We start from the raw sequence: 109,860 nt of genomic DNA on the forward strand, positions 1-109,860 counted from the left end.
CGCCGAACGGACCGTCGAACAGCGTGTGCAGCCTCGGCGCGATGCCGGGATCGGTCGCGATCACCTCGCCCGCGATCCAGCCGAGCAGCGCCGCGCCGGCCCACACCAGAACCGGCAGCTTCGCAAGCAGCGCCATGATCAGCGCCGCACCGGCGACGATCAAGGGCACGCTGATGGCAAGACCGAGCACCAGCAAGGGCGCGCTGCCATTGGCGGCCGCGGCCACCGCAATGACGTTGTCCAGGCTCATGACGATGTCGGCAACGACGACGATCTGCACGGCCTGCCACAGATGCGAAGCCGACTCGACGCCGTCCTCGTCCTCCTGTTCCGGCACCAGCAGCTTTGCCGCAATCACGATCAGCGCAAGACCGCCGACCAGCTTGAGGTAGGGCAGCTCCATCAGGCTCGCGACGATGCCCGTGAAGATGATCCGCAGCAGCACCGCGGCGCCGGCACCGAAGATCATGCCCCACAGCCGATGCCGCGGCTTGAGCCCGCGGCAGGCGAGCGCGATCACCAGCGCATTGTCGCCGGACAAGAGGATGTTGATCCAGATGATCTTGCCGACCGCGACCCAGAAGGTCGGTTCGGCCATCTCAACGCGGAACTGGGTGAAGAATGCCCCGATCGTAGCGGGATCGAAGATCTGCCAGAGCCAGTTCACACTACGTCCTTTCGCCGCGTCTCGTTAAATTATCGGCTGACGGATCAGCCGACGATCTCGTTGCCCGAAAAGAACTGCGCGATCTCGATCGCGGCGGTTTCCGGGGCATCCGAACCGTGCGCGGAGTTCTCGCCGATCGACTTTGCGTAGAGCTTGCGGATGGTGCCGTCAGCCGCCTTGGACGGATCGGTCGCACCCATCACGTCGCGATACTTGGAGACGGCACCCTCGCCTTCCAGCACCTGCACCACCACGGGACCCGACGTCATGAAGTCCACGAGCTCGCCAAAGAAGGGGCGCGCCTTGTGGACCGAATAGAAGGTCTCGGCCTGTTCCTTGGTCATGCGGATGCGCTTCTGCGCGACGATGCGCAGGCCCGCCTTCTCGATCACGGCGTTAACCGCACCGGTAAGGTTACGCGCGGTGGCGTCGGGCTTGATGATCGAGAAGGTGCGTTCGATGGCCATGATCATGTCCTTGAAGAGAAAACGGTGGTTCGGAGTTGCCGGGCTTATATCGGCGCCTTCGCCATACGGCAAGCGACCGCCAAAACCGACTCGCGGGCGCTTCGCCGCAGGCCAGGCGCCGAATTCCAACATGGATTACAACGATTTCACCCAGATGAACCCAATCTGAAGGCCTCGTCAGGGTTTGGTTCAGCCTCGCTCGGATAACCTCAGGTCCATCGAAACCAAAGCCTCTGCCCGAGGCGGACCATTTCGGCGGCCTTTCCATCGACGCGATAGCCCCGCGCCGGCAGTTTTGAGGAGATCACCATGTTGAGGAAACTTTCGCTCGCCGCGGTCGCCGTGGTCGCGCTCGGTGCCGCGCTGGCCCCGACCTCCGCCTCCGCGCACGGGCATGGCGGCGGCTGGCATGGCGGCGGTGGCTGGCACCACGGCCACAGTTGGGGTGGACCGCGCTTTTATGCCCGCGGCCCCGTCGTCTCCTACGGCTATGGCGGCTGCTATGTGCGCCGGCTGGTCCCGACCCCCTGGGGACCCCGCTGGCGGATGATCAACCGCTGTTACTGAGCCCGACAGCACCTTTCCAAGAGCACCAACCAAGGGTACCTGTGCCCCCCAAGGTACCTTCCGAGCGAAGCCCCGGCGTCCCCCAGCGCCGGGGCTTTGTATTCGGAGCGGGATATTGCACGGCTTCACACAATTTTTGCTAGAATGCCGCGCAATCGCCGCGAGTGGCGAAACCATTTGGGGGCCAAGGACTTGGTACCGTGTCGCTTCTATGAGAACACGGAACCCTGCGATGGTTAGCCTTTTCGCCGATGACAGCGAGCAAATCGACCGGCGCACCAGCCGCTCGATCCGCGATGCGGTGGGTGAACGGCTCCAGCAGAGCCTGCGGCCCGAGGCCAGGCTGCCGACGCACCTCGAGCAACTCCTCAATGAGCTGAAGCAGCGCGACCGCGATTCGCACTGACTTCACAAGAACCGGCTTGCGGACACGGAAAAACGGGGTTGCGTTTGACCCCGGCTGCGGTGACAAGGCCGCATGCTCTCGATCACCGACCTCTCCATCCGCCTCGCCGGACGCCTTCTGATTGACCAGAGTTCCGTGCAGATCACGCCCGGATCCCGCGTCGGCATGGTCGGTCGCAACGGCACCGGCAAATCGACCCTGTTCAAGGTGATCCGCGGCGAGCTTGCGGCTGAGCACGGCACAGTGACCCTGCCGCCCCGCTGGCGCGTCGGCAGCCTGGCGCAGGAAGCGCCGAACGGCCCCGAGAGCCTGATCTCGGTCGTGCTCAAGGCCGACCTCGAACGCGACGCGCTGCTCAGCGAGGCCGAGAGCGCGACCGACCCGCACCGGATCGCCGAGATCCAGACCCGGCTGGTCGACATCGACGCGCATTCGGCACCGAGCCGCGCCGCAGCCATCCTCTCCGGCCTCGGCTTCTCGGCCACCGACCAGCTCCGCCCTTGCGCCGAATTCTCCGGCGGCTGGCGCATGCGCGTTGCGCTCGCCGCAACGCTGTTCGCGGCTCCCGACCTGTTGCTGCTCGACGAGCCCACCAACTATCTCGACCTCGAAGGTACGCTGTGGCTCGAGGATCACCTCGCGCATTATCCGCGCACCGTGATCGTGATCAGCCATGACCGCGACCTGCTGGAAAGCTCGGTCGACCAGATCCTGCATCTGGAACGCGGCAAGCTCACGCTTTACAAAGGCACCTACTCCTCCTTCGAGGAGCAGCGCGCCATGCGCGAGATGCTCGATGCCAAAGCGGTCAAGCGCCAGGAAGCCGAACGCGCCCGCCTGCAGGCCTTCGTCGACCGCTTCAAGGCCAAGGCCTCGAAAGCCCGCCAGGCCCAATCGCGCGTCAAGATGCTGGAGCGGCTGAAGCCGATCACGGCGCTAGTCACCCAGGACGTGCGCGAGATCAGCTTTCCCGCGCCCGAGAAAATCCTGTCGCCGCCGATCATCGCCGCCGACAACGTCGTGGTCGGCTACGACCCGAACGCGCCCGTCCTTAACCGCGTCACCTTGCGCGTCGACAATGACGACCGCATCGCGCTGCTCGGCTCTAATGGCAACGGCAAGTCGACGCTGGTGAAACTGCTCGCCGGCCGCCTCGCGCCGTTCTCGGGCAAGGTGACCCGCGCCGACAAGCTCTCGATTGCCTATTTCGCCCAGCACCAGCTCGACGAATTGAACGAGGATGCCTCGACCTACGACCACGTCCGCAAGCTGATGGGTGAAGCGCCTGAGGCAAAGGTGCGCGCACGCGCCGGCGCCATCGGATTCTCCGGCAAGGCGGCCGACACCAAGGTCGGAAAATTGTCGGGCGGCGAGAAGGCGCGGCTCCTGCTGGGGCTTGCGACCTTCTTCGGCCCCAACATGATCATCCTGGACGAGCCGACCAACCATCTCGACATCGACAGCCGCGCAGCGCTTGCGGAAGCCATCAACGAGTTCCCCGGCGCCGTCATCATGGTCTCGCACGACCGCTATCTCATCGAGTCCTGCGCCGACCAACTCTGGATCGTCGCCGACCGCACCGTGACCAATTACGACGGCGACCTCGACGAATATCGCCGCCTGGTGCTGTCCGCGCGCAATGGCGAGCCCGCCCCGCGCGAGCGCAGCGCGGTGAGCGAGAAGCCGCAGCGTCCGAGATCGGACAATCGCGGCTCGCTGAAGAAACGTATCGCGGAAGCCGAAACTGAGATCGCCCGCGTCAGCGAGATCATCAGCAAGATCGACACTGCGCTCGCCCTGCCCGACATCTTCACCCGCGATCCCAAGCAGGCCGCGCAACTGTCGAAAGCACGCGCGAACGCAGCCGACGCGCTCGCGCGCGCCGAGGAGCAGTGGCTCGAGGCGAGCACGCAGTTCGACGCGGCGGCGGGTTGAAGCTCCACGACCGGGCCGACATTAAAATCGCGAAAACAACCCCATGCACAGTACTGGTATTTTGCTACCCGGTACTTAACTCTTGAATAGACAGCTCTTTACCGTGTTGGCTTAGCGCGTCCACGGAGCGATGTCGGCTCGAATTGCGCAGGAATGGCTCAGTCCGCAAACTGGCCGGCGGCCTTGATCATCGGAGCCCAACGGTCGACTTCACTCGCCAGCGTCGCGGCCAGCGCCTCCGGCGTCGCCTTCTCCTGCGGGACCGGCTCCGTGTTGATGTCGTTGAACCGGGCGATCAGCGCGGGATCCCTAAGCGCGGACTGGAGCGCCGCCGTCAGCTTCTGAACGACCGCCGGCGGTGTGCCCTTCGGCGCGTAGATGCCGTGCCACACGCCAAGTTCGAACCCCTTGAGGCCGGCCTCATCAGCCGTCGGCAAATCGGGCAAGCTCTTCAACCGCTCCTTGGTGGTGATCGCATAGGCCTTGACCTGCTTCGACATGATCGGGCCGGTCGTGTTCGTCGCCTGGTCGCAGGTGAGATCGATCTGCTTGCCGAGAAGATCGTTCATGATGGGGCCGTTGCCCTTGTAAGGCACCGCGGTGAGCTGCTTCTGGATCGCCGTCATGAACAGCATCCCGCAGAGATGCGAGGCCGCTCCGAGTCCGGCATTGGCATAGGTCAACTTGTCGCCCTGCTGTTGGGCGTAGGCGACCAATTCCTTCAGCGTGTCGGCCGGAAAATCCGCACGCGCGATGATGGTCATCGGCGCATTGGTCACAAGCCCGATCGGCGCAAAGGCGGTCTTGGTGTCATAGCTGAGGTTGCGGTACAGTGTGGCGGCGGTCGAGAGGCCGACATGATGGATCAGCAGCGTGTATCCGTCGGGCTGGGCTCGCGAGGCGCGGGTCGTCGCGATGGTGCCACCGGCGCCAGGCGCGTTCTCCACGATGACCTGTTGGCCGAGCGATTTCGCCATGCCTGCCGCCGTCAGGCGAGCAATGGTGTCCGTAGGTCCGCCGGCGGCGAACGGCACCAGCAGGGTGACGGGCCTGACTGGATAGTCCTGGGCGAGCGCCGCGCCAAACGGCAAGAGCAGAGCCGACACGAGGGCAATGAGCCGCATAGTTTCCTCCAAATTTTTGCTTGCTCCTATGTACGCATTCCGGGCTGCGCGGCCACACGAAAACGACCTCGTCGAGAGTGGAGCGCCCGCGGCATGGTGTAGCTGCCGAAAAGCCCGATCGGTTCTCAGGGCGCCTGCGAAGCTTCGTCGGCAACAGGCGGGAACTAGCGCTCCCGCATGATCTCGTGCCGGTAGCGCTGCAGCGGCGATAGCAGGTAGCTCAGGATGGTGCGCGAACCGGTCCTGATCTCGACGGTCACCGCCATTCCCGGCGACAGGTTGACGAGGCGGTCGTCCACCTGCATCTGGGTGCGATCGAGCGAGATACGGGCGCTGTAACTCAACTCCTGCCCGCTGGGCTCGCTGCTGTCGCGTTGCGTCGCGGGCGCACGCTCGCTCCCGCGCTCCTGCGGCCGGTCACGGACGATGGCATCCTGCGAGACGCTCAGGACCCGGCCTGCGAGAAGCCCGTAGCGGGTGAAATTGAAAGTGTCGATCTTGATGGCGGCGCCCTGCCCGGCCTCGACAAATCCGATATCGCGATTCGAGATCATCGCCTCGATCTCGAGCCGCGTATCGGTCGGCACGATCACCAGCAGCGACTGTGCGGGCGTGACCACGCCGCCTACGGTGTGGACCGCGAGCTGCTGCACGACGCCGTCGACGGGCGACGTCAGTTGCTGAAGCCTCGTCCTCTGCTGCGCCTTGATCAGATCGCGTGCGACGCCATTGGCTTTCTGTTCGCTCTTGGCAAGCTCATCGGAGAGACTTTTCCTGTACTCGGCCAAGGCCTGGATGCGGGTCTCCCGGATCGCGGCGACGGCCGCCTCGGCCTCCTTCAAGCGGCTGCTCTGGACGCGAAGCTCCTCCTGCTGCTCGATCTGGAGCTGGAGGGTCTCATAATAGGTCAGCTTCGAGCCGATCTCCTTCTCCATCAGCGTCTTGCGGATCTCGACACGCTGCTGGGTGACCGGCAGCAACGCATCAAGCTTGTGAATCGTCGCAGCAATCGTCTGATGTTCGGCCTCCTTCTGCGCTTCTTGACGGGCGAGCGCCGCGAGCTTGGCCCTGTTCTCGCTGACCTGATTGGCGAGGAGCTGCCGTTGCGTCGCGACCAGCATGGGATCGGCGTCCTCTGGTACGACGAGATCGGCGGATACCCCTTCGCCGCCCGCCAATGCGGCGCGGAGGCGCGCGACGTTGAGCCGCTCGGCCATGAGATCGTCGTGCAGACGATCGCGCTCTGCGGCGTTCACGGTCGGATCGAGCTCGATCAGCAGGTCGCCCGATTTGACCGATTGCCCGTCCTGCACGTGAATGGCGCGCACCACGCCGGTCTCGAACGGCTGGACCACCTTGCTTCGTCCGCTCGACACGACCTTGCCGGTTGCGGACGCCACGATGTCGATCGTGCCCCAGGTCGACCAGGCCAGCGCCGCGCAGACGAGCAGCATCAGGGCCATGGCGATGGCGCGGCCGATCGGCGACGGCGGTGTTTCCGTGATTTCCAGCGCCGCCGGCAGGAAGGCGACTTCCTCGGCGCGCCGGCCCTTTCCATTCCGGAACGGGATCACGGTCTGCTCCGGCCGAGCGGCCGGCACAGTGCTAGCCGACCTCATAAATGCCTCCCTGGAGACGATGCAGGGCGGCGTAGCGGCCGCCGGTCTTGATCAGCGCATCATGCGTGCCGTCCTCGACCAGACGGCCGCGTTCCAGGGTGAAGATGCGATCGGCGCCGCGGACGGTGGACAGACGGTGCGCGATGATCAGGACGGTGCGGCCTTTCGCGATCTCCTTCATGTTGTCATGGATGATCCGCTCGCTTTCATAGTCGAGCGCGCTGGTGGCTTCGTCGAAGATCAGGATCCGGGGATTGCCCACCAGTGCGCGGGCGATCGCGATGCGCTGGCGCTGGCCGCCCGAGAGCGTCGAGCCGCGCTCGCCGACCACCGTATCGTAGCCTTCGGGCAGCTCCAGAATGAAATCATGCGCGCCCGCCAGCTTCGCCGCGTCGATGATGCGGTCCATCGGCAGGCTTGGATCCGCCAGCGCGATGTTGTCGCGCACCGACCGGTTGAACAGCATGTTGTCCTGGAGCACGATTCCGATCTGCCGACGGAGCCCTGCCGGATCGGTCGTCATCAGATCCATTCCGTCGACGAGTACGCGGCCGCCTTGCGGAACGTAGAGCCGCTGCACCAGCTTGGCGAAGGTGCTTTTGCCCGAACCGGACGATCCGACGATGCCGACGGTTTGTCCGGCTGGAATGTCGAACGAGACATTGTGCAGGATCTCCGGCCCATCGAGGCGGTAGCGGAAAGAGACGTGCTCGAAGCGAATGTTGCCCCGGATCGACGGCAGCCCCGCGCGGGCGGCGGAGTAAGCAGGCTCCGCCGCGCTGTTGAGGATGTCGCCGAGCCGCGCGATCGACAGCCGCGCCTGATGAAAATCCTGCCAGACCTGCGCGAGCCGGAGCACCGGGGCCGACACCCGCCCCGCGAAGATGTTGAAGGCCACGAGCTCGCCGACCGTCAATGCGTCACCGATCACCAGCCTGGCTCCGACATAGAGAATGGCGGCAGTGACAACCTTACTGACGAGCTGCACCAGCTGGCTTGCCGTGTTGCCGAGGCTGGTGACACCGAAGCTCGCGGAGACATAGCCGGCGAGCTGCTCTTCCCAGCGGCGCTGCATCTGCGGCTCGACCGCCATCGCCTTCAGCGTTTCGATGCCGCTGACGCTCTCGACCAGGAAGGCCTGGTTCTCCGCGCCGCGGCGGAATTTCTCGTCCAGCCTGCGGCGAAACAGCGGCGTCGCCACGGCAGAGATCGCGATGTAGAATGGAAATGATGCCAGCACGATGAAGCTCATCTGCGCCGAATAGGCGAACATCACCGCCAGGAACACCGAGGTGAAGACCAGGTCGATGAGAAGTGTCAGTGACGAGCTGGTGATGAAATTGCGGATGTTCTCGAGCTCACGGACCCGGGCCACGGAATCTCCGACGCGCCTGGCCTGAAACCAGGCCATTGGCAGCGCCAGCAGATGGTGAAACAGACGTGCCCCGAGCTCGACGTCGATGCGGTTGGTCGTGTGCGCAAACAGGTAATTGCGCAGGATCCCGAGCACGGTGTCGAACAGGGAGACGACGACGAGGCCGACGACGAGAACGTCGAGGGTGGACAGCGAGCGGTGCACCAGCACCTTGTCGATGACGATTTGGAAGAACAGCGGCGAGACCAGCGCAAAAAGCTGGATGAAGAACGAAGCCGCCAGCACCTCGCCCAGCAGCCGCCGGTATTTGCCGATTGCGCCGATGAACCAGGTGATATCGAAGTGCCGTCCGAGATCGGACAGGCCGGCGCGCCGGACCATCAGGATCAAGCCGCCGTCCCAGATCGCGCACAGCTCGTCGCGATCCATCAGCACCGGGCGCTGCGCCTCCGGAGACTGCACCAGCACCTTGTCGGCGGAGGCCTTTGCGATGACCATGAAGCCGCCGTCCCGCAGCATTGCGATCCCGGGCAGCGGGGTGTCCGACAGACGGCTCCACTGCGTTCGATAGGTTCGCGCTTTAAGTCCGAGAGACCTGGCGCAGCGGACAATATCCGCTGCGCCGAAGCTTGCCGCGCCCAGCCGGTGCCTGAGCTGCGCGCGATCGGCCGCGACACCTTGCAGATGCAGCAGCGTCAGCAACGCATCGAGCCCCGTATCGGAGGAGACCGCGTTGGTCATCATGAGCGTTCTCCGGGCCGATGCCGCCGGCTTCAGGCGTGCTGCGGCGATGCGAGCACCTGGCTTTGCGTCGCGTGCGGATCGGGCAGCGGCATCTCGCCGTTGCCCTCACCTGCCGGGACGAAGCTGGCCGCCATGGCCTGGTTGAGCAGCATCGCGGCCGCGAACGCTCCGCCCTGGATGACAACGTTGTTGCCGGTGCCGCCGTCCAGGATGTCGAGGCCGCCGCCGCCGATCAGCACGTCATCACCGGCACCACCGGCCAGCGAGTCGTTGCCGGGGCTTCCGATCAGCACGTCGTCGCCGTTGCCGCCATTGGCGACGAGCTGGATGCCGCCGTGCAAGCCGGAAGCCGTGATAACGTCGTCGCCATCGAGGCCGTTGATGACAATCCTGTCGCCCGCGCCGGCATCGCTGATGTTGATGTCCTGGCCAAGCCCCGACACCGTGATGATGCCGTCGTGCTCGGTCACCGTGATGACGTCGTTGCCGCCGGTTGCGTTGATGGTCACGGTATCCGCGGCGCCGTCATTGGCGCCGAGATCGAGGTCGACCTGGCTCACGCCAGTGCCGGAGAGGTCGCCGACCGTAATGTTGTCGGCACCGCCGAGGGCATTGAAGTCGACATGTTCGACCCCGTTCAGGTCCATCGCAATGGCGGCGACATCTCGGGTGAACAGCACCCGGCCGCCATTGGCCGAGATGTTGATGGTCTCGCTGATATTGGCGCCGTTGAATGCCAGCGTGTCGGTGCCCTTGCCGCCTTCGACGGTGTCGCTGCCGTCGCCGGGATTCCAGACGAAAGTGTCGTCGCCCGCACCGAGATTGGCGAAATCGTTGCCGCGTCCGCCGTTCACAATGTCATTGCCGGCACTGCCGGTGATGGTGTCGTTGCCGTCGCCGCCGTTGATGTTGAGGCTGAACGACTGTCCCGCCTTGATGGAAGACGCATTGATGACGTCATTGCCTTGTCCGCCGTTGATGCCGAGCACATCACCGGCGTCCGCATGCGCAATCGACACCTGCGCAGCGAGGCCGTTGACCACGATCGATCCGCCGGCGGTCACGACCGATATGTTGTCGTCACCATTCGTGCCGTTCACGGTCACGCGGTCCGCCGCGCCATCGCCGCTCTGGCTGCCGGGGCCGGCGCTGAGGTCGATGGCAACCTGCGTGATTCCTGTCCCGGTCAGATCGTTGACGGTGATGTTGTCGGCGCCGCCTGCTGCCGCGATCTGCACGTGCTCGACGCCAGCGAGGTCCATGACGATAGCACCGACGTCACGGGTGAGTAGCGCACGGGTTCCGTTCGCCGAGATCGACATGTTCTCGGCCACATTGGCGCCGTTGAACACCAGCGTATCGGCTCCCGTGCCGCCTTCGACGGTGTCGCTGCCGTCACCGGGATTCCACGTGAAGATGTCGTCGCCTGCGCCGAGAAGCGCGACGTCATTGCCGCGGCCGCCGATGACCTTGTCGTTGCCGTCGCCGCCGATCAGGGTGTCGGCTCCCTGGCTGCCGGTGATGGTGTCGTTGCCCGCACCGCCGTCGATGGTCAGCCCGATCGCCGCGCCGAGCGTGGATGCATCGATCGCGTCGTTGCCGCCGAGCGCCTGCACGACCAGCCGGTCGTTGCCGGCCTCTGCATTTGCGATCGTCACGACCTCCGGCAGCCCCGTGACCGTTACCGTTGTGCCCGTGGCTGTGACCTCGATGTGCTGATTGCCGTTGCTGCCGTTGACGGTCACCGTATCCGCTGCGCCGTCGCCTTGCGTCCCTCCCGGAACGGCTCCGAGATCAACCAGCACCTGCTTGACGCCGGTCCCGGTGAGGTCGCCGATGGTGATGTTGTCGGCGCCGCCACGCGCATCGAATTCGATCTGCTCGACGCTGTTGAGATCCATCGTAATGTTGGCGACATCGCGGGTGAAGCGCACCCGGCCGCCATTGGCCGAGATGTTGATGGTCTCGTTGATGTTGGCGCCATTGAAAAGCAACTTGTCGCTGCCCGAGCCGCCTTCGACCGTGTCGCTGCCGTCGCCGGGATTCCAGATGAAAGTGTCGTCGCCACTCCCGAGCTGGGCGACGTCGTTGCCGCGTCCGCCATTGACGATATCGTCGCCGCTGCCGCCGATGATGAGGTCGTTGCCGTCGCCGCCGATGATCCTGTCGTTGCCGGCGCCGCCATCGAGCGTCAGCGAGATCAGGCTGCCGAGCCCGTTGCCCGCGGTGATGACATCGTCGCCGCCGCCGCCGTGCAGGACGAGATTTTCCGTCGTGCCTATGTCGAGCGAGAACGGCGCCGCGCCCGTCCCGTCGAGCCGCACGCGGGTGCCGTTCGCCGTGATCGTGAAGGTCTCGGCGCCGTTGCTGCCGTTGACCTGAGCCGTATCGTTGCCCTCACCACCCTCGAACAGGTTGGTGCCGCCGCCGGGATTCCAGATCATGACATCGTCGCCGGCCTGACCGAACAGCTGGTTGTCGCCGCTGCCGCCATCCAGGACGTCGTTACCCGCTCCGCCGAACAGCAGATCGTTGCCGCCGCCGCCCTTGATCAAATCGTCGCCGGCCTGACCAAACAGAAGGTCGGCTCCCGAGCCGCCCGTGATCCTGTCATTGCCGTCGCCGCCGAAAATGTGGACCGCGGGCATCGGTCCGTGGCACTCGTCGACGGTGATCGTGTCGTCACCGCCTTGACCGAAGATGTCGATCGCCGTGGTGTTGTCGACCGTGGGTTCGCCACCAACCGTTTTCACGTGCCCGTTATTGACAAGGATGCGGCCGGACTTGTCGCGACTTATCACGAGGCCGTTATTCGCGCTGTCGCCGAAAATGGTGAGCTGCCCCGTAACCGGGGAAAACACAGAGGTAATGGACATCCAAATGATCCTTCCGACCTAGCCCCTCCCCTCGGTGCGTAGCATTCGCGCACATGACGTTCTTGAACCGTTGCTTGAGACGCGCGTGATTATTCTGGAGATTTCCTCCAGTTTTGCTTCGGAGCAGTTTTCGACAGCGGACGCGAAGGCTCGCTGATCACGAACCGCGTGATCACGGATCACGCGTAACGCCCCCGTGATTTTCGACGCGCGCGGAAGAACGCGGCCCGAGGCAATGAAGGCGCTTTGGGCGAAGGTCGGCATCCCGCGATGTCGAAACTCGCGAATGAGATCGCCGGCGGGTGCGAGCGGAGAGATAACGGTTCACGCCTCCGCCATCGCAATCAAGGGATGCAAAGCCGCTTGACGATGGGGACGAGCATGCGCGGCTGATCGCTTCGACAGCCGCAACCACCTTCAGGGCAGAAGGCGACCCGTGTTACGCCGCCGACTTCTTCTTCGGCTTTGGCTTGGTCGCCTTCGGCATGACCGGCGCCTCCGGCGTGCCCTCGATCGAGGACAGGCGGCCGGACGTGAAGGTATAGATGCCGGCGCGCGGACCGGTCGTCCACGTCACGACCGCAACGCGTCTGCCCGCGGCATCACCGGAGAGGTTGACGCTCGAGGGCGCGCCGATGCCGCGCACCACATCGCATTCGGTGTGACCGAGCGCGACGGTGCCGCCCATGGGCGCCGGCGCGGTTGTCGACGCATTGGCATCGGCCGGTCCGGGCGGCGGCGCCATGCCGGCACAGCCCCCGTCGGCGCTGACCAGATCCTCGGCGCGAACCGGCTTGTCGGGTGTCAGCGGCGGCGACTCGATCGAGATGCTTTTGATGAACAGGCGGCTGGGCGTGTTGAACCACTGGGCATCCCTGGACAACAGATCGGTCCCCGAACAGCCCGCGACCAGCGGTGCTACGGCCACCAACGCAACTATGAGCGAGCTGGGAAGCTTTTGATGTCGCACGATAAACTAAATTCCCCGAGTGAAGGATCGGCCCTAAGCAATTGTACCAACACCACTTTGCGGCACGAAGGTGACAAAAGCCATCATCACCCGAAAAGTGCAAATTATCATTAATTGCGAGCGACCGCTAATTCCGCTTCTGCCACCGCCCCCGCTCGTCGGCCTGCCAGTAGGTGACATCAAATCCCCGCGCCTTGCAATCCGTCCAGGCGCTGCGGGCGAAAGCAAGCGCGTCCGGATCGTCGCCATCGAACAGCAGCACCATGCGCTCATAGCCCTGCGCGTCCTGCGGCAGCGCGGCGTTGTCGACGAGGAAACGAACATTGGCACCGTTCGGATTGTCCTCCTCGACCGCCAGCACGATCGGCTGATCGGCAGCGTCGCTCACCCGCCATGTCGCGTGCGGCAGGAAGGAATCGTCGCGATAGGTCCACAAATGGGCGTCGAGCGCATCGGCGCGCTCCGGCGAATTCGACTGCACCACGACGCGCCAGCCGCGCTCGAGCGATTTCTCGAGAAGCGGCGGCAACACGTTCTCCACCGTCATGTTTTGCAGATGGTAGAAAAGGACTTCAGTCATCCCGGGTCATTTGCGCTCGTAATGGTCAGCGACCAGACGGTCCAGCAAGCGAACGCCATAGCCGCTTCCCCAGCTGTGGTTGATGTCGGTCTTCGGCGCTCCCATGGCGGTACCGGCGATGTCGAGATGCGCCCAGGGCGTTCCGTCCACGAAGCGCTGGAGGAACTGCGCCGCGGTGATCGAGCCGCCATGGCGTCCGCCGGTGTTCTTCATGTCCGCGAACTGGGAATCGATCAGCTTGTCGTATTCGGGGCCAAGCGGCAGGCGCCAGACCTTCTCGCCGCTCTCGATGCCGGCCGCCAGAAGCCGCTCGGCAAGCTCGTCATTGTTGGAGAACATGCCGGCATGCTCGGTGCCGAGCGCGACCACGATGGCGCCGGTCAACGTCGCCAGGTCCACCATGAATTTCGGCTTGGTTTTCTTGGCGACGTACCAGAGCACATCGGCAAGCACCAGACGGCCTTCCGCGTCGGTGTTGATGATCTCGATGGTCTGGCCCGACATCGAGGTGACGATGTCGCCCGGGCGCTGCGCGTTGCCGTCCGGCATGTTCTCGACGAGGCCGATGGCGCCGACGACGTTGACCTTGGCCTTGCGTGCCGCGAGCGCATGCATCAGGCCGACGACGCAGGCAGCGCCCCCCATGTCGCCCTTCATGTCCTCCATGCTGCCGGCCGGCTTGATCGAAATGCCGCCGGTGTCGAAGCAGACGCCCTTGCCGACGAAGGCAACCGGCGCCTCACCCTTCTTGCCGCCGTCCCAACGCATGATCACGGTACGGCTCGGCCGCGCCGAGCCCTGGCCCACGCCGAGCAGCGCGCCCATGCCGAGCTTGTCCATCGCCTTGACGTCGAGCACCTCGATCTTGACGCCGAGTTTGCGGAGCAGGCCTGCGCGGCGTGCGAACTCCTCGGGAAAAAGCACGTTCGGCGGCTCGTTGACGAGGTCGCGCGCAATGATCACGCCGTCCACGATCGCAGCGGCCGATGCGAACGCCTTCTTCGCGGCGACGACATCGCCGACCCCAAGCGAGACGTCGGCGCGCGAGCCGCCCTCCTCGCCGTCCTTCTTCTTGGTCTTGTAGCGATCGAACTTGTAGGTGCGCAGCCGCAGGCCCGAGGCGATCGCGACCGCCTGCTCGCTCGTCATGGCGCCATTGGGCAGTTCCGCCATAATGGTCATGGCCGCCGTCCCGACCGGAAGCTTGCTCGCCGCCACGCCGCCGAATTTGAGGAGGTCGTTAGCCTTCAGGCCGGTTGCCTTCCCGGCGCCGATCACGATCAGGCGGGTGGCCTTCACGCCCTCGGGTGCAAGGATGTCGAGCGCGGCGCCGCTTTTGCCTTTGAAGGCGGCGGCGGCCGCCGCCCGCTTCACGAGTTCGGTGGCGCCGCCGAGCGCCTTTGCGGTCGCCGGGCCGAGCTTCAGAGCGTCGTCGCAGAACACGACCATGATGCCACGGACGGCGGCAGATAATGGAACGAAGCCGACCTTGATGGCATCGGACATGAGTAACTCCTCAAAAACATTGCGCTTTTTACCGATCGGCGGTCCCGGTCACGGGGGCAGAGCTGAACGGCGATTCACTGAGCGTGCCGCACTATGGGCCACCGGCCCGGCAGATGCCAAGCACCCCCCGTGGCCGAGGGGCCACAACGAGGGAAATATTAACCATATATTGAGGGTGCCACGGGGCAGCCATTTTGTTGACGGATCAAAGGGATGGTACTGAGAGAGTAAGCCGGCGGATGAGACGGTTGGCCGACCTTGGGGATCCCCTTGCGGGGATTGGTTGGACAGCCGGAATTCCGGCCGGCATTGGGGACTTGGTGGGATTCGTGCGGTAGCGCATGGGGTCAATCGATAGGTATATCTTCCGCACGACGCTCGCGTCGTTTGCGCTGGTCCTGGTCAGCCTCACGGGCGTGATCTGGATTACGCAGGCGTTGCGCGGCATCGACCTGATGACGAGCCAGGGTCAGACCATCCTGACCTTCCTCGGCATCACCAGCCTCGTTGTGCCCGCACTGGTCCTGATCATCTCGCCGATCGCGCTGATGATCGCGATCTCGCATACGCTGAACAAGCTCGCGACCGATTCCGAGATCATCGTGATGAATGCCGCCGGCTTCTCGCCGTTCCGGCTGTTCTATCCGTTCTTCTACGCCACCTGCGTCGTGGCGCTGCTGGTCGCCTTCATCGCGGCCTATCTCGCTCCCGACGGCATGCGGCGGATCAAGCAGTGGGACGCCGAGATCACCGCCGACGTGCTCACCAACATCCTGCAGCCCGGCCGCTTCGCCCAGCTCGACAAGAACCTGACGATCCGGATTCGCGAACGCCAGCCCGGCGGCATCCTCGCCGGCATCTTCATCGACGACCGCCGCGATCCGAACGAGCGGGTCTCGATTGTCGCCGAGCACGGCGAAGTCGTGAAGAACGAGACCGGATCGTTCCTGGTGCTGGAGACCGGCAATCTCCAGCGCTTCGAGGCCGGCAAGCGCGATCCGGCGCTGGTGGCGTTCGGGCGCTACGGCTTCGACATGTCGAAGTTCTCGGGCCAGGGCCGCGACGTCACCCTCGGCATCCGCGAGCGTTATCTCTGGGAGCTGCTCTCGCCGTCCGAGGACGATCCCGTCTACAAGCAGATTCCCGGTCAGTTCCGCTCGGCCCTGCATGACAGCCTGCTGGCGCCGATCTATCCGTTCGCCTTTGCCGTGCTGACCTTCGCGTTTCTGGGTGCGCCTCGCACCACGCGCCAGAGCCGCAACTTCTCGATCGGCTCCTCGATCCTCGCCGTGTTCGGCCTGCGCATGGCCGGCTTCGCCTGCTCGGTGATGGCGGTGAAATCGCCGGGCGCGGTGCTGGTTCAATATGCGATGGTTATTGGTGCCATCGGCATCGGGCTGGCGATCATCATTGGTGGCCTCGTGGTCGAACCGCCACCGCGCCTCATGGAGGCCATCAACAGGTCGAACGCGCGCATCGCGCGGCTGTTCGGACGGCCGGCCACCGCATGAGCATGCTCACCAACACACTCGGGCGGTATTTCGCCGGCCGTTTCGTGGTCGCGGCGCTCGGCGTGTTCGCCAGCATTTTCCTGCTGCTGGTGCTGGTCGATTACATCGAGATGGTGCGCAAGACCTCAGGGCTCGCATCCGCCTCCGCGGTCATGGTGGCCGAGACCTCGCTGTTCCGGGTGCCGCAGCTGCTGGAGAAGCTGACGCCGTTCTGCATGCTGATCGGCGCCATGACCTGCTATCTCGCCCTCTCCCGCCGGCTCGAACTCGTGGTCGCGCGCGCCGCCGGCGTCTCCGCATGGCAATTCATCTCGCCGGCGCTCGGAAGCGCGCTGCTGATCGGCGTGATCGCCACCGTCGCCTACAATCCGATGTCGGCCAATCTGCGCGAGCTCTCCAAGCGCATGGAAGCCGAGCTGTTCGGTTCGGCGCCCGGCGGCGGCATTCAGGACGCCTCCGGCTTCTGGCTCAATCAGGTCACCAATGACGGCCAGACCATCATCAACGCGGCGCGCAGCGAGCAGCAGGGCGTCCGGCTCACGGGGCTCACCCTGTTCCGGTTTGACACAGAGCAGCACTTCAAGGAACGGGTCGAGGCGCGCGAGGCGACGCTCGAGGCCGGCCGTTGGCTGTTCAAGAACGTCCGCCGCTTCTCGCTGGATTCGCCGCCGGTCGATCAGGCCAGCCTGGAGATTCCGACGACGCTGACGGAGGCGCAGGTCCGCAACAGCTTTTCCACACCCGAGACTGTGTCCTTTTGGCAACTACCGAGCTACATCCGCTCTTCCGAAAGCTCGGGCTTCGCGACAGCCGGATACCGACTCCAGTATCAGAAGCTTCTGGCACAGCCGTTTTTGCTTGCGGCCATGGTGATGCTCGCGGCCTCCGTGTCGTTGCGCTTCTTCCGGATGGGCGGCGTGCAGAAGATGGTTTTGAGTGGCGTGGGCGCAGGCTTTCTGCTCTACGTCCTGTCGAAAGTGACTGAAGATTTGAGCAAGGCTGAGTTGATGCATCCGATCGCTGCGGCGTGGTTGCCTGTGGTGGTGGGCGGCCTCACCGGCTTTTTGGCCTTGCTGTATCAGGAGGACGGATAGTGACGGCCGTCCACCGAGGGCCCGTGTCTCGTTTGACGCGGCGCACATTGGTGCGCGCGAACGGGTGTGGCTTGTCCATTCGCAGGTTCCTGCTTGCCGTCGCCGCCGCGGCATCGCTCGGTGGCCTGATGGACGTTGCCGCCGTGGCGCCGGCTTCCGCCCAGAGCTTCACCTACAATCCGCTGCCGCCGCGTGCGAAGCCGCCGAAGGCCGTCAACGACAACCAGATGCTGGTTCAGGCGACCGAGGTCGACTACGACTACAACAATTCGCGCGTCTCCGCGGTCGGTAACGTCCAGCTGTTCTACAACGGCACCAGCGTCGAGGCCGACAAGGTCATCTACGACCAGAAGACCAAGCGGCTCCATGCCGAAGGCAACATCCGCATGACGGATGCCGACGGCAAGATCACCTATGCCGAGATCCTGGACTTTTCCGACGACTACCGAGACGGTTTCGTCGATTCGCTGCGCGTCGACACGGCCGACCAGACCCGCATGGCGGCGAGCCGCTCCGATCGCTCCAGCGGCAACTACACGGTGTTCGAGAACGGCGTCTACACGGCCTGCGCGCCGTGCAAGGACGATCCGAAGAAGCCGCCGCTATGGCAGGTCAAGGGTGCGCGCATCATCCACGACCAGCAGGAGAAGATGCTGTATTTCGAGACGGCGCAGCTCGAATTCTTCGGCGTGCCGATCGCCTATATGCCCTATTTCTCGACGCCCGATCCGACCGTGAAGCGCAAGACCGGCTTCCTGATGCCGGGCTTCACCTCGAATACGCCGTTCGGCTATGGCGTCGAGGTTCCGTTCTACTGGGCGATCGCGCCCGACATGGACGCGACCTTCAACCCGCGCATCACGTCCAAGCAGGGCGTGCTGTTCCAGGCCGAATTCCGCCAGCGCCTGATGGACGGCGCCTATCAGATCCGCGTCTACGGCATCGACCAGCTCGATCGGAGCGCGCTCGCCGGCCAGCCCGGCGACAAGCAGTTCCGCGGCGCCGTCGACACCAAGGGTCAGTTCGCGCTGAACGACAAATGGGTCTGGGGTTGGGACGGCGTCCTGATGTCCGACTATTATTTCTTCTCGGACTATCGGTTGTCGCAATATCGCGATCCGCTGGGCTCGTTCCTGTATCTGCCGACGGATGCGCTCTCGCAGCTTTACCTGACCGGTGTCGGCAATCGCAGCTTCTTCGACGCGCGCACGATGTACTGGCTGAGTTACTCCGGCAACCAGAGCCAGGTGCCGATCGTCTACCCCGTGATCGACTACTCGAACGTGCTGAACTATCCGGTCTTCGGCGGCGAGTTCAGCTACAAGACCAATTTCGTGAACCTGTCGCGTGACACCGCGGTGTTCGATCCGATCACGACGCTCGCCAACACCAATGGCCTGTGCACGACGGTGTCGGCCGATCCGCTCGCGCGCACGCCGTCGCAGTGCCTGCTGCGCGGCTTCCCGGGCACCTACACCCGCCTGACGGCCGAAGCGCAGTGGCGCAAATCCTTCACCGATCCATTCGGTGAAATCTGGACCCCGTTCGCCATTCTCCGCGCCGACGCGATCAACTCCTCGGTCTCCAACCAGCCGGGCGTGTCGAACTATCTTCCTGCCGGGGACACCCAGGCGCTCCGCCTGATGCCGACCGTGGGCCTCGAATACCGCTACCCCTTCATCAACGTTCAGCCCTGGGGCTCGACCACCATCGAGCCGATCGCGCAGATCATCATCCGGCCAAACGAGACCTATGCCGGCAAGCTCCCCAACGAGGACGCGCAGAGCATGGTGTTCGACGCCTCGAATCTGTTCAGCGTCGACAAGTTCTCCGGCTACGACCGTGTCGAGGGCGGCGGCCGCGCCAATGTCGGCGTGCAGTCCACCACGCAGTTCGACAGGGGCGGCGCGATCAAGACGCTGTTCGGACAGTCCTACCAGCTGTTCGGCATGAACTCCTTCGCGGTCCAGGACTCCATCAATACCGGCGTGGATTCCGGCCTGCAAAGGCCGCGCTCCGACTACGTGGCGAGCGCCGCCTACTCGCCCAACAGCACCTATACGTTCAGCGTTCGCTCCCGCATGGACGAGCAGACCTGGAACATCCAGCGCTTCGAGGCGGAAGGCCGCGCCAACTTCAACCGCTGGTCCGTCAGCATGCTGTACGGCAATTACGCGGCACAGCCGGAACTCGGCTATCTGACCCGCCGCGAGGGCATCCTGACGTCGGGCTCGATCAAGGTCGCGGCCAATTGGGTGGTCACGGGCTCGGCGCGCTGGGACCTGGAGGCCAACAAGATCAACCAGTATGTGCTCGGTGCCGGCTACGTCGACGATTGTTTTGTGCTCGGCTTGAACTATGTAACCGCGTATAGCTATTCCGCAGGCGCGACGCCGCCCACCCTGAACCACGCGATCATGTTCCAGATCGGCCTGCGCACGCTGGCGAACACAGCGACGACCAGCAGTTCCGGCGGCGGCCTCCAGTGAACGGTTTGAAGGTGCCGGCCGCGTGTTCCCGATCGCAGGTTCACCACGGCTGAGATGCGAGCGACAAATATGACGATCCCGTTGCCTGTCTTCCGCCTGTTCCTCGTCCTCGCCGCCCTGCTCCTGGCCGGCACGCCGTTGCGCGCGCAGAACATCGTCGTGATGGTCAACGGCGATCCCATCACCGACTTCGACATCGAGCAGCGCTCCAAACTCGACCAGTTGACGACGCAGAAGACACCGTCCCGTCAGGAGGTCATCAACGAGCTGATCGACGACCGGGTGAAGATGAAGGAAGGCAAGAAATACGGGGTCGACCCCGGCGTCTCCGACATCAACCAGTCCTACGATGGCATGGCGCAGCGCATGCGCATCTCGTCGGACCAGCTCACCAAGACGCTCGAGGTCAAGGGCGTCCGCCCCGAAACCCTGAAGAGCCGCATGAAGGCCGAGATGGTCTGGACCAGCCTGGTGCGCGGCCGCTTCAAGGAGAAGCTGTTGGTCGGCGAGAAGGACGTCGCGCAGGCCGTGCAGGCCCAGACCGGCGACAAGCTGCAGATCGAGGGCACCGAATACAAGATGCAGCCGATCGTGCTGATCGTGCCGCGCGGATCGTCGCAGGCGTTCCTGGAGACGCGGCATAAGGAAGCCGAGCAATATCGCTCGCGAGTCGGAAGCTGCGAAGAAGCCAATTCGTTGTTCCGCTCGACGCCGAACGCCACCATCCGCGATACCGTCACCAAGACCACGGCGGAATTGCCCGAAGCGCTGCGCAAGGTCCTCGACGACACGCCGATCGGCCACCTGACCGCGCCCGAGATGACCAAGGCGGGCATCGAGATGGTGGTGCTGTGTTCGCGCAAGCCGACCATGATCGACACGCCGAAGAAGCGCGAGGTCCGCGAGAAGATGTATCAGGAGAAGTACGAGAAGACCCAGAAGGCCTATCTCGAGGACCTCCGAAAGGCGGCGATGATCGAGTATCGCAACCGCTGATGGCCCAGCAGCCTGCCAAGCCCCTTGCCCTGACTCTGGGAGAGCCTGCCGGCATCGGCCCCGACATTACCATCGCAGCCTGGCTCAAGCGCCGCGAACTGGACCTGCCCGCCTTCTATTTGCTCGGCGACGAGGCGCTGATCGCCCGCCGCGCCAAGGCGCTCGGTGCCGAGATCCGGCTTGCCTCCGTGAACGCGGGCGAGGCCGCGGCCGTCTTCACCGAGGCCCTGCCCGTGGTCGCGACCGGCGAGCCCGCGAGCGCCGAGCCCGGCAAGCCCGACGCATCGAGCGCCCCGGCCGCGCTCGCCTCGATCCGCCAGGCGGTCACGGATGTCCGCGAGGGCCGCGCCGGCGCCGTCGTCACCAATCCGATCGCCAAGAGCGTGCTCTATCGCGCCGGCTTCCGCCATCCCGGCCATACCGAATTCCTCGCCGAGCTCGCCGCGGACGACGGCCGCGCGCCGCAGCCGGTGATGATGCTGTGGTCGCCGCGGCTGGCCGTGGTGCCCGTGACCATCCACGTCTCCTTGCGCGATGCACTGGCCCAGCTCACCAGCGAGCTGATCGTCTCGACCGTGCGCATTGTCGCGAGCGAACTCAAATCGCGCTTCGGCATCGCCAATCCGCGCATCGCGATTTCCGGCCTCAATCCGCACGCGGGCGAGGACGGCTCGCTCGGCCACGAGGAGCAGACCGTGATCGCGCCGGCGATCAAGACGTTGCGCAGCGACGGCATCGAGGCGAAGGGGCCGCTCCCCGCCGACACCATGTTCCACGAAGCCGCGCGCAACAGCTATGACTGCGCCGTCTGCATGTACCACGACCAGGCGCTGATCCCGATCAAGACGGTGGCCTTCGACGACGCGGTCAACGTGACGCTCGGCCTGCCCTTCATCCGCACCTCGCCCGACCACGGCACCGCCTTCGACATCGCCGGCACCGGCAAGGCCAATCCGGCAAGCCTGATCGCCGCGTTGAGGCTTGCGAGCCGGATGGCGGCTGCGAAAACCCGATGAGCGCGATCGACGACCTCCCGCCGCTTCGCGAGGTCATTCGCCAACACGCCTTGTCGGCCCGGAAATCGCTCGGCCAGAACTTCCTCCTCGACCTCAATCTCACCGCGCGCATTGCGCGTGCGGCGGCACCGCTCGAGGACTCCACCATCATCGAGATCGGCCCCGGCCCGGGCGGGCTGACGCGCGCCTTGCTCGCGCTCGGCGCCAGACGCGTCATCGCCATCGAGCATGACGAGCGGGCGATCCCTGCCTTGCAGGATATTTCCGCGCGCTATCCCGGCCGTCTCGAGATCGTGCATGGCGACGCCATGACCTTCGATCCACGCCCGCTGCTATCGGGCGAGAGAGCAAAAATCGTCGCGAACCTGCCCTACAACATCGCGACCCACCTTCTCGTCGGCTGGCTCACCACCGAGCCCTGGCCGCCCTGGTACGACATGATGGTCCTGATGTTCCAGCGCGAGGTCGGCGAACGCATCGTGGCGCGCGAGGGCGAGGAGGCCTTCGGCCGGCTCGGCGTGCTCGCCAACTGGCGCTGCGAGACCAAGATCCTGTTCGACATTGCGCCGTCCGCCTTCGTGCCGCCGCCGAAGGTTACGTCTTCCGTCGTGCGACTGATCCCGCGCGAAAATCCTCTCGCCTGCGAACGCAAGCTGCTCGAACAGGTCGCCGCCGCCGCCTTCGGCCAGCGCCGCAAGATGCTGCGGCAAAGCCTGAAGTCGCTGGGCGCCGATCCCGCGCGGCTCGCCGCAGCTGCCGGCGTCGATGCGACGCGGCGCGCCGAGACCGTTCCGATTTCCGGCTTTGTTGCCATGGCGCGTGAATTGGCCAATATACGCAGCGAAATAGAGAGATAATTTCGGAGGAAGAAATATGGCGTTGATGCGTCGGCAGTCCCTGGTCAAGTTCGATGCGCCGCTGTGCGAGACCATCGTCGACACGCCGAAGCCGCAAGGGCGAGAGGTGCTGGTGCGCATCGAGCGCTGCGGCCTCTGCCACTCCGATCTGCACATCCAGGACGGCTACGCCGATCTCGGCGGCGGTAAGAAGCTCGACACCACGCGCGGCATGACGCTGCCCTTCACGCTCGGCCACGAGATCGCGGGCGTGGTCGATGAAGTCGGTCCCGACGTGTTCGCCGGTCTCGTCGGCAGCAAGAAGGCGGTGTTTCCGTGGATCGGTTGCAGCCAGTGCCGCGACTGCGCCAATGGCGACGAGAACCTCTGCGCCAGGCAGCGCTTTCTCGGCGTCTCCATCGACGGCGGCTTCGCCACCCACGTGCTGGTGCCCGACGCGAAATATCTGCTCGACTACGATCCCCTGCCCGTCAACCAGGCCGCGACGCTGATGTGCTCCGGGGTCACCGCCTATGGCGCGCTCAAGCGCCTGGTCGACCGTCCGCGCCAGCGCAATCTCCTGCTGATCGGCCTCGGCGGCGTCGGCATGATGGGCCTTTCCTTCGCGGCGGCCATGTTCAAGCAACCGATCACGGTCGCCGATCTCAGCGCTGCCGCGCGCGAGACCGCGCTGAAGAACGGCGCGGCGGTGGCCTACGATCCGGCCGAGCCCGACGTGATCAAGCGCATCCTCAAGGAAACCGATGGCGGCTTCGACGAGATCGTCGATTTCGCGGGTAACGAGAAGTCCATGGCCTTCGCGGTCGCCGTCGCCGCGCGCGGCGGCAAGATCGTGGTCTCCGGCCTGATGGGCGGCCAGTTCACGCTGCCGATGGTGCAATGGGTCTACAAGCGCATGACAATCGAGGGCTTCATGGTCGGCACGCTCACCGAGGCTCACGAATTGATGGCGCTCGCCCGCGCCGGCAAGATCAAGCCGACGCCGATGCGCGAGGAGCCGATGGGCGACGTCCAGACATGGATCGACGAGCTTCGCGCCGGCAAGGTCGTCGGCCGCATCGTGCTCAAGAATTAGGATGCGCGAGAAGAACGAGGCGGCGGGGTCGGTATTTCGCCGCCGGCTTCACAATGTCAGCGATTAACTCGATACTGACGCAAGCCGGTGTTCCAAATTGGGGAACCTGCTCTCTGCGGATTATGCTCGTCGCCAGCTCTCTTTTTGGAATCCTGGCAAGACCATGCAGACCATCCGCCGCTTCCTCGCCGACGAGTCCGGCGCCACCGCGATCGAGTACGGCCTGATCGCCGCCGGCATCGCGCTGGCGATCATCGCCGTCGTCAACAACCTCGGCGCGACGCTGAACAAGAAGTTCACCTCGATCAGCAGCTCGCTGAAGTAACGCGGGCACGCGCGCTAATTCACGGCATTCGTCTGTCCCGCGGAACGGCAACGGCCGCCCCGCGTTGGCAGCCATGTCCATTCGCTGCACCGTCGAGAACGCATTCTTCATCGCCTGGAGCTTCCTGGAGCAGAGCGGAGAGCTCGGCTCTCCGGACGAGACGGCGAACGTCCTGCTCGACGCCATTGAGGCCCAGCTCAGGACCGGTGAACGCCGGCAACTGATGCTCGCCAACAGGGCGATCGATGCCTATCGCGCCCACGCGGAAAAAAGCCGGCCCGCGCACGATTGCGAAGCACGCTTCGGGTGACGAACTTCGGGTGATCAATATCCTCGCCGCCCTTGGGCCCGCCGGCCCGGCGGCGTTTGAGGTATAGGCCGGCGGTCCGTCGGGCAGAGCGCACGGGGTGCGGCGCTCCGCGACGAGGACGCTACGCCGATCCGCGCCCTGCTGTGTGCACTCCTGCACAGAGCTCGTGAAGTTGAAGGCCGCTGGGTTCGGCCGCGCCATGTGCCTCGCGTGCCATGCGCCTCGCCAGTAACTTCCGGATTTCCGCAAGCGGGAGGCCACTTTTTCAACGTCTGAAAAACGCCTTGTGTGCACTTTGGAACCGTCGGCTCCGCCACGGAAACGTAGGGTTCTGGCCGGTGCCGATTCCCGGCCAGAGCAAGACATGTGACCGGTCGGCCCCAGAACGATCTTCTCCAGCGGCTCAGCCGCCCGGATTTCGAACTGCTCGCGCCGCACCTACAGCCGGTCGAACTCGAGGCGAGCCACATCCTGTATCACGCCGGCGACGAGGTCGCGGCGGTCCATTTTCCCTGCCGCTCCACGCTCGTGTCGTTCGCCGTGCCGGTCGAGGACGATCGCGAGGTCGAAAGCCTGCTGGTCGGCCGCGAGGGCGCCGTGGGCATTGCCGCCGGCCGCAGCGTCTCGCTGGCCTATTCGCGCATCGTGGTGAAGCTGGGCGGGACCCTGGTGCGGCTGCCGCTGCGCGCGCTCGAGCAGGCCCAGCAGAGGTCGGCCACGCTCCAGCAGGTGCTCTCGCGCTATGGCGACTGCCAGTTCGCGCAGCTGCTCCAGACCGCGGCCTGCAACGCCGCGCATTCGATCGAGCAGCGCGCCGCCAAGTGGATCATCTCCGCACAGGAGCATGTCGGCGGCCCCGAGATCCCCCTCACCCACGAGCAGCTTGCCGGCATGCTCGGCGTGTCCCGCAGCTATGCCAGCCGCGTCATCCAGATGTTCAAGGCGAGGCGGATCCTCGCGACGCGCCGTGGCGCCATCCTGATCCTCGACGCCCCGGCGCTCGAAGCCAGAGCCTGCCGTTGCAACGATTGGGTGAAGAAGCATTTCGAGGAAGTGCTGGGCGCGCGGCATCTGCCAGCGGCTGACGCTTTGCGGCCTCACGCGCGCGGCGGCGACTGACGCTTGAGGTGCAGATAGCTCGGACTGAAGTTTCCGAGCCGCTGCAGATCGCGCCATTTCAGGACGATCAGCTCGCCCTCGCGCATATCCATGGTCCCGCTCCGTCTGAGGTCGGCGAGCGTCCGGTTCACCGTCGCGATCGCCATGCCCAGCGTTTCGCCGAGCTGCGCCAGGCTGATCGGCAGACGGCAGCGATTGCCGCGGACAAGCTGCGCTGCGCGGGCGCGGTAGAACAGCTCGCAGAACAGGTGTGCCATGCGCGCGTGCATCGGCCGGGCGCTGTTGTTGGTGATGGCCTCGCGAAAGATCGCGGCATCGAGCAGCGTCTCGCGCCAGACCGACAGTGCGAAGGCCGGCCGTCGCCGGAAGGCAATAAACAATTCGCGATGCGGGATGAACGCCACGGAAGCGGGCCCGAGCGCGCAGAGGCCATGGTCCATCTGGTCGATGAACAGTCCCTGGGAGTCCGGCAGGTCTCCAGACAGATGGAACGCGAGATATTGCCGCCGGCCGCTGTCGAGCAAATGGTAGCGCGCGACCATGCCGGAGACGACCAGCGCGGAATGCTCAGGTTCGTCGCCCTGACGGATGAAATCCTCGTTCGGCGCGAACTCGCGCTGCACAAAGGTCAGCCCGCGAATTTCAGCGACATCCTCGTGTGCGAGTGCGGTGTGCTCGCCCAGGTTCCGAATCAGCACGTCATGCGCTTTTTCCATGTGACCCGCCAAAAACCCTGCCGGTTCGATCAAATGATACATCTGGCCCGCATCCAGCGGACTAGAACGCTGATCGGAAGCACAGGTTGCTACCGGTCTGCGACATTGCTGGGTCGCGGCCCCCGTCCCTCGATCGCGGACTGCGCCCGCCCTTCGCATGAGCCCTACGACGATCCTGAAACGCATTCGCCACCTGTTCGCATCGGATTCGGGCGAGCACCTGGACAGTATCCGCGCTGCCTTCCTGCATGGCACGTTGAAGGAGCCGGCGCGGCCGATGTCGGACCAGGAGCTTGCGCGCGCCATCCGCGAGTTCCAGGCGGTTCCCGTCTCCGATTGGACCATCGCAAAACTCTCACGACGCCTGCTCGAGCAGGCGATGCCGCGTGACGACTGAAACACCTCTTCCTCTCCATGCCACACCCGAAGTTCATCGCACATCTCCAGGCGATCGAAGGCCTCTCCGAAGACGAACGACGCCAGGTCGCGGGTCTGCCGTCCACGCTGCGCCAGGTTTCGGATGGCGAGATCGTGCTGCGCCAGGGTGAGGATCCCTCCCGATGCGTCTTCGTCGTCAGCGGCTTCCTCTACCAGGCTCGCATCGTCGGCGATCGCAGCCAGATCCTCGCCTTCCACGTTCCCGGGGACATGCCGTGCCTGCACACGCTGCTGGTCTCGCCGATGGATGCGGACCTCGTCGGTCTCGGACCCTCCATCGTCGGCTACGTCGCACACAGCCAACTCAAGCAGCTGCTTGACGGCTCCATTCATCTGACCCGCGCGTTCTGGCGCGAGACGCTGATCGATGCGGCGATCTCACGACAATGGATCGCGCGCCTGGGCGCACAGGCGGCGCTGCCGAAGGTGGCGCATCTGATCTGCGAGCTCGCCGCAAGGCTGGAGGTCGTAGGCCTCGTCAAGAACGGCCGCTTCCAGATGCCGATGACGCAGCGGCATGTTGCCGATGCGTGCGGACTGTCGATTGTCCATGTCAATCGCACCATCCAGGAGCTGAGAGGGCGCCGATTGATTGCCTGGGAGGGAAGCGAGATCGAGCTGCTGCTACCCGACGAGCTTCGCGCGCTCGCGGATTTCACGCCGGATTATCTGACCTGACAAAGACCGGTGAATGTGCCTCGGTCGGGGCGCCGGACGCGCTACCCGCTCCGTCGAATCTCCTCCCGCTGCGTCTCGACCTCTTCGGCGTCCTCGTCATCGACGTTCATCTGATGGGCACGGCCGCTCGCCTTGAGCAGTTCGTCGAGCTTGGCGTGAATCGCCTGAGTATCGCGATGCTCGGCGCGCTGGATCACTAGCGTCATGCCCCATGTCGCCAGCGTGGCGAACGAGTGCCATTCGAGCCCGTTGCCCAACGTGACCCAGGCAACGGCATAGGCCGCGAACACGGCAAACGCGGCGGGCCGCGACGTGGCAACGCCAATCTCGGTGAGCCAGCCTTTTGATTTGGGAAGGGACATGCGCGGCAACTCGCGCCATGGGGCGGCGTTCCAATGGAAGACGCTCGAAACCGGCACAGCGAAAGCGATCCCCCCGCGTCACGATCGCGACGACTTTATCCGCCATGATTTGAGCAACGGGCCGCCGGCACCCAGCACGGGATCTGTCTTCGGCTTGCGGGCCTTGGCGATGCGTTTGCTGGCGTCAGGACGCTCTCGCGTGTCGGTGCACTCGTCGTACGTCCCCTCCTGCGGATACGCTCCGACGACCAGGAAGTCCCGACTGGACTCGATCAGACGGTGTCCGGTGCCTGCGGGCAGGACCAGAACATCTCCGGCTTTCACGCTCAAGATTCGCCCCTTGATCCCGCCGCACTCGATCCTGGCCGTGCCGCGCGCCACGCCCATCACTTCGTGGATCTGCGAATGATAGTGGACAAAGTCATAGACCGTATCGCGCCAAGAGCGGCCCCAACCATGACTATCGAACAGCGTGTCGACGATGACCTCCGGAGCAAAACGCCGGGTCTTCAGGTTCACCGCGCCGCGATAGAGCAACACGGGAAAATGCGGGTTATTCGGCACGATGCCGTCGTCCCGGAAACGGATGGCTGTCGGCTTCCGAGCCCGCACAAGCGCCCGCAGTGTTGCCGCGTCGGGGTGCTCCTCAACGAGCTTCTTGGCGAGATTTTTGATCTGGTCCTTGATCGGCATGGCGTCTCCTCAGCCGCAATGAAACGTCTGGCGCCTGAGGAAGTTTCCGGACGCGGTATCTGGCCGGCGATGAACCGCGGAGATGTCGGCCAGCCCACAAGGCGTCGGGCAAAACACCTCGTCAAGCCCTCCTCACACAAGCATTTCGCTTTTCCGAATTTCGGATTTGTGGCATACAACGCGCATCCTGGCCCTGCGAGGGGCGTTCGCGACCGTCACGACATGCGGGCCGGGTGGCGGTGGACGCGGCAGCGACGGCGCGGGCGGCGTGATGACAGGGCGGGAAACGGTGAGTCCTCACGCGACGCGTACGACACGGCGCTGGAGAGCGGGTTCGTCGGTCATCGGGGGTGAGCACACGCAAGCCCTCGACGCTTTGGGCGGGACCGTCCGCGGACGGAGAAGTCGTGTGGTGCTGACGCCCGGGGTCTGTGCGTCAAGCCTCGCGGTGATGTAGCGGCCCAACCGGGCGCGGGCATCTGGTCTCCTCAGGCAAGGTGATAGGCCAAGGCGTCACGGGTACCGTCAGCGCGAGCGGCGCGGTCAGCACGTTCGGTCAAGGCGACGGCGTGACCTTCACCGGCTCCGGCCGCCTCGGTGGACGCAGCGGCTCCGGATCCTTCCGCCGCTCGGACGGCTGCGGCGGAACCTGGACTTCGACCAAGCATAGCAGCGAAAAAGTCTGATTCCGCGGCGGAACGAACGCCGCGCAGGCCCGATTCAGGCCACATCCTCTCCGGATTTGCGGCTCATTGCCACCTAAGTCTTTGACGAGAAAGGGAAGGTAACGAGTTGCGTCGCGCGTAATCGGGAGACCAGGATGGGCAACCGCACCGCAAAGTTCTTATCCGCCCTTGTGGGCAGCATCATTGCCGGCGCGCCACTTGCCGCCGTGTCGCAGAATGCACCGACGGCACCGAGCAAGGCAAATGCCGCGAGCGACTGCCTTGCCTCGCCAAAGGGCGCCGCGCCGCAGGGCCAGCATTGGCATTATCGTCTCGAGCGCGCGACCAAGCGACAGTGCTGGTATCTGCGCGCCGAAGGCGGCAAGGCCACTCAAACCGCACAGGCTGCGCCCGACACGCCTGCAGCGGATTCAGCCGTGCCGCAGCAGCACTCGGTCCAGGACGCGCGCGCCGAATATCTGACGCCGCAGAGCATCGCCACGGTGAAGACGCCTGCACAGGCGGGACCGGCGCCGACGCAACAAGCTGCGAGCCCCGCCGCCGACGCCAACGCGCAGCAGCCCGCCGTCGCCGGGCGCTGGCCCGACGCCTCCACGGCGTCCGCCGCGCCCACGGAGCAGCCGTCGCCTGCACCTGTCGCGGCCGCCGCGCAGCCGACCGCGAAACCGGCGAAGTCCCCTGCTCCGTTAGCTCTGGCTTCGGCGGACAGCACCGCCGACAAGCAGACCGGCTCGCTCCAGATGCTGCTGCTCGTGATTGGCGGCGCGCTGGCGCTTGCCGGCATCCTCGCCAGCGTCGTCTACCGCTTCGCCGGTGGACGCGCCCGCGTCCAGGGTGCCGACCAGCGCCGCGTCAACTGGGACAGTTTTGAGCCGCACGATCACGACGAGGGCCGTGCGCCCTGGCTCAACGCAGCGCCGGCCGGCGCGCCGCACGCTCAGCAGCCGCGCCCGGTGGATTTCGATGCCGTGCGTCCGCAGACAGCCAAGACCGCGCAGCTCGCCGCGATCGATCGCGAGATTGATGTGATCGACGAGCGCACCCCGCAAGCGCACCAAGATGCCGCAAAGCTCGACGATGCCGATATCTTCAACGGAGAATTCCAGATCGAGGCCGCGCCGCGGCTCGCGACCGAGGACGTCAATGACGAAGAGGCGGCCGATCGAGATAAAGATGCGGGACCCGAGGACGTTATCGACATCGACGTGATCACGACGATGCTGGAACGGCTGGCCAAGGACGGGCCGCGGCTGACGCAGCCTAACCTTGAAGCTGACCTTGCAGACCTCGCACGAAGCCCACGAGGCCGGTCTGCCGCTCGCGCTTGAGGCGTTCGGCCTTCAGGATCGACTGCACCTCGGCGAAGGCCTCGTCAACGTCGTGGTTGATGACGATGTAGTCGTACTCGGCCCAGTGGCTCATCTCGTGGCTGGCGCGGCTCATGCGCTTGCGGATCACCTCGTCGGAATCCTGCGCGCGCGAATGCAGCCGCTTCTCGAGATCGGCAGCCGAGGGCGGCAGGATGAACACGCTGACGACGTCGGCGCGTGCTTTCTCTCGAAGCTGCTGCGTGCCCTGCCAGTCGATGTCGAACAGCACGTCCTGCCCAGCTGACAGCGCCGCCTCAACCGGCGCACGCGGCGTGCCGTAGCTGTTGTCGAACACGGTCGCCCATTCCAGCAGCTGGTCGGCCTTCACCATCGCGTCGAAGGTAGCCTTGTCGACGAACGAATAATCCCTGCCGTCGACCTCGCCCGGCCGCATCGCCCGCGTGGTCGCCGACACCGACATTCGGAGGCCGGGCATACGGTCGATCAACATGCGCGACAGCGTCGTCTTGCCCGCGCCCGACGGCGAGGACAGCACGAACATCAATCCGCGCCGCTCGACACCGTCAGTTCCGTGACCGCCAATCGTCATCGATCACTCCAGATTCTGGACCTGCTCGCGGAACTGCTCGACCACGTTCTTCATGGCGAGCCCCGTATTGGTCAGCTCGATGTCGTTCGACTTCGAGCAACAGGTATTGACCTCGCGGTGAAACTCCTGCGCCAGGAAGTCGAGCTTGCGCCCGACCGGGCCGCCCTTGCCGATCAGCTCGCGCGCCTGCGCGATGTGCGAGGCGATGCGGTCGAGCTCCTCGCGGATGTCGGCCCTGGTCGCAATCAGGATCGCTTCCTGCATCAGGCGGTCGGAATCGAAACGGTCGGAGGTGTCGAGCAGGCTCGCGATCTGCTCGGCGAGTCTCGCCTTGATCGCCTCGGGCTTGCGGCCGGGCGCGGCCTCGGCCTTCTTCGCCAGCTGCTCGACCTCGTCGACGCGCTGGATCAGGATCTGCCCGAGCGAGGTCCCCTCACGCTTGCGCATCTCGACGAGTTCGGCGAGCGCCTTGTCGAAGGCGTCCGCGGCGGCGGCGCGCACGGACTTGTCCTCCTCCTCGTCGCCCTCGGGCTCGGCGACCTCGATGACACCCTTGATGGCCAGAAGCCCGTCGACGCTCGGCGCGACCGCATCGACCTTGCCGGCGATCACGGCGGCGGCCTTGAGGACGGCGTTGAGCACGTCCTCGTTGACGCGGACGCTGGTGGCGGCATTGGCGCGCTTGACGGTCAGATTGGCGTAGACAGTGCCCCGCGAGAGCAGCTCGGCGGCGCGCTTCTTGGCATGAGCCTCGAGCTCGTCGAACCCCTGCGGCAGCCGCACCCTGAGATCAAAGCCCTTGGCGTTGACCGACTTCAATTCCCATTCGAACGTATACGGCCCGCTCGCGCCGTGGCTTCGGGCAAAGCCCGTCATGGACGACAACGCCATCAGGTCAATTTCTCCAGAAGCACGGGATTCGCGCGGCCATCAAGCCACGCGAATCTTAAGACTATTTTGCAGGAAAATGTAATCCGCAAAGTCCCGCGGGGCAGGTCTGCGCGCAGGCCTAGCGCTGCACCACCGGGGGCGAGGCCTGCACGGCACCTTGCCGGGCCGGCGGCGGACCCGCGGGGCGAGCCGCCGGCGGCTTTTTCTGCTGGTTGGGCCGCGCCGGCGTGGTCGCCGTCGGCGTATCGGCGGCACCCGGCGCGGCGGCGGCCGGTGGCTGCGCGTCCTCGGCCGGCTCGACCGTGTCGTTCTGGATCTGCTTTTCCATCGCGCGCAGCTTGGCGACGTTCTTCTGGTGCGCGTCGTAGGTCTCGGTGAAGGAATGCCCGCCGGTACCATCCGCGACGAAATAGAGGTCACGGGTGCGGGCCGGGTTGGCGGCAGCCTCGAGCGAGGCACGGCCGGGGTTGGAGATCGGGCCCGGCGGCAGGCCCTCGATGACATAGGTGTTGTAGGGCGAGGGCTGCGTGATCTCGCTGCGCTTGATCGGACGGCCGAGCGTGCCCTTGCCGCCGACGAGGCCATAGATGATCGTGGGATCGGACTGCAGCTTGATCCTCTGCTTCAGGCGATTGACGAACACCGCGGCGACGCGGCTGCGCTCGTCCGGCTTGCCGGTCTCCTTCTCCACGATCGAGGCCAGCGTCACCAGTTGCTCCGGACTCTTGACCGGAATGTCCTGACTGCGGCGCTCCCAGATCTCGGTCAGCACGCGCTTGTGCGCCTGCTGCATGCGCTGGATCACCTGATCGCGCGGGGTGCCGCGCGGGAACTTGTAGGTCTCGGGCAGCAAGGTGCCTTCGCGCGGCAGCTCACGTACGCTGCCGGTGAAGATGTCGTTGTCGGACAGGCGCGCCACGATCTGCTCGGAGGTGAGGCCCTCCGGGATCGTCACGGCATGCTGCACCACCTTGCCCTCGACGATGGTGGCAATGACGTCGCGCAAGGACGCGTTCTTCTGGAACGAGTATTCACCGGGCTTGAGGTCCGAGCTCGCCTTCAACGCAGCGACGCTGGCAATGAACGCCCACGGATTGACGTCGGTCACGCCTTCCCGGTTCAGCGTCTCGGAGATATCGCGCTTGCCGGCGCGCTGCGGGATGTTGACGATCTTGTCTTCCTTCAGCGGTCCCGGCGCCTCGAGCACCTGTCGGCCGTAATAGTACACGCCGCCCGCACCGATCATCGCAATCAGCAGCAGGGTGATGATGGCGTTGCCGACGATCACGAAGGGATTGCGCGCGCGGTCCGATCGCTTCGGCGGCGGCGGGACCTGCTCGGGCTCGAGCGCTGCCCGCGGGCTCCGGGGCGAAATGGGCGGCCTTTCACTCATCGAAGCAACCTGAATCCTGCCGGTTCAATCGCGACCTGACAATCGCTTGCCGAGCCAAATGCACGCGCCCGCTTCCATGACTATCGCCGAATACGGCAAAACGGTGGATTCGTCGCAACAACAAACTAATGGACCAGACGCCGGAAGATGACCGACGCGTTGGTACCGCCAAAACCAAAAGAATTCGACAACGCGACGTTGACCTCGCGCTTCTTCGCCTGATGCGGCACGAGATCGATCGCAGTCTCGACTGACGGATTGTCCAGGTTGATGGTCGGCGGCACGACATTATCGCGAATCGCGAGAATGGCGAAGATCGCCTCGATCGCGCCGGCCGCACCCAGGAGATGACCGGTCGACGACTTGGTCGAGGACATCGCGACCTTGGAAGCGGCATTGCCGAGCAGGCGTTCGACCGCACCGAGCTCGATCTCGTCACCGAGCGGCGTCGAGGTGCCGTGCGCGTTGATGTAGTCGAGATCGGACGCGGTGAGGCCGGCGCGCTTGAGCGCCGCCGCCATGCTGCGGAAGCCGCCGTCGCCGTCGGGTGACGGCGAGGTGATGTGATAGGCATCGCCCGAGAGACCGTAGCCGATCACCTCGGCATAGATCTTCGCGCCGCGGCGCTTGGCGTGTTCGAGCTCTTCCAGGACCAGAACGCCGGCGCCCTCGCCCATCACGAAGCCGTCGCGGTCCTTATCGTAGGGGCGCGAGGCCTTCTCGGGCGTTTCGTTGAAGGCTGTCGAGAGCGCACGCGCGGCGTTGAAGCCAGCAATGCCGATGCGGCCGATCGGCGATTCCGCGCCGCCGGCAACCATGACGTCGGCGTCGCCGAGCGCGATCAGGCGGGCGGCATCGCCGACCGCGTGAGCACCGGTCGAGCAGGCCGTGACCACCGAGTGGTTCGGCCCCTTCAGCCCATGCTTGATCGAGACATAGCCGGAGGCGAGATTGATCAGGCGGCCTGGAATGAAGAACGGCGAGACCCGGCGCGGCCCGCGTTCCTTCAGCAGGACCGCGGTTTCGGCGATGCCGTTGAGCCCGCCGATGCCGGACCCAATCATGGTGCCGGTCGCGCATTTGTCCTCTTCGGTCTCGGGGTGCCAGTTGGCATCGTCGAGCGCCTGGCCGGCTGCGGCCATGCCGAAGATGATGAAGTCGTCGACCTTGCGCTGGTCCTTCGGCTCCATCCAGATGTCGGGATTGAAAGTGTCGTTGGTGCCGTCGCCGCGCACGACCGTGCAGCCGATCTTGGTCTGAAGATCGGAGACATCGAAGCTCTCGATCTTGCGTGCGCCGCTTTCGCCGTCGAGGATGCGCTTCCAGGTCGGCTCGACACCGCAGCCGAGTGGCGAAACCATGCCAAGACCCGTGACGACAACCCGTCTCATATCCGAAAACTCCGCATCGAAAGATTCACGGCCAATAACAAGAAACCGGCTGACCGCTGTTGAGCGGTCCGTCCGGTTTCAATGTTGTCCCCGCGAAAATGAAGAGCCTTAGCTCTTCGCGTTCTTCTCGAGAAACTTCGTGGCGTCGCCGACGGTGAGAATCGTCTCCGCGGCGTCGTCCGGAATCTCGCAACCGAATTCCTCTTCGAACGCCATCACCAGCTCGACGGTGTCCAGACTGTCGGCGCCGAGGTCGTCGATGAAGCTCGCAGCGTCGACAACCTTCTCGGGTTCAACACCAAGGTGTTCGACCACGATCTTCTTAACCCGCTCGCCAATCTCACTCATTGCATAACCTCGTGTTGTTCCCTGTAGACCCGACCCCCCGGGACGATACGAGCCGTCGTGGTCGTTGACTGCCTTCGCTTACGAACTTTGATCTGGCCCCATCCTAACCGATGCAGGCCCGGCGAATGACGGCCAAGGCTCCGCATCGCCAATATACAGGGTTTCAAAAACCTGCAATGGCGTTCTTTGCCCATCCGTTGAAGGTCCGGTTATCATACTTCAATTGCGTTGACTACAAGCCTCATTTCGCTCCGAAAACGGCCGTTTGCCGCATTCCGCGCCGCCAAGGGGGCAGTGCGGCATGAAGCGTCAGATCATGGCCATGCCGCCGTTGACGTGGATGGTCTGGCCGGTGACATAGGCCGCTTCGTTCGAACTCAGGTAGACGGCGGCCGCCGCGATGTCCTCTGGCGTCCCCAGGCGATTGGCCGGAACCTTGGTCAGAATCGTTTCGCGCTGCTTGTCGTTGAGCGCGTCGGTCATCGGCGTCTTGATGAAGCCTGGAGCGATGCAATTCGCAGTGACGCCGCGCTTGGCGTATTCGGCGCCCAACGTCTTGATCATGCCGATCAGGCCCGCCTTCGACGCGGTATAATTGCCCTGCCCCGGATTGCCGGTGACGCCGACCACCGAGGTGATGGCGATGATGCGGCCGAAGCGCTTGCGCATCATCAATTTGGTGGCGGCGCGGGCGAGCCGGAAGGTCGAGGTCAGATTGATGTTGATGACCTCCTCCCAGTCCTCGTCACGGAGCTGCACGAAGAGATTGTCGCGGGTGATGCCGGCATTGGCGACGAGGATGTCGACCTGTCCCATCGCCGCTTCCGCAGCGGGCACCAGCGCCTCGACCTCGTCGGCCTTGGAGAGATTGCAGGGCAGCACATGGGTACGCTCGCCGAGCTTGCCGGCAAGCTCATCCAGCACTTCCTTGCGCGTCCCTGATATCGCAACGGTGGCGCCCTGCGCGTGCAGCGCCTGCGCGATGGCACCGCCGATGCCGCCGGTAGCACCAGTGACGAGCGCCTTTTTGCCAGTCAGATCGAACATCGATAACTCCTCCAAGGCACGATCCGGAAAAGTGCGCAGCTGTTTTCCGAAAGCATCGTGCGTCAACTAAAGAACCCGCGCGCGACGACGAATCATCGCGCCTCAGGCCTGCTTCGCAGCGGCCAATGCATCTTTGGCGGCAGCAATGTCGTTGGGGCCACCGACCGCAACGCCGACGGCGCCGTCCGCAATACGCTTGACGAGGCCGGTCAGCACCTTGCCGGCACCGATCTCGAAGAAACGGGTGACGCCCTGTTCCGCCATATAGGCAACCGACTCGCGCCAGCGCACGGTGCCGGTGACCTGTTCGACTAGGCGGCGGCGGATCTCGTCGGGATCGGTGATCGCGCTCGCCAGCACGTTCGACACCAGCGGGGCCGCCGGCGCCTTGATCGTGACCTTGGCCAGCGCCTCTGCCATCGCGTCCGCAGCCGGCTGCATCAGCTTGCAATGGAACGGTGCGGACACCGGCAGCAACATTGCGCGCTTGGCTCCCCTGGTTTTGGCGATCTCGAGGGCGCGATCGACCGCGGCCTTGTCGCCGGAGACGACCACTTGCCCGCCGCCATTGTCGTTGGCGGCCTGGCAGACCCGCCCCTGAGCGGCCTCGTCCGCCACCGCCACGGCGGCCTCGTAGTCGAGGCCGAGCAGAGCGGCCATCGCACCGACGCCGACCGGCACGGCTTTTTGCATTGCGAGACCGCGGATGCGAAGCAGCCGTGCGGTATCGGAAATCGTCAGGCTGCCGGCCGCAGCCAGTGCCGAATATTCACCGAGCGAGTGGCCGGCGACGAAGGCCGCATCCCGCCCCACGGAAAACCCGGCTTCGGCCTCCAGCACGCGCAGGGTGGCGACGGACACCGCCATCAGGGCCGGCTGGGCGTTCTGGGTAAGCTGGAGGGTTTCGGCCGGACCATCCCAGATGGTCACCGTCAGCTTCTCCCCCAGCGCGGCATCGACCTCGTCGAACACGGCGCGCGCCACTGGAAAGGCATCGGCCAGGGCCTTGCCCATGCCGACCGCCTGGGAACCCTGCCCCGGAAATGTGAATGCTGCCGTCATCGGCGCTCCCTGCTTGTCGGGCGTGATCCCTGCGAGAACCGGCAGCCGTTTACGCTCGGCCTCAGGACATGGTTCCGGATCATACTCCAAAGGGCGCCGTAGACACTGTCCGGGGCCGGAATGTCAAGCCAAGTTAGGAACTTCGATCGGCCTTCAAGTGGCAGCCTTCAATTGGCAGCCTTCACTCTGTAGAGACGGGTCGCTAGAATCCGCCGGCCGTCTGATTGGCGTCGACCTCGGACCCCGCCTGCGCACGGCGCGCGCTGTTGACCAATTGCCCCGGCCGGTCATCGCGGTTCGGCTTCGCGGTCGCAAGCCGCAGCACGGCTGCGTAACTCGGTTGCACCTCCATACGGCCCGCATGCCGGCTCTCGCTCAGCAGGCGATGCACCTTCGGCAGATTGTAGCAGGGCACGTAGAACAAGAGATGATGTTCAAGGTGGTAGTTTACGTAATACGGCGCGATGAACAGACGTTCGAGGAAATTGGCGTAGGTGGTGCGTGTATTGCGCAAGGGATCGCTGCTGTCAGGCACAACCGCGTGCTCGGCGATGTTGCGGATGCGGGTGATGACCATCATCCAGGTCAGCAGCGGCACCAGCCATAGCAGCGGATAGGCCCACCATACGCCGGCCGCCGCGAGCGCGGCGAGCATCGCGCCATTGACCAGACATTGCGGGCCAAGCTTCTCCCAAAAATGCGCCGCGCGCTGCCGCAACGGCCAGTCCTTCGGCCCCAGCGCATTGAGCAACTGCGCCTTGCGCTGCTGGTAGCCCGTCTGCCCGGTGAGGTCGCGAATGAACTTGCGGCGATAGCTCAGCTTCGTGATCGGGAACGGCGCCGACAGCACGAGGTCAGGATCATCCTCCTGCTGCGTGCGCGCATGGTGCTGAAGGTGATAGCGCCGATAGCTACGCGTCTCCGCAAACAGAGGATAGGCGCAGAACCACTGGCTCAGGGTCAGATTGGTTTTCTCGTCGGCGGAGAGGCAGCCATGCGCGCCGTCATGCATGAGGATCGCGAGCCCGAGCTGGCGCGAGCCGATGATGGCGACCGCGAAGATAAAGGTGATCGGATTGGGCCACCACGCGACCAGGGCGATTGCGGCGATGATGAGCGCCCAGGCGTGCGCGATCAGCGCGACGCCTTTCCAGGTCACGCGCCGGCGCACGTCGGCAAGTTGATCGTCGGTCAGGAAATCGCGGGCACGCATGCGAAGCGCAGTCATGGCCTAACTCTCCTCATTTCGAATCGCTCGATGCGTCGCGCGCGTCGACGAGGCGCAGCCGCGCGGTGTCATTGTTGGATTTCGCCTGTTCGCCCAGCACGCGCAGCATCTCGGCGCACAGCGCCTCGGGCGAACGGCCCATGGCGTAGCCCTCGAGTATGACGCCGATCGCGACGGCCCAGAACCGCCGCGAACTCTCATCGGGCGCGCGCAGGGACCGCCAGCCGTGTCGTGCGACCTGGCTCGCATAGGCCCGCGCACCTTCGCTGTGCAGGCGCTCGATCGTGCGCTCGACCAGCGGCGCGAGATCCTGGCGCCGCCGCGTCAGCGTCAGCGCCTCGGCGAAGAAGGTCACCGAATCGCTCGCCGTCACGGTCTCGGCCAGCGCGTGGGTATAATCCTGAGGCGTGCGCGCCTTCAGCGCCGCCTGCTCGGTCGCCCGCGCCAGGTACAGCAGCTCGCGGCAGGCGCACTCGACGAACAGCGCCTCCTTGGTGCGGAAGTAATAGGTGATCTGGCTCGGGAACGCGTTCGCAGCGGCTGCGATGTCGGTGATCGCCGTACCCGACAGCCCCCGCTCTCGAAACAGCGGGCTCGCGGCATCCAGGAGCAGCGAGCGCATTTTGCGGCCGGCCGACCGCGTGGCGCGGACGGCGTGCTTGGGGTCGCCTGCCGCCCCGAGCGGCTCATGGGCCGGCTTTTCTGCCATTGGGGTTCGCTCCCGTTAGACTTGTTTGTATGATATACAAACAAACAAATCAAGCCGGTGGTGGTAGCCGGCGGCGGAGTCCGCCGCCCGCATCGAAACCCTCCGCGCTGAAGACGCCCCTGCAACCTTGCCAAAAACCTTGCCAAGTCAGCCGAAATCCGTATAACGCGCCCATCCGCAGACCCCGGCCGGGAGCTGAACGGACGGTCTCAGCAAATCATTCGTGATTTTGGTGTGGCAGGGCCAGTCGGCCCGTCGTCCCGTGTTTCCGCCTTCTGAGCTTAATCCCAGAGTCCTTTCCGAAGGCCTCTTAAGGGCTTGACGCCGGGCGATGCGCCAACATGAGGAAAGGACTTCCATGGCTCTCTATGAGCATGTTTTTCTCGCGCGCCAAGACGCGAGCACGCAGCAGGTTGAAGAGCTGACTGCGCAGATGACCGGCATTGTCGAGGGTCTCGGCGGCAAGGTTGTCAAGACCGAGAATTGGGGCGTGCGCTCCCTCACCTACCGCATGAACAAGAACCGCAAGGCGCATTTCGTGCTGCTCAATATCGACGCGCCGTCCGCGGCGATCGCCGAGATCGAGCGCCAGGAGCGCATCAGCGAAGACGTGATCCGCTATCTCAGCGTCCGCGTCGAGGAGCTCGAGGAAGGTCCGTCCGCGATGATGCGCAAGGCCGACCGTGACCGCGAGCGTGACGACCGTGGCGGCGGCTTCCGTGGCGATCGCGAAGGCGGTGGCTTCCGTGGCGACCGCGAGGGTGGTTTCCGTGGTGGCGATCGTGAAGGTGGCGGCTTCCGCGGTGACCGCGGCCCGCGCCGTCCGCGCGAAGACGCTGAAACCACCACCACCACCACCACCACGACGGATGGGGAGTAAGAACAATGGCTGAAGCTGGTGCACGCCGCCCGTTTTTCCGTCGTCGCAAGAGCTGCCCGTTCACGGGCGCGAATGCTCCGAAGATCGACTACAAGGACTCCAAGCTGCTGATGCGTTACGTCTCCGAGCGCGGCAAGATCGTGCCGAGCCGCATCACCGCGGTGTCCGCGAAGAAGCAGCGTGAGCTCGCCCGCGCCATCAAGCGCGCGCGGTTCCTGGGCCTGCTGCCCTACGTCATTCGCTAAGACGAATACGGCCGGCGGCGACATCGCCGCCGGCCGTACGACCCAGTTTCTCATAAGGCTTCCGGGTTGTCCGGTCGCCGATGGTTGGGGCGAGATGCCTCTAACCGCTCGAAGGGAGCGGGACAGCTGATGATGGCCTTTGGACTGATAGCCCTGATCGCCGGCGCTGCGTCGGCCCTGATGTTCGCCTCGATCATTTCGGGCGCGCTGATCTCGCTCGTCCTGTTCTATCTCGCGCCGCTGCCGCTGATGGTCGCCGCGATCGGCTGGGGACCGCTTTGCGCGAGCCTCGGCGGCATCGCCGCCGCGGTTGGCCTCGGCGCGCTGTTCGGCCTGCCCTACTGCATCGCCTTCGCCCTCACCGTCGCATTGCCGGCCTGGTGGCTCGGCCATCTCGTCCTGCTCAGCCGGCAGGTCGGACCTGCCGCGCCGAAGGCCGCCGCCGAGTCGCCCACTGAGCCTGTGCTCGAGTGGTATCCGGTCGGCCGCATCCTGCTGTGGATCGCGGGCTTCGCCACACTGACCACGATGGCCGCCCTGCTCACGCTCGGCACCGACGCCGAGACCATCACCGGAACGCTGCGCCGTGGCCTGATGCGCCTCCTCCGCGCCACCGACCCGCAGAGCTCCGGCGAGACCGACCAATTCGTCGGCGCACTGCTGCGGATCTTGCCGGCCGGCGCCACCATCGTCGCGATGATGACGCTGACCCTCAACCTCTGGCTCAGCACCAAGGTGACGGCAACGTCGGGCCGGCTGCGGCGCCCCTGGCCGGACCTGATGACGGCGGAGCTGCCGCCGATGACGCTTGTGGCGCTCTGCATCGCGCTCGCCTTCTGCTTCACCGGCGGACTGCTTGCGATCGTGGCGCAGATCGCGACGGCGGCGCTGATGATGGGATATGCGCTGACCGGCTTTGCCGTGCTGCATACCCTGACGCTGGCGCTGAAGAGCCGCACCTTCTGGCTCGGCTCGACCTACGCCGTCGTGGTCGTGTTCGGATGGCCCGTCATCGCGATGGTGATCCTTGGCCTCGCGGATGCCGTGTTCGGCCTCCGCGAACGCTTCCTTCGTACGCGCCAGCCACCGCCGCTGCCGACCTCTTGAGTTCAAGTCCGAAAGTTCAAGTTCGAAATTCCAACTGACCCAACACATCAAAGGAGAACGAATATGGAAGTCATTTTGCTGGAGCGCGTCAACAAGCTCGGTCACATGGGCGAAGTCGTGAAGGTTCGCGACGGCTATGCCCGCAATTTCCTGCTCAAGCGCGGCAAGGCGCTGCGCGCCACCGCCGACAACCGTGCCAAGTACGACGGCATGAAGGCCGAGCTCGAGGCTCGCAACCTTGAGTCCAAGGGCGAGGCATCCAAGGTCGCCGAGAAGATCCAGGGCAAGAACATCATCGTGATCCGTCAGGCTTCGGAAGCCGGCCAACTGTTCGGCTCGGTCAACGTGCGCGACATCGTCGTGGCGTTCGAAGCCGACGGTGTTTCGCTGTCCCGCCCGCAGGTTCAGCTCGACGCGCCGATCAAGACCATCGGCAAGCACACCATCACGGTCGCCATCCACCCCGAGGTCGAGGTCGAGATCAGTGTCACCGTGGCGCGCAGCCAGGACGAGGCCGAGCGCATCAACCGCGGCGAGGACATCTCGACCCGCAACGAAGACCGGGATGCCGCGGCCGAAGCGATCGCAGCCGCCGGCGAGTTCTTCGACCCGGAAGCCCAGCAGGACGACGCCGAACCGGCGCCAGCTGCCGAAGAGACCGAGAAGTAAGCCTCGCGTTCGCGCAAGGCTTGCGAAGCCCGGCCGCCTCAGGCGGCCGGGCTTTTCGTTTTGGCGGCAACGTCCTCGCTCAGCATCGCGATCGAAGCGAGCGCCGTTGCCGTATGCTTCTCGACGCCGTCGCTGACGCAGAAAACGTCGGCTGCGACCACGGAGACCTGACGCCCCGGCTTGATCACCCTCGCCCGGCAGATCAGCTTCTCGCCCGCCGCGGGCGACAACAGATTGAGCTTGTATTCCGCCGTCAGCGCCGGCTGGCCTCGCGAAGTCGCGGCTGCGATCGTCGTGGCGTTGTCGATCAGGAACGCGGTGACGCCGCCATGGAAGAAACCGTGCTGTTGCAACAGCTCCGGCCGGCGTTGCACCGCGATCGTGCAGGTGCCGCGCGACAATTCGGACAGCTCGGCGCCGACCAGATTCATAAAGCCCTGCCGGCCGACATTGGCGTGGATGCGCTCGGCGATCGCTCCGAATTCGGGATCTGCTTCGGGTCGCATGAGGCCTCTCCTTATTGCTTGTTGATTCGATCGAGCGGCCGTAGCGCGCGGCTGGCGCAGGCGATCAACGTGTCGGTCTCGGCGCGCGGATCGGCGCGGTCGCGTCCCGAAAGGAAAGCGCGGCAAAAAATCTGCGCCGGACCGATGAGCTGGCTGACGAACATGACCGGCGTCATCGGCAAGAGCTCTCCGCGCGTGACCAGCGGCGCGCGCCAGTGCTCGATGCCTTCGGCAAGGCGCGCATTCTGCGCGCGCTGGGCATCGCGAACGTTCTCGCCCCATTCGCCGCGTGATATCTCGAAGAGATAGCGCGCCTCGCGCCGGCTGGTGACGACCCAGTCCAGATGCGCCCGGATCAAGCGATCGATGCCCTGCTCGGCATCGGGAAGAGGATCGAGGGCTGCCAGCATCGCGGCGTGATAGTGCCGCAGCACCTCCAGGAACAGCGCACCCGCCAGCTCCTTCTTCGAGCCGAAGACGTGGAAGAAGCTGCCGTTGGAAGCGCGCGCCCGGGCGCGGATCGCAGCCACCGTGGCAGCTTCGAAGCCGACGCGATCGAAGACGAAAAGCCCCGCCGCCAACAAATCCTCGCGCACACCAGCCGCCATGAACGCTCCTGGAGAGCTACTCTAGAGCAACACTCTAGATACGGTCAAGACGACGAAGGCCGCGCCAGAGCGCGGCCTTCGCATGTCTAAAAAACGTGGTCGTTTATCGCGAAATCGGCGGCGTTGGCGGACCCGACGATTCGGCTGGCGCCGGTGGCGTCGCAGCGGTCGCGGGCGGCGCCGGCTCCTGCGACTTCGCTGGCGGTTCGGACCTCGCGGCGGGCTTGGGAGCAGCCTCTTCCGCCGCCTTGGGCGCAGCCGGCTCGGCGGGCTTCGCGGCGGACGGTGCCGCCGGCGTCACCTGCGGCACCGGATCAGGCCGCAACGCCGGAGCCTCGCTGCCGCGCGGCTCAACCTTGGCGCTTTCCGGCTTGGCCTCGGCGGGCTTCTCGGACGGCTTGCTGCCCTCAGATTTGCTGCCTTCGGATTTGGCCTCGCCGGTGTCCCCCTTTGCAGTCTCGGGCTTGGGCTCGACCTTCGGCTCGCTCTTCTTGTCGTCTGCCGCCGGCGCCGCGGCATCGACCTTCGGTGCCTCATCACTTCCCGGCTTGCCGCGCTTGCCGAGACGCTTGCCCTTGCGTCCTTCGGGTGCAGCCTGGCCCTCGAGCTTCACGCCTTCCTTCGTTCCTTCTTCGGCCGGTCGCGCGGCGCGCTTCTGACGCGCGCCCTCGGCGGCGGGCGCGGCAGCCTCGCCTTCCGGCTTGGCGGATTCCTGAGAACGTTGCCGACGGCCCTGATGTTCAGGGGGCTGCGCGGGATTGGTATTGGCTTCCTTGTCCTTGTCCTTGGCCCCGTCTTTCTTGTCCTTGCTGTCTTTGGCCTGGTAGCGGGTGTCGGTGGCTCCATTGGAGACAAGGTAGGAGGCGAGCACGCCGGCCATGTCGGAGCTGGTCGTGTAATGCTGACGCAGGAAGCCCGGCAGCGAGCCCGGCGCCACCGTCTTCAACAGGCCGCGCGGGCTCTTGTGACATGCATTGCAGGTCTGCGCGAAAAGCTGGGATGGGGCCTTGCCGGCCTCGAGGTTCGTCGCCTGCGCGAGAACGGTCTCGGTCGAGCCGAAGCCGATCAGAAGCAAGATCATCGCGAGGCTGAGCGCTCGGCTCGACATTCCCATCATCTCCATTGAATTCCGAGAGGTGCAGCCGGCAGGCGGCGCCACGGCGGGTCACCTTTTATCCGATTGAGCCGCGAATGGAAGCAGGCTCCGCGCGCAAGGATGTGATTAAGCGGTTTTGGAATATCCGCTTTGAGCACAGCGCAATAGCGGGCCCCGGACACCTCACTAGATTTGGATGCAAACGCATAGGAACCGCTGAGATGCCCGGGCGTAGGGTGTGAAGGCCGGGTTAGTCGCATCTCTTCGGGTTCGCTCGAGAGGATGGGTGCCGATGGACCGATTGTTGCGTCAATTCCTGTCTCAGTTCATCCGCCGCGGGTCGATGACGGTGACCACGGCGAACGGCTCGAAGTTCACCGTCGGCGACGGCTCGGGCGAACCGGTTGCAGTCCGCTTCGTCACCGCGGACGCAGAGCGGAAGATCCTGGTCAATCCCGAACTCGGGCTTGGCGAGGCCTACATGGACGGCGAGTTCATGGTCGAGCGCGGCACCATAGCTGATGCCCTCGCGATCCTGCTCGATCAACCCGACCTATTGCCGCACTGGGCAAAACCCTGGTGGCACCTGCGCTATCTGGTGCGGCACCTGAAGCAGTTCAATCCGCGCCCGCGCTCCCGCAGCAACGTCGCACATCACTACGACCTCGATGCAAGGCTCTATTCGCTCTTCCTCGACGCGGACAAGCAATATAGCTGCGCCTATTTCGAGACGCCGGAGAGCACGCTCGACGATGCGCAGCTCGCCAAGAAACGGCACGTCGCCGCAAAGCTGCTCGTCAAAGGCGGCCAGCGCGTCCTCGACATCGGCTCGGGCTGGGGCGGACTTGGGCTCTATCTCGCCGAGATCGCAGGTGCTGACGTCACCGGCATCACGTTGTCGACCGAGCAGTTGCAGATCGCCAATGCGCGCGCAGCCGAAAAGGGCCTGACCAGATCGGCCAAATTCCTGCTTCAGGACTATCGCGACATCGCCGGCCCGTTCGATCGCATCGTCTCGGTCGGCATGTTGGAGCATGTCGGCGCTCGCTTCTACGAGACCTACTTCCAGCGCTGCGCCGAGCTGTTGGACAAGGACGGCGTCATGCTGCTGCACTCGATCGGCCGCTCGCAGGGCCCGGATTCCACCAATCCGTGGATCGCCAAATACATCTTTCCCGGCGGCTACATCCCTGCTCTCTCGGAGGTGCTGCCAGCCATCGAGCGGGCGGGCCTGCTGGTCTGCGACATCGAGATTCTTCGCCTGCATTACGCCGAAACGCTGAAGGCATGGCGCGAGCGCTTCATCGCGCGGCGCGAAGAAGCCGTGCAGCTGTATGACGAGCGCTTCGCGCTGATGTGGGAATTTTATCTGGCTGCCAGCGAGATGACGTTCCGCAAGCAGGATATGATGAACTTCCAGATTCAACTCACGCGGCGCCAGGGCGTGGTGCCGATGACGCGCAATTACATCGCGCGTGAAGAAGCCCGGCTGCGGGCTGTCGAAGCCGGCGCCAAGCCGAGGCTGAAGCTGGCTGGTGAATAGATCCTAGTGGCGCAGGGTCGAAATCGGAGCGGACCCGAAAGACGCCGTTAAGGCCAATTGCATCCGCAGTGCCTTCAGGATTTCGGGGGCGACCGGCTCCCGACGCACTTCCGGCCGCTCAGCGTGCTCCATGGCCGCGATCAGCCCCGACAGCCAAAGTCTGCTGCCTGCTTCGCTTCGCCAATTCCGGGGCTGCCGTTCTGGCCGCATCGCTTGCCTCATTCCCTGGTGGCAGATCGGGAGACAACCCCCCGCCCGCTTGCCTGTTCCCGGCTGTACTCCCGAAAGAATCCGGGGAGATGTGATCTGCTTCACATAAGTCTCGTCGGCCCTGGCCTAGACCGTCGCCATGAGCAACGAGACCAAAACCTCATTCGACTTGCAGGACGACCTCCGCACCGATTACGCCCTGATCGCTACCGGCGTCGGGGCGGCCCTGGTTGCGCTGGTCTACCTCCTGCTGGTCTGAACCGAGCCAAAAGCGCCCAGCGTGCGTCATTTCGCGCGCGTCTCCATATGTCGGCCCGCCAACCTATCAGGTTCACTTCATCCGACGCTTTCCGCGGCGCGGCAGCCGCCGCTTCCAGGCCGCGACCTGGTTCCACGAAAGTCCGTCAAGCGCGGCGCATGCTGCGGCGGCCAATCATCCACCATTTTAATGATCGGTTGATAGCGGCGAGCTTTTGCTTCCGCTTTGGGCTGAGGCGGCGCTTTATCCCGGCCCCGCATCCGCCCCAGAAAATTGCTATCGCTCGACCATGGCCCTGACTGATTCGAACGTTCTCAAACTCGCGCCCGAAGCCGGAACTCCCGCCTATCGAAGCGCGCCGCATAATATTGAAGCGGAACAGAGCCTTCTGGGCGCAATCCTGGTCAACAACGACGCGTTTTACCGCGTCTCCGACTTCCTGGAGCCGAAGCATTATTTCGAGCCGCTGCACCAGACCATCTTTGAGACCGCCAGCAGCCTGATCCGGATGGGCAAGATCGCGACGCCCGTCACGCTGAAGACCTTCCTGCCCGCCGACACCGACATCGGCGGCATGACCATCGGGCAGTATCTGGCACGCCTCGCCGCCGAAGCGACCACCATCATCAATGCGCAGGATTATGGGCGCACCATTTACGATCTGGCATTGCGACGCGACCTGATCGGCATCGGCGAGGACATGGTCAATGTCGCCTATGACGCCCCAGTCGACTTCGCGCCGCGGGCGCAGATCGAGGATGCCGAGCGCCGCCTCTACGAACTCGCCGAATCCGGCCGCTATGACGGAGGCTTCCAGAAATTTTCGCAGGCGCTCACGCTTGCGGTCGATCTGGCCGCGAAAGCGTTCCAGCGCGATGGAAAGCTGTCGGGCATCTCGACGGGCCTGCGCGACCTCGACACCAAGATGGGCGGGTTGCAGCACTCCGACCTCATCATCGTCGCCGGCCGTCCCGGCATGGGCAAGACGTCGCTCGCAACCAACATCGCCTACAACGTCGCGCGGGCCTATGTCGGTGAACTCCAGGCCGACGGCACCATGAAGGCCGCCCATGGCGGCGTCATCGGCTTCTTCTCCTGCGAAATGTCGGCCGACCAGCTTGCCACGCGTATCGTCGCCGAGCGCACCGGCATCCCCTCCTCGTCGATCCGCCGCGGCGGCATCTCGGAGGCCGATTTCGAGAAGATCCGCGAGGTCTCGATCGAGCTGCAGTCGCTGCCCTTCTATGTCGACGAGACCGGCGGCCTCTCGATTGCGCAGCTAATGGCGCGCGCCCGCCGGCTGAAGCGGCAGAAGGGCCTCGACCTCATCGTCATCGACTACATCCAGCTCTTGTCAGGCTCGGGCAAGCGCAGCGAAAACCGCGTGCAGGAAATCACCGAGATCACGACCAGTCTGAAGGCGCTCGCCAAGGAACTGAGCGTGCCCGTGATTGCGCTCTCGCAGCTCTCGCGCCAGGTCGAGTCGCGCGACGACAAGCGGCCGCAGCTCTCGGACTTGCGCGAATCGGGCTCGATCGAACAGGACGCCGACGTTGTGCTGTTCGTCTATCGCGAGGAATATTACCTCGGGAACAAGGAGCCGCGCCCGGGCACGCCCGAGCACGAAAAATGGCGCCTGGATATGGATCTTGCGCATGGCAAGGCCGAAGTCATCATCGGCAAGCAGCGCCACGGCCCGACCGGCACCGTCGATGTGGCCTTCGAAGCGTCGATCACACGGTTCGGCGACCTCGCGCCGGACAGCCAGGTGCCGGACCGCAGCGGCAACGACTACTGAGTTCTCTGGGTTGAACCCGACCGGCCTCTTGCGTAAAACGGCGCCATGACAATGGCGTCCGACCCGAAAATCATTCCGCAATCCGGCCTTCTCTCCGCGGAGGCCAATCAGGCTGCCGCGCTCGCGACCTTCGGCGGCGTGCTCACCGTCGATCTCGACGCCATCATCGCCAATTGGCGCAAGCTCGAGAAGACGGCGGTGCCGGCCGAATGCTCGGCGGTGATCAAGGCAGACGCCTATGGCTGCGGCGCCGAGCAGGTCGCGCGTGCCCTGAACAAGGCCGGCTGCAAGACCTTCTTCGTCGCCACCATCGAGGAAGCGCGCAAGGTGCGCGCGGCGGTGCCGGAGCCTACGATCTACGTGCTCGGCGGCTATTTCCAGAACACCGGCGAGCACTACGCCCAGATCAACTGCCGCCCCGTGATCGGCGATCTCAACGAACTCGCCGAATGGGACGTGTTCTGCCGCCGCACCGGCTGGACCGGTGGCGCCGCCATCCACATCGACACCGGCATGAACCGGCTCGGCCTGACGCTCGCGGAAGCGCAGGCCATCATTCCCCGCATCAACGCCGGCGATCACGGCATCACGCTGGTGATGAGCCATCTGGTTTCGGCCGAGCAGCTCAACAGCCCGGTGAACGCCAAGCAACTCGCGGCCTTCCGCGGCATCGCCAGCGAATTCTCCGGCGTGCCGGCGGCACTCGCCAATTCGTCCGGCGTCTTCCTCGGCGCGCCCTTCCAGTTCGACATGGTGCGGCCGGGCGCCGCGCTCTACGGCGTGAACCCGACGCCGGAGGCCGACAATCCGATGCAGCCCGTGGCCGATCTCAAGGCCCGCATCGTCCAGATCCGCAACGTCGAGCGCGGCGAGAGCGTCGGCTATGGCGGCACCTGGACCGCACGGCGGCCGACGAAACTCGCGATCATCGCGGTCGGTTATGCCGACGGCTATTTCCGCGCAGCAAGCTCCAATGACGGCACCCGCGGCGCCGAGGTCATCGTCGCCGGCAAGCGCTGTCCGGTCGCCGGCCGCGTCTCGATGGATCTGATCGCGATCGACATCACCGATCTGCCGCCGAACGCGGCGCGGCGCGGCCACATGGTGACGCTGCTTGGCGAGGGCATCACCGTCGACGAGCTCGCGCATCATTTCGGAACGATCGGCTACGAGGTGCTGACCAGCCTCGGCCGCCGCTACGCCCGCATCTACAAGGGCGGGAATGTTGTGGAGCCGCTGGCCAAGCCGGCTCCCGCGCAGGCGGTCGAGCAGCAGACGCCCGCTCCGCCGATCGAGCAGCCCGCAAGCCCGCCGCCGCTGCCGGGCTGAGCGGCTCGCCGCCTACTTCTTTTTCCTGCTGTCCAGCGCCGTCTTGCAGGTCGCGCTGAGCTGATCGCGCTTGCTGTTGAGGCAAGCGACGATGCCGCCGCCCGGCGCAAGGCCGGCGCAGAATTTGTCATAGTCCGCCTTGCACGCGCCGCGCGGATCGGATGATTGTGCCGAGGCGCCCCCGGAGAACGCAACGGCGACGGCGATAACGGCAAAGCTCAACTTGGACATTGTTTCTCCGGTAACGGAAGGCAGGAGCCGGTAGCTCTACATGAAGATCGCGACGTTCAACATCAACAACATCAATCGCCGTCTGCCCAATCTGTTGGCATGGATGCGAACGGCGAAGCCCGATGTCGTCGCACTTCAGGAGTTGAAGGCAAGTGATGGCGAATTTCCGGCAGCCGCGATCGAAAAGGCCGGTTACGGCGCAGTGTGGTGTGGACAGAAGACCTGGAACGGCGTCGCCATCCTGGCCCGCAATGCCGAGCCCATTCTCACCCGCGATCGCTTGCCGGGAAAGCCCGGCGATCACGAAGCCCGCTACATCGAGGCCGCGGTACGCGGTGTCATCGTCACCAGCATCTACCTGCCGAACGGCAATCCGCAGCCGGGACCTAAATTCGACTACAAGCTCGACTGGTTCGCGCGCCTCAAGCGCCATGCCAGAACGTTGATCAAGCAGAACCTGCCCGTGGTGCTCGCCGGCGACTACAACGTTGCGCCTGATGAGATCGACATCTATCCGACGCGCTCGTGGGACAAGGATGCCTTGATCCAGCCGAAGAGCCGTGCGGCCTTTGCCTCGCTGGTGGCACAAGGCTGGTGCGACGCGATCCGCGAACTGCATCCGGAGAAGCGCATCTACACCTTCTGGGATTACAAGCGAAACCGCTGGCCGCGCGATGCGGGCCTGCGGCTCGATCATCTCCTGCTCAGCCCTGCCCTCGCCTCACGACTGGCAAAAGCCGGCGTGGACAAGAAGGTTCGCGGCGAGGAAGGCGCGAGCGATCACGCACCGGCATGGGTCGTGCTGCGCTAGGTCAACGCCCGTAATACTCTTGCACCGTGTCCCACGCTGCTTTCTGCAGCAGCTCCACCGTCGGCGCATCGAGTCCCATCGTGTAGGAATTGCCGACCGGTGAGCGGCCCGTCAGGGCAGCGAACGTCACGCAGGTCGACAGATACGTGCCTGCGGGGCTCGGGTGCCGCTTGTCCGGCGCATACAGATTGAGCTCGGGCTGCAGCTTGCGCACGCGTGCGAAGGCCAGGCCTGCGGGGATCACCAGCGCATCATTGGCATTGCCGGCGATCGTGTAGGCCTCGGCCAACGCTTCCGTCATCTCAGGCTTGTCGGCGTACGCCCAGGACATGAACAGGACCGGCCGCATGCCATGGGCGCGGACGATCTCGCTGTCCTTCTTCACGAAGGTCGCGAACGCGTCCTTCAATTGCGGATGGATCGGGCACTGGCTGCAATCCATCATGACGACGGCGTCGTACTGCCTGCCCGGCTTGTTGAAGACGACGTTGTTCTGCTCGTCGAACGAATAGGCGCCGAGGCCGCCCGCCCGCAGCAGGTTCTCCATGTCGTGCCAATCGAGGCCTGAGCCGCCGATCGTCGCCATGGTATTGCGATAGGCCGCCTTGTTTTCGGGATACGCAGCCCGCTCCATGAAGGAGAGATGCCCGGGCATGCCGTTGTTGTAGTAGAAAAAGCTATTGCCGACGAACAGCGTGGCTTTGGGGAAATCCGGTCCTGATGTGGTGACCTTGGGCTTGGTCTGCGCCTGCGCATTGAAGCCGGCTACAACGGCCAGACACATCGCGAGCATCACTCGCGCGAAAAGACGCATCATCGGCTTCCTCCCTGTTCTATCGGGCCGGAAACAGATCAGCTTTTCAAGAAGGCCTCAAGAGCACGGGCGAGCAGCAGACATGCGTGAGAAGCCCATGCTCACCACAAATTCTTGCCGTCGATCATGGTCACCGGCACGGCCTCCAGATCGAATTCGTCGAACAGGCGCGCGGACCCTGGGATTGTCGAAATCGGGCTTGCCGGTCGACCAGTCCGGCGACTCCGAATAGGTGCCGCAGCCGCAGCTTGCGCAGAAATGGTGTTTGACCGTGCGGCTACCCCAGAGATAGGTCGCGACGTTCTCCGCGGGCGACAGCAGCCGAAACTGCGCCGGCGTGTAATAGGCCCACAACGCGCCGCGCTTGGCGCAGAGCGAGCAGGTGCAACGGGTCACGCTCGAGGGCGCCTCCGTCACCTCGAACACCGTCTCACCGCAATGACAGCTTGCCTCGATCGGCATGACCCGCTCTCCGTTTTGTCAGGAGATGGTCGTAGCCGGACCCTGCTGCCAACATGCTGTCAGCAGCGCGCGGCCGGCCTTGTCCCAAGTGCTGCGAGCCCCGACTTTGCGCGCCAACTCAACAAAAACCTGAAAAACAACCCCATGCACAGTAGCCGACCGCTGGCGAATCAATGGGTTACGCATACTCCGAAACGCAGGTTTTCACCGGTCGAGACACTTCGCCCGACACGCAAACGGTGCGATGGGCCAGGAGCTGACCTCGTAGGCGCCTTGCATTGGCGCCTTGTCCTCAGTTGCAGGATGGCGACGGAGGACGCGTTACCGGGCCTCGGCGATCCTCGGTCCAGATGACGGCATCTGCGCGTGAGTTGCCGAGAACCGGTTCGACGGCGATGCCGGGTCCGGTAATCGGAAAGCGGCGTCGGCCGGCGCTCCCTGGGGTGGTCGGCGGGCAACGGTCGTCGGAAGCACGATCACCTTCGCGCCGACTTTCACGCGATCATAGAGATCAACGACGTCCTCATTGGTCAGCCGGATACAGCCGGACGAGACACGCTTCCCGATCGTATCGGGCTTGTTGGTGCCGTGAATTCGATATTCGGTCTCGCCCAGATACATCGCCCGAGCGCCGAGCGGGTTGCCGGGACCGCCTGCCATGAACCGCGGCAGATAAGGCTGACGCGAGACCATCTCCGCAGGCGGATGCCAGTCCGGCCATTCTGCCTTGCGAGCCACCGTCTGCTCACCGGACCATGTGAAACCTTCGCGGCCAACACCGATGCCGTAGCGCAGTGCTTGCGCGTCGTTCAGGACGAGATAGAGGAATGTGTTCTTGGTATCGATGATCACGGTGCCCGGAGACTGGCGGCTGGCGTAGTCGACCACCTGCCGAACGAATGCTCCGGGAACGTCGGCCGCTTTGGGCGGTTCGACCAGAGGGGCCGGAAGCGGAGCCGGAGCCGGGGCTGACGGTGGTGCATGAACTGGCGTTGCGACGTAAACCGGAGTTGACGACGCTTGGGCTTCGTGCGCGGACGGCTTTCGTGTCGGTTGCACGTTCGCCGGCCGGGACAGCAAACCGTACCCCAACGCGCCAACAGCCACGGCGCCAATTGCAACTCGTGCGGCCATCGGGATTGCGAACGTCTCCGCCTTTCCGCGTTTGGCCCGCTTACCCATACTCTTTCCCCCTGGTCACTATGCCCACGAGAGGTACCCATTAAAATTTAAGAAACTTCGAAGCGATTTCGCTGAGGCTGGAACCATCCTCGATGGTTAACGCCGGGCTCTCGTTCGCAAGATAGGGTTCCCTCGCCTCGCGGATCGCCCGCGCCGCTGGCCGCGGCTAAACTCTCCCGATTCGTGGAGACCGTTTTGGCTTTCCTCTTCGTCCTCATCGTCGGCCTCGTCGCAGGCACCATTTCCGGCATCGTCGGCACGGGCTCGTCGATCATGCTGATGCCGGTACTGGTCTATGCCTACGGGCCAAAGGAGGCGGTGCCGATCATGGCGGTGGCCGCTGTCATGGCCAACTTCTCACGAATCCTGGCCTGGTGGCGCGAGGTCGACTGGCGGGCCTGCGCGGCCTATTCGGTGACAGGCATTCCAGCCGCCGTGCTCGGCGCGCGGACGCTGCTGGCCCTGCCCTCGCACGCCGTCGATCTCGCCATCGGCGTCTTCCTGATCGCGATGGTGCCGGTGCGGCATTGGCTGGCGCGGCACGATCTCAAGGCCAATCTCTGGCATCTGGCGATCGGCGGGGCCGTGATCGGCTACCTCACCGGCATCGTCGTCTCCACCGGCCCGCTCAGCGTCCCGCTGTTCCTGTTCTACGGCTTGTCCCGGGGCGCCTTCCTCGCCACCGAAGCGGCTTCTTCGCTCGGGCTCTATATCGCGAAATCAGTGACCTTCGAACGGTTCGGCGCGCTGACCGGCGATGTGTTCGTCAAAGGCCTGATCGCTGGATCTTCGTTGATGGCAGGTGCCTTCATCGCCAAACGCTTCGTGCTGCGCCTGAAGCCGGAGATGTTCCGCGTGGTGATGGACGCGATCATGATCGCGGCCGGCCTCTCCATGCTCTGGAACGCGGCGCAGGCGTAGCCGGGCTTTCGGGGTGCGCCCGGGCTCACTCTCTCGACCTGTCATTCCGTGCTATCAGCAAACCTGAAACCCCGACTCGCTGTCCCGAACTCGCTGTCCTCATGGCCAAGAACACACTTTCCTTCGTCTGCCAGAACTGCGGCGCGGCCTATAACCGCTGGCAGGGCAAGTGCGAGTCCTGCGGCGAGTGGAATACGCTCGCGGAGGAGGACACGACCGGCAGCGTGCCGGTGTCGATCCGCTCCAAGCGCAAGGGGCGGACGTTCGCGCTGGAGAGCCTGTCCGGAAAAACCCAGGACGCCCCGCGCCTGTCCTCGGGCATGACGGAGCTCGATCGCGTGACCGGCGGCGGCTTCGTGCGCGGCTCGGTGCTTCTGGTCGGCGGCGATCCCGGCATCGGCAAGTCGACGCTGCTGACGCAGGCCACGAGCCTGCTCGCGCGCGCCGGGCACCGCGTCGTCTACATCTCCGGCGAAGAGGCGGTCGCGCAGGTGCGGTTGCGCGCCGAACGGCTCGGGCTGTCGGATGCGCCGGTGCAGCTCGCCGCCGAAACGTCTGTCGAGGACATCGTCTCGACGCTGTCTGAGGGTGCGGTGCCCCGGCTGATCGTGATCGATTCGATCCAGACGATGTGGACCGACACGGTGGAATCGGCACCCGGCACGGTGACGCAGGTGCGCGCCTCGGCACAGGCGCTGATCCGTTTTGCCAAAAGGACCGGTGCGGCCATCATCCTGGTCGGCCATGTCACCAAAGACGGCCAGATCGCAGGCCCTCGCGTGGTCGAGCACATGGTCGACGCCGTGCTGTCGTTCGAGGGCGAAGGCTCGCAGCAATTCCGCATTCTGCGTGCCGTGAAGAACCGTTTTGGGCCGACCGACGAAATCGGCGTGTTCGAGATGACCGGGCTTGGCCTGCGCGAAGTCACCAACCCCTCTGAGCTGTTTTTGTCCGAGCGCGATCTCGGCACGCCCGGCACCGCAGTCTTCGCGGGCATCGAGGGCACAAGGCCCGTTCTGGTCGAATTGCAGGCGCTGGTGGCACCCACTTCGCTCGGCACCCCGCGCCGGGCCGTGGTCGGCTGGGATCCGAGCCGGCTGTCGATGGTGCTGGCGGTGCTGGAAGCCCATTGCGGGGTCAAGCTGTCCGGCCACGACGTCTATCTGAACGTCGCGGGCGGCCTGCGCATCCACGAGCCCGCGGCCGATCTGGCCGCCGCCGCGGCGCTGGTGTCCTCGCTGGTTAATGCGCAGTTACCCACCGATGCGGTCTATTTCGGCGAGATCTCGCTGTCCGGCGTGGTGCGCCCGGTGGCGCAGACCCCGGCCCGGCTGAAAGAAGCGGCAAAACTCGGCTTTCAGCGTGCCGTGCTGCCCGAATCGGCCCGGGGCGAAGCCGGCGGTGATGCCGGCCTGTCGCTGAACGCGATCAACAGCCTGACGACATTGGTCGCCGAGATCGCCGCACGCGGGTCCCGGCGGGGCGACTCGAGTGCGCCGGCAGAGAAAAATGCCACACCGGCAAGATTCCGCCGTGGAGAGGGTTAGCCGGTGGTGACGTCCCCCGCCCTCGCCGCTATACAGCCGTCACAAAAGCAGCATGGGATTGCGTGGTTGCGGCCTTGCCGGGAACGTCGTCTGGCCCTCACTTAGGGCGGGCGGCCAAACACCGATTCGCTGAGCACCTTGAAGTACGAGCGGACCAGACCAGCCGATGCCAGTAACTATCCTCGACCTGATCCTGCTCGGTGTGATGCTGATTTCGGGCCTGCTCGCCATGGTTCGCGGCTTCATGCGCGAAATCCTGTCGATCGCGGCCTGGGGCACGGCGGCAATCGTCACCCTTTATTCATTCTCGAAGCTGCTGCCGACCGCAAAGACCTACTTCAACAACGATACCGTCGCGAGCGTGGTCGTGGTCGCCGGCGTGTTCGTGGGCACTTTGGTCGTGGTCTCCGTGATCACGGTCCGGATCTCCGACATGATCCTGGATTCGCGCATCGGCGCGCTGGACCGCACCCTGGGCTTTCTGTTCGGGCTGGCGCGCGGGCTTTTGATCGTCGTGGTCGCGTTCCTGTTCTTCACCTGGCTGGTGCCGGACAAGCAGCGCCCGGATTGGGTCACGGGGGCCAAATCCCGCGTGGTGCTGCAGGGAACCGGCGATTGGCTGATGGCCCTCTTGCCTGACGACCCCGAGAACACCATCTTGAAGAGATTCAAGAAAAACAAACCAGATGAAGAGCAAACTGATTCCGAGCAGCAGCCTTCGGGCAGTGGCGACGGATACAGCAAACCGGCTCGTGACAGCCTTAAAAAGCTGATCGAGAAACCCGCGGCGCGTTGATAAGCCCTAACGAGAGGCTCGGACGAGATGCGAAATCCTGACCAGGACGCCCTACTTGATCTCGGCCCGGCCGCGCTGGAACTTCAAGACGATCTGGAGGGGGATACGCTGCGCGAGGAATGCGGCGTCTTCGGCATCTACGGCCACCCCGATGCCGCCGCCATCACGGCGCTCGGCCTCCACGCCCTTCAGCACCGCGGCCAGGAAGCCGCCGGCATCGTCTCCTATGACGGCGGCCGCTTTCATTCCGAACGCCGCCTCGGTCTCGTCGGCGACACCTTCTCCCGCCGCGAGGTGATCGACCGCCTGCCCGGCACAATGGCAGTCGGCCATGTCCGCTATTCCACCACGGGCGCGACCATCCTGCGCAACGTGCAGCCGCTGTTCGCCGAACTGAATGCCGGCGGCCTTGCTGTCGCCCACAACGGCAACCTCACCAACGGCCTGACGCTGCGCCGCGAGCTCGTGAAGAACGGCGCGATGATGCAGTCGACCACCGACACCGAGGTGATCCTGCACCTGGTCGCGCGCTCCAGGCGCAGTCGCTTCATCGAGCGCTATATCGACGCGCTGCGCGAGATCGAGGGCGCCTATGCGCTGGTGTCGCTGACCAACAAGAAGCTGGTCGGCGCGCGCGATCCGCGCGGCATCCGTCCGCTGGTGCTCGGCGAACTCGATGGTTGCCCGATCCTGACCTCCGAGACCTGCGCCCTCGACATCATCGGCGCACGCTTCGTCCGCGACATCGAGCCCGGCGAGGTGATCGTGTTCGACGAGAACGGTCAGGACATTCACAAGCCGTTCCCGCCGATCGCGCCGCGGCCCTGCATCTTCGAGTACATCTACTTCTCCCGTCCGGACTCCATCGTCCACGGACGCTCGGTCTACGAGGTGCGCAAGGCCTTCGGTGCCCAGCTTGCGCGCGAGAGCCACGTGCCGGTCGACGTCGTGGTGCCGGTGCCGGATTCCGGCGTGCCCGCGGCAGTCGGCTACAGCCAGCATTCCGGCATCCCGTTCGAACTCGGCATCATCCGCAACCATTATGTCGGCCGAACCTTCATCCAGCCGACGCAAGCGATCCGCGAATCCGGCGTACGCATGAAGCATTCGGCCAACCGCGCCGCGATCGAAGGCAAGCGCATCATCCTGATCGACGATTCGCTGGTGCGCGGTACCACCTCGAAGAAGATCGTGCGCATGATGCGCGATGCCGGCGCCAAGGAAGTGCACTTCCGCCTCGCCTCGCCGCCGATCCTCTATCCCGACTATTACGGCATCGACCTACCGGACCGCGGTGGTCTTCTTGCGGCGACGCACTCGCTCGAAGAGATGCGCGAGATCATCGGCGCCGACTCGCTTGCCTTCCTGTCGATCGACGGCATGTACCGCGCCATGGGCGAGCCCGGCCGCGACCCCGCCAATCCGAAATTCTCGGATCATTGTTTCACCGGGGCCTATCCGACCCACCTCACCGACCAGACCCAGACCGAGCAGCAGCCCCGGCAATTGTCGCTGCTGGCGGAGGCGAGCTGACGGCGCAGCCGTCATCCCGGGGCGGTCCGCAGGATTTTCTTGCAACCTCTGGATTCCGGGTTCGATGCTTCGCATCGCCTCGGAATGACGGCGTATTGGGGGCTTGTCCCGGCCATCTACGCCTGTAAAACCCGGCCATGACAAATCCCCTCGCCAACCGCATCGCTCTCGTCACCGGCGCCTCGCGCGGCATCGGTTTTGCCACGGCAAAAGCGCTGGCCAGGGCCGGCGCGCATATCGTCGCCGTGGCGCGCACGCAGGGCGGGCTGGAAGAGCTCGACGACGAGATCCGCAAGGACGGCGGCAGCGCAACGCTGGTGCCGCTCAACCTGACTGATTCCGACGGCATCGCGCGGCTGGGCGCCGGCCTGCACGAACGCTACGGCAAGCTCGACATCCTCGTCGGCAATGCGGGCGTGCTCGGCCCCTCCTCGCCGATCGGCCATATCGAGCTGAAGGCCTTCACCGACGTGATGGCGGTCAACGTCGCCGCGAACTTCCAGCTGATCCGCTGCATGGAGCCGCTGCTCAAGCAGTCCGACGCCGGTCGCGCGGTGTTCGTCACGTCCGGCGCTGCCAACAAGGCGACCGCCTATGTCAGCCCCTACGCCGCCTCCAAGGCGGCGCTGGAAACGCTGGCGCGCGCCTGGGCGCAGGAGACCGCGAATACCAAGCTGCGCGTCAATTTGTTCAATCCCGGCCCCGTCCGCACCCGCATGCGCGCGACGCTGATGCCGGGCGAGGATCCGGCGACGCTCGATACAGCCGAGCAGGTCGCCGAATTGATCGTGCCGATGTGCGCGCCTGATTGGACCGAGACCGGCAAGTTCTACGACTACAAGAGCCGCAGCCTGATGAGCTTCCGCTCGCCGGCCTGATTGACTTGACGGCCTCCCCGCGATTGACTGCCCGCGCTCAAGCGGCAGCAAGCTGCAGGCCAAAAAAGGGAGGTTGCCATGGCGTCATGGCGGAATCGCGCAGGCTCAACGAATGCGCTCGCAAATGTCTCTCGCATCCGCTCCGTCCTGATCGCGGCCGTGGCGTTTGCGCTCCCGGGCGCGGCAACCGCCGGCGATGTCCCGACCTTCGCGGTCGATGCTTCCTGGCCAAAGCCGTTGCCGAACAACTGGATCCTCGGTCAGGTCGGCGGCATCACCGTCGACTGGCAGGGCCACATCTGGGTGATCCATCGGCCGCGCTCGCTCACCGACGACGAGAAAGGCGCGAGCCTCACCCCGCCGCGCTCGAAATGCTGCGTCTCGGCGCCGCCGGTGCTCGAATTCGACAGCGACGGCAATCTGCTGCGATCGTGGGGCGGCGCGGGCGAAGGCTATGAATGGGTCGGCCGCGAGCACGGCATCGAGGTCGACGAGCGCGGCTTCGTCTGGGTCGGCGGCAATGCCGACAATGACAACGCGATCCTGAAATTCACCCTCGACGGCAAGTTCGTCGCCCAGATCGGCAAGATCGCGCCGAGCCTCGGCAGCAACGACACGACGCAGCTCGGCAAGCCCGCCGAGACCGCGATCGACAAGACCGCCAACGAAATCTACGTCGCCGATGGCTACGGCAATCGCCGCGTCATCGTCTTCGACGCGACCACTCTCGCCTACAAGCGGCATTGGGGCGCCTACGGCAACAAGCCCGACGACACCAAGCAGGCGGCGTACGATCCCAAAGCGCCGGTGTCGCAGCAGTTCGGCAATCCCGTCCATTGCGTAAAGCTCGCCAATGACGGTCTCGTCTACGTCTGCGACCGCATCAACAACCGCATCCAGGTCTTCAAGAAGGACGGCACTTTCGTGAAGGAGTTCTTCTTCGAGAAGAACACGCTCGGCAACGGCGCGGTGTGGGACATCGCGATCTGGCCCGATCCGAAGCAGACCTGGCTGCTCAGCGCGGACGGCGAAAACAACGAGATCAGGGTCATCAAGCGCGAGGACGGCAGCGTGGTCGGAAGCTTCGGGCACAGCGGCCGCAACGCCGGACAATTGCACTGGGTGCATGCCATGGCGATCGACGCCAAGGGTAACGTCTATACCGCCGAGGTCGACACCGGAAAGCGCATCCAGAAATTCAAGTTGACGTCGGACGCGCTGAAATAGCGTCTCGACGCATTTTACCCAAAAGTTAACGGAGGGATGACGCTGCGACTCAGCGTCATCCGGCTTTAGGCGCATTGCCGCCGGCCGTGGGACACGGTAGAGCCATCAGCCGGAACAAGGCTCCCATCCAAGAGAGCTGTCCGCATGTTTGACAATGGAGGAAACCTTTTATGACGACGACGTTCGCGCGCCGCTCCGCGGCCCTTCTGGCCTGTGCCGCCTTCGGTTTTGCCACATCCGCCTACGCCCAGGACAAGACCGTCAAGATCGGCGTGCTTAACGACATGTCCAGCCTCTATGCCGACATCGGCGGCCCGAACTCCGTGGTCGCGATCAAGATGGCGGTCGAGGATTCCGGCCTGCTCAAGAAGGGCTGGAAGATCGACGTGCTGAGCGGCGACCACCAGAACAAGCCCGACATCGGCGTTAACATCGCCCGGCAATGGATCGACAACGACAAGGTCGATGCGATCGCGGACACGCCGAGCTCCGGCGTGGCGCTCGCGGTGAGCAACCTCGTCAAGGAGAAGAATGCGGTGCTGCTCAATTCGGGCGCCGCCACCGCGGACCTCACGGGTAAGGCCTGCACACCGAACACGGTCTCCTATACCTACGACACCTACATGCTCGCCAACGGTACCGGCAAGGCGTTGACCAAGGCCGGCGGCGACAGCTGGTTCTTCCTCACCGCCGACTACGCGTTCGGACATGCGTTGGAGCGCGATACCAGCGCCGTCGTCACCGCCAATGGCGGCAAGGTGCTCGGTGGTGTCAAGCATCCGCTCAACACCGCAGACTTCTCCTCCTTCCTGCTGCAGGCCCAGTCGTCGAAATCAAAGATCGTCGGTCTCGCCAACGCCGGCGGCGACACCACCAATGCGATCAAGCAGGCCGCCGAGTTCGGCATTGTGCAGGGCGGGCAGAAGCTCGCGGCGCTGCTGCTGTTCATCAACGACGTGCATTCGCTGGGTCTGAAGACCGCCCAAGGCCTGACCTTCACGGAATCCTTCTATTGGGACATGAACGACCAGACCCGCGCCTGGTCGAAGCGCTTCTCGGCGCTGGCCAGCAAGAATGCGATGCCCTCCATGACCCAGGCCGGCAATTACGCGATGGTGCTGCATTATCTGAAGGCGATGGACGCGCTCGGCGGCAACCCGCATGACGGTGCCAAGGTCGTCGCCAAGATGAAGGAGCTGCCGACCGACGACCCGCTGTTCGGCAACGGCCCGCTGCGCGCGGACGGGCGCCGTCTCATCCCGGCCTATCTGTTCGAGGTGAAGAAGCCCGAAGAATCGAAGGGACCGTGGGACTACTACAAGCAGATCGCCACGATCGCGGCGGAAGACGCAGCCAAGCCGCTCAAGGACAGCGAGTGTCCGTTGGTGAAGAAGTAAGAAGTCGTAGGGTGGGTTAGCTCTGCGGCTGCGCAAAGCGCAGTCTGCAGGACGTAACCCACCTCTTCTCGCGCGTCGGACAAGGTGGCGGATTACGCTTCGCTAATCCGCCCTACGGTTCTGATCTCGCCGCTCCCAGCGCCCGCACCGCGATCGCCACGCACACCACCATCAAGACCGCCGCGAGCAGGAACGGCGCCCCGGGCAGCTGCCATGGCGCGCTGGCGCCGATGAAGTATGAAAACGTCAGCGTGAACAGGAACGGGCCGACGAGCTGCGACACGCTCTGCACGCTCGCGGTCGCGCCCTGCAACTGGCCCTGCTGATCGGGCGCGACCAGGCGCGTCATCAGTGATTGCATGGCGGCGCCCGAAATGCCCCACAGCGACATCACGGGAATGCCGATCCAGAACAGCGGCCCGGTCGGCGCCGCGCCGAAGATCACGAAGCCGATCGCGCCACAGCACAGGCCCATCAACAAGGCGTTGCGCTCGCCGAGCACGCGCACGATCGGGCCGATCGCGAGCCCCTGCACCACCATGGCGCAGATGCCGACCATCGCCAGCGTCAACCCCACGGTTTTCGAATCCCAGCCGTAGCGATAGGTGGCGTAGAGCACGAAGGTCGAGGGAAGCACGACATGCGCGACCTGCGCGATGAAGTTGACGACGGACAACGCAGCGAGCACCGCGTTGGAACGCAGCAGGCGGAGCGCACCGAGCGGATTGGCGCTCCTCCAGCGGAACGGCGCACGCTTGTCCGGCGCCAGCGATTCCGGCAGAACGAAGAGCCCATAGAGCGCGTTGGCAAAGCTCAGGGCCGCCGAGGCCCAGAATGGCAGGCGCGGATCGATATCGCCGAGCAGGCCGCCCAGCGCCGGGCCCAGCACGAAGCCAGCGCCGAACGCAGCCCCAATCCTGCCGAACACCGCCGCGCGCCGCTCCGGCGGCGTGATGTCGGCGATATAGGCAAAGGCGGTCGAGATGCTCGCCGAGGTAATGCCCGAGATGACGCGGCCGATGAACAGCCAGACCAGCGACGGCGCCAGCGCCATCAGCACGTAGTCGGCCGCGAGCCCGAAATTCGACAGCAGCACCACCGGCCGCCGCCCGAAGCGATCCGACAGCGCGCCGAGCACCGGCGAGAACACGAACTGCATCAGCGCCCAGGCGGTGCCGAACAGGCCGAAGATGCGGGCCGCATGCGCCGTGTCGTTGTCGACGAAGCTCTCGATCAGTTTTGGCAGGATCGGCATGATCACGCCGAGCGCGAGCATGTCGAGCAGGATGGTGACGAAGATGAAGGCGACCGCACCGCGCCGGACTGGCGCTGCGCCCTGCGCCATCGCCTCGCCGGCATCGTTGCTCACGACGGCCGCTTGCGCTTATGGGCGAACGGATTGGCCTTCTCGCGCAGGGTGATACGCACCGGCGTGCCCGGCAGCTCGAAGGCCTCACGCAGCGAATTGGTGAGATAGCGCAGATAGGACTGCGGCACCGCGTCTGCGCGCGAGCAGAACAGCACGAAGCTCGGCGGGCGCGCCTTGGTCTGCGTGATGTAATTCAGCTTGAGGCGTCGGCCGGACACGGCCGGCGGCGGATTGGCCTGGACCGCCTCCTCGAACCAGCGGTTCAGCGCCGCCGTCGACACACGCCTGTTCCAAAGCGCATAGGCATCCTGGATCGCCTGCATCAATCGATCGATGCCCTCGCCCATCAAGCCGGAGACGGCGACGATCGGCACGCCCTTGATCTGCGGCAGCAAGTGATCGGCATCGCGGCGCAGGTTCGAGATCGCGCCGCCACCCTTGCTCTCCATCAGGTCCCATTTGTTGACGGCGAGCACGACGGCGCGACCCTCGCGCTCGATCAGGTCGGCGATGCGAAGATCCTGCTCCTCGAAGCGGTTCTGCGCATCCATCATCATCACGACGACTTCGGCAAAGCGCACCGCGCGCAGTGCGTCGGCGACCGAGAGCTTCTCGAGCTTCTCCTCGATCCGCGAGCGCCGGCGCAGACCTGCGGTGTCGAACACGCGAAACTCGCGGCCCTTCCAATTGATCTCGACCGCGATGGAATCGCGCGTGGTGCCTGCCTCCGGGCTCGTCAGCAGGCGCTCCTCGCCGAGCAGATGATTGATCATCGTCGACTTGCCGGCGTTGGGCCGGCCGACGATCGCGACCCGGATCGGACGCGTAGCGGCCTCTTCCTCCGTCAGCGGCTCGTCGTTTTCGAAGTCATCGTCCTCCACCGGCTCCGGCATAAGCACTCTAAGAGCGTCGTAGAGCTCACCCATGCCCTCGCCGTGCTCGGCCGAGATCTGGATGGGATCGCCGAGGCCGAGCGCGAAAGCCTCCATCGCGCCGGCATCGCCATGCTTGCCTTCGCTCTTGTTGGCGACGAGCAGCACCGGCTTGTTGGCTTTGCGGGCGAAATCGGCGAAGGCGCGATCGTTGGGCGTGAGGCCCATACGGGCATCGATCACGAAGAACAGCGCGTCGGCCTGAGCGATCGCGGCCTCCGTCTGCTCCTGCATGCGGGCAGTCAGCGAACCCTTGGCACCTTCATCGAGGCCGGCGGTGTCGATGATCGTGAAGTCGAGATCGCCGAGCCTGGCCTCGCCCTCGCGGCGGTCGCGGGTGACGCCGGGCAGGTCATCGACAAGCGCGAGCTTCTGCCCGACCAGGCGGTTGAACAGCGTCGACTTGCCGACATTGGGTCGGCCGATAATGGCAATCTTAAAGGACATGGGTCATTCGTGCGCTGCCGGAGCAGCGCCTGTCAATGAAATGAAATTATCAGCGCGAGAAGCTGCCGCTCGGCATCGGCGCCGGGAAGGCGCCCTGCGTTTGCTGCTGGGTGGTCTGGGTCGGCTGCGCCTGCTGGACCGGCTGATCGGGCGGCGGCGCGGTGGTGCGCTTGCGCACGATCTTCTGCCTGGGCGGCGGAGCGGCCGCGGGCGGCGCGGCCTCGGGCTGGGCCTCGCCATCGACTTCGCCGGCGGGCGCCTCAGCCGGCGCGACGGCCGCGCTGGCCGGCTGCCTGGTCTTTTTCGCCTTGGCCCCCTTCGCCGGCTTCGGCTCGGGCTGAGGCTCCACAGGCAAGGCCGCGACGGCGGGTCCGTTCGGATCGGGCAGTTGCTGCGCGCCCTTGTACATATCCTTGGGCACACCCTGCTCGAGTCCCGGCACGCCTTCCGGGAACACCGGCTTACGGTCGCCCGGCAGCTTCTTCTTGGTATCGAGGAAGTCGAGCATGTCGCTCGGATCGAAGCTGGAGCAACCGCCCAGCACGCCCGTGAAGGCGATCAGGACGGCGGCTGCGATCAAGCGTGGCGTGCGGCGCATATCGGTATCTCGTCTCAGCTCTCGGCTCAGCTCTTCGCTACGGGCGGCAGCAGGGCCTGCAGCGCCTCGGCCCGTGAGCGCAGGCCGGGCGGCGTTTCGCCATCCTCGGCAATCGCGTCGAGCCATTTGCGGGCCGCGGTCATGTCGTTGTTGCGCCAGGCCGACAGCGCCAGCATCTCGCGGGCGGTATGACGGAAGGTTGATTTGGGCGCGGTGGAGGCGTCCAGCCGCTGCTGCATGTCGGCATAGCCGGCGCTGTCGAGCAGGAGGCCTGCGGCGCGGATCTTTGCCAGATCCTGCCACTCGCCGCCTGTGCTGCGGTCGGCGGCGATGTCGTCATACAGCTTGGCGCCTGCCTTGGGATCGCGGGCTGCCGCCTCGGCCGCAGCACGCAGCCGCGCCAGGGTGCGATAGCCTGATGGAGCCTTGGCAGCGAGCTCGGTGAAGGCCGCCTCGGCCTCCGCATGCTTGTCCTGATCGGACAGCTCGGCGGCCTTCTCGAAGGCGGCGCCGGCCTCGGCAGCCTTCTTGGCCTCCACATACTGGTAAGCGCGCCAGCCACCCACGGCGGCGACGATCAGCACCATCAGGGCGATGAAGACAATCGAATATTTGTCCCACAGCTTCTTGAGCTGTTCGCGACGTACTTCCTCATCAACTTCGTCAAATAATTCAGACACTTATGCTAATCCCATGCCCGTCCGGGTGCGCGCGCCAAAGCGTTCGCGTCAGGAATCCCGTCCCCACGTGGCGGCGGGGTACCCTAACGATATGGCGGTGGCAAGGCAAAGCGAGCCCGATCAAGGCGTTAACCACCCGGGACAGCCCGGAGAGACCGCCTCCCCGGGTCAGGTCCCCAACAGCTCCCGTAGCTGCCGCTTCAGCACTTTGCCATTGGCATTGCGCGGCAGCGGCTCCGCGGTGATCACCATCGTTTCCGGGACCTTGTAGTCGGACAGCCGCTCCGCGCACCAGGCGCGCAAGGCCTCGCTGTCCACCGGTGCGCGCGCCACGACCACAGCGTGAACGCGTTCGCCCAGCACCGGGCACGCCTTGGCGACGATCGCACTCTCGACCACGGCGGGATGGCCGGCCAGCACGGATTCGACCTCGGCCGAATAGATCTTCAGGCCACCGCGATTGATCATGTCCTTCTGCCGGTCGAACACCCGGACAAATCCCTCCGCGTCGACCGAGCCGAGATCGCCGGAATGCCAGAACCCGCTGGTGAAGCTTTCGGCCGTGGCTTTCGGATTGTTCCAGTAGCCCTTGATCACGGAGGCACTCTGGATCCAGAGCTCACCGATTTCGCCAGGCGGCAGCTCACGCCCGTCCGCCCCCATTGCCAGGATGCGCGCACCCGGACACGGCAGGCCGACGCTGTCGATGTGGGTCGCCGTCAACTTGCCGGGCGTGATCGTGGACGGCGATGTGGTCTCGGTCGCGCCGTAGCAATTCGCAAGCTCGAGGCCGGGAATGATCGCCTTGAGCTTCTCGATGGTAGCGACCGGCATCGGTGCGCCGCCAAAGCCTCCGATGCGCCAGCTCGACAGATCGTAGCTCTCGAAATCGGGCTGGAGCAGGCAGAGATTGTACATCGCCGGCACCATCACCGTGTAGGTGACGCGCTCGCGCGCGGCGAGCTTGAGATATTCGCCGGCTTTGAACTCTGGCATGATGATCAGCGCGCCGCCGCAGCAGATCATCGTCGTGATATTGGCGACGACACCCGTGACGTGGCCGAGCGGCACCGCCGCGATCGAGCGATCGGCCGCCGTCAATCGCAGGCAGGACACGAAGATCATCGAGGAATGGACGATGTTGCAATGGGCCAGCATCGCGCCTTTCGGCTTGCCGGTCGTCCCCGAGGTGTAGAGGATCATCGCGGTGTCCTCCTCGCTCGTCTCGACCGGCGCCGCGGCCGGTGCGTTGTCGACGAGCACCGCGAAACGTGACAAAGCCGGATCGTCGTCCACGGCGATGCGGTGGACCATTTCGGGCACGTCCAGCGCATCTGGCAGCCGTTCTGCGAGTGCCGCCTCGTGGATCAATGTCTTTGCGCCGCAATCGCTGAGGACATAGGCGATTTCCGGTTTCTGCTGGCGCGTGCTGAGCAGCACCGTGACGAGCCCCTCATGCGCGGCAGCAAACAGAAGCAGCAGAAATTCGAGGCGGTTGCCGAGCAGGATCGCGACACGATCGCCGCGCTGCAATCCGAGCTTGCGAAATCCCGCCGCGATCCGCGCAGCCTGCTCCGCGGCCTCCCGCCAGCTGAGTCGGATATTGCCCGAGATCAGCGCTTCGCCATCGGGATTGCGGGCGCAGGCGTCCGCAATCATCGCCCACAGGCTCGATGGCCGATCGCAAAATGCCGGTACCACCCGATCGCCGAAGCGCGCCTCGAATCGCAGCGGCGGGATCTGAGAATGCGACCAGTCCATCGGGATGCCCTCGGCTTGTTGCTCTTGTTACCTTCCGCGCATGGGCATGCCGGTGCTGTCTTGTGCTGATCGGCTAGCCGCCGATCACGGGAACACCGATCACGACCGGATGGAACGCAAACGCCAGCGCCAGATATGCGACGATTCCAACCACGATCGCGATCAGATCGTTAGTGACGCCGCCCACCGGAATCGGCGGACCGCCGCCATCGGTGCGACGCTTCAGCGTGATGCGGTCATACACCGCCCAGCCCAGGAAAGAGCCGAACAGGATGATGGAGCCGAGATCGCCATTGGCCAGAAGATGCGCCGCCGCCCACAGCTTGATGCCGGCCAGCATCGGATGCTTCAGCGTCGCATAGATGCGGCCGCGCAGATAGGACGCAACCACCAGGATGACCGCCGGCAACATCAGCGCGAGCGTGATGTGCTTCAGCGCCTTCGGCGGATACCAGACGTCGATCCAGCCCGTCGCACGATAATGCGCGAAGCCCCAGATGATCAACGCGAGCCCCGCGAGCGAGGCGAGCGAGTAGAGGATTTTGTAGGTCCCCTCGCCCAGTCTCGCGATGGCCTGCGCGCGCGCCTCGCGTTTCGTCGTGAACACATGCGCCGCAAAAAACAGCGCAAGCCCCAGGATCATGACCAGCAGACCCACGAGATTCTCCCCTCAACCAGCGCCCCAGCCCATGGCGTATCATCGATTGGCCGCGGGTCGCAACTGATGGGCTACTTGCCGATCTCGCGATTGTCGACATACCGGATCGCGATCGGCCGCCCGGCCAGGGCACCGCCAAGACCGCCGGTGAATTTCAGCGGCAGGCAGGCGTTCAACGATGAATTGATCGCCTTGAGATAGGTGGTTCTCGTCTCGGCGGGCACGCCCGCGGTCGCAAAGGTCAGGCGCGGCGGGCCGATCAGGCCGCCCGATTTGTTGAAGCTGAAACGCACGGCGATCTGCATGCCCGCGCGCGCATTGTCCGATGGCGGCGACCAGCAGCTGCGCAGCTCGGCGAAGAGATCGCCGATCGTGTCGAGATCGTGATCCGGCTTTTGGTATTTGGCGCGATCGGCCTCCGTCGGCACGCTTTGGATCGTGAGCTGGAGGTTCTGGCCGTAGGGATAGTCGATCTCGGGAATACAGGGACCAGGCTCGAGCGGGCTGCAATAGGACGGCGTGCAGGGCCTGCCATCGAGGACGCTGCACGGCTCGTGCGAAAACGGAATTGGGTTGATTTGTCGCGGCCGCGCGTCCGCGGCGATCGTCGAGATCGCCAGCAGGAGGAAAACAAGGATGCCGCGCCACATGACCAGAACGTGGCATCGCCGGAGAAGCCGTCAAGCCCGCAAGCGTTCACATGCTCGCGCGTACACGCGGTGTCGTCGTCCGGCTTGACCGGACGACCCAGTATTCCAGAGGCGTTTGTGATTGAGCCGAGAGGCTGCGGCGTGCTGGATGCCCCGCTTTCGCGGAGCATGACAGCGGGGGGAGTGGCTGCAGAGCGGGCGAAGCCCCACCCTACCCCTTCTTCTTGACGTCCTTGACGTTGGTGAACTCGATGCCCTCGGCCCGTTCCCTGGTGTAGCCGAGATAGAACTCGTTCCGCGCCAGATAGACGGGATCCCCGTCGACATCATCGGCGATGCTGGAGGTGTTGGCCGCGATGAAGGTATCGAGCTTCTTGCGGTCCTCACAGGAGACCCAGCGCGCGAGCTGAAACTCGCTGACCTCGAATTCGACCGGCAGCGAATATTCCGCATCCAGCCGCGCCTTGAGCACGTCGAGCTGGAGTGCGCCGACGACGCCGACCAATGCGGGCGCGCCGTCGCGCGGGCGGAACACCTGCACAACGCCCTCTTCCGACATCTGCTGAAGTGCTTCCTTCAGCTTCTTCGCTTTCATCGCATCGGTCAGACGCACGCGGCGGACGATTTCCGGTGCAAAGCTCGGCACGCCGACGAAGTTGAAATCCTCACCGTCGGTCAACGTATCGCCGATCCGCAGCGTGCCGTGATTGGGAATGCCGACGACGTCGCCGGCATAGGCTTCGTCCGCAACCGAACGGTCCTGCGCGAAGAAGAATTGCGGGCTGGACAGCGGCATGCTCTTGCCGGTGCGCACCAGCTTCGCCTTCATGCCGCGGCTCAGCTTGCCGGAGCACAGCCGCGCAAAGGCGATGCGGTCGCGGTGGTTCGGATCCATGTTGGCCTGGATCTTGAACACGAAGGCGCTCATGCGGGGGTCGGTGGCTTCGACCTTGCGCTGATCGCTCTCCTGCGCGCGCGGCTCGGGCGCGAACTTGCCGAGCCCTTGCAGCAAGTCGCCGACGCCGAAATTGCGAAGCGCGCTGCCGAAATAAACCGGCGTCAGATGGCCCTCGCGAAATGCTTCGAGCTCGAACGGTTTTGAAGCCGCGGTGACGAGCTCGAGCTCGTCCTTGACCGCGGACACGTCGAGATTGGCGTTGAGCTTGGTGAGCTCGGCGATCTCGATCTGCTGCGCCGCGCCGGTCTTGGCGCCGCCGCCTTCGAGCAGGCGCACGCCGCCATTGACGACGTCGTAGGTCCCGAGGAAATCGCGGCCGCGGCCGACAGGCCAGGTCATTGGCGTGGTATCGAGCGCCAGCGTCTTCTCGATCTCGTCGAGGAGCTCGAACACGTCGCGGCTCTCGCGGTCCATCTTGTTGATGAAGGTGATGATCGGGATGTCGCGAAGACGGCACACCTCGAACAGCTTTCGGGTGCGCGCCTCGATGCCCTTGGCGGCGTCGATCACCATGACGGCGGAATCGACCGCCGTGAGCGTGCGATAGGTGTCTTCCGAAAAGTCCTCGTGGCCCGGCGTGTCCAGCAGGTTGAACACGAGCCCCTCGAACTCGAAGGTCATGACCGAGGTCACGACAGAGATGCCGCGCTCGCGCTCGATCTTCATCCAGTCCGAACGCGTATTGCGCCGCTCGCCCTTGGCCTTGACCTGGCCGGCCAGATTGATGGCGCCGCCGAACAGCAGCAGCTTTTCGGTCAGCGTGGTCTTGCCGGCGTCCGGATGCGAGATGATCGCAAAGGTACGCCGCCGCGACACTTCAGCGGCAAGCGAGGAACGGGCCGTCGATTCGGCTGTGGTGGCGATGTCGGACATTGCGGCAGCGTTTGGCAGGGAAAATGAGCCTGATCAAGCCTCATCTGGTGATTGCGGAGCCTTCCGGCCAGCCCCATATCCGGCCTGGGATCAGGTTGGGAGGGACGGCCTTCCCTTCCCATCACCACGCCAGTCGCGGGGACGACCCTGCCTTGAATGGAGGGTCGTCATGGCCTGGAGCATCCTGTTCGTCGCCGGTCTGCTGGAGATCTCCTGGGCGATCGGCCTCAAATATACCGAGGGGTTCAGCAAGCTCGTTCCGTCGGTCCTCACGCTCGGCGCCATGGCCGGCAGCATCATCCTGCTCGGGCTCGCCCTCAAATCGCTCCCGATTGGAACCGCTTATGCAGTCTGGACCGGAATCGGCGCAGTCGGTACCGCGACGCTCGGCATCATCCTGTTCGGCGAGCCGGCCACCGCGTTTCGCCTCGCCAGCATCGGACTGATCGTCGCCGGGATTGTCGGACTGAAGCTGGTTACCTGACGAAGATCTTGACCGCCCACCAGCTCAGCGCGGCGACGATGGCCGAGGCCGGCATCGTGATCACCCAGGCATAGACGATCGAGCTGGCGACGTTCCAGCGCACCGCCGAGAGGCGGCGAGCAGCGCCGACACCGACGATGGCGCCGGTAATGGTGTGGGTGGTCGAGACGGGAACACCGAGGAAGGTCGCCATGAACAGGGTCGCGGCACCGCCGGTCTCGGCGCAAAATCCCTGCATCGGGGTCAGCTTTGTGATGCGCAGGCCCATGGTCCGAACGATGCGCCAGCCGCCCATCAGCGTTCCCATCGCCATCGCGGCCTGGCAGGAGAGCACCACCCAGAAGGGGACGAAGAATTCGCCGCCGAGCTGGCCCTGCGAATAGAGCAGCACGGCGATGATGCCCATGGTCTTCTGCGCGTCGTTGCCGCCATGGCCGAGCGAATAGAGCGAAGCGGAGGCGAATTGCAGGATGCGGAAGGCGCGATCCACGGCAAAGGGCGTGGAGCGCACCGAGGCCCAGGAGACGATCGCAACCAGCACCATCGCGAGCAGGAAGCCGACCAGCGGAGACAACACGATGGCGATCACCGTCTTGGACAATCCGCTCCAGACCGCCGCCGAAAGCCCGGCCTTGGCTACGCCTGCACCAAACAAGCCACCGATCAATGCATGAGACGAGGACGATGGGATGCCGAGTGCCCATGTCACGAGGTTCCAGACGATGGCGCCGACGAGCGCGGCGAAGATCACCTGAGCATCTACGATCGCGGGATCGATGATGCCGGTGCCGATGGTCTGGGCGACGTGGAGCCCGAACACCAAGAAGGCGACGAAATTGAAGAACGCGGCCCAGAACACCGCGTATTGCGGCCGCAACACGCGGGTCGAGACGATGGTCGCGATCGAATTGGCGGCGTCGTGCAGGCCGTTCAGGAAGTCGAACAGCAGCGCGACGGCGATCAATCCGACCAGGACGGGAAGACCCAACGCAACATCCACGGCGTGGCCCTGCCCTATACTTGCTCGATGACGATGCTGTTGATCTCGTTGGCGACGTCGTCGAAGCGGTCGGCGACTTTCTCGAGGTGGTCGTAGATCTCTGCGCCGACGATGAAATCCATCGCGTTGCCGTCGCGATGCTTGAGGAACAGTTCCTTCAGCCCGATATCATGGAGGTCGTCGACGCGGCCTTCCAGCTTGCCCAGCTCTTCCGTGATCGCGGTCAGCATCGCCACGTTCTGACCGATCTTCTGCATCAGCGGCAGCGCACGGCCGACCAGATTGGCGCATTCGATCAGGAGCCCGCCGATCTCCCGCATCGGCGGCTCGAAGCTGCGGACTTCGAACAGCATCACGGCCTTGGCGGTCTGCTGCATCTGGTCGATGGCGTCGTCCATCGAGGTGATCAGGTTCTTGATGTCACCACGGTCGAACGGGGTGATGAAGGTGCGGCGCACCGCCGTCAGCACCTCACGGGTGATGTTGTCGGCATCGTTCTCGAACTGGTTGACGCGCTGGCAATAGACCGGCGTCTCCTCGCCCCCGTTGAGCATGCTCTGGAGCGCGATCGAGCCCTGGATCACGGTCTGGGCGTGGCGGTCGAACAGGTCGAAGAACCGTTCTTCCTTGGGCAGGAAAGCGCGAAACAATCGCATCATGGGGGAGAGACTACCGGTTGGATGATGGCCTGGCCCAAGCGGGCCGTCATGAAACTGTCATAGACCATTTTCGATCCACGCGCGTGCCACCTCACGCCCGTGGAGCCGGATCATCCACCGCTTTCGCACGTCAACACATCTTCCAATATATCAATGACTTACAGCGACCGCCGGAAGTAATGCGCGATTTCGCCGATGACGCCGCGGCGGAAGGTGAGCACGCAGATCACGAAGATCGAGCCCTGAATCACGGTCACCCATTGGCCGAACCCCGCCAGATATTGCTGCATGGCGATGATCACGAAGGCGCCGACCACGGGACCGAACACGGTTCCGAGTCCGCCGACAAGCGTCATCAGCACGACTTCGCCCGACATCGACCAGTGCACGTCGGTGAGCGAGGCATTCTGCGCCACGAAGACTTTCAGCGCACCGGCAAAGCCGGCCAGCGTGCCCGACAGGACGAAAGCCAGGAACTTGTACTGATCGGTCCGGTAACCGAGCGAGATCGCGCGCGGCTCGTTTTCGCGGATCGCCTTCAGGACTTCGCCGAACGGCGAGTTGATGATGCGGAAGATCAGCAGGAAGCCGGCGAGGAAGCCGACCAGAACCACGTAGTAGAGCACGGTCGGCTTGGTCAGATCGAACAGGCCAAACATGCGTCCCTGCGGGATGCCCTGGATGCCGTCTTCGCCATGGGTGAACGGCGCCTGGAGGTAGATGAAGTACAATAGCTGCGACAGCGCCAGCGTGATCATCGAGAAATAGATGCCCTGGCGGCGGATCGAGATATAGCCCGTGATGAGCGAGAGCACGAACGCACCGGCGACGCCGACGAGGATGCCGAGCTCCGGCGGCAGCGCCCAGACCTTCAGCGCATGCGCGCTGCAATAGCCGGCCGTCCCCAGGAACATCGCATGGCCGAAGGACAGCAAGCCGCCATAGCCGATCAGCAGGTTGAAGGCGCAGGCGAGCAGCGCGAAGCAGAGCGCCTGCATCACGAAGAACGGGTAGACTCCGGTGAATGGCACCGAAGCCAGCAGCAGCGCCATCACCACGAACACGATCATCTCGTCGCGGATCGAGCGCGGGGTTACCGGCAGCGTGTCGTCCGTCAAGGCTGTCATATCAGGCCGCCCTTCCCGTCAATCCCGTTGGCTTCACCAAGAGCACCAGCACCATGAGCACGAACACGACGGTGTTAGAGGCCTCGGGGTAGAAATATTTGGTCAGGCCCTCGATCACACCGAGCGCGAAGCCGGTGATGATGGAGCCCATGATCGAGCCCATGCCGCCGATCACCACCACCGCGAACACCACGATGATGAGGTCGGCGCCCATCAGCGGCCGCACCTGGTTGATCGGCGCCGACAGCACGCCGGCGAGCGCGGCAAGGCCGACACCGAGGCCGTAGGTCAGCGTGATCATGCGCGGCACGTTGACGCCGAAGGCGCGCACCAGCGTCGGGTTTTCGGTGGCGGCGCGCAAATAGGCGCCGAGCCGGGTCTTCTCGATCAAGAACCAGGTCGCGATGCAGACCACCAGCGAGAAGATGACGACCCAGCCGCGATAGACCGGCAGGAACATGAAGCCGAGATTCATGCCGCCCTTGAGCTGATCCGGAATGGCGTAAGGCAGGCCGGAGGAGCCGAAGTAGTTCTGGAACACGCCCTGCACGATCAGCGCAATGCCGAAGGTCAGGAGCAGACCGTAGAGATGATCGAGCCCGGTCAGCCATTGCAGCATGGTCCGTTCCAGGATCATGCCGAAGATGCCGACAATGATCGGCGCAAGCAGCAACGCCCACCAATAGTTGATGCCGCCGAGGTTCAGCAGGAAATAGGCGACGAACGCGCCCATCATGTAGAGCGCGCCGTGGGCGAAATTGATGATGTTGAGCATGCCGAAGATCACGGCAAGCCCGAGACTGAGCAGCGCGTAGAACGAGCCGTTGATCAGTCCCACCAGTAGCTGAGCGTAAAGAGCCTGCATCGATCCCGCACCCGGTCCCTTCGGCGTTCCCTGAAAGTCGCCCGCAGGCCTGATGGCCTGCGGGCGGTTATCTTACTTCTTCAAGAGAGCGCACTTGCTCTCGGACAGCGGCGTGAAGGCCTGGTCGCCCGGCACCGTGCCGACCAGCTTGTAGAAGTCCCACGGTCCCTTGGACTCGGAGGGCTTCTTCACCTCGAACAGATAGGCATTGTGGATAGTGCGGCCGTTGGGCTGGATCTCGCCCTTGCCGAACAGATCGTCTTCCGTCGGCATCGACTTCATCTTCTCGACGACCTTGGCGCCGTCATGCGGGTTGCCGCCGAGCGCTTCCAGGGCCTTGAAATAGTGACGCACGCCGGCATAGACCCCGGCCTGCACCATGGTCGGCGGCGCGTTGTTCTTCATCTTCTCGGCGAAGCGTTTAGAGAACGCACGGGTCTGGTCGTTCATGTCCCAGTAGAAGGTCTCGGTGAAGTTGAGGCCCTGTGCGGTCTCGAGGCCGATCGCCTTCACGTCGGTGAGGAACAGCAGCAGCGCCGCGAGCTTCTGGCCGCCCTTGACGATGCCGAATTCAGCCGCCTGCTTGATCGTGTTGGTGGTGTCGCCGCCGGCATTGGCAAGGCCGATGATCTTGGCCTTGGAGGCCTGCGCCTGGAGCAGGAAGGACGAGAAGTCCGGCGTGTTCAGCGGGTGCTTGACGCCGCCGACCACCTTGCCGCCATTTGCGGTAACGACAGCGGTGGTGTCGCGCTCCAGCGCCGCGCCGAAGGCGTAGTCCGCGGTCAGGAAGAACCAGGTGTCGCCGCCGGCCTTCACCAGCGCCTGGCCGGTGGTGTGGGCCAGCATGTAGGTGTCGTAGGTCCAGTGCACCGTGTTGGGCGAGCACTGCGCGTTGGTCAAATCCGAGGTCGCCGCGCCCGAGTTGATATAGACGCCGTTCTTTTCCTTGATGACATTGTTGACCGCAAGCGCCACGCCGGAATTCGGCACGTCGACGATGAGGTCGACCTTGTCGACGTCGAACCACTGCCGCGCGATCGCGGTGCCGATGTCGGGCTTGTTCTGGTGATCACCCGAGATGATATCTATCTTCCAGCCCTTCGCGACCAGGCCGGAATCTTCAATGGCCAGCTGCGCGGCGAGCGTCGAGCCGGGTCCGCCGAGGTCGGCATAGAGCCCGGACTGATCGGACAGCGCGCCGATCTTGACGGTCTTGTCCTGCGCGAAGGCTGCACCGGTGGCAGTCACGGCCAGCGCCGTGCCGAGCAGAAACGACGCAATCGACTTTGTGATCATGCTACTTCCCTGTGAATCTTTTTGTTCTAGACGCCGAGATAGGTGTGGAGCTTGTCCATGTTGGCGGCAAGCTCCGCATTGGCAAATCCGTCGATGATCTTGCCGTGCTCGACCACGTAATAGCGGTCGGCGACGGTGGATGCGAAACGGAAGTTCTGCTCGACCAGGAGGATCGTAAAACCCTCCTTCTTGAGCCGCGCAATGGTGTGGCCGATCTGCTGGATGATGACGGGCGCGAGACCCTCGGTCGGCTCGTCCAGCATCAGGAAGTTCGCGCCGGTGCGCAGGATGCGCGCGATCGCGAGCATCTGCTGCTCGCCGCCCGAGAGTTTGGTTCCCTGGCTGTTGAGCCGTTCCTTCAGGTTCGGAAACAGATCGAATATCTGCTCGAGCGGCAATCCGCCGGGGCGCACCACCGGTGGCAACAGCAGGTTCTCCCGGACATCGAGACTGGCGAAAATTCCCCGCTCTTCCGGGCAGAATGCGATTCCCATCCGCGCGATCTTGTCCGAGCTCGTGCGGATGATGTCCTGGTTGTTGAACTTCACCGAGCCGGTGCGCTTGCCGATGATGCCCATGATCGACTTCAGCGTGGTGGTCTTGCCGGCGCCGTTGCGCCCGAGCAGGGTGACGACCTCACCCGCGTTCACGTCGAAGTTGATCCCGTGCAGGATGTGGGACTCGCCGTACCAGGCTTCGAGGTTGCGGACCTGGAGGAGGTTGCCGCCGCTCGCGGCCTTTGCGGGAGCTTCCGCCGATGCAGTCTCAGCCATGACCGGCTCCCAGATAGGCTTCCTTGACGCGTTCGTCCTTGGTGAGCTCGCTGTAATGGCCCTGCGCCAGCACCTGCCCGCGCGTCAACACGGTGATGATGTCGGAGAGATTGGCCACGACGCTCAGATTATGCTCGACCATCAGGATGGTATATTTCGCGGAGATGCGCTTGATCAGCGCCGCGATCTTGTCGATGTCCTCGTGGCCCATGCCGGCCATCGGCTCGTCCAGCAGCATCATCTCTGGGTCGAGCGCGAGCGTGGTTGCGATCTCCAGTGCGCGCTTGCGCCCGTAGGGCATCTCGACCGCGGGCGTATTGGAAAACTCGCTGAGGCCGACATCGTTCAACAGCTCGCGCGCGCGATCGTTGAATTGGTTGAGCACGGATTTGGAGCGCCAGAAATCGAACGAGCTACCGTGCTGGCGCTGAAGCGCGACGCGGACGTTTTCCAGCGCGGTGAGATGGGGAAATACCGCCGAGATCTGGAACGAGCGAACCAGCCCCAGGCGGGCCACGTCGGCGGGCGCCATCGCGGTGATGTCCTGTCCCTTGTACAGGATTTTTCCGGCAGACGGTTTGAGGAACTTGGTCAAAAGATTGAAGCACGTCGTCTTGCCGGCGCCGTTCGGGCCGATCAACGCGTGAATGCTCCCACGGCGAACCTTGAGCGCAACGTCGCGGACGGCGAAGAAGCCCGCGAACTCCTTGGTCAAGCCTTCCGTTTCGAGAATGAACTCATCGGCCAAACAGTTTTCCCCCTGCCCGCACAACGCGCGTGGCTATCCTTGTTGCTTCGGCTTTCCGGAGGCCTTGGAGCCACTCCTTGGAGCCCATCCGGAACGCCGCCTCCGGGCGCGGAATATGCCGGAGGTGACGGGGGTTAGGCAAGGCGGAAAGCTGAGCAGGTCAGGCCTCCGGCCGGGAGACTTATGCTCCCTTAGTCGGACGTGTTTTGATGTCGCGCCTGCCCGGCCTCCCGGTTCGCAAAGCGCCGGTCATCAAGCCGTCGTTAACGGTCTTTCGTTCCCTGCGCCAGCCTTCATAGAAAATTTTCCCGCAGCGAGGATCATGCGCGGGTTTCATGCGTCCGGAATTTCTATTCGCCGGGAATATTGTCTTGGATTTTGCAAGCGCGGCTCCTTCCGTGGTCAAGTCGATCAGGCAGCGTGATCTCCTGAACACGTGGCTGCGGCTCTATGCGCGCCAGCAGACGGCCCCGGCGATCTGGGAGTACCAGCCTGCGCGGCTCGAGGAAGAGCTCTCCGATCTGATCTATTATACGGTGGATGCGTCGACGCCGACGCCGCGTCTGACCATCCAGAGCGAAGGTACGAGAATCTCTCGCGCCTATGGGCACACCGGCAAGGGCGTTCTGCTCGACGAGTATATCGGGCCGCGTCTCGTGCCTTTGGTGATGCCGGTCTATCATGAATGCGTGGCGCGCGGGCTGCCTGTCTACAGCGTTGCCGACGTCGATGACATCTACGGCCGTATCGTCGCCTATGAGCGCCTGCTGCTGCCTTTCCAGACCGACGGCAAGGTCTGTCACATCATCGCATCGCTCAAGACGTTCTGCGAGGACGGCGGCTTCGAGATCAAGAATCTGATGCGCGGAAATGACGCGCTGCCGCGCCCGAGATTGCGCGCGGTGATCGACCGCGACCTGTTCCATCGCCCCCCCGGCCGCATCGCGCCCGCCGAGCCGATCGAGTTCGCGGACCAGCAGGGCTCCGGTGTTCCCACCGAGATCATCGAGCTGAACTAGCGCTCAGCGCGATTTGACGGCGGCTTCCTTGGTCGTGACTTCCTTGGCATAGATCTCCGGCTTGAAGCCGACCAGCAGCTTGCCGCCAACTTCAAGCACCGGCCGCTTGATCATCGATGGTTGCGCTAGCATCAACGCCAGCGCCTTTTTCTCGGAGAGGCCTTCCTTGTCGGCATCGGGCAGCTTCTTGAAGGTCGTCCCGGCGCGGTTGAGCAGCGTCTCCCAACCGACCTTGTCGCTCCACTGCTTGAGCTTGTCCTTCTCCACGCCCGCCGTCTTGTAGTCGTGAAACGCGTAGGCGACGCCATGGGTGTCGAGCCAGGCGCGCGCCTTCTTCATGGTGTCGCAGTTCTTGATGCCGTAGATGATGTTGGGCAAGACAGTCCTCGCGCGTGCGTCATATCGTGATGCTTCGGCGTTGTACGCAACTCCGGTTCGCGCGACAATATTGCGAACGACGCCAGCTCTCCGAACGGACACTCCATGCACGTCACCCACGATCCAGCCGCGACCGCGTCGCCGACCATCGACTTCAACGCCTTCCTCGCGGTCGATATCCGTGTCGGCACCATCATCGATGCAAAGCCGTTCCCGGAAGCGCGCAAGCCGGCCTGGCGGCTGTGGATCGACTTCGGTCCCTCGATCGGCGTCCGCAAGAGCTCGGCCCAGATCACCGAAAATCATCCGCTTGAAACGCTGGTGGGCCAACAGGTAGCTGCGGTCGTGAATTTCCCGCCGCGCCAGATCGGCCCTGTTGTCTCGGAGGTGCTGACCCTCGGTTTCCCCGATGCCGAAGGCAAGGTCGTGCTGGTGCAGCCGAGCAAGCCGGTGCCAAACGGCGGACGGCTGTTCTAGCCTCAAGCCGCTTCGAGCCTCACGGCCGCTTCGGAATGTTCAGCCCGCGCTCGACCGCCGGACGCGCAAGCCCGCGTTCGAGCCAGGCAGCGACGGATTGGAACTGGCTGAACTCGACGAGATCGCCTGCGCCGTAGAAACCGATGAGGTTGCGCACCCAGCCGAGCATGGAGATGTCGGCGATGGTGTAATCGTCGTCCATGAACCATTGCCGGCCGGCAAGATGCATCTCCATCACCCCGAGCAGCCGCTTGGCCTCGCCCACGTAGCGCTCGAGCGGCCGCTTGTCCTCGAAATCCTTGCCGGCGAATTTGTGGAAAAAGCCGACCTGGCCGAACATCGGCCCGATGCCGCCCATCTGGAAATGCAGCCACTGGATGGTCTGGTAACGGCGCGCGGCATCCTGCGGCAGCAGCTTGCCGGTCTTCTCCGCGAGGTATTGCAGGATCGCCCCGGATTCGAACAGCGGCAGCGGCCTGCCGCCGGGACCATCGGGATCGAGGATCGCCGGGATCTTGCCGTTCGGATTGAGCGAGAGGAATTCCGGCGTCTTCTGGTCGTCCTTGCCGAAATCGACGAGATGGACTTCGTAGGGAAGCCCGATCTCTTCCAGCATGATCGAGACCTTGACGCCGTTCGGCGTCGGCAGCGAATAGAGCTGGAGCAGCTCCGGGTGCTTGGCCGGCCAGCGCTTGGTGATGGGAAAGGCGGACAGATCGGACATCAGGACCCCGGCTTCGTTCACGAGATGCCGCCTAGTCTAGGCGAGCGAACGACGCAAGGTCGAGTGGTCAGATCATTTTCCCGCGCAGGTCACAACGGCCGCAGCAAATGGTTGGTGGCGTGCATCACATCGCGCTGTGCGCGTTGCTCGATGAAGAGCTGGCCGGTGACGAGCAGTGCTCCGGTGAAGACGAGCGCAAGCATCGCGGTCGCGAATTGACTGGCATCCCTCATCGGACGAGCTTCTCCCTGGTCGGTTCGCAGGGGAACGCGGGCCGGCCGTCGTCAGTTCCTGCAAGCTTCAAATAAATTGCAGCTTTTTCCCGAACCGCCACACAGACGGCCTCAATAATTGATCTCCATCCGCAAGCCCCGCGGATCGGCCTCCTCCCCTCCGACACATTGCGTGCTGTCGCGCGCTGCGACGGCGCAGGCACAGGCATCGATGAGATCGTCACGGCCGATGCCGGTGCCATGTCGCTGAATCAGCCATTTTGGCAAGCGCGCGAAGCCGCGCTGCTCCAGGAGCGCGATACGCTGCTCGCGGCCCTCCGCCGATGTCTTCTTTGCAAGCCGGACCTGCTCAGCCAGATTCCAGAAAATCAATTCCGGATGCGCTTCGCCGAAGGTCGCCTGCCGCGTCGGCGTCATGATCTCGTCGACCTCCCTGATCTTGTCCCTGATGTTCCAGAGCTGCGCCGACACGCCCCTGCCCTTGCCCTCGCGCTCCCAGTAGTGGCGATTGGCTGCCGGCATATCGGCGAATGTCCAGAGGTCACGGCGCGCGCCGAGAAACACGGCGGGACCGACCAGCTCGCGCGCGCGCAAATCGCAGATGCGATAGCCGCTCGGCTTCAAGCCGACCGGCATGTCGATCATCGCGCGCGCATGCGGCAGCGCGAGCAGCCGCGCGAGACCCGGCGAATAATCGAAGCCGTGATCGCCGCGCTCGTTGATCCAGGCGGCGACCCAGCCGAAGCGGAATCCATCGAGGCCGAGATAGTTTGGCAAGCTCCTGATCCCTGACGGGCATCCGCCCGCTCCTCTATCCCAGTTCCTCGCCCCGATGCCGCTCGAACAGGCGCTGCGCCAGCAACGCATGGCCGAGCGTGCCGCCGGCGCGAACCGGCGCCGCGATCAGCGCGGCTTCCGCGATTTCTTCGCGCGTTGCACCGGCCTTCGCCGCTTGCGCCGTGTGCACGTCGAGGCAATAGGCGCACTGCGTGGTGAGCGCGACAGCGAGCGAGATCAGCTCGCGATATTTTGGCGGAATCAATCCGTCCGTGCGCTCGACCGCGTGGTTGAACGCAAGAAACGCGTTGGCCTCTACCGGCGCCAGCGCCACGAAGGCCGGGATGGATTTCAGATCGTCAGGGCTTTGATAACAGGTCATGGCTCATCTCGTCAGATATTCGCGCATCAGCGCGCGGGCGCGATGCAGGCGGGCCTTCACGGTCTGCCGGGTCGCGCCGAGTGCGACGGCAATCTCGTCGATGGTCATTTCCTTGACATCGCGCATCAGCGCGACATCGCGGTAGTGCGACGGCAGCGCCTCGAAGGCCGCTGCGACGTCGAGCCGCAAATCGGCTTCAGGACGCGACAGCAACAGCGCCTCCGCCTCTGCGTCTTCGATCGCCGGCGCGAGGCCTGCCTTACGGGCGAGCCGCAGGCATTCGCGGCGGACAACACTGAACAACCAGGCCGAAAACGCCAGCCATGAGCGGATCGTGCCGACATGGCGAAACAGGATCCACAGCGCCTCCTGCGTCGCATCCTCGGCATCCGCCGAACTGCGACAGGCGGCCCGGGCGTAGCGGCGGATGTTCGGCTGCGCCGTCTCGAGCAGAGACGCGATCGCCTGGGGATCGCCGAGGCGCGCGGCCTCGAACAGGTCCGGCGAGATCACAGTGGCGCTCACGACACGCCTCCCCTTCCGATGCCGGCCATCGCGCACATCGGACAATAGCCGACGAGGCCGGTCAGCGCGAAGCCGCCGCCGCCGAGCGCCACCAGCCACGCCGCGGCGCCGGTCAGATAGACGAATGCCGCGGCGGCCACCGCGACGCCCAAGGCGATCCGCACGGCCTGGTGCAGGCCGCCGATGTTCTTCCTGTAAAATGCCATCACATCCTCCGACATAAGCCGAAGCAAAATGCCTCGGCCGTCAAGAGAGGGCGCGACGATCAGAAAGGATTCGCGGCGACGTGCAATTTTCTTCGCGATCAGCCTCCGACGGCCTGATAGGCCAGACGCTTGAATTCGAAGAAGAATGGATTCCAGAAGCCCATGTAGCGCTGCGCCATCAGCACACCGGCGGTATTGGCCTGCGGGCAGATCCACCAATGGGTGCCGGCAAGGCCGCCCCACTGGAATTCGCCGGTCGAGTTGGGAGGATCGAACGGCATCGGCGCGAAGGTGACGGCGCCGCCGAGGCCAAAGCCCTTGCCGGGGATCGGGCCGAGATTGGCGAAGCGGATGTTCTCGCCGGCGGGCAGCTGGTTCGTCATCATCTGCCGCAGCGTCTCCGGCTTCAGTAGCGCATCCGAGCCGGGGAGCAGCGCCCGTATCAAAGCGAGCATGTCGGGCAAGGTCGAGACCAGTCCGCCGCCGCCCGACAGCCGCGGGAATTGCCGCCGATAGGCCTGCGGATAAGGCAGGTCGTCGGCCCGGGTGAGGCCTGGCTTCATGGGATCGAGCACATCCGTGCCGTTGTAGAGCGCGACCAGCCTGCCCTGCTGCGCGTCCGGCACGTGGAAGCCGGTGTCGGCCATGCCAAGCGGATCGAAGATGCGCGCCTTGAGGACGGCGTCGAGCGGCTTGCCGGAGACGACCTCCACGACACGCCCGAGCACGTCGGTCGCCACCGAGTATTCCCAGGACGCGCCCGGATGAAAGGACAGCGGCAGATCGGCGAGCTGGTCGATCATGGCGGCCAGCGGCGTCAACGGATTGAGAACGCGCGCCTCGTTATAGCCTTTGAACACCACCGTACCGGGATCGAAGATGCCGTAGCTGAGGCCGGAGGTGTGGGTCAGAAGCTGCCGGATCGTGATCGGGCTCTTCGCCGGCTCGACGTCGGCAAGGCTCAAAGCACCCGGCTTCAGAACCTTGCGATTGCCGAGTTGCGGCAGGAATTTCGCGACAACGTCATCGAGCCCGATCCGGCCGTCCTCGACCAGCAGCATGATCGCGCAGGTGACGAAGATCTTGGTATTGGAGAACGCGCGAAAAATGTGATCGGGCCGCAGCGCGGTGCTGGCCTCGCGATCGGCGAAACCGATGCACTGCTGATCGACGACCTCGCGGCCCCGCAGCACCGCCCAGGACGCACCCGGAATGATCTCCTGATCGACGTAACGCTGCATTGCTGTCCGCGCGGCGGAAAAATCAGGTGTTCTGGCGTCCATGTGTTTCCCTAATGATGGCCGGGATCGATATAGCGTGAATTCGCCAGATGAGAAGCCTGTCCGGACGGCGCAGCTCATTCCTGCTTCATGAACGCAGTCACGTGCAGGCTGCGCCGAATCCACATCCCCTGCCGCTGATACAGCGCGATGGCCGATGAGTTGCTCGAGAACACGTGCAGGAACGGAATTTCGCCGCGCGCCTCGATCTGGCGCGCGACCGCCGCCAGCAGCGCCTGCGCGTAGCCCCGCCCGCGATGGTCGGGGTGGACGCAGACAGCCGTCATCTCGACGAAATTGCCGGGCCTCATTCGCTCGCCGGCCATCGCGACCAATTCGCCGCCGGCGCGGATGCCGAGAAACGTTCCGAGCTCGTGCGTGCGCCGGGCGAATGGACCGGGCTTCGTCAACTCCGTCAATGCCATCATGGCGGGAACGTCGGCCGCACCCAGCTGGACGATCTCGGCATCGCGAAGCGGACTGTCGGCCGGAGCACCGATCATCTGCTCGCAGGGACCGGCCAGCACGACTTTGAAACCTGCGGGAACATCGACGGCCTCCGGTGTGAACAGTGCGGCGACCTGTGAGCCCGACAGGAGATCACGGAGCGCGGCAAAGCTCGCCTCGGACATGTCGACCATGTCGGCAAAGGGCGTCACGTCCACCGGATAGCGCAACGCTCGCGGGCCACCTTCGGCCAGATGTTTGTGGCTGGTCGTCAGCGCGCTCCAGATCGGGCGATCCAGCAGCGTCACGTCACCGTTGGACACCGGCCTAGTCCTTTTCGAAGCTGACGATGACGGCGGCATTGGCGATGAGGATGGGGTCGTTGCCCTGTTCCGGGGCTGAGGGAATTTCCAGCCCGCCCTTCACCGCGTTGACGGTGACCGTGCCGTAAGGCAGCTCCTTCGCGACCGCGTCCTTGTCGACGGCTTCGGGATTCGGCACCGCAATCGTGACGTCTACGAACATGTCGTTCGCAGTCTTGTCGATCATCCGGAAGAAGCCGAGGCTCGAATGCCTGATGGCATCGGAGACGGCACGCTTCGCCGCCTTGGTGGCGTCCCTGCCATGGACGTCGACACCCATGCCCATCTCGGTGATACAGCGAACGCGAGCCATGTCTTTGTCCTGTGATTGATTAGATTGGGTTGATGCAAGTTGTTATCGCATTTTGGTTGATCGTCATACTCCGTCATTGCGAGGAGCGAAGCGAGGAAGCAATCCAGACTGCCCCTGCGGAAGCACTCTGGATTGCTTCGCTACGCTCGCAATGACGGTGTGGCTTGAGTGATGAGCACATCACGCCTTCGACTTCTCCCGCCCCCGCAGCTCCTCCACGAGCACCCGCACATTCTCCGAATAATCGATCGGAATCACCACCAGATGCACGCCGCCCTCCTTGAAGGCGGCATCCAGCGTCGGGCCAAAACTGTCGATGCTCTCGATGCGATGTCCCTTCGCCCCATAGGCCTTCGCGTACAGGACGAAATCGGGATTGCCAAAGGTCATGCCGAAATCGGCGAAGTGATCGACGGCCTGTTTCCAGCGGATCATGCCGTAGGCGTTGTCCTCGAGCACCAGCACGACCAGATTGAGCTTGAGGCGGACGGCGGTCTCCATCTCCTGGCTGTTCATCATGAAGCCGCCGTCGCCGGCGACCGCGAGCACGCGGCGCTCCGGATACAGCATCGCGGCCATCATCGCCGACGGCAGGCCGGCGCCCATCGTCGCCAGCGCATTGTCGAGCAGCAGCGTGTTGGCGACGCGGGTCCGGTAGTTGCGCGCGAACCAGATCTTGTACATGCCGTTGTCGAGCGCGACGATGCCGTTCTCCGGAATGACCTGCCGGATATCGTGCACGATGCGTTGCGGCGTCGGCGGCCAGCGCGCTTCGGTGGCGCGGTCGGCGATCTGCGCGAGAATCTTTTCGCGCAGTGGCAGCAGCGCGGCGGCTAGCGGCAGCTTGCCTTCGAGCCGGTCGGCGAGCAGCTCCAGGCTCGGGCCGACGTCACCGACGACTTCCGCATCGGGGAAGTAGACCAGCTCGACGCTGGCCGGCGTGTAGCTGACGTGAATCACCTTCGGGCCCGACGGCCCCATGATGAAGGGCGGCTTCTCGATCGGGTCGTGGCCGATCGCGACGATCAGATCGGCGGCGTCGATCGCGTCATGAACGTAGTCGCGCTCGGACAGCGCGGCGGTGCCCATGTAGAGATTGGTGCCGCCGGGCACCGTGCCCTTCCCCATCTGCGTGGTGAAGAAGGGAATGCCGGTCCGCCGCACGAAGCTGGCGATGCCGTGGGTCGCGCGCGGCCGGCTGGTCGCGGCGCCCATCATCACCAGCGGGTGCTTCGCGGCCAAAATCATCTCGGCGGCGCGGTCGAGCGCGGCGCGATGGGCGACCGGGATCTCGATCGGATGAACCGGGATTATCGGGACATCAGGCACTTCATCGCCTGCGATGTCCTCAGGCAGTTCGAGATGCACCGGCCCCGGTCGCTCCTCCATCGCCACGCGAAACGCCTCGCGGACCACGGTCGGGATGCTGGAGGCGCTGATGATCTGCCGTGACAGTTTCGTCAGCGGCTTCATGGTGGCGACCACATCGACGATCTGGAAACGCGCCTGCCGGCTGCTCATGATCGGCTTCTGGCCGGTGATCAAAATCATCGGCATCGCGCCAAGATGCGCATACGCCGCGCCCGTCGACAGATTGAGAGCGCCCGGGCCGAGCGTCGAAAGACATACTCCGGGCTTGCCGGTCAGCCGTCCGTGCGTCGCGGCCATGAAGGCGGCGGCCTGCTCGTGACGGGTCAGGATCAGTTCGATTTTGGAGGTGCGGAGCGATTCCACCAGATCGAGATTCTCCTCGCCGGGCACGCCGAAGATGCGGTCGACACCTTCGTTCTCCAACGCGGCGACAAACAGGTCGGATCCTTTTGCTTTGCGTTCCTGCCCACTCATGTCGCCTCCCGGTCACAATGTCGGCTCCCGTGTTCCACGGCAGCCGGTGCATGGTAACGGTCCGCGGCGCGGGCACAACTCACAAAGAGGCGCGCAGCTGCATCATCCCCGTGGCGACAAGCTCGTCCCTTCGTGTCCTTGCAAGCCCCATGCGCTGTGCTATCGCTCAGGCGATGACTCCCAAAACTTTCGAAACCCGCTGCCTGCGCCTGCCCGCCGTCACCAAGGTGGTGCAGTGGGAGGGCACCTCCGTGTTCAAGGTCGGCGGCAAGATGTTCGCACTCGGCGGCGGCTTTGCCGCGCGCTCCGGCGGCTACATGTTCAAGGTCTCGAACATGGCCTATGCCATGCTGATCGAGCACGGCCTCGCGCGGCCGGCGCCGTATCTAGCGCGCGCCAGATGGGTGCAGCTCGTCGGCAACAACGCACTGCCGGACGCCGAGCTCACGGGCTATCTGGCGCAGGCGCACGCGCTGATCGCGGCGAAACTCACGCGGAAGTCCCGCAAGGCGCTGGGCCTCGACTGAAGCGCAGCCGCAGCTGAAGCGAAAGCCTGCACAGATTGACTCCGATGATATGCCTGACTAAAGTCAGACATCATGCTCGACCCTGTTTCCCGCGTCCGCCGCTTCAACCGCGCCGTCACGTCCGCTGTCGGCGCGCTCGACACGTCGTTCCTGGGACGCGGACGGCCATTGGGGGCGGCGCGCGTGCTCAACTCGATCGGGCATGGACGTTCGGACGTGGCCGAGATCCGCGACTATCTGGCACTCGATTCCGGCCTGATGAGCCGTCTGCTCCGCAGCCTCGAGGATGAAGGGCTGGTCGAGACCAACGCGCATGACGACGATGCCCGCCGCCGCGTGGTATCGTTGACGCGTGCGGGCCGGCGCGAGTTCGCCGCCTATGAGGCGCTGTCGAACACGCAGGCCGAGGGCTTCCTCGCACAACATTCGCAACGCGAGGCGCTGCTGGCGGCGATGGATTTGATTGCTTCCGCATTGACGCGCGAGCGCGTCGCGCTGGAGGAGATGGATCCGCGCAGCGAACAGGCCCGTTATTGTCTCGGCGAATATTATGGCGAGCTCGGCCGCCGCTTCAAGCAGGGGTTCGACGTCTCCCTGTCGCGCGATCCTGACGCCAAGGACATGCGCCGCCCGCGCGGCACCTTCATCGTGGCGATGTCGGACACGCTGCCGGCCGGCTGCGTCGGGCTGAAGGGCACGGATCACGGCTATGCCGAGATCAAGCGGCTGTGGGTCGCACCGGCGGCGCGCGGATTGCGGCTCGGCCGGCGCCTGATGGACGCGACCGAGGATGCCGCGCGCGGGCTCGGCATCAAGCTGCTGCGGCTCGACACCAACAGCGCGCTGGCGGAGGCCGGCCAGCTCTACCGGCGAAGCGGCTGGAGCGAGATACCCCGCTTCAATGACGATCCCTACCCGGACCTGTTCTTCGAAAAACGTCTGTGAGCGCGGGCGCCGATCGCCCTGTTGCCGCGTTATGGCCGAAGCCGCAGGAGCAACTCCATGACCAGGTCCGATCTCGCCGACATCTACCGCAACTACATCGCCTGCCTGAACCGGCAGGATTGGCCCGCGCTCGGACAGGTCGTCCACGATGACGTCGTCCACAATGCGCGACCGTTCGGACTGTCCGGCTATCGAGCCATGCTGGAGCAGGATTTTCGCTCAATTCCGGATCTGCATTTCAACATCGAGCTGCTGGTCTGCGATCCGCCCCACATCGCGTCCCGGCTGACGTTCGATTGCACGCCGGCTGGAAAGTTTCTGGGGCTCGATGTGAACGGTAAGCGCGTGTCATTCTGCGAAAACGTGTTCTATCAATTTCGCGACGGAAAAATACGGCATGTGTGGTCCATCGTCGACAAGCCCGCGATCGAGGCGCAGCTCTAGCGCTACGCCTCGATGAACCTGCTTACGCCGCCGCCGGCGCCAACTCCGCTCGCGGCTTCGGGAACGGCTTGAAATTCATCGCCATCAGGAAGGCGCCGAGACCCATCGCCCAGGAGGCGATATAGAGCCAGACGTAGCTCGAGAACGCATCGTAGATCAGGCCGCCGGCGAGCGGGCCCGTGGCCATGCCGAGACTGCCGGCCATCGCGGTGCCGCCGATCACCGTCCCCATCATCTTGAGCGGAAAGTTTTCGCGGATCAGCACCGCGTAGAGCGGCATGGTGCCGGCATAGATGAAACCGAAGACGGCCCCGACCGCATAAAATGTCGTGAGCTGGTGCGCGAAGACATAGGCGAGTGCGCCAAACGCCTGCAGCAGCAGGCCCGAGACGAGCACGCGCTTGGCGCCGAAGCGGTCACCCATCAGGCCGAAGGCGATGCGTCCGCCGAGGCCGGCAAAGCCCTCGATGCTGTAGATCGTCACCGCCGCGACCAGCGGGATGCCGCAGCTCACGGCATAGGAGACGGTGTGGATGATCGGGCCGGAATGGGTGGCGCAGCAGAAGAAGTTGGTCGCGAGCAGGATCAGGAATTGCGGTGAGCGCAGCGCCTCTCCCATCGACATCTCACCTTGCACGGCGCTCTCGCCCGCTGGCGCGACGGCGGCGTGCGCGAGCGCCGGCGGGCGGCGCACCAGGAACGAGACCGGGATCATGATGGCGCCGACCACCAGCGCCACGATCTGCATCGAGGTGCGCCAGTCGTGGCCGGAGACGAGCCAGGCCGCGAGCGGCGCCATCGTCATCGGCGCCATGCCCATGCCGGCCGAAACCAGCGAGACCGCAAGGCTGCGATGGGTGTCGAACCAGCCGGTCACGGTCGCCATCATCGGCGCGAAGATCGCGGCACAGGACGCCCCGACCAGAAGGCCAAAGACGAACTGAAACGCCAACAGCGAGGTGGCATGGCTCGCCGCGAACAGGCTCACGGTCAGCGCCGTGGATCCCGTCAGCACCACCGGCCGCGGCCCGAACCGATCCGTCAACGTGCCCCAGGCCATGCTGGTGCAGGCCATCGCCAGAAAGCCGATCGTCATCGCGCTCGAGATGCCGGTCACGGACCAGCCGGTATCCTTTGCGATCGGCTGCAGGAACACCGGCAGCGAAAACATGCCGCCGATGGCGACGCAGCCGAGCAAGCCGCCCGCGGCGACGATCACCCAGCGATAGGAGGAAGAGTTCATTTTGGTCTCCCGTCAGGTCTGTCTGGGTGGAAGACGAATGGGAACATGGTGGACCGACAGCCCGGCGCAAGTTTTTGCGGCACGCTTTTGTGACCTGCCAAACAAAAAATGCGAAAACAACCCCATGCACAGTAGCCGGACGCTTTGGGATCAAGGACTTACAGCGCAGCTCTTTGGGGTGCGAGGAACCGGCGTTTGACTCGTCGGGCAAAACACCTGCATGATGGCAGCATCCCGCAAATCCTATAGCAAGGCTTCAAAGCGCAAGGCTTCAAACAGCCTCGCTGCGCCGCCACTCGCCGACCGTGAGCCAGATCGCCGAGACCAGGAAGTAGAGCGCACCAACGCCGGCATATCCCGCGACAGTCGCGATCGAGGGAACCGCAGGCGTCGTCGCCTGAACGATGAAGAAGCCGCCTGCAAGCGCCGACTGGCCACCGCTGAGCACCATGGCCCATTGCGCGCCAAAACTCCGCCAGCGGCGGATGGCCGTCCCCAACTGCAGCAGTCCAGACACAATCGCCCACGCCCCGAAGATTCCGAGCACCCAGTTCATGCTCGACTGGAGGGCGACGACGACCGCGATGGTTGCCGCAACGCTTGCCATAGCGTTGAAAACCTGGGTGCGATTCTGATCGAAGCCGCCGCTGCGCAAGGCGTCCGCGAAGTTGGCCGCGGCGTCCCATGCCGGATAGAGGACCAGCAAGGCGCCGGCGATGACTGGAGAAGAAGCCCCGGCGGCAAACGCAGCAGCAACCCAGGCGACCGAGAACGCCGCTCGCACGAAGTAGTATTGCTTCAGCCATCGCGCACGATCGGCACGAACCAGATCCAATTGATATTGCGCCACTGCAGTCTCTCCTATACCTACTAGTTGGTAGTCTCGCACGCAGCGAAGCCGACTTCGCTCCAGCCCACCTGCGAGCTGCGTTCGTTCGCTGATGTCTCTCAGTGCTTGTTGGACAGCCGGTCCAGCAACGGGGTGGTGATCACACCGAACATTTTTGGATCGCCATAGGCACGCGCCGACAGCATCGCGCCGTGAATGGTCGCCATGAATCCTTCCGCCTCGACCCGGGCTGTGCCGGAGAGCTTGAGTTGCCCCTTCCGCTTGCCACGCTCCATGACGGCCGTCAGCCAGGAAGCCAGTGAGCGGAAGTGCGCACGGACTTCGAGCGCGACCTCCTCCGGCAAGATCGGGAGCTCGCTCGCCAGCAGCGCGCAGACGCAGAACGGCGCCGTCGCATCATTGATGCACGCCTTCCAATACGCGACATAGTTTTCGAGCTGGTCGCGCGGATCAGGGACATTGCGCTCGAGCGCGGACAGTCCGGCCTCGGCTTCGGCGCGGTAGCGCGACACGAGGGTGCGGACCAGATCGACCTTGCTGGCGAAATGGTGGTGGATGCTTGGCTTGCGGATGCCGACCACATCGGCCACGTCGGCGTAGCTGAAACCATTATAGCCGCCCGCGATGATCAAGCTGCGCGCGCAGGCCAGGATGTCGTCGGCAGTCGAGGAAACATTAGTCATGACCTTAAGCTACCTTCCAGTTGGTAGGGCGTCAAGAACAGGATGCTTCAACCATCCGTGAGTGCTAGGAGCCTGCATGACCATCCGCCCGATCGTCGGCTATCCCGACCGCCGCCTCGCGATGCCGGCCCGCCCCGTCACCGCATTCGATGCAACGCTGCGCGAGCTTGCAAACGATCTGCTCGATACGATGCGCGCCGCGCCCGGCATCGGCATCACGGCGCCGCATATCGGCGTGCCCTTGCGCGTCGTCGTGCTTGAGCTCGACGCCAAGGAGGGCGCGCAGACCTATGTCAATCCGGAGATCGAATGGGCCTCGCCCGAGATGATCCTGCATCGTGAAGGCAGCGTCTCGATGCCCGGTGTCAATGACGAGGTGCAACGCCACGCCCGCGTGCGGATCAGCTATCAGGATATCGACGGCAACATGCACAGCGAGGAGTCGGAAGCCTTGCGCGCCGTCTGCCACCAGCACGAGATCGACCAGCTCGATGGCATGTTCTGGATCCAGCGGCTGTCGCGGCTGAAGCGCGAACGGCTGGTGAAGAAGTTCGAGAAGATGTCGCGCGGGTGAGCGCGCCGGCGAAGATCGGACTTGTGTGAAATCGCGCCGCCTGTTCGATGTGGAGAAATCAAACCAGCCTGATATGATCAGACCGGTCGGCCCCGTCGGGAGCGAGACGAATGACATATTCAGGTCGTTGCGCCTGCGGCGCGGTTTGTTACACCATTACGTCCGCGCCGATCCGCGGCTTCCAATGTCAGTGCAGCGACTGTCAGCGCGACACCGGCAGTGGCCACAGCTCAATCTTCGTGTTCGCGCGCAGCGCAGTCTCGGTGACAGGCGAGGTGCGCGAAATCGAGCGCATTGCCGACAGCGGCGCAGTCAAGCGCAAGGGGTTCTGTCCGAACTGCGGCTCGCCGATCTACAACAAGCCGGACGAGAAGCCGGAGTTCATCGGCATCTATGTCGGCACGCTGGACGATGCCAGCACGTTCAAACCGTCCGTCGTGCTGTTCTGCTCGCGCGGATATGCCTGGGATCACCTCGATCCCGAGATCTCCAAACTCCCGGAATGGCACCCGGGATCGCGCTGATTTGCAGATTGGGGGACAGCCAATGGCGATGAGCTTCGAGCTATCGATGCTGGCCGCCGCAATCGTCTGGGGCTTCGTACAGCTTGTCGCCGCCGCGCAAGCCGCGAACCTGCAGTACGGCCTCAGATGGGCTGCGAGCCCGCGCGATATCGAGATGCCTCCGCTCAAGCCCATCCCGGGCCGCCTCAAGCGAAATTTCCGCAACTACATGGAGACGTTTCCGTTCTTTGCCGCCGCGATCCTCATCTCTCACTCCGCAGGCGTTCACAATGAGCTGACTTATTGGGGATCGATCGCCTATCTTGGCGGACGCATCGCCTACACCGCGCTTTACCTATCCGGCATACCGCTCGTCCGCTCGCTGTTCTGGAATATCGCCAGCTTTGGCATGCTTGCAGTTTTGGCCGCGGCTTTCGTGCCTCACTAAAGCGGCGCCATAGCGACTTTGCCTTTGCCGCGATGCCTTCACGCCCGCTTCCCGCTCCGCTTGGTCATTGGCGCGTTACGACGCTCGCGTTTGCCGCGTGCGATTTCCGTCGCCAGGGCGTCCAGCTTCGGCTCCCAGAAATTGCGGAACTGACCGATCCATGCATCCACGGCTTGGAGCCCCGCAGCATCGACCGAATAGAGCCGTCGCTGCGCCTCCGCCCGAACCGTCGCGAAGCCGTTCTCGCGCAGAACCTTGAGGTGCTGCGACACGGCGGCCTGCGTGATCCCGAACTCCGCCCCTATCGCCTCGACGACCTCACCGGACGCCATCTCGCAGTGCGCAAGCAGCTCGAGGATGCGACGGCGGACGGGGTCAGCGAGGACCTCGAAGATTTGCATCAGCTTCCTGTGCCAGGATGCGCGACGTCGGGCAGCGTCTCGCCGCGATAGAAAGCGATGGTGCGGTCGGACCGCTGCTTCGCGGAGGCAGGATCCACGCCGCTTGCGACATGCGCCGCGCGCCAATACTCGCCGCTGCTCGTCATGAATGCCTTACCCGCGGGAGAGACCATCCATGCCTCGGCCGTCTCATGGTCGACCGATGCCCCGGTCGCAACATATCGCTCCAGCCCCGCAATGGCGAGATCCCAGCCGATCCCGACCGCCCCCGGACCGAACTGCTCCCAATGATCCTCGATCATCGCGGTGTGCTCAAGCGTCAATCGCGCCTGGCTTCGTTCTGCCGTCAGCTTGACATCGATCCAGCTCATCGCGCCGCCGAATTCCCACGTCGCCGCAAAATGGGTCGGCGGCGTACACGCCGTGATGGTCCCGCCTGCATTCCCCTTGAGCTGGTACTTTCCGCCGAGCCGGAGGTCTCCCTCGACCGGCAGAAACCAGCGCGGAATGCGTTGCTCGCTGGTCACTGCGTCCCAGAGATCGTCGACGCTGGTCTCGTAAAGCCGCGTCAGTGTCACCGCACTGGCCGCTTTCCCGTCCTTCTCGAAATTCCTCACCGAGCGCGTAACCAGCCCCAATACTCTTGCGACGTCGATCTCCATGGCGCTTGCTCCCTGTCGTTTCGCGCAAGGATGAATATCGGTCTAACCTAATATAAGTCAACTCTTATATTCAGGGGAGATGCCGCTCAGATATTTTCGAGCGCCTTTTTGAACATGGTGATGAAGGCCGCGACGGAGTCGTAGCCGAGACCCGAACGGATCCAGCCTGCCAGCCTGGCCGGCCTATGACGAGAACGACGTCGTGCAGATCCTCGGCAAACCGATCGAATCCCGCCCCAATCCGCAAGCCGCCCGCTTCCGCTTCCTCGACAGTTTCAGGCAGGATGGCATTTTGCCGATGCGCTGGCGGGAGCTGCCGTAGGCGCGCTCACTCGCCCGCCATCAGCTGCTTCGCCAGCGCCATGTAGGCCGGCAGCGTCACGGGGTCGTTGGCGGCGTTGCCCGCTGCGGGGTGCGAGGCGTAGCGCGCGATCACCATCTCGGCCATGGGATCGACGTAGATGCCCTGGCCGTGAACGCCGCGCGCCATGTAGGCGCCGTGGGCGTTGTGCGTGACCCACCATTGATTGCGATAGGACGCACCGGGCAACGTGGTGTAGCCGGCCGGCCTGAATTTTTCGGGATCGCCGCCGCGCGCGATATCCTTGACGACAGATGAAGGCACGATCTGCCTCCCGTTGAAGCGGCCGTGATTGCGCATGGTCTCGCCGAAGCGGGCGAGATCGCGCAAGGTGGTGGAGAGGCCGCCGCCGCCGCTTTCGGTGCCCATGCGATCGACGTGATAATGCGCGTCCTCCTCCGCGCCGATACGGGTCCAGATCCGTTCCGAGAGAAAATCGGACAGCGTCATGCCGCTGGCGCGCCTGATGATCCAGGCCAGCACATCGGAATTAACGGTCTTGTAGGCGAAGACCTTGCCGTGCTCACCCTGCTTCTTCTGACCGACGAGGAAATCGAAAATGTTGGTCGCGCCGTCATAGCCCGGTTCGATCGGCGCCATGCCGTTCGCCCGCCGCAACCCCCACACTGCGGAATTCCTGTCGGTGTAGACTTCGGTGTAGGCGAGCCCGGTGGTCATATCCATGGCCTCGTGCACGCGCGCATCGCCGAAGGCGCTGGCCTTCAGCTCCGGCACATACTCCGTAACAGGCGCCTGCGGATCGATCTTGCCCTCGGCGACCAGGATGCCGGCAAGCACGCCCGTGAACGACTTCGTCACCGACATCGCGATATGCGGCTTGTGCGGCTTCAACGCGCCGAAATAGCGCTCATAGATCAGCCTGCCCCGGTGCAGCACGACGATGCCGTCGGCATAGGTTTCCTCGAGCATCTTCGCGAACGTCATTGGCCGGCCGTCCATCGTGGTCGACGCGGAGGCGCCGATGTCATGGTCTTGGCACGGCAGCACCGATGCAGGCTCCGCCCCGCGCCAGACGTTTACGGTCGGCACCAGCTGGCGGATGTTGCTCCAGGCCCAGCGCAGCTCGGGGAAGCTGCGGAACGAGCCATTCTGGAAGGAGATGGTGCGGTTTTCCGGTGGCGGGAAGCCCTTCATCCAGCCGAGTGTTTCCGGATCGGTTTCGGCGGCGGTTGCGGGCGGCTGACTCGGGGCGGTGGCGGCGGACATGAATATTGGGCTCCGGAAGCGAACGACGGGGATCTCGTATCATGGCGATCGGTGGCGAACATCCAGTGTTTACGCCGAGGCGACCGTCGCCGCGCGCTGGGCACCAACCGTCTCCTGCGCTCCACCATCGTCCGCGCCATCTGCGTCAAACCGCCCCGCAAGGCGGGTTGAACAAAACACTTGCTTGCGACTTCTATCATCCTCACTCCGCCAACTTTGATCGCAGACGGAAGACATCTCATGCAAGTTCGCAAGTTTGCCATCTCGGACGCAACGCTCGAGCGTTCGCCGGGACAGGATGGCGACATATTCGTCGGCAATGTGATCGACCAGCGTCACGACGCGCCGGTCACCATCGGCTACGGCCGCTACGCGCCGAACCAGATCCTCGACGAGAAAATCGCTGTTGACGACGTCATGGTCGTGCTCGAAGGGAAGCTCTCGGTGTCGAGCAACGCCGGCACCGTGACCGCCGGTCCGGGCGAGATCGTCCACATGCCCAAGGGTGCGCAGGTCACCATCCGCTCGCACGAGCAAGGCGCCGTCACCGCCTATGTCACCTATCCGCACTGGCAGGAGGCGCGCGGGTGAGACAGGCTTTCGCGACCGCACCCCGTCATGAACTGGTCTGATCGACGGGGCAGAGCCCCGTCGATCAGACCCGAACGGATTCGTCATCAGGTCAAACGGACCGACATGCCGCCGTCTACCGTCATGGGGCTGCCCGTCATGAACGATGCCCGGTCGCTCAGGAGAAAAACGGCTGCCTGCGCGATCTCCTTGGGACTGGCCATCCGCTTCATCGGGTGGAGCCCGGCGATGAAATTCAGGGCGTCGGGATTTCCTTCGCCTGCCGACGGGGTGACGGTCCCTCCGGGCAGAAGCGCGTTGACGCGAATGCCTTCGGCCGCATGCTCGGCGCCCAGTGATTGAGCCAGGCCGATCAGTCCTGCCTTTGAAGCTGCGTACGCCGCCATTCCCGGCAAGCCCCCGTTGCTGAAGCCAACGAAGGACGAGGTGAAAACGATCGAACCGCCGCCCTGCTTGCGCAGCGCCGGGATCTGCGCCTTTGCGCCGAGGAATGCCGAGGTGAGATTCACCGCAAGCACATCGGTCCAATTTTCGACGCTCATCTCGGGGACCCGCGTCATGTCGCCGACGATGCCGGCATTGTTGAGAGCGCCGTCGAGCTTTCCGAAGGTCTTGACGGCGTGCTCGACAAGGCGGGTTGCATAGCCGGTGTCCCGAACGTCGCCCGGGAGAAAAGTCGCGCGCCCTCCGGCGCTCTTGATGCTTGCAACAATGGTCTGCAGCTCGGGGGCGCGGCGAGCCCCGAGCACCACATCGGCGCCTTCGGACGCGAACAGCGACGCCGCGGCAGCACCGATACCGCTGCTGGCGCCGGTTATGATGATCGTTTTGTTTGCCAGTTCCACCGCGAGACTCTCCTGATGTCAAAGCAAGCGAACAAGACATCAGGCACCGGCAAGCTGCCACCCGTTTCCCGAGTCACATGCGGGATCGGATGGCGGCGGCATTGATCGCGGATAGCGGCCCGCCGGCTTGTTGCGACCGAAAGCCAGGCCGCCGCCAGGGTTATTTCAGCGGCAGAAAGAGGTCCGCGACCGTCTCGTGCTCCGGCACCTCCGGAAAGAAGCTCAGCCGCTGACAATAGATCGGGAAGTCGCGTGCTTCCTCTCCGCTAGCCGGAAGCCAGTCGCGATAAAGGAAGAGCGCGGCCGGCTCGAGGTTGTCGGTGTAGCCGATAACGCGCAGCACCGCGCAGCGTCCGCCGGGGATGTCGCCGGCCTTGATTTCTTCGCCGTTCGCCACGATCGGCTGGTCGGTCCCGACGCAGAGGTCGACGCTGTAATCGGCGGGTGACGCAGGCCGCCGCTCGGAACGCCAGACATTGAAGGTCGGACTTGTGCTGGGGTGCAGGTGAGATGCCTTGCGCCACGCGATGAAGCGCTGGATGGTGGCGGGAAGCGTCGTGGGGTCGCCGCGATGCTCCATGATCGCCACCGGCGTCGGGGGCACATCGCGGATCGTCACGTCGTCGGTGGTAAACGTTTTCTGCATGAGCTTGCTCCTGGCATTGTCGAGAGGCCCGAAGGCCGCAAGCCACGGCTCCCAGTCGGGAGACTTCCGGAACGACGACGGCGATTGCCCGAACCGTTGCCGAAAGGCGCGGGCGAAGGCGTCCGGTGCCTCGTAACCGGCATCCATCGCGATCTCCGTGACATCAAGGGCGTCCATGTAGGCCAGCTGATGCGACGCGCGCTTCATGCGGGCCAGCTGGACATAGCGATGCACCGATACCCCGAAGGTCGCCGAGAACTGCCGGTGGAAATGAAACTTCGAGAAGGCCGCAACAGCACTCACCGTGTCCAGATCCAGATCGCCGTCGAGATGCCGGTCGATATGGTCCAGCACCCGCCGCATCCGGTCCTGGTAGTTTTGCAGCGCCGCCTTCATCGTCCCTCCTCCGTGGCGGCTCCATCTAGTCGTTGACGGCCATGACACGCTCGACCGATCTTGCGGATTAGCAGGCATCCCGTCGATCCTATTTTGAGCGTGCTGGGCGCCTGCGCAACGATCAAGACGGCGGCAACGGACGTGGCGAACTTCATCAGATCTGGCGGCCGTCAAAACGGAAAAAGGGAGCCCGCATGTCGCGGGCTCCCCTCTCCTAGATTCCGAGATCATACCGCTGTTACAGGCCAGCAAGCTCCAGCGCCTTCTGCACCATCGCGGTGTCGACATATTGCGTCATGCTGGCGATCTTGCCGTTCTTCACCAGATAGAGATGCGCGAACGTCGCGCGCATGGTCTTGCCCGTCGCCTTGTAGGTCCCGGAGTAGACGCCGAAGGCCGCGACGCGGTCGCCGTCTTCGAGATAGGTGTGAACGTCGGCGCGGTAGCCGGTCCATTCGGTGGCCAGACGCCGGAACACGCCTGATATGATCGCGTCGGGTCCGACATAGGTGCCCGCGTACGGAAACCCTTCCGCTTCGGTCCATGCGGCATCGGGAGCGAGAGCGGCCAACAGATTGCGGCCGTTCTCTTCCGACGACGATCCCTCGTAGGTGGCGCGGATCAAGTCGAGGTTCGCCCCCATCTCACCCCCATTTCATCTCGCCGGTGGCGACCTTGGCGCCGATGTCGAGCGCAACGCCCATGCCGAGGCTGGGGAAGCGCGCCTCCATCGCCGCCTTGAGCGCCGCGGACTCCTTGACCTTGGCCAGCTCTTCGTCGAACGCCTTGAGGTAGGTGATGGTGTGCTCGACCCCGGACAGATCGGTCTTCCCATCGACCGACAGATGGCCGGGGACGACGACCGCCGGCTTGCGCGCCGCGATCTTTTCGAGATTGGCGATCCAGGCGGCGCGCTGCTCCCGGGTCGGCGTGTCGGCGGTCCAGACATGGACGCCCGAGAAGATCAGCACGCCGCCGAACACCGCGTTGAGCGAGGGCACGAACAGGTAGCGCCGGTTGACCAGGCCATCCGCGCTGACGATCTCGATGGTCTCGCCGTCCACGTTGAGCGTCTTGCCGTCGAACGCTTCGGGAATGACCACATCGGCCAGCACCTGCGGGCCGTTCGCCTTGAGCTGCGGCCCCCAGACGGCAAGCTTCTTTTCGACGCTGGCGTTAATGGCCGCCAATGTCGCGGGCGCCGCGAGCACGCGGGCCTCCGGAAACGCCGCCTTGATGGCGCCGAGGCTGAAATAATAATCCGGGTCCGACTGGCTGATATAGATGGTGGTGAGCTTCTTGCCGGTGGCCTTGATGGCGTCAGCGACCGCCTTGCCATCGGACAACGTGAAGCCGCCATCGATCAGCACTGCTTCGCTCGGCCCGGACACCAGAACGGGAGCCCGGAAGAAGCCGTTCTGTCCGGCTGGAAAATGCTTCCAGGTGAGTCCGCCTGCGGCATGGCCGAGGCCTGCAGGTGCGAAGACTGCCGTGGCCCCCGCGGCGAGAGTGGTTTTCATGATGGTTCTCCTTGTCAGCATGTTGGTCTCCTGGTGCTGGTCTGCGATTTCGAAATTCAAATGGGATGGTCTCGACTGTGTTGATCGCTGCGCTCACGCCGCCTTCAGTCCATCGATCAGGACGTCCAGGCTGCCGAACAGCGCGCTTGCCTGCACAAGGCGGCGATCATTGCCGGTGCCTACGATCAGGGCCGGGACGCCGTTGGCGCCGAGCCGGCGCATTTCGGCACGCGCGGCCTCGAGGCGCGCGCGGTATGCGGTGATCAGTGCGACGTCGGGGCTCGCCAGACGCGCGGCAACCTCCGGCAAATTCATCGCGCAGAGCACATCCAACAGAACGGACATGTCCGTGCTGTCGCGGCCTTCGACATAGCGGACGAACTGGAAGGCCTTCAGCGCCGCGAACTCCCGATCAGGCGCCGTGAGCGCGACAGCCGTGAGCGCCAATGTCGCCGGGCCGGAATCGAACAGGCGCGTGCGGTCGCCCAGCACATCGCGACGATAGGCTTCACTGAAGGGCTGACCGCTCAGACGCGAAATCCGCTGGTCGCTGCTCCAGGCGTAGGCTGCAAAACCATCGTCCATCGGACGGGCGCCCTCGCCGGCGAACAGGCCTGTCGGCGCAAGTTCGACCGCAAAATCCGGTCGGGCGACGAGCTGTTCGAGCAACGTGGAGGCGCCGTGGCACCAGCCGCAGAGCGGGTCGAACAGGTAGGTGATTTGAATCGGCGCGGACATGGCGATCTCCTTGAACCGCAATGTGGCATGCGCACATTGGTAGATGAATATCAACAAAACAGACAGAATGTATGTGATATACTGACAGTAAGATCTCACCGAGCTGAGCCTATGAACCTGAACCGCCTCGCCTATTTCGCAGCCGTCGTGGACACCGGATCCTTCACGCGGGCCGCCGAGCGGCTCGGCATCACCAAGGCCGTGGTGAGCCAGCAGGTGGCACAGCTGGAGCGCGATCTCGGCACCAGCCTTCTCGTGCGCACGACGCGCCGGGTCCATCCGACCGACGCAGGCCGCATGTTTCATGCGCGCTGCGTCATGATCCTGCGCGAGGCGGAGGGTGCCTTCGACGAGCTCGCCCAGGCGGCCGCCGCGCCGACCGGCACATTGCGGATCACGGCGCCCAACGACTACGGCACCGCCGTCGTCGTCGCCGTCGTCACGGCCTACGCGGCACGCTATCCCAACTGCCGGGTGGAGTTGACGCTCGAAGATCAGACGGTCGACCTCGCCTCAGGCCAGATCGACATGGCAATCCGCGTCGGCTGGCTGGTCGATTCCAGCCTGCAGGCGCGCAAGATCGGATCGTTCCGGCAATGTCTGGTCGGCGCTCCCGCATTCACGGATCGGATTGCCGCCGCGCGCGATCCCGACGACCTCGCGACGCTCCCGTTCGTCGCCAACATGGCGCTGCGCGAGCCGCTGCTGTGGCAGTTCTCGCGCGGCGATCTTGATCGACGCGCCGTGCGCCTGCAGGCCAGCATCACCATCGACACGACGCCGGGAGTGCTCGCGGCCGTGCTCGCCGGCGGCGGCCTTTCGGTGTTGCCGGATTTCCTGGTGTCCGACGATCTCGCGGCGGGGCGGCTCATCCACATCCTGCCGCAATGGCAACTGCCATCTGGCGGCATCCACACGGTCTACCCTGCGGCTCGCTTCCGTCCGCCTAAGGTGACTGCGTTTGTGGAGATGTTGATCGCGGCTCAGCGACGGGAAGGTTCGGTTGGGGCGGATTAAGGCATGTACTCGCTAAGTGGCTAGCGGCCATAACCAGACCTCAGGTTACGAAAGCGCATTTGATGCGGCCTCCCTGCGGCGGAAGCAAGGTCCCACACCAGTTCGGTCTAAGCGGGAACTGCCTCGATGACCTGGAAGTGCGATCCCGCGCGAGTTGTGCCGCGCATCTCAAATCCGGCCGTTCGGCATAGCTCGGAATACTCTTCGTAGCTCCGTTCCAGCGCACCGAGCATGACGAGCATATTCAGGTCACTGAATTTCGAGATTGGTCCCTCGTTCGGCGGCTCCACCACACGTTCGACAAGGAGCAATCTGGCATCAGCGGTCATAGCGCGGCGGCAGCTCTTCAGGATAGAAATCGATTCCTTGTCGTCCCAATCGTGGATGATCGCCCGCATCACATAGGCGTCGGCCCCCTCCGGGATCGTTTCAAAGAAACTGCCTCCAACGATTTCGCATCTGTCGGCGACACCATGTTGGTTCAGAACTTCAGCCGCCTTGCCAACCACGTGGGGCTGATCGAACAGCGTTCCGCGCAGGCTCTTGTTTGCGGCGAGAATTCCTGCCAGCAGTTGACCTTGGCCACCCCCAATATCCGCGACGTGCCGAAAACGGCTGAAATCGTAGGCAGCGACGATGGCCTCGATGGCGCCGCGAGAATTGGCCGTCATGGCTCGGTTGAAGATCGCGTTCTCATCTGGACGGGTGCTGCGATACTCCCATACGCTCTGACCGTTGAGATGCCGAAAGGCATTCTCCCCAGTGCGAACGCTGTGTTCAAGATGGCCCCAGGCCTGCCAGGCATAAGGTCGGCCGACATATGCGGCCCAGCCATCGAGTGGCGTCGGCGAGTCAGAACGAAGACACTCGCCGATCGGAGTGAGCGAGAACGTCTTGTTCTCGGCCTCGTGGAAAACACCGGCTGAAGCCAGCGCCCGCAAGAGCCGATAAAGTGTCCTCGGATGCGATCCGCTGAGCCGAGCAAGTTCGTTGCTGCTTAGCGGCCCGTGACTGAGGTGGTCGGGTATGCCAAGCCGGGCCGCTACGTGAATGGCCTGCGAAATCTGATAGCCGTTAATCAGCCGCGTAAGGTCCGAGAAAGGATTCGCGGTCATGGTTTCATCTCCTTGCGCGGCCACGCGCACGGTGAATATCCATCGAGTGCGGGCATTCGTGCAAACGGATGATATCGCAGAAATTGCGGTACGCACGCTGTATCGCAACGAAGGCCCTTCAGATTCGACGCCCGCTTAGGGTCACAAGCCGCAGATCACGCTCAAGGTGGGTGAATCCCGCTTTGCTTTGGCGAGCCGAGCCAAGCCTGCAACCCACCGCGCCTCAGTCGCGCGCCCCCGCCAGCCCCGCGAGAAGCCGCGCGTACGCGGCGAGCCTGCGGGATATGAACTCGGTGAAGAGCCGCACGCGCTTGGTCTTGCGTGTCTCCCCCTGTGTGAGAAGCCAAACCGTTCCGTACATGTGCAACTCGGTCCCCGGCACCCGCACCAGCAGCGGGTCGGCATCGCCGACAAAGCACGGCAGTGTCGTGATGCCGAGCCCCTGCCGGACCGCGGCGATCTGCGCCCCGGCATCCGAGGTCCTGAATGGAATGCCCGTGGTGCGAACCTCGCCCGCGCCGGCCCAGTCCGGGATGCCATGCATGCTGATGACGATCCAGCGGAAGGGATCGGGCGCGCCGGCACGCCACGCGGCCAGCCGATCCCTGGACATGTAGACGGCGCCGAACAGCTCCGGTCCCTTCATGCCGTGAAGATTGAGCGGCAGGGTTTTGCGGTCGTAGACGACGCGGATCGCGACGTCGGCCTCACGGTTGGTCAGGTTGGCCAGCTCGCCAAACGACAGGATATCCATCTCGATATCAGGATGCAGACGCGCGAAATCGGCGAAATCAGGCATGAGCAGATGTGTCGCCATCGGCGGCGCCAGCGTCACCCGCAGACGCCCGCGCACGCCCTGGTCGCGCCCGAAGACGCGCGTCTCCAGCTGGTGCGACGACGCTTCCATCTGGTCCGCGAATTCGAGGACCTCCTCGCCCGCAGCCGTCAGGCGGTAGCCCGAAGGCAGCTTTTCGAACATCTGGACCCCGAGGCGTTCCTCGAGCTGGGCGATGCGTCGCAGCACGGTCGCATGGTTCACATCGAGGCGCTCGGCGGCGGCCCGCACCGAGCCTCCGCGCGCGACGGCTAGAAAGTAGCGAACGTCGTCCCAATCGATCATGGTGCGATCCCGCACCGCGCGGTGCGCCTTCCAAAGCTCGTACCTGAGGCATCTAACAGGAGTCCGGCGGTGATCATAGCCTCTGCCGGCAAGAACGGCACAATTCCGAGCGGCGGACGCCGATGGTGACCGCTGGCGTCAGTCGTCGGGCCGGATCGATTTCGCACCACCGATGTGCGCGCTTCCGCACTCAACGCCTGACGCCGGCGGACCTATGTCGCGGGTCTCGGGGGCAGATTCTGCCCGACACCACGACAGGAGAACTTATGGGAAAGCTCGACGGCAAGGTTGCAGTCATCACGGGTGGCGCAACCGGCATCGGCCGCGCCGCGGCAAAGCGTTTCATCGAGGACGGCGCCTTCGTCTTCATCTTCGGCCGCCGGCAGCAAGCGCTCGACGCAGCTGTCGCCGCCCTCGGGCCCAACGTCCGCGCGGTGAAGGGCTCGGTCTCGGATGAGGCCGACCTCGACCGGCTCTACGCGGCGGTGAAGGCCGAGCGCGGAACCCTCGACATCGTCTTCGCCAATGCCGGAGCGGGAAGCCAGCTTGCGCTCGGCAAGATCACGGCCGCGCACATCGACGAAACCTTCGACACCAATGTGAAGGGTACGATCTTCACGGTGCAGAAGGCGCTGCCGCTGATGCGCCGGGGCGGTTCGATCATCCTGACCGGATCGAGCGCGGGCACCACGGGCGCCCAGGCCATGAGCGCCTACAGCGCGAGCAAGGCGGCCGTGCGCAACCTCGCGCGGACCTGGGCGGAGGATCTGAAGGGCAGCGGCCTCCGCGTCAACGTGCTCTCGCCCGGGGCGACTGCGACCGAACTCGCGAAGGAAGCGCTGGGCGAAGAGGGCCAGAAGGTGTTCGCCGCGATGACCCCGCTGCAGCGCATGGCCGATCCCTCGGAAATTGGTGCCGTGGCGGCCTTTCTCGCCTCGTCGGACAGCAGCTTCATGACCGCCAGCGAAGTCGCCGTCGACGGCGGACTTGCGCAACTCTGACTCCCGGCGCGGTCCCGCGCCAGGCTCACACATAACGAAAGAGAAACGACATGAAAAAACTAGAAGGCAAGATCGCAGTCGTCACCGGCGGAAGCAGCGGGATCGGGTTGGCCACAGCCAAGCGCTTCGTGGACGAAGGTGCGCACGTGGTGATCACCGGGCGACGCGAGAAAGAGCTGAAGGAGGCCGCAGCGTTCATCAAGACAAACGTGACGACGGTCGTGAGCGACGTCTCTCGCTTGGAAGACCTGGACCGGCTCTATGCCGTCGTGAAAGAGAAACATGGTCACATCGACATTCTCTTCGCGAACGCGGGCGCGGGGACGATCGCGCCGCTCGCGCTAGCGACCGAGGCCCATTTCGACCAGACCTTCGATGTGAACGTGAAGGGGCTGTTCTTTACGGTGCAGAAAGCCCTGCCCCTCTTCAAGGACGGCGGTTCGATCATCCTGAATTCTTCGGTGTCGAATGTGTTGGGGTTGCCGGGGTTCAGCGTCTACGCCGCGAGCAAGGCGGCCGTGCGTAACTTCTCGCGCGCTTGGACGCTGGAGCTGAAAGACCGCAACATCCGCGTGAATACGATGAGCCCCGGACCGACCGAGACCCCTGCCCTGGAGACGACGACGGGCCTGACCCGCGAGCAAGCCGAGCAAGCGGCCGCTCAGTTTGCTTCACAGATCCCCATGGGTCGCAGGGGCAAGCCGGAGGAAATCGCGGCTGCCGTCACGTTCCTCGCCTCCGATGAAAGTTCTTACATCACCGGCGTGGATCTCGCCGTCGATGGCGGCATGGCGCAGGTCTGACCGCGGCATCAACACAAAATCAGAGAAACATCATGAGCTACGCAATTATCGGCTTCGGCCATATCGGCCAGGCGCTGGCCAGGGCGTTTGCCCGCAACGGCATCGAAGTATCCGTTGCAACCACGCGCGACCCGGAGAGCTTTGCATCCGCCGCGGCCGCGATCGGACCCACGATCATTCCCAAAACACTGGCGAACGCGGTCAAGGCGGACATCGTCTTCTTGGCGGTCCGTTTCGAGTCGCACCAGGATGTCGCGAAGGCGCTGCCGACGTGGCAGGGCAAGACGATCGCCGATGTGACCAATGCCTACGGCGTGCCCCCGGAGAAACTGGGGGGACAACCTTCGTCCAGGGCCGTCGCGCAAGCCTTCAATGGCGGTCGACTGGTCAAGGGCTTCAACCATCTGGGTGCTGCCGTGCTTGGCCAGGATCCGGCCGTCCATGGTGGCAGGAGAGTCGTGTTCCTGGCGAGCGACGATGATGCTGCTGCAGCGGAGGTTGGCGCGCTTGCGGAAAAGCTCGGCTTCGCGCCGATCAAGCTCGGCGGGCTTTCGGAAGGTGGACTGCTCGTGCAGGCGCGCGGAAACAGCTGGGGTCAGCTGATCTTCAAGGATTTGGTCAAGTTCGGCTGACGAACACGGGGACACGAAGCATGCGATCGGATCGCGCGCGATCCGATCGCAGCGAAATGGAGAAACTCGAATGAGCACCGAGAAAAACATCCAGACCGTAAAGGACTTCTTCGCCGCGATCGGCCGCGGCGACAGGGAGGCTCTGCTGGCGCTGGTCACTGAGGACATCGAGTGGATCATCCCGGGCGAAGACTGGCCGCTGGCCGGAACGCACCGCGGGCACGACGGGGTGACGGATCTGCTCGAGACGGCATCCAAGTCGATCGAAACGTCGACGGAACCCCGGGAGTTCGTCGCGCAAGGAGACCGGGTGCTGGTCGCCGGCTTCGCGAAGGGAAGGATCAAAGCCACGAACAAGATTTTCGAGGACGACTGGATCTTCGCCATCACGGTCCGGGACGGCAAACTGACGAACATCCGGGAGTACATCGACACCCAGGCGCTGGCGCGGGCCGCGCGCGCGTCGAATGCCCGACCGTAAAGGAGATCCCTATGTACGACCAATCCAGGCTATCGGAGTTGATCCGGTTCGCACGAATAGATGCGGGCGCCACCGTCATCGACGTTTATCCAGGCGACGGCGACTGGACCCGTCTCTTCTCCGAGATCGTGGGACCCGGAGGACGGGTTGACAGCTTCGTGCCGGCCGAGATCGCCCACTTCAAGAACGATCCCGTCGGCCGCATGCGGATGCTTGCGAAGGAGCCGGGCCGAGACAACGTCGAAGCCGTCTCGGCGGACCTCGTGGCGATGCCGCAGGCCACGCGACCAGCGGATGTCCTGTGGCTGCACCTGTTCTACCACGATCTCCACACCGCGCTGATCCAGGCCAGGGGCGCGACGGCGGCGCGCTTCAATCGCGCCGTCTACGAGCGGCTGAAGCCCGGCGGGTGCTACGTCATCGTCGACCACTCCGCCGCGCTCGGCGCGGGCACCAGCAACGCCCAATCGCTGCACCGGATCGAGCCTGCATCCGTTCGCAGGGAGGTGGAGGCGGCCGGCTTCGTGCTGGACGCGGAAAGCACCCTGCTCGCGAACAATAACGATCCGCACACGATCAAGGTGTTCGATCCCGCGATCAAGGGCAAGACCGATCGCTTCGCCTATCGGTTCGTGAAGCCGTGAGAGAGATCGTAGGGCGGATTAGCGAAGCGTAATCCGCCATCTTGAGCGCGACTCGGCGAGAGAGGGCGGATTGCGCAGCCGGATCACTTTTTAGTCGTGCTCTCAGATGGCTGCGCTGCCGACCCGCCGATTTTCGTCGAGACCACGTAGACGTCGACGGCGCTCATCGAGCATTCCTCGCTTGATGCCTGGTTTTTCGTGATGACCTCGATTGTCCTGCCATCCTTGGTGTGAAACGTGATGTCGTAAACCTGCTGGTGGAGGTCCTTGCCGATCTTTTCGGACGCGAGACGAACGGCCTTGGTCTGCGCCTCGATCACTGATGGGATATCAATCAGGCCGGCGTTCTTGAGGTGCACGAGGGCCATGTTCCTGGGCCAACTCGCGCAGTCCGGAGACTTCGCCAGAGCCACTGCAGCCGGCATGGCAAATATTGCGGCCATCACCACTTTCAACGCGGCGCGCATCAATGCAACACCTTGATGGTGTGGTCACCACTTTCACATATCTGCTTGCGCCTATCGATCGGCAGGACGGCAATGGACATGCCGTCGCGGTCGCCGTGCTTGCAAAGCTTCTTGCAAGGCTCGAGCTTCTGAAGTCCCGTATCGGTCAACAAGGTATTCTCCGTTCCTTCAACGCCAGATAGCATCATCGACCATGATGGTACAGAACCGACCGAAACGGAGCCCCTAAAAACGTGTCCTCGCGGAAAGAACTGTTTGACGTTGGGCAAGATAAAGATTGGTTCTCAGACACCTAGGCATCTAAATGCCGCTGCCTACTTTTCGGCGTCGAGTGCTAGCCGAACCGCAGGCCTAGCCATGACCCGCTCGGCGTGCGCAACGATGTTGGGAAACGGCGAGAGATCGAAGCCAGTAAACGCTCCCCATCGCTGGATCACGACAAGATAGGCGTCGGGGAGAGTGAAGGCCGAACCGGTCAGGAACGCCTGCCCATCGGCGAGCTCCTGCTCGATCAGCGCAAACCTGCGATTCAGGTAGGCTACGGTCGACGCACGGGAGTCAGGGGTCAGCGCTGGATCGAACAGCCGACCGAACGGCTTGTGCAACTCGGTGCCGATATAGGTCAAATAGCTGTTGACCCGCGCCCGCTCGATCGTGCCGGAGAGCGGCGCGAGTGTGCCAGGCGCGTATCTGTCGACGAGATACTGCGTAATCGCAGGACCTTCGGTTAGAACCTCCCCGTCATCGAGCTCCAGCGCGGGCACGTAGCCCTTCGGATTGATCGTCAGATAGTCGCTTCCAGACTCGGTTCGCTTGGTCGCCGGATCGACGCGGTCGAGCGTAAAGGGCAGATCGAGTTCGCGCAGCACGATGTGCGGCGACAAAGAGCATGAGGACGGAGAGTAGAAAAGCTTCATTGGAAGTACCTTCTAAAGAGAGAGTAGATCAGCTTCATGAGGTGTAGCCTGGCCTCCCTGCGAGATCGGCGAACACCAGCGCTTGGCGCCATCCGGCAGGGCTCGTCCTCATGGCCTGGCGGAACGCGTCGGCCATCGTCTCTGCCAGCCACGCCGCGTCCAGCCCCCCGAGATCAACCGCGGCCAGTCCGGCATCCGTCGCCAGCGCGGCAGCCACCATCTTCGCTTCCGCGTCGTCGCTGGCGAGCAATACCTGCGCCCCTGACGCCGTCAGCCGCTCGGGATTCTCCCTCAGCAACTGCATCACCACAGTATTGAACGCCTTCACCACGCGCGCCCGCGGTGCGGCCGCCTGCAGCCGCTCGGCAAAGCTTGGTCCTTGGGGACGCGGTGAGGCGTAATCGCCGATTGAACCGGGCTCGCGGTTGTTCGGGTCGAGTACGATCTTCCCGGCGAGCATGTCCGGGCTGGCGGGCATGACGCCGCGCGGCGTCCACAATACAACCTCACCGAACGCCGCAGCCTGTTCCTGTGTGGTCGCTCGCGCACCGGCAAGACCCGACACCGCCTCCGCCGCCCGAGCCGGGTCGCGCGAGCCGAAGGCCACTTCGTGACCCGCCCGCGCCCAGATGGTCCCCAAGGTCTGCCCCACCGGCCCAACACCCACGATTCCAATGCGCATCATCGTTTTCCTGCTTCTGACACTCCCAACGTAAGGGCGCGGGGCCGCGCAGGGCAGGACAAATGGTGTTGCGGCTGAAGCAACCAAATGTATTGAATGAAACATGGACACTCTGCGCGCCGCCGTCGTCGTTCTCCGTGTTGCCGAGGCGGGCTCCTTCGCCGGGGCCGCGCGCGAGCTCGGCGTGACCCCGGCCGCAATTGCCCGCCTCGTCGGCCGCTTCGAGGCCACGCACGGTGCGCGCCTGTTCCGCCGCTCGACCCGCGCACTCTCCCTCACACCCGACGGTGAGCGCTTCCTTGCCGAGGTCCGAGGCCCGGCGCTCGCACTCGCGGCTGCCGCCAGCCGTCTCGGCGCACCAGTAGGGGTCGCGGGTACGGTGCGCGTGACCGCAGCCGCCTCCCTCGCTCCGACCCTGCTGCACGCCTTGGCCTCGCTTCTGGAGCGGTACCCGGCCCTGCGCGTGGAGTTGACCCTCGATGACCACTTCGCCGACCTCGGCGGCGGCCGCTGGGATCTCGCGGTGCGGATCGCGCCCCGGATCGCCGACGCCAGTCTCCTTGCCCGGCGCCTTGCACCGTTGCCGCTCGTCACCCTTGCCGCGCCCGCCTATCTCGCCAGGCACGGGACGCCTCTAACGCCTGATGATCTCGCAAAGCACCGGCTGATCGGCCTGCGTTTTCCGGCGACGGGACGGCTGATGCCCTGGCTGTTCCGCGCACCGGGCGGCACGCGCCGCCTCCAGCCCGACTTCGCACTGACCGTGGACGGTTCGGATGCCCTGCGCGCAGCGACGGTGCTTGGGGCCGGGATCGGGCAGGCTGGAACGGCGGCTCTCCTCGGCTCGGGCGGTCTCGTGACGGTACTCGGCGCCTACGCACCGCCTCCTTGGGCCGTGTGGATGTTGCGCGCGCCGGGGCCCGCAGGATCGGCGCTTGCCGCAGTCATGGACGCGTTCGTCGCGGCGTTTCGGCGGAAGAAGAAATGACGACAGAGGCGATGGGCCGTGCCGGATGGGCGGACGCTTACCGGCCTTCCACCACTTTTCGTCACTCCAGGGCGGGCGGCCCACGTACCGTGGCGTATTCCCGGACACCTTCGGAGGGCGAAAATTATTCCCACTCAATCGTCCCAGGCGGCTTGCTGGTCACGTCGTACACCACCCGGTTCACGCCCTTCACCTCGTTGATGATGCGCGTGGCGGTCTCGCCGAGGAATTTCATGTCGAACTGGTAGAAGTCCGCGGTCATGCCGTCGGTGGAGGTGACGGCGCGCAGGCCGACCACAAAATC

Annotated in this window: 120 protein-coding genes and 1 pseudogene (2 of these 121 running past the window's edge); 49 read left to right on the forward strand and 72 right to left on the reverse strand. The window is 64.5% G+C overall.

The annotated features are described in order from the left end of the window. Together AC0L27_RS05180 and ndk are read right to left on the reverse strand one after the other, a co-directional pair. Positions 1–667 carry the 5' portion of a TerC family protein gene (locus tag AC0L27_RS05180; RefSeq protein WP_275167185.1) on the reverse strand. Its footprint begins 194 nt before the window's first position, so only the first 667 of its 861 coding nucleotides appear in the window; its start codon is at positions 665–667; its stop codon lies off the left edge, out of view. A gap of 44 nt (positions 668–711) precedes the next feature. After that, a complete protein-coding gene (gene ndk / locus AC0L27_RS05185; protein ID WP_275167186.1) occupies positions 712–1,134 on the reverse strand; it encodes a nucleoside-diphosphate kinase in 423 nt (140 codons plus the stop codon). Here ndk and AC0L27_RS05190 point away from each other — a divergent pair. From AC0L27_RS05190 to AC0L27_RS05205, 4 genes are all read left to right on the forward strand, one after another. Next, positions 1,127–1,303 carry a hypothetical protein gene (locus AC0L27_RS05190; protein ID WP_275167187.1) on the forward strand — a complete coding sequence of 59 codons (177 nt, stop codon included), beginning with the start codon at positions 1,127–1,129 and terminating at the stop codon, positions 1,301–1,303. The genes ndk and AC0L27_RS05190 overlap by 8 nt on opposite strands. Positions 1,304–1,443: 140 nt before the next feature. Then, positions 1,444–1,701, forward strand: coding sequence for a sulfur globule protein precursor (locus AC0L27_RS05195; RefSeq protein ID WP_354203925.1), 258 nt, complete (start codon positions 1,444–1,446; stop codon positions 1,699–1,701). A 232-nt stretch (positions 1,702–1,933) separates the two neighbouring features. Continuing rightward, positions 1,934–2,107, forward strand: a complete 174-nt coding sequence (locus AC0L27_RS05200; protein ID WP_247434138.1) for a hypothetical protein — start codon at positions 1,934–1,936, stop codon at positions 2,105–2,107. A 72-nt stretch (positions 2,108–2,179) separates the two neighbouring features. Continuing rightward, positions 2,180–4,042, forward strand: a complete 1,863-nt coding sequence (locus AC0L27_RS05205) for an ABC-F family ATP-binding cassette domain-containing protein (RefSeq protein WP_354203927.1) — start codon at positions 2,180–2,182, stop codon at positions 4,040–4,042. Between the two features lie 158 nt (positions 4,043–4,200). On the opposite strand, the gene AC0L27_RS05210 is transcribed toward AC0L27_RS05205, so the two are convergent. From AC0L27_RS05210 to AC0L27_RS05240, 7 genes are all read right to left on the reverse strand, one after another. After that, positions 4,201–5,166: a tripartite tricarboxylate transporter substrate-binding protein gene (locus AC0L27_RS05210; RefSeq protein WP_354203929.1), complete on the reverse strand. Its 966-nt coding sequence runs from the start codon at positions 5,164–5,166 to the stop codon at positions 4,201–4,203. 164 nt (positions 5,167–5,330) lie between these two features. Then, entirely contained in the window at positions 5,331–6,785 is a 1,455-nt protein-coding gene (locus tag AC0L27_RS05215) for an HlyD family type I secretion periplasmic adaptor subunit (RefSeq protein WP_354254937.1), read from the reverse strand. Then, complete coding sequence (locus AC0L27_RS05220; RefSeq protein ID WP_354254976.1) at positions 6,772–8,904, reverse strand: type I secretion system permease/ATPase; 2,133 nt, start codon at positions 8,902–8,904, stop codon at positions 6,772–6,774. The genes AC0L27_RS05215 and AC0L27_RS05220 overlap by 14 nt, the downstream gene beginning before the upstream one ends. A 29-nt stretch (positions 8,905–8,933) precedes the next feature. Continuing rightward, positions 8,934–11,780, reverse strand: a complete 2,847-nt coding sequence (locus tag AC0L27_RS05225) for a beta strand repeat-containing protein (RefSeq protein WP_473318033.1) — start codon at positions 11,778–11,780, stop codon at positions 8,934–8,936. A gap of 439 nt (positions 11,781–12,219) precedes the next feature. After that, entirely contained in the window at positions 12,220–12,711 is a 492-nt protein-coding gene (locus AC0L27_RS05230) for a hypothetical protein (RefSeq protein WP_354204558.1), read from the reverse strand. A 166-nt stretch (positions 12,712–12,877) separates the two neighbouring features. Continuing rightward, the gene (locus AC0L27_RS05235) at positions 12,878–13,330 is read right to left on the reverse strand and encodes a DNA polymerase III subunit chi (protein ID WP_275167194.1); all 453 of its coding nucleotides are present in this window, start codon (positions 13,328–13,330) and stop codon (positions 12,878–12,880) included. 6 nt (positions 13,331–13,336) lie between these two features. After that, positions 13,337–14,836 carry a leucyl aminopeptidase gene (locus tag AC0L27_RS05240; RefSeq protein ID WP_354203936.1) on the reverse strand — a complete coding sequence of 500 codons (1,500 nt, stop codon included), beginning with the start codon at positions 14,834–14,836 and terminating at the stop codon, positions 13,337–13,339. A gap of 341 nt (positions 14,837–15,177) precedes the next feature. Between AC0L27_RS05240 and lptF the strand changes: the two genes are divergently transcribed. From lptF to AC0L27_RS05290, 10 genes are all read left to right on the forward strand, one after another. Continuing rightward, a complete protein-coding gene (gene lptF, locus AC0L27_RS05245) occupies positions 15,178–16,347 on the forward strand; it encodes an LPS export ABC transporter permease LptF (RefSeq protein WP_275167196.1) in 1,170 nt (389 codons plus the stop codon). Next, positions 16,344–17,441, forward strand: a complete 1,098-nt coding sequence (lptG, locus tag AC0L27_RS05250) for an LPS export ABC transporter permease LptG (RefSeq protein ID WP_275167197.1) — start codon at positions 16,344–16,346, stop codon at positions 17,439–17,441. Before lptF ends, lptG begins: the two co-directional genes overlap by 4 nt. Beyond that, on the forward strand, positions 17,441–19,930 hold the full coding sequence (locus AC0L27_RS05255; protein WP_354203939.1) for an LPS-assembly protein LptD: 2,490 nt from the start codon (positions 17,441–17,443) through the stop codon (positions 19,928–19,930). Before lptG ends, AC0L27_RS05255 begins: the two co-directional genes overlap by 1 nt. A gap of 69 nt (positions 19,931–19,999) precedes the next feature. Further along, positions 20,000–20,926, forward strand: a complete 927-nt coding sequence (locus AC0L27_RS05260; protein ID WP_354203941.1) for a peptidylprolyl isomerase family protein — start codon at positions 20,000–20,002, stop codon at positions 20,924–20,926. Beyond that, positions 20,926–21,942: a 4-hydroxythreonine-4-phosphate dehydrogenase PdxA gene (pdxA, locus tag AC0L27_RS05265; protein WP_354203943.1), complete on the forward strand. Its 1,017-nt coding sequence runs from the start codon at positions 20,926–20,928 to the stop codon at positions 21,940–21,942. The genes AC0L27_RS05260 and pdxA overlap by 1 nt, the downstream gene beginning before the upstream one ends. Next, positions 21,939–22,799, forward strand: a complete 861-nt coding sequence (gene rsmA, locus AC0L27_RS05270; protein ID WP_354203945.1) for a 16S rRNA (adenine(1518)-N(6)/adenine(1519)-N(6))-dimethyltransferase RsmA — start codon at positions 21,939–21,941, stop codon at positions 22,797–22,799. Before pdxA ends, rsmA begins: the two co-directional genes overlap by 4 nt. 16 nt (positions 22,800–22,815) lie before the next feature. After that, positions 22,816–23,874: an alcohol dehydrogenase gene (locus AC0L27_RS05275; RefSeq protein WP_354254935.1), complete on the forward strand. Its 1,059-nt coding sequence runs from the start codon at positions 22,816–22,818 to the stop codon at positions 23,872–23,874. 163 nt (positions 23,875–24,037) lie between these two features. Further along, entirely contained in the window at positions 24,038–24,199 is a 162-nt protein-coding gene (locus tag AC0L27_RS05280; RefSeq protein ID WP_007609340.1) for a Flp family type IVb pilin, read from the forward strand. Positions 24,200–24,272: 73 nt separating this feature from the next. After that, on the forward strand, positions 24,273–24,509 hold the full coding sequence (locus AC0L27_RS05285; protein WP_007609339.1) for a hypothetical protein: 237 nt from the start codon (positions 24,273–24,275) through the stop codon (positions 24,507–24,509). Between the two features lie 366 nt (positions 24,510–24,875). Beyond that, on the forward strand, positions 24,876–25,628 hold the full coding sequence (locus tag AC0L27_RS05290) for a Crp/Fnr family transcriptional regulator (RefSeq protein ID WP_473303431.1): 753 nt from the start codon (positions 24,876–24,878) through the stop codon (positions 25,626–25,628). Here the strand turns inward: AC0L27_RS05290 and AC0L27_RS05295 are convergent. Next, the gene (locus AC0L27_RS05295; protein ID WP_275167203.1) at positions 25,607–26,344 is read right to left on the reverse strand and encodes a Crp/Fnr family transcriptional regulator; all 738 of its coding nucleotides are present in this window, start codon (positions 26,342–26,344) and stop codon (positions 25,607–25,609) included. The genes AC0L27_RS05290 and AC0L27_RS05295 overlap by 22 nt on opposite strands. Before the next feature lie 157 nt (positions 26,345–26,501). Between AC0L27_RS05295 and AC0L27_RS05300 the strand changes: the two genes are divergently transcribed. Both AC0L27_RS05300 and AC0L27_RS05305 read left to right on the forward strand, forming a co-directional pair. After that, positions 26,502–26,741 (forward strand): hypothetical protein, encoded by a 240-nt coding sequence (locus AC0L27_RS05300; RefSeq protein ID WP_275167204.1) that lies wholly within the window; start codon positions 26,502–26,504, stop codon positions 26,739–26,741. A 17-nt stretch (positions 26,742–26,758) separates the two neighbouring features. Further along, positions 26,759–27,460 carry a Crp/Fnr family transcriptional regulator gene (locus AC0L27_RS05305; protein ID WP_354203952.1) on the forward strand — a complete coding sequence of 234 codons (702 nt, stop codon included), beginning with the start codon at positions 26,759–26,761 and terminating at the stop codon, positions 27,458–27,460. A 41-nt stretch (positions 27,461–27,501) separates the two neighbouring features. On the opposite strand, the gene AC0L27_RS05310 is transcribed toward AC0L27_RS05305, so the two are convergent. Then, entirely contained in the window at positions 27,502–27,822 is a 321-nt protein-coding gene (locus tag AC0L27_RS05310) for a low affinity iron permease family protein (RefSeq protein ID WP_275167206.1), read from the reverse strand. 78 nt (positions 27,823–27,900) lie between these two features. Next, the gene (locus tag AC0L27_RS05315) at positions 27,901–28,515 is read right to left on the reverse strand and encodes a cupin (RefSeq protein ID WP_354203954.1); all 615 of its coding nucleotides are present in this window, start codon (positions 28,513–28,515) and stop codon (positions 27,901–27,903) included. Between the two features lie 820 nt (positions 28,516–29,335). Here AC0L27_RS05315 and AC0L27_RS05320 point away from each other — a divergent pair. Further along, positions 29,336–30,529, forward strand: coding sequence for a hypothetical protein (locus tag AC0L27_RS05320; protein WP_354203956.1), 1,194 nt, complete (start codon positions 29,336–29,338; stop codon positions 30,527–30,529). On the opposite strand, the gene gmk is transcribed toward AC0L27_RS05320, so the two are convergent. From gmk to AC0L27_RS05365, 9 genes are all read right to left on the reverse strand, one after another. Next, on the reverse strand, positions 30,462–31,121 hold the full coding sequence (gene gmk, locus AC0L27_RS05325) for a guanylate kinase (RefSeq protein ID WP_354055135.1): 660 nt from the start codon (positions 31,119–31,121) through the stop codon (positions 30,462–30,464). The two genes, AC0L27_RS05320 and gmk, sit on opposite strands and share 68 nt — an antisense overlap. Positions 31,122–31,124: 3 nt before the next feature. Then, on the reverse strand, positions 31,125–32,012 hold the full coding sequence (locus AC0L27_RS05330; protein WP_473318043.1) for a YicC/YloC family endoribonuclease: 888 nt from the start codon (positions 32,010–32,012) through the stop codon (positions 31,125–31,127). A 118-nt stretch (positions 32,013–32,130) separates the two neighbouring features. Further along, positions 32,131–33,405, reverse strand: a complete 1,275-nt coding sequence (gene mltG, locus AC0L27_RS05335) for an endolytic transglycosylase MltG (protein WP_275167211.1) — start codon at positions 33,403–33,405, stop codon at positions 32,131–32,133. A 125-nt stretch (positions 33,406–33,530) separates the two neighbouring features. Beyond that, on the reverse strand, positions 33,531–34,796 hold the full coding sequence (fabF, locus tag AC0L27_RS05340; RefSeq protein ID WP_275167212.1) for a beta-ketoacyl-ACP synthase II: 1,266 nt from the start codon (positions 34,794–34,796) through the stop codon (positions 33,531–33,533). 108 nt (positions 34,797–34,904) lie between these two features. Then, a complete protein-coding gene (locus AC0L27_RS05345; protein WP_006020277.1) occupies positions 34,905–35,144 on the reverse strand; it encodes an acyl carrier protein in 240 nt (79 codons plus the stop codon). A 309-nt stretch (positions 35,145–35,453) separates the two neighbouring features. Then, positions 35,454–36,191: a 3-oxoacyl-[acyl-carrier-protein] reductase gene (gene fabG, locus AC0L27_RS05350; protein ID WP_007592006.1), complete on the reverse strand. Its 738-nt coding sequence runs from the start codon at positions 36,189–36,191 to the stop codon at positions 35,454–35,456. Positions 36,192–36,293: 102 nt separating this feature from the next. Continuing rightward, complete coding sequence (gene fabD, locus AC0L27_RS05355; RefSeq protein ID WP_354203960.1) at positions 36,294–37,253, reverse strand: ACP S-malonyltransferase; 960 nt, start codon at positions 37,251–37,253, stop codon at positions 36,294–36,296. Positions 37,254–37,455: 202 nt separating this feature from the next. Continuing rightward, positions 37,456–38,481 (reverse strand): fatty acid desaturase family protein, encoded by a 1,026-nt coding sequence (locus AC0L27_RS05360; RefSeq protein WP_354203962.1) that lies wholly within the window; start codon positions 38,479–38,481, stop codon positions 37,456–37,458. Between the two features lie 13 nt (positions 38,482–38,494). Then, positions 38,495–39,190: a TetR/AcrR family transcriptional regulator C-terminal domain-containing protein gene (locus AC0L27_RS05365; protein ID WP_354203964.1), complete on the reverse strand. Its 696-nt coding sequence runs from the start codon at positions 39,188–39,190 to the stop codon at positions 38,495–38,497. A 358-nt stretch (positions 39,191–39,548) separates the two neighbouring features. Here AC0L27_RS05365 and rpsF point away from each other — a divergent pair, with 358 nt between their 5' ends. The 4 genes from rpsF (at position 39,549) to rplI (ending at position 42,091) form a co-directional block, all read left to right on the forward strand. After that, on the forward strand, positions 39,549–40,070 hold the full coding sequence (rpsF, locus tag AC0L27_RS05370; RefSeq protein ID WP_473318049.1) for a 30S ribosomal protein S6: 522 nt from the start codon (positions 39,549–39,551) through the stop codon (positions 40,068–40,070). Positions 40,071–40,075: 5 nt separating this feature from the next. Next, the gene (rpsR, locus tag AC0L27_RS05375; protein ID WP_007592020.1) at positions 40,076–40,315 is read left to right on the forward strand and encodes a 30S ribosomal protein S18; all 240 of its coding nucleotides are present in this window, start codon (positions 40,076–40,078) and stop codon (positions 40,313–40,315) included. A gap of 129 nt (positions 40,316–40,444) precedes the next feature. Then, positions 40,445–41,422 (forward strand): hypothetical protein, encoded by a 978-nt coding sequence (locus AC0L27_RS05380; protein ID WP_473318052.1) that lies wholly within the window; start codon positions 40,445–40,447, stop codon positions 41,420–41,422. A 63-nt stretch (positions 41,423–41,485) separates the two neighbouring features. Next, positions 41,486–42,091, forward strand: a complete 606-nt coding sequence (rplI, locus tag AC0L27_RS05385; RefSeq protein ID WP_275167218.1) for a 50S ribosomal protein L9 — start codon at positions 41,486–41,488, stop codon at positions 42,089–42,091. Between the two features lie 38 nt (positions 42,092–42,129). On the opposite strand, the gene AC0L27_RS05390 is transcribed toward rplI, so the two are convergent. The 3 genes from AC0L27_RS05390 to AC0L27_RS05400 form a co-directional block, all read right to left on the reverse strand. Next, the gene (locus tag AC0L27_RS05390; protein WP_354203971.1) at positions 42,130–42,597 is read right to left on the reverse strand and encodes a PaaI family thioesterase; all 468 of its coding nucleotides are present in this window, start codon (positions 42,595–42,597) and stop codon (positions 42,130–42,132) included. An 11-nt stretch (positions 42,598–42,608) separates the two neighbouring features. Beyond that, positions 42,609–43,205 carry a TetR/AcrR family transcriptional regulator gene (locus AC0L27_RS05395; RefSeq protein ID WP_354203973.1) on the reverse strand — a complete coding sequence of 199 codons (597 nt, stop codon included), beginning with the start codon at positions 43,203–43,205 and terminating at the stop codon, positions 42,609–42,611. Positions 43,206–43,308: 103 nt separating this feature from the next. Next, positions 43,309–44,313 carry a hypothetical protein gene (locus tag AC0L27_RS05400; protein WP_354203975.1) on the reverse strand — a complete coding sequence of 335 codons (1,005 nt, stop codon included), beginning with the start codon at positions 44,311–44,313 and terminating at the stop codon, positions 43,309–43,311. Positions 44,314–44,593: 280 nt separating this feature from the next. Here AC0L27_RS05400 and AC0L27_RS05405 point away from each other — a divergent pair, with 280 nt between their 5' ends. The 3 genes from AC0L27_RS05405 to alr all read left to right on the forward strand — a co-directional run bounded on the left by AC0L27_RS05405 (position 44,594) and on the right by alr (position 49,440). Further along, positions 44,594–45,844 carry a cyclopropane-fatty-acyl-phospholipid synthase family protein gene (locus AC0L27_RS05405; RefSeq protein WP_354203977.1) on the forward strand — a complete coding sequence of 417 codons (1,251 nt, stop codon included), beginning with the start codon at positions 44,594–44,596 and terminating at the stop codon, positions 45,842–45,844. 758 nt (positions 45,845–46,602) lie between these two features. Continuing rightward, complete coding sequence (locus tag AC0L27_RS05410) at positions 46,603–48,111, forward strand: replicative DNA helicase (protein WP_007592031.1); 1,509 nt, start codon at positions 46,603–46,605, stop codon at positions 48,109–48,111. A gap of 51 nt (positions 48,112–48,162) precedes the next feature. Beyond that, a complete protein-coding gene (alr, locus tag AC0L27_RS05415) occupies positions 48,163–49,440 on the forward strand; it encodes an alanine racemase (RefSeq protein ID WP_354204560.1) in 1,278 nt (425 codons plus the stop codon). A 12-nt stretch (positions 49,441–49,452) separates the two neighbouring features. Here the strand turns inward: alr and AC0L27_RS05420 are convergent, their stop codons facing one another. Further along, positions 49,453–49,671 (reverse strand): hypothetical protein, encoded by a 219-nt coding sequence (locus AC0L27_RS05420; protein ID WP_354055161.1) that lies wholly within the window; start codon positions 49,669–49,671, stop codon positions 49,453–49,455. 40 nt (positions 49,672–49,711) lie between these two features. Between AC0L27_RS05420 and AC0L27_RS05425 the strand changes: the two genes are divergently transcribed. Continuing rightward, positions 49,712–50,482, forward strand: a complete 771-nt coding sequence (locus AC0L27_RS05425; protein WP_275167225.1) for an exodeoxyribonuclease III — start codon at positions 49,712–49,714, stop codon at positions 50,480–50,482. A gap of 1 nt (position 50,483) precedes the next feature. On the opposite strand, the gene AC0L27_RS05430 is transcribed toward AC0L27_RS05425, so the two are convergent. The 3 genes and pseudogenes from AC0L27_RS05430 to AC0L27_RS05440 form a co-directional block, all read right to left on the reverse strand. Continuing rightward, positions 50,484–51,299 (reverse strand): hypothetical protein, encoded by an 816-nt coding sequence (locus AC0L27_RS05430; protein ID WP_354203980.1) that lies wholly within the window; start codon positions 51,297–51,299, stop codon positions 50,484–50,486. 98 nt (positions 51,300–51,397) lie between these two features. Next, positions 51,398–51,758 (reverse strand): annotated as a pseudogene (locus tag AC0L27_RS05435) (GFA family protein). Between the two features lie 321 nt (positions 51,759–52,079). Then, positions 52,080–52,940, reverse strand: a complete 861-nt coding sequence (locus tag AC0L27_RS05440) for a L,D-transpeptidase (protein ID WP_354203983.1) — start codon at positions 52,938–52,940, stop codon at positions 52,080–52,082. Positions 52,941–53,135: 195 nt separating this feature from the next. Between AC0L27_RS05440 and AC0L27_RS05445 the strand changes: the two genes are divergently transcribed. The 7 genes from AC0L27_RS05445 (at position 53,136) to AC0L27_RS05475 (ending at position 61,239) form a co-directional block, all read left to right on the forward strand. Then, complete coding sequence (locus AC0L27_RS05445) at positions 53,136–53,861, forward strand: sulfite exporter TauE/SafE family protein (protein ID WP_354203985.1); 726 nt, start codon at positions 53,136–53,138, stop codon at positions 53,859–53,861. 101 nt (positions 53,862–53,962) lie between these two features. After that, positions 53,963–55,408 carry a DNA repair protein RadA gene (radA, locus tag AC0L27_RS05450; RefSeq protein WP_027517500.1) on the forward strand — a complete coding sequence of 482 codons (1,446 nt, stop codon included), beginning with the start codon at positions 53,963–53,965 and terminating at the stop codon, positions 55,406–55,408. Between the two features lie 166 nt (positions 55,409–55,574). Further along, positions 55,575–56,204 carry a CvpA family protein gene (locus tag AC0L27_RS05455; RefSeq protein ID WP_007592055.1) on the forward strand — a complete coding sequence of 210 codons (630 nt, stop codon included), beginning with the start codon at positions 55,575–55,577 and terminating at the stop codon, positions 56,202–56,204. 27 nt (positions 56,205–56,231) lie between these two features. Beyond that, positions 56,232–57,737, forward strand: a complete 1,506-nt coding sequence (gene purF / locus AC0L27_RS05460) for an amidophosphoribosyltransferase (RefSeq protein ID WP_007609288.1) — start codon at positions 56,232–56,234, stop codon at positions 57,735–57,737. Positions 57,738–57,874: 137 nt separating this feature from the next. Then, complete coding sequence (locus AC0L27_RS05465) at positions 57,875–58,615, forward strand: SDR family NAD(P)-dependent oxidoreductase (RefSeq protein ID WP_354203988.1); 741 nt, start codon at positions 57,875–57,877, stop codon at positions 58,613–58,615. A 78-nt stretch (positions 58,616–58,693) separates the two neighbouring features. Further along, positions 58,694–59,842: an NHL repeat-containing protein gene (locus tag AC0L27_RS05470; protein WP_354203990.1), complete on the forward strand. Its 1,149-nt coding sequence runs from the start codon at positions 58,694–58,696 to the stop codon at positions 59,840–59,842. 170 nt (positions 59,843–60,012) lie between these two features. Beyond that, positions 60,013–61,239 (forward strand): ABC transporter substrate-binding protein, encoded by a 1,227-nt coding sequence (locus AC0L27_RS05475; RefSeq protein WP_275167232.1) that lies wholly within the window; start codon positions 60,013–60,015, stop codon positions 61,237–61,239. A 112-nt stretch (positions 61,240–61,351) separates the two neighbouring features. On the opposite strand, the gene AC0L27_RS05480 is transcribed toward AC0L27_RS05475, so the two are convergent. From AC0L27_RS05480 to AC0L27_RS05515, 8 genes are all read right to left on the reverse strand, one after another. Continuing rightward, on the reverse strand, positions 61,352–62,608 hold the full coding sequence (locus AC0L27_RS05480; protein ID WP_354254928.1) for a TCR/Tet family MFS transporter: 1,257 nt from the start codon (positions 62,606–62,608) through the stop codon (positions 61,352–61,354). Next, on the reverse strand, positions 62,605–63,987 hold the full coding sequence (gene der, locus AC0L27_RS05485) for a ribosome biogenesis GTPase Der (RefSeq protein ID WP_354203994.1): 1,383 nt from the start codon (positions 63,985–63,987) through the stop codon (positions 62,605–62,607). Before der ends, AC0L27_RS05480 begins: the two co-directional genes overlap by 4 nt. 49 nt (positions 63,988–64,036) lie before the next feature. Beyond that, entirely contained in the window at positions 64,037–64,585 is a 549-nt protein-coding gene (locus tag AC0L27_RS05490) for a hypothetical protein (RefSeq protein WP_354203996.1), read from the reverse strand. 26 nt (positions 64,586–64,611) lie between these two features. Further along, on the reverse strand, positions 64,612–65,265 hold the full coding sequence (locus AC0L27_RS05495) for a tetratricopeptide repeat protein (protein WP_354055183.1): 654 nt from the start codon (positions 65,263–65,265) through the stop codon (positions 64,612–64,614). Between the two features lie 168 nt (positions 65,266–65,433). Continuing rightward, positions 65,434–67,026: a class I adenylate-forming enzyme family protein gene (locus AC0L27_RS05500; RefSeq protein ID WP_473318062.1), complete on the reverse strand. Its 1,593-nt coding sequence runs from the start codon at positions 67,024–67,026 to the stop codon at positions 65,434–65,436. Between the two features lie 73 nt (positions 67,027–67,099). Beyond that, positions 67,100–67,684 (reverse strand): NnrU family protein, encoded by a 585-nt coding sequence (locus AC0L27_RS05505; protein ID WP_354055187.1) that lies wholly within the window; start codon positions 67,682–67,684, stop codon positions 67,100–67,102. Positions 67,685–67,755: 71 nt separating this feature from the next. Then, positions 67,756–68,334 (reverse strand): hypothetical protein, encoded by a 579-nt coding sequence (locus AC0L27_RS05510; RefSeq protein WP_354204001.1) that lies wholly within the window; start codon positions 68,332–68,334, stop codon positions 67,756–67,758. 211 nt (positions 68,335–68,545) lie between these two features. Beyond that, on the reverse strand, positions 68,546–70,165 hold the full coding sequence (locus tag AC0L27_RS05515; RefSeq protein WP_354204003.1) for a peptide chain release factor 3: 1,620 nt from the start codon (positions 70,163–70,165) through the stop codon (positions 68,546–68,548). Positions 70,166–70,334: 169 nt separating this feature from the next. Here AC0L27_RS05515 and sugE point away from each other — a divergent pair, with 169 nt between their 5' ends. Continuing rightward, the gene (sugE, locus tag AC0L27_RS05520; protein ID WP_247408372.1) at positions 70,335–70,649 is read left to right on the forward strand and encodes a quaternary ammonium compound efflux SMR transporter SugE; all 315 of its coding nucleotides are present in this window, start codon (positions 70,335–70,337) and stop codon (positions 70,647–70,649) included. Here sugE and AC0L27_RS05525 read toward each other — a convergent pair. The 7 genes from AC0L27_RS05525 to AC0L27_RS05555 all read right to left on the reverse strand — a co-directional run bounded on the left by AC0L27_RS05525 (position 70,642) and on the right by AC0L27_RS05555 (position 77,117). Then, entirely contained in the window at positions 70,642–71,649 is a 1,008-nt protein-coding gene (locus AC0L27_RS05525) for an inorganic phosphate transporter (protein ID WP_354204005.1), read from the reverse strand. The genes sugE and AC0L27_RS05525 overlap by 8 nt on opposite strands. 14 nt (positions 71,650–71,663) lie before the next feature. Next, complete coding sequence (locus AC0L27_RS05530) at positions 71,664–72,308, reverse strand: DUF47 domain-containing protein (RefSeq protein WP_007609240.1); 645 nt, start codon at positions 72,306–72,308, stop codon at positions 71,664–71,666. A gap of 158 nt (positions 72,309–72,466) precedes the next feature. Beyond that, on the reverse strand, positions 72,467–73,435 hold the full coding sequence (locus AC0L27_RS05535) for a branched-chain amino acid ABC transporter permease (protein WP_354204008.1): 969 nt from the start codon (positions 73,433–73,435) through the stop codon (positions 72,467–72,469). Position 73,436: 1 nt separating this feature from the next. After that, positions 73,437–74,300 (reverse strand): branched-chain amino acid ABC transporter permease, encoded by an 864-nt coding sequence (locus tag AC0L27_RS05540; protein ID WP_275167246.1) that lies wholly within the window; start codon positions 74,298–74,300, stop codon positions 73,437–73,439. A 72-nt stretch (positions 74,301–74,372) separates the two neighbouring features. After that, entirely contained in the window at positions 74,373–75,596 is a 1,224-nt protein-coding gene (locus AC0L27_RS05545) for an ABC transporter substrate-binding protein (protein ID WP_275167247.1), read from the reverse strand. Positions 75,597–75,622: 26 nt separating this feature from the next. Next, entirely contained in the window at positions 75,623–76,369 is a 747-nt protein-coding gene (locus AC0L27_RS05550) for an ABC transporter ATP-binding protein (protein ID WP_354055201.1), read from the reverse strand. After that, entirely contained in the window at positions 76,362–77,117 is a 756-nt protein-coding gene (locus AC0L27_RS05555) for an ABC transporter ATP-binding protein (RefSeq protein WP_018459153.1), read from the reverse strand. Before AC0L27_RS05555 ends, AC0L27_RS05550 begins: the two co-directional genes overlap by 8 nt. A 335-nt stretch (positions 77,118–77,452) precedes the next feature. Here AC0L27_RS05555 and AC0L27_RS05560 point away from each other — a divergent pair, with 335 nt between their 5' ends. Beyond that, entirely contained in the window at positions 77,453–78,136 is a 684-nt protein-coding gene (locus AC0L27_RS05560) for a PAS domain-containing protein (protein WP_354204011.1), read from the forward strand. 3 nt (positions 78,137–78,139) lie between these two features. Here the strand turns inward: AC0L27_RS05560 and AC0L27_RS05565 are convergent, their stop codons facing one another. Continuing rightward, a complete protein-coding gene (locus tag AC0L27_RS05565; protein ID WP_354204013.1) occupies positions 78,140–78,514 on the reverse strand; it encodes an ArsC family reductase in 375 nt (124 codons plus the stop codon). A gap of 105 nt (positions 78,515–78,619) precedes the next feature. Between AC0L27_RS05565 and AC0L27_RS05570 the strand changes: the two genes are divergently transcribed. Further along, positions 78,620–78,991, forward strand: coding sequence for a tRNA-binding protein (locus tag AC0L27_RS05570; protein ID WP_354204015.1), 372 nt, complete (start codon positions 78,620–78,622; stop codon positions 78,989–78,991). Positions 78,992–79,010: 19 nt separating this feature from the next. Here AC0L27_RS05570 and AC0L27_RS05575 read toward each other — a convergent pair whose 3' ends face one another. The 10 genes from AC0L27_RS05575 to AC0L27_RS05620 form a co-directional block, all read right to left on the reverse strand. Further along, complete coding sequence (locus AC0L27_RS05575; protein ID WP_275167795.1) at positions 79,011–79,715, reverse strand: glutathione S-transferase family protein; 705 nt, start codon at positions 79,713–79,715, stop codon at positions 79,011–79,013. 89 nt (positions 79,716–79,804) lie between these two features. Beyond that, entirely contained in the window at positions 79,805–79,948 is a 144-nt protein-coding gene (locus AC0L27_RS05580) for a hypothetical protein (RefSeq protein WP_007609210.1), read from the reverse strand. A gap of 111 nt (positions 79,949–80,059) precedes the next feature. After that, positions 80,060–80,725: a DUF429 domain-containing protein gene (locus AC0L27_RS05585; RefSeq protein WP_354204017.1), complete on the reverse strand. Its 666-nt coding sequence runs from the start codon at positions 80,723–80,725 to the stop codon at positions 80,060–80,062. A 34-nt stretch (positions 80,726–80,759) separates the two neighbouring features. Beyond that, complete coding sequence (locus AC0L27_RS05590) at positions 80,760–81,107, reverse strand: carboxymuconolactone decarboxylase family protein (RefSeq protein WP_354204019.1); 348 nt, start codon at positions 81,105–81,107, stop codon at positions 80,760–80,762. Positions 81,108–81,110: 3 nt separating this feature from the next. Beyond that, the gene (locus tag AC0L27_RS05595) at positions 81,111–81,632 is read right to left on the reverse strand and encodes an RNA polymerase sigma factor (RefSeq protein WP_354204021.1); all 522 of its coding nucleotides are present in this window, start codon (positions 81,630–81,632) and stop codon (positions 81,111–81,113) included. Further along, positions 81,629–81,838 carry a YgaP family membrane protein gene (locus AC0L27_RS05600; protein WP_354204023.1) on the reverse strand — a complete coding sequence of 70 codons (210 nt, stop codon included), beginning with the start codon at positions 81,836–81,838 and terminating at the stop codon, positions 81,629–81,631. Before AC0L27_RS05600 ends, AC0L27_RS05595 begins: the two co-directional genes overlap by 4 nt. 98 nt (positions 81,839–81,936) lie before the next feature. Next, positions 81,937–83,121, reverse strand: coding sequence for a serine hydrolase domain-containing protein (locus tag AC0L27_RS05605; protein ID WP_354204025.1), 1,185 nt, complete (start codon positions 83,119–83,121; stop codon positions 81,937–81,939). Positions 83,122–83,195: 74 nt separating this feature from the next. Next, entirely contained in the window at positions 83,196–83,888 is a 693-nt protein-coding gene (locus tag AC0L27_RS05610; protein ID WP_354204027.1) for a GNAT family N-acetyltransferase, read from the reverse strand. A 4-nt stretch (positions 83,889–83,892) separates the two neighbouring features. Next, positions 83,893–84,240 (reverse strand): Lin0512 family protein, encoded by a 348-nt coding sequence (locus AC0L27_RS05615; RefSeq protein ID WP_275167260.1) that lies wholly within the window; start codon positions 84,238–84,240, stop codon positions 83,893–83,895. A 180-nt stretch (positions 84,241–84,420) separates the two neighbouring features. Further along, on the reverse strand, positions 84,421–86,085 hold the full coding sequence (locus tag AC0L27_RS05620; RefSeq protein ID WP_354204029.1) for an acetolactate synthase large subunit: 1,665 nt from the start codon (positions 86,083–86,085) through the stop codon (positions 84,421–84,423). Positions 86,086–86,258: 173 nt separating this feature from the next. Between AC0L27_RS05620 and AC0L27_RS05625 the strand changes: the two genes are divergently transcribed. The 3 genes from AC0L27_RS05625 (at position 86,259) to AC0L27_RS05635 (ending at position 88,001) form a co-directional block, all read left to right on the forward strand. Then, positions 86,259–86,612 carry an MmcQ/YjbR family DNA-binding protein gene (locus AC0L27_RS05625; protein ID WP_354204031.1) on the forward strand — a complete coding sequence of 118 codons (354 nt, stop codon included), beginning with the start codon at positions 86,259–86,261 and terminating at the stop codon, positions 86,610–86,612. A gap of 72 nt (positions 86,613–86,684) precedes the next feature. After that, complete coding sequence (locus tag AC0L27_RS05630) at positions 86,685–87,557, forward strand: bifunctional helix-turn-helix transcriptional regulator/GNAT family N-acetyltransferase (RefSeq protein ID WP_354204033.1); 873 nt, start codon at positions 86,685–86,687, stop codon at positions 87,555–87,557. A gap of 57 nt (positions 87,558–87,614) precedes the next feature. Further along, positions 87,615–88,001 carry an ester cyclase gene (locus tag AC0L27_RS05635; RefSeq protein ID WP_473318071.1) on the forward strand — a complete coding sequence of 129 codons (387 nt, stop codon included), beginning with the start codon at positions 87,615–87,617 and terminating at the stop codon, positions 87,999–88,001. Positions 88,002–88,023: 22 nt separating this feature from the next. Here AC0L27_RS05635 and AC0L27_RS05640 read toward each other — a convergent pair whose 3' ends face one another. From AC0L27_RS05640 to AC0L27_RS05650, 3 genes are all read right to left on the reverse strand, one after another. Continuing rightward, positions 88,024–89,244: an MFS transporter gene (locus AC0L27_RS05640; RefSeq protein WP_275167265.1), complete on the reverse strand. Its 1,221-nt coding sequence runs from the start codon at positions 89,242–89,244 to the stop codon at positions 88,024–88,026. Positions 89,245–89,515: 271 nt separating this feature from the next. Then, entirely contained in the window at positions 89,516–90,094 is a 579-nt protein-coding gene (locus AC0L27_RS05645) for a DUF308 domain-containing protein (RefSeq protein ID WP_275167266.1), read from the reverse strand. Positions 90,095–90,192: 98 nt separating this feature from the next. Next, positions 90,193–90,777 (reverse strand): TetR/AcrR family transcriptional regulator, encoded by a 585-nt coding sequence (locus AC0L27_RS05650; protein ID WP_275167267.1) that lies wholly within the window; start codon positions 90,775–90,777, stop codon positions 90,193–90,195. A gap of 76 nt (positions 90,778–90,853) precedes the next feature. Between AC0L27_RS05650 and AC0L27_RS05655 the strand changes: the two genes are divergently transcribed. The 3 genes from AC0L27_RS05655 to AC0L27_RS05665 all read left to right on the forward strand — a co-directional run bounded on the left by AC0L27_RS05655 (position 90,854) and on the right by AC0L27_RS05665 (position 92,302). Continuing rightward, entirely contained in the window at positions 90,854–91,351 is a 498-nt protein-coding gene (locus tag AC0L27_RS05655; RefSeq protein ID WP_354204040.1) for a peptide deformylase, read from the forward strand. 110 nt (positions 91,352–91,461) lie between these two features. Next, a complete protein-coding gene (locus tag AC0L27_RS05660; RefSeq protein ID WP_354055227.1) occupies positions 91,462–91,875 on the forward strand; it encodes a GFA family protein in 414 nt (137 codons plus the stop codon). A gap of 22 nt (positions 91,876–91,897) precedes the next feature. Next, the gene (locus AC0L27_RS05665; RefSeq protein WP_354204042.1) at positions 91,898–92,302 is read left to right on the forward strand and encodes an MAPEG family protein; all 405 of its coding nucleotides are present in this window, start codon (positions 91,898–91,900) and stop codon (positions 92,300–92,302) included. A gap of 38 nt (positions 92,303–92,340) precedes the next feature. Here the strand turns inward: AC0L27_RS05665 and AC0L27_RS05670 are convergent, their stop codons facing one another. The 3 genes from AC0L27_RS05670 to AC0L27_RS05680 form a co-directional block, all read right to left on the reverse strand. After that, positions 92,341–92,703 (reverse strand): ArsR/SmtB family transcription factor, encoded by a 363-nt coding sequence (locus AC0L27_RS05670; RefSeq protein ID WP_354055231.1) that lies wholly within the window; start codon positions 92,701–92,703, stop codon positions 92,341–92,343. After that, positions 92,703–93,365: an SRPBCC family protein gene (locus AC0L27_RS05675; protein ID WP_354055233.1), complete on the reverse strand. Its 663-nt coding sequence runs from the start codon at positions 93,363–93,365 to the stop codon at positions 92,703–92,705. Before AC0L27_RS05675 ends, AC0L27_RS05670 begins: the two co-directional genes overlap by 1 nt. A 328-nt stretch (positions 93,366–93,693) precedes the next feature. Next, positions 93,694–94,953 (reverse strand): serine hydrolase domain-containing protein, encoded by a 1,260-nt coding sequence (locus AC0L27_RS05680; protein WP_354254923.1) that lies wholly within the window; start codon positions 94,951–94,953, stop codon positions 93,694–93,696. A gap of 240 nt (positions 94,954–95,193) precedes the next feature. Here AC0L27_RS05680 and AC0L27_RS05685 point away from each other — a divergent pair, with 240 nt between their 5' ends. Beyond that, positions 95,194–95,544, forward strand: coding sequence for an ethanolamine utilization protein (locus AC0L27_RS05685; RefSeq protein WP_354055237.1), 351 nt, complete (start codon positions 95,194–95,196; stop codon positions 95,542–95,544). An 86-nt stretch (positions 95,545–95,630) separates the two neighbouring features. Here the strand turns inward: AC0L27_RS05685 and AC0L27_RS05690 are convergent, their stop codons facing one another. The 5 genes from AC0L27_RS05690 to AC0L27_RS05710 all read right to left on the reverse strand — a co-directional run bounded on the left by AC0L27_RS05690 (position 95,631) and on the right by AC0L27_RS05710 (position 99,689). After that, the gene (locus AC0L27_RS05690) at positions 95,631–96,389 is read right to left on the reverse strand and encodes an SDR family oxidoreductase (RefSeq protein ID WP_354055239.1); all 759 of its coding nucleotides are present in this window, start codon (positions 96,387–96,389) and stop codon (positions 95,631–95,633) included. Positions 96,390–96,549: 160 nt separating this feature from the next. Further along, the gene (locus tag AC0L27_RS05695) at positions 96,550–97,431 is read right to left on the reverse strand and encodes an AraC family transcriptional regulator (protein WP_354204048.1); all 882 of its coding nucleotides are present in this window, start codon (positions 97,429–97,431) and stop codon (positions 96,550–96,552) included. Positions 97,432–97,669: 238 nt separating this feature from the next. Then, positions 97,670–98,074 (reverse strand): nuclear transport factor 2 family protein, encoded by a 405-nt coding sequence (locus AC0L27_RS05700; RefSeq protein ID WP_354204050.1) that lies wholly within the window; start codon positions 98,072–98,074, stop codon positions 97,670–97,672. 1 nt (position 98,075) lies between these two features. Continuing rightward, the gene (locus AC0L27_RS05705) at positions 98,076–98,972 is read right to left on the reverse strand and encodes an MBL fold metallo-hydrolase (protein WP_473318086.1); all 897 of its coding nucleotides are present in this window, start codon (positions 98,970–98,972) and stop codon (positions 98,076–98,078) included. 72 nt (positions 98,973–99,044) lie between these two features. Beyond that, on the reverse strand, positions 99,045–99,689 hold the full coding sequence (locus AC0L27_RS05710; protein WP_354204052.1) for a DsbA family protein: 645 nt from the start codon (positions 99,687–99,689) through the stop codon (positions 99,045–99,047). A gap of 111 nt (positions 99,690–99,800) precedes the next feature. Between AC0L27_RS05710 and AC0L27_RS05715 the strand changes: the two genes are divergently transcribed. Further along, entirely contained in the window at positions 99,801–100,706 is a 906-nt protein-coding gene (locus AC0L27_RS05715) for a LysR family transcriptional regulator (protein ID WP_354204054.1), read from the forward strand. A gap of 107 nt (positions 100,707–100,813) precedes the next feature. On the opposite strand, the gene AC0L27_RS05720 is transcribed toward AC0L27_RS05715, so the two are convergent. Both AC0L27_RS05720 and AC0L27_RS05725 read right to left on the reverse strand, forming a co-directional pair. Then, a complete protein-coding gene (locus tag AC0L27_RS05720; RefSeq protein ID WP_473318089.1) occupies positions 100,814–101,821 on the reverse strand; it encodes a methyltransferase in 1,008 nt (335 codons plus the stop codon). A 223-nt stretch (positions 101,822–102,044) separates the two neighbouring features. Continuing rightward, positions 102,045–102,941, reverse strand: coding sequence for a LysR family transcriptional regulator (locus AC0L27_RS05725; RefSeq protein ID WP_473318091.1), 897 nt, complete (start codon positions 102,939–102,941; stop codon positions 102,045–102,047). 266 nt (positions 102,942–103,207) lie between these two features. Here AC0L27_RS05725 and AC0L27_RS05730 point away from each other — a divergent pair, with 266 nt between their 5' ends. From AC0L27_RS05730 to AC0L27_RS05750, 5 genes are all read left to right on the forward strand, one after another. Continuing rightward, positions 103,208–103,942 carry an SDR family NAD(P)-dependent oxidoreductase gene (locus AC0L27_RS05730; RefSeq protein ID WP_354204060.1) on the forward strand — a complete coding sequence of 245 codons (735 nt, stop codon included), beginning with the start codon at positions 103,208–103,210 and terminating at the stop codon, positions 103,940–103,942. Positions 103,943–103,992: 50 nt separating this feature from the next. After that, positions 103,993–104,745, forward strand: coding sequence for an SDR family NAD(P)-dependent oxidoreductase (locus AC0L27_RS05735; protein ID WP_354204062.1), 753 nt, complete (start codon positions 103,993–103,995; stop codon positions 104,743–104,745). Between the two features lie 32 nt (positions 104,746–104,777). After that, entirely contained in the window at positions 104,778–105,377 is a 600-nt protein-coding gene (locus AC0L27_RS05740; RefSeq protein ID WP_473318094.1) for an NADPH-dependent F420 reductase, read from the forward strand. Positions 105,378–105,447: 70 nt separating this feature from the next. Further along, positions 105,448–105,858, forward strand: coding sequence for a nuclear transport factor 2 family protein (locus AC0L27_RS05745; RefSeq protein ID WP_354204064.1), 411 nt, complete (start codon positions 105,448–105,450; stop codon positions 105,856–105,858). An 11-nt stretch (positions 105,859–105,869) separates the two neighbouring features. After that, positions 105,870–106,502 carry a class I SAM-dependent methyltransferase gene (locus AC0L27_RS05750; RefSeq protein ID WP_354254921.1) on the forward strand — a complete coding sequence of 211 codons (633 nt, stop codon included), beginning with the start codon at positions 105,870–105,872 and terminating at the stop codon, positions 106,500–106,502. Positions 106,503–106,585: 83 nt separating this feature from the next. Here the strand turns inward: AC0L27_RS05750 and AC0L27_RS05755 are convergent, their stop codons facing one another. From AC0L27_RS05755 to AC0L27_RS05770, 4 genes are all read right to left on the reverse strand, one after another. After that, positions 106,586–106,969, reverse strand: a complete 384-nt coding sequence (locus tag AC0L27_RS05755; RefSeq protein WP_354204068.1) for a hypothetical protein — start codon at positions 106,967–106,969, stop codon at positions 106,586–106,588. Next, positions 106,969–107,121 (reverse strand): integrase, encoded by a 153-nt coding sequence (locus AC0L27_RS05760; RefSeq protein WP_354204070.1) that lies wholly within the window; start codon positions 107,119–107,121, stop codon positions 106,969–106,971. The genes AC0L27_RS05755 and AC0L27_RS05760 overlap by 1 nt, the downstream gene beginning before the upstream one ends. A 162-nt stretch (positions 107,122–107,283) precedes the next feature. Continuing rightward, positions 107,284–107,886 carry a glutathione transferase GstA gene (gstA, locus tag AC0L27_RS05765; RefSeq protein ID WP_354204072.1) on the reverse strand — a complete coding sequence of 201 codons (603 nt, stop codon included), beginning with the start codon at positions 107,884–107,886 and terminating at the stop codon, positions 107,284–107,286. Between the two features lie 34 nt (positions 107,887–107,920). Further along, positions 107,921–108,571 carry an NADPH-dependent F420 reductase gene (locus tag AC0L27_RS05770; RefSeq protein ID WP_354213823.1) on the reverse strand — a complete coding sequence of 217 codons (651 nt, stop codon included), beginning with the start codon at positions 108,569–108,571 and terminating at the stop codon, positions 107,921–107,923. Positions 108,572–108,671: 100 nt separating this feature from the next. Between AC0L27_RS05770 and AC0L27_RS05775 the strand changes: the two genes are divergently transcribed. Beyond that, on the forward strand, positions 108,672–109,556 hold the full coding sequence (locus AC0L27_RS05775) for a LysR family transcriptional regulator (RefSeq protein WP_354204076.1): 885 nt from the start codon (positions 108,672–108,674) through the stop codon (positions 109,554–109,556). A 124-nt stretch (positions 109,557–109,680) separates the two neighbouring features. Here AC0L27_RS05775 and guaA read toward each other — a convergent pair whose 3' ends face one another. Beyond that, positions 109,681–109,860, reverse strand: partial view of a glutamine-hydrolyzing GMP synthase gene (gene guaA, locus AC0L27_RS05780; RefSeq protein ID WP_473318228.1) — the final stretch only. The gene runs 1,419 nt beyond the window's last position; 180 of the gene's 1,599 nt are visible here — the last part of the coding sequence; its start codon lies beyond the right edge, outside the window — the gene reads right to left on this strand; the stop codon is at positions 109,681–109,683.

Source organism: Bradyrhizobium sp. Ken51 (genome assembly GCF_055807435.1).

Excerpts from the sequence above, each read along its gene's own strand:
- AC0L27_RS05635 (WP_473318071.1), top strand. The coding sequence starts at position 87,615 with ATGACCAGGTCCGATCTCGCCGACATCTACCGCAACTACATCGCCTGC.
- AC0L27_RS05705 (WP_473318086.1), bottom strand. The coding sequence starts at position 98,972 with ATGCTGACAAGGAGAACCATCATGAAAACCACTCTCGCCGCGGGGGCC.
- AC0L27_RS05735 (WP_354204062.1), top strand. The coding sequence starts at position 103,993 with ATGAAAAAACTAGAAGGCAAGATCGCAGTCGTCACCGGCGGAAGCAGC.
- rpsR (WP_007592020.1), top strand. The coding sequence starts at position 40,076 with ATGGCTGAAGCTGGTGCACGCCGCCCGTTTTTCCGTCGTCGCAAGAGC.
- AC0L27_RS05380 (WP_473318052.1), top strand. The coding sequence starts at position 40,445 with ATGATGGCCTTTGGACTGATAGCCCTGATCGCCGGCGCTGCGTCGGCC.
- gmk (WP_354055135.1), bottom strand. The coding sequence starts at position 31,121 with ATGACGATTGGCGGTCACGGAACTGACGGTGTCGAGCGGCGCGGATTG.
- AC0L27_RS05600 (WP_354204023.1), bottom strand. The coding sequence starts at position 81,838 with ATGGCATTTTACAGGAAGAACATCGGCGGCCTGCACCAGGCCGTGCGG.
- AC0L27_RS05670 (WP_354055231.1), bottom strand. The coding sequence starts at position 92,703 with ATGCAAATCTTCGAGGTCCTCGCTGACCCCGTCCGCCGTCGCATCCTC.
- AC0L27_RS05620 (WP_354204029.1), bottom strand. The coding sequence starts at position 86,085 with ATGAGTGGGCAGGAACGCAAAGCAAAAGGATCCGACCTGTTTGTCGCC.
- lptG (WP_275167197.1), top strand. The coding sequence starts at position 16,344 with ATGAGCATGCTCACCAACACACTCGGGCGGTATTTCGCCGGCCGTTTC.
- AC0L27_RS05640 (WP_275167265.1), bottom strand. The coding sequence starts at position 89,244 with ATGAACTCTTCCTCCTATCGCTGGGTGATCGTCGCCGCGGGCGGCTTG.
- AC0L27_RS05235 (WP_275167194.1), bottom strand. The coding sequence starts at position 13,330 with ATGACTGAAGTCCTTTTCTACCATCTGCAAAACATGACGGTGGAGAAC.
- AC0L27_RS05675 (WP_354055233.1), bottom strand. The coding sequence starts at position 93,365 with ATGGAGATCGACGTCGCAAGAGTATTGGGGCTGGTTACGCGCTCGGTG.
- fabG (WP_007592006.1), bottom strand. The coding sequence starts at position 36,191 with ATGTTCGATCTGACTGGCAAAAAGGCGCTCGTCACTGGTGCTACCGGC.
- pdxA (WP_354203943.1), top strand. The coding sequence starts at position 20,926 with ATGGCCCAGCAGCCTGCCAAGCCCCTTGCCCTGACTCTGGGAGAGCCT.
- AC0L27_RS05300 (WP_275167204.1), top strand. The coding sequence starts at position 26,502 with ATGAGCCCTACGACGATCCTGAAACGCATTCGCCACCTGTTCGCATCG.
- AC0L27_RS05240 (WP_354203936.1), bottom strand. The coding sequence starts at position 14,836 with ATGTCCGATGCCATCAAGGTCGGCTTCGTTCCATTATCTGCCGCCGTC.
- AC0L27_RS05260 (WP_354203941.1), top strand. The coding sequence starts at position 20,000 with ATGACGATCCCGTTGCCTGTCTTCCGCCTGTTCCTCGTCCTCGCCGCC.
- sugE (WP_247408372.1), top strand. The coding sequence starts at position 70,335 with ATGGCCTGGAGCATCCTGTTCGTCGCCGGTCTGCTGGAGATCTCCTGG.
- AC0L27_RS05575 (WP_275167795.1), bottom strand. The coding sequence starts at position 79,715 with ATGTCCGATCTGTCCGCCTTTCCCATCACCAAGCGCTGGCCGGCCAAG.
- AC0L27_RS05605 (WP_354204025.1), bottom strand. The coding sequence starts at position 83,121 with ATGGACGCCAGAACACCTGATTTTTCCGCCGCGCGGACAGCAATGCAG.
- AC0L27_RS05430 (WP_354203980.1), bottom strand. The coding sequence starts at position 51,299 with ATGATGCGTCTTTTCGCGCGAGTGATGCTCGCGATGTGTCTGGCCGTT.
- AC0L27_RS05550 (WP_354055201.1), bottom strand. The coding sequence starts at position 76,369 with ATGGCTGAGACTGCATCGGCGGAAGCTCCCGCAAAGGCCGCGAGCGGC.
- AC0L27_RS05215 (WP_354254937.1), bottom strand. The coding sequence starts at position 6,785 with ATGAGGTCGGCTAGCACTGTGCCGGCCGCTCGGCCGGAGCAGACCGTG.
- AC0L27_RS05515 (WP_354204003.1), bottom strand. The coding sequence starts at position 70,165 with ATGTCCGACATCGCCACCACAGCCGAATCGACGGCCCGTTCCTCGCTT.
- AC0L27_RS05195 (WP_354203925.1), top strand. The coding sequence starts at position 1,444 with ATGTTGAGGAAACTTTCGCTCGCCGCGGTCGCCGTGGTCGCGCTCGGT.
- AC0L27_RS05725 (WP_473318091.1), bottom strand. The coding sequence starts at position 102,941 with ATGATCGATTGGGACGACGTTCGCTACTTTCTAGCCGTCGCGCGCGGA.
- AC0L27_RS05280 (WP_007609340.1), top strand. The coding sequence starts at position 24,038 with ATGCAGACCATCCGCCGCTTCCTCGCCGACGAGTCCGGCGCCACCGCG.
- alr (WP_354204560.1), top strand. The coding sequence starts at position 48,163 with ATGGCGTCCGACCCGAAAATCATTCCGCAATCCGGCCTTCTCTCCGCG.
- AC0L27_RS05425 (WP_275167225.1), top strand. The coding sequence starts at position 49,712 with ATGAAGATCGCGACGTTCAACATCAACAACATCAATCGCCGTCTGCCC.
- AC0L27_RS05295 (WP_275167203.1), bottom strand. The coding sequence starts at position 26,344 with ATGGAAAAAGCGCATGACGTGCTGATTCGGAACCTGGGCGAGCACACC.
- gstA (WP_354204072.1), bottom strand. The coding sequence starts at position 107,886 with ATGAAGCTTTTCTACTCTCCGTCCTCATGCTCTTTGTCGCCGCACATC.
- AC0L27_RS05715 (WP_354204054.1), top strand. The coding sequence starts at position 99,801 with ATGAACCTGAACCGCCTCGCCTATTTCGCAGCCGTCGTGGACACCGGA.
- lptF (WP_275167196.1), top strand. The coding sequence starts at position 15,178 with ATGGGGTCAATCGATAGGTATATCTTCCGCACGACGCTCGCGTCGTTT.
- AC0L27_RS05405 (WP_354203977.1), top strand. The coding sequence starts at position 44,594 with ATGGACCGATTGTTGCGTCAATTCCTGTCTCAGTTCATCCGCCGCGGG.
- AC0L27_RS05560 (WP_354204011.1), top strand. The coding sequence starts at position 77,453 with ATGCGTCCGGAATTTCTATTCGCCGGGAATATTGTCTTGGATTTTGCA.
- fabF (WP_275167212.1), bottom strand. The coding sequence starts at position 34,796 with ATGAGACGGGTTGTCGTCACGGGTCTTGGCATGGTTTCGCCACTCGGC.
- AC0L27_RS05190 (WP_275167187.1), top strand. The coding sequence starts at position 1,127 with ATGGCCATGATCATGTCCTTGAAGAGAAAACGGTGGTTCGGAGTTGCC.
- AC0L27_RS05745 (WP_354204064.1), top strand. The coding sequence starts at position 105,448 with ATGAGCACCGAGAAAAACATCCAGACCGTAAAGGACTTCTTCGCCGCG.
- AC0L27_RS05225 (WP_473318033.1), bottom strand. The coding sequence starts at position 11,780 with ATGTCCATTACCTCTGTGTTTTCCCCGGTTACGGGGCAGCTCACCATT.
- rpsF (WP_473318049.1), top strand. The coding sequence starts at position 39,549 with ATGGCTCTCTATGAGCATGTTTTTCTCGCGCGCCAAGACGCGAGCACG.
- AC0L27_RS05540 (WP_275167246.1), bottom strand. The coding sequence starts at position 74,300 with ATGCAGGCTCTTTACGCTCAGCTACTGGTGGGACTGATCAACGGCTCG.
- AC0L27_RS05665 (WP_354204042.1), top strand. The coding sequence starts at position 91,898 with ATGGCGATGAGCTTCGAGCTATCGATGCTGGCCGCCGCAATCGTCTGG.
- purF (WP_007609288.1), top strand. The coding sequence starts at position 56,232 with ATGCGAAATCCTGACCAGGACGCCCTACTTGATCTCGGCCCGGCCGCG.
- AC0L27_RS05750 (WP_354254921.1), top strand. The coding sequence starts at position 105,870 with ATGTACGACCAATCCAGGCTATCGGAGTTGATCCGGTTCGCACGAATA.
- AC0L27_RS05660 (WP_354055227.1), top strand. The coding sequence starts at position 91,462 with ATGACATATTCAGGTCGTTGCGCCTGCGGCGCGGTTTGTTACACCATT.
- ndk (WP_275167186.1), bottom strand. The coding sequence starts at position 1,134 with ATGGCCATCGAACGCACCTTCTCGATCATCAAGCCCGACGCCACCGCG.
- AC0L27_RS05410 (WP_007592031.1), top strand. The coding sequence starts at position 46,603 with ATGGCCCTGACTGATTCGAACGTTCTCAAACTCGCGCCCGAAGCCGGA.
- AC0L27_RS05455 (WP_007592055.1), top strand. The coding sequence starts at position 55,575 with ATGCCAGTAACTATCCTCGACCTGATCCTGCTCGGTGTGATGCTGATT.
- AC0L27_RS05345 (WP_006020277.1), bottom strand. The coding sequence starts at position 35,144 with ATGAGTGAGATTGGCGAGCGGGTTAAGAAGATCGTGGTCGAACACCTT.
- AC0L27_RS05310 (WP_275167206.1), bottom strand. The coding sequence starts at position 27,822 with ATGTCCCTTCCCAAATCAAAAGGCTGGCTCACCGAGATTGGCGTTGCC.
- AC0L27_RS05330 (WP_473318043.1), bottom strand. The coding sequence starts at position 32,012 with ATGGCGTTGTCGTCCATGACGGGCTTTGCCCGAAGCCACGGCGCGAGC.
- AC0L27_RS05320 (WP_354203956.1), top strand. The coding sequence starts at position 29,336 with ATGGGCAACCGCACCGCAAAGTTCTTATCCGCCCTTGTGGGCAGCATC.
- AC0L27_RS05305 (WP_354203952.1), top strand. The coding sequence starts at position 26,759 with ATGCCACACCCGAAGTTCATCGCACATCTCCAGGCGATCGAAGGCCTC.
- AC0L27_RS05770 (WP_354213823.1), bottom strand. The coding sequence starts at position 108,571 with ATGATGCGCATTGGAATCGTGGGTGTTGGGCCGGTGGGGCAGACCTTG.
- AC0L27_RS05315 (WP_354203954.1), bottom strand. The coding sequence starts at position 28,515 with ATGCCGATCAAGGACCAGATCAAAAATCTCGCCAAGAAGCTCGTTGAG.
- AC0L27_RS05650 (WP_275167267.1), bottom strand. The coding sequence starts at position 90,777 with ATGACTAATGTTTCCTCGACTGCCGACGACATCCTGGCCTGCGCGCGC.
- AC0L27_RS05395 (WP_354203973.1), bottom strand. The coding sequence starts at position 43,205 with ATGGCGGCTGGTGTGCGCGAGGATTTGTTGGCGGCGGGGCTTTTCGTC.
- AC0L27_RS05685 (WP_354055237.1), top strand. The coding sequence starts at position 95,194 with ATGCAAGTTCGCAAGTTTGCCATCTCGGACGCAACGCTCGAGCGTTCG.
- AC0L27_RS05545 (WP_275167247.1), bottom strand. The coding sequence starts at position 75,596 with ATGATCACAAAGTCGATTGCGTCGTTTCTGCTCGGCACGGCGCTGGCC.
- AC0L27_RS05420 (WP_354055161.1), bottom strand. The coding sequence starts at position 49,671 with ATGTCCAAGTTGAGCTTTGCCGTTATCGCCGTCGCCGTTGCGTTCTCC.
- AC0L27_RS05535 (WP_354204008.1), bottom strand. The coding sequence starts at position 73,435 with ATGACAGCCTTGACGGACGACACGCTGCCGGTAACCCCGCGCTCGATC.
- AC0L27_RS05700 (WP_354204050.1), bottom strand. The coding sequence starts at position 98,074 with ATGGGGGCGAACCTCGACTTGATCCGCGCCACCTACGAGGGATCGTCG.
- AC0L27_RS05680 (WP_354254923.1), bottom strand. The coding sequence starts at position 94,953 with ATGTCCGCCGCCACCGCCCCGAGTCAGCCGCCCGCAACCGCCGCCGAA.
- AC0L27_RS05710 (WP_354204052.1), bottom strand. The coding sequence starts at position 99,689 with ATGTCCGCGCCGATTCAAATCACCTACCTGTTCGACCCGCTCTGCGGC.
- AC0L27_RS05360 (WP_354203962.1), bottom strand. The coding sequence starts at position 38,481 with ATGACTGCGCTTCGCATGCGTGCCCGCGATTTCCTGACCGACGATCAA.
- radA (WP_027517500.1), top strand. The coding sequence starts at position 53,963 with ATGGCCAAGAACACACTTTCCTTCGTCTGCCAGAACTGCGGCGCGGCC.
- AC0L27_RS05530 (WP_007609240.1), bottom strand. The coding sequence starts at position 72,308 with ATGATGCGATTGTTTCGCGCTTTCCTGCCCAAGGAAGAACGGTTCTTC.
- AC0L27_RS05625 (WP_354204031.1), top strand. The coding sequence starts at position 86,259 with ATGACTCCCAAAACTTTCGAAACCCGCTGCCTGCGCCTGCCCGCCGTC.
- AC0L27_RS05730 (WP_354204060.1), top strand. The coding sequence starts at position 103,208 with ATGGGAAAGCTCGACGGCAAGGTTGCAGTCATCACGGGTGGCGCAACC.
- AC0L27_RS05275 (WP_354254935.1), top strand. The coding sequence starts at position 22,816 with ATGGCGTTGATGCGTCGGCAGTCCCTGGTCAAGTTCGATGCGCCGCTG.
- AC0L27_RS05220 (WP_354254976.1), bottom strand. The coding sequence starts at position 8,904 with ATGATGACCAACGCGGTCTCCTCCGATACGGGGCTCGATGCGTTGCTG.
- AC0L27_RS05755 (WP_354204068.1), bottom strand. The coding sequence starts at position 106,969 with ATGCGCGCCGCGTTGAAAGTGGTGATGGCCGCAATATTTGCCATGCCG.
- AC0L27_RS05570 (WP_354204015.1), top strand. The coding sequence starts at position 78,620 with ATGCACGTCACCCACGATCCAGCCGCGACCGCGTCGCCGACCATCGAC.
- AC0L27_RS05740 (WP_473318094.1), top strand. The coding sequence starts at position 104,778 with ATGAGCTACGCAATTATCGGCTTCGGCCATATCGGCCAGGCGCTGGCC.
- AC0L27_RS05440 (WP_354203983.1), bottom strand. The coding sequence starts at position 52,940 with ATGGGTAAGCGGGCCAAACGCGGAAAGGCGGAGACGTTCGCAATCCCG.
- AC0L27_RS05775 (WP_354204076.1), top strand. The coding sequence starts at position 108,672 with ATGGACACTCTGCGCGCCGCCGTCGTCGTTCTCCGTGTTGCCGAGGCG.
- fabD (WP_354203960.1), bottom strand. The coding sequence starts at position 37,253 with ATGACGGCAGCATTCACATTTCCGGGGCAGGGTTCCCAGGCGGTCGGC.
- mltG (WP_275167211.1), bottom strand. The coding sequence starts at position 33,405 with ATGAGTGAAAGGCCGCCCATTTCGCCCCGGAGCCCGCGGGCAGCGCTC.
- AC0L27_RS05580 (WP_007609210.1), bottom strand. The coding sequence starts at position 79,948 with ATGAGGGATGCCAGTCAATTCGCGACCGCGATGCTTGCGCTCGTCTTC.
- AC0L27_RS05695 (WP_354204048.1), bottom strand. The coding sequence starts at position 97,431 with ATGAAGGCGGCGCTGCAAAACTACCAGGACCGGATGCGGCGGGTGCTG.
- AC0L27_RS05615 (WP_275167260.1), bottom strand. The coding sequence starts at position 84,240 with ATGGCTCGCGTTCGCTGTATCACCGAGATGGGCATGGGTGTCGACGTC.
- AC0L27_RS05390 (WP_354203971.1), bottom strand. The coding sequence starts at position 42,597 with ATGCGACCCGAAGCAGATCCCGAATTCGGAGCGATCGCCGAGCGCATC.
- AC0L27_RS05720 (WP_473318089.1), bottom strand. The coding sequence starts at position 101,821 with ATGACCGCGAATCCTTTCTCGGACCTTACGCGGCTGATTAACGGCTAT.
- rsmA (WP_354203945.1), top strand. The coding sequence starts at position 21,939 with ATGAGCGCGATCGACGACCTCCCGCCGCTTCGCGAGGTCATTCGCCAA.
- AC0L27_RS05365 (WP_354203964.1), bottom strand. The coding sequence starts at position 39,190 with ATGGCAGAAAAGCCGGCCCATGAGCCGCTCGGGGCGGCAGGCGACCCC.
- AC0L27_RS05285 (WP_007609339.1), top strand. The coding sequence starts at position 24,273 with ATGTCCATTCGCTGCACCGTCGAGAACGCATTCTTCATCGCCTGGAGC.
- AC0L27_RS05510 (WP_354204001.1), bottom strand. The coding sequence starts at position 68,334 with ATGTGGCGCGGCATCCTTGTTTTCCTCCTGCTGGCGATCTCGACGATC.
- AC0L27_RS05470 (WP_354203990.1), top strand. The coding sequence starts at position 58,694 with ATGGCGTCATGGCGGAATCGCGCAGGCTCAACGAATGCGCTCGCAAAT.
- AC0L27_RS05475 (WP_275167232.1), top strand. The coding sequence starts at position 60,013 with ATGACGACGACGTTCGCGCGCCGCTCCGCGGCCCTTCTGGCCTGTGCC.
- der (WP_354203994.1), bottom strand. The coding sequence starts at position 63,987 with ATGTCCTTTAAGATTGCCATTATCGGCCGACCCAATGTCGGCAAGTCG.
- AC0L27_RS05465 (WP_354203988.1), top strand. The coding sequence starts at position 57,875 with ATGACAAATCCCCTCGCCAACCGCATCGCTCTCGTCACCGGCGCCTCG.
- AC0L27_RS05400 (WP_354203975.1), bottom strand. The coding sequence starts at position 44,313 with ATGTCGAGCCGAGCGCTCAGCCTCGCGATGATCTTGCTTCTGATCGGC.
- rplI (WP_275167218.1), top strand. The coding sequence starts at position 41,486 with ATGGAAGTCATTTTGCTGGAGCGCGTCAACAAGCTCGGTCACATGGGC.
- AC0L27_RS05500 (WP_473318062.1), bottom strand. The coding sequence starts at position 67,026 with ATGGACTGGTCGCATTCTCAGATCCCGCCGCTGCGATTCGAGGCGCGC.
- AC0L27_RS05200 (WP_247434138.1), top strand. The coding sequence starts at position 1,934 with ATGGTTAGCCTTTTCGCCGATGACAGCGAGCAAATCGACCGGCGCACC.
- AC0L27_RS05655 (WP_354204040.1), top strand. The coding sequence starts at position 90,854 with ATGACCATCCGCCCGATCGTCGGCTATCCCGACCGCCGCCTCGCGATG.
- AC0L27_RS05630 (WP_354204033.1), top strand. The coding sequence starts at position 86,685 with ATGCTCGACCCTGTTTCCCGCGTCCGCCGCTTCAACCGCGCCGTCACG.
- AC0L27_RS05490 (WP_354203996.1), bottom strand. The coding sequence starts at position 64,585 with ATGCGCCGCACGCCACGCTTGATCGCAGCCGCCGTCCTGATCGCCTTC.
- AC0L27_RS05210 (WP_354203929.1), bottom strand. The coding sequence starts at position 5,166 with ATGCGGCTCATTGCCCTCGTGTCGGCTCTGCTCTTGCCGTTTGGCGCG.
- AC0L27_RS05590 (WP_354204019.1), bottom strand. The coding sequence starts at position 81,107 with ATGACCTGTTATCAAAGCCCTGACGATCTGAAATCCATCCCGGCCTTC.
- AC0L27_RS05205 (WP_354203927.1), top strand. The coding sequence starts at position 2,180 with ATGCTCTCGATCACCGACCTCTCCATCCGCCTCGCCGGACGCCTTCTG.